The following is a 112276-nucleotide window of genomic DNA, read 5'->3' as shown; positions in this document are numbered from 1 at the left end:
GACAGCGTTGTTGTCCGTGCCGGTGGCGACGAATTCGTGCTGCTGACTCATGACGCAGCCGACGATGCCGCCCTGCAGATGATGCTGTCGGTGATCAGCGAACCCTTCTCGCTGGAAGGGGAGCGGGTATCGATCACCGCGAGCCTGGGGGTGTCCCGCTATCCCGATGACCATGCCGAGGCCGATGGCCTGCTGCGCCATGCCAGGCAGGCGATGTATCGGGCCAAGCAGAATGGCCGCAACACGGTGAGTCGATTCGACCCGGGGCAGGACCGCCTGGTTCAGCAGCGCCAGGTGAAGCGTCGTCGGTTTGCGCGGGCGATAGAGAATGGTGAACTGATCCTGCATTACCAACCCCAGATCGACATGGCCACCGCCGAGGTGATTGGTTTCGAAGCGCTGGTACGCTGGAAGCACCCCAAGGAGGGCTTGAAGGCACCCGATAGCTTCCTGCCATTGACCGAGGGAACCCAACTGGAGACCTCGCTGGGCGAATGGGTGCTCCGGCAGGCGCTGACGCAGTTGGGTTGCTGGCAGCAACAGGGTCTCGTGCTGCCGGTAAGCGTCAATATCAGCCCCTCGCACTTGTTGAACCCGGACTTCGTGCCACGGCTGGAAGGCCTGCTGGCGGCCAACCCCTGGATTACCACCGACCGCCTCAAGCTCGAAGTGGTGGAAACGGCCGCCATGCACGACATCAAGGCGGCGTTGGATACCATCGATCGCTGTCAGGCCATGGGCATCGAGGTGGCCATCGACGACTTTGGCACCGGCTTCTCTTCCCTTACGTACCTGCGCCAGCTGCCGGTGGATATGATCAAGATCGACAAGAGCTTCGTCCGCGACATGCTCACCGACCCCAGCGACCTGGCCATTGTCGAGAGTGTGATCTACATGGCTCGCCGCTTCGACCGCGCGCTGCTGGCCGAAGGCGTGGAAACCCTGGAGCATGCCGACGCACTGCTGGGACGAGGATGCCGGCTGGCCCAAGGCTATGGCATTGCCCGCCCAATGGCGCCGGAAGCGGTGGTCGAATGGCTTCAGCGGTGGCGTGAACGAACCGACTGGCAGGGGCTGGCACGCCAGTCGCGGTTTATGGGTGAAAGGGAGGCACCTTCCGGCGCTTGCAGCAGGTAAGAGGGGCCTCGGATCACGGCGTTGCTTGCAATCACCTGCAAGGAGGCAGCATTAACGCATTGCGTCATATAACGCGGTGCGTTATGCTTGACTCATGTCAGAGAGGACGAGCGGTGATTAAAAGCTACAGGGATAGAGCGACAGCAACTATTGCCAATGGGCAAGTGGCCCGCAAGCTGCCTCAGGATATGCAGCGCGCAGCATTGAAGAAATTACGCCAGCTCAACGCGGCCAGCGTATTAGAGGATCTTCGCATTCCTCCAGGCAATCGTCTCGAAATGCTGCGTGGCGACCGTGAGGGCCAGTACAGCATTCGCATCAACGATCAATGGCGCCTTTGCTTTCGCTTCGAGGAAGGCAATGCCTACGATGTCGAAATTGTCGATTACCACTGAGGAGGTCTCATGACCCAGCGCCTGCCCAATATCCACCCTGGTGACATTCTCCTTGAGGATTTCATCGAACCGATGGGCCTGACCAAGAACGGTTTGGCAACAGCCATTGGCGTGCCTGCCACCCGGATCGGCGAGATTGCACGTGGGGCACGTTCCATTACTGCCGATACCGACCTCCGGCTGTCTCGCTTCTTTGGCACCAGCGAGGGCTACTGGCTGCGCTTGCAGAACGCCTATGACCTCGAGCAAGCCAAGCGTGGCCAGCGCTACGATGGTATTCGGCCCTATGCCGCATAATCATCCTAAAGTTTTTCTATCGGTTGCCGATGTGAGATAACAAAGGAAGGTGCCAAGCGAGCGATTCATGCGCGGCACCCGAATTCATCGGCACAAGGCAGTTTCTCATGGCCAGCATCTCCTCCCTCGGCATTGGCTCCGGCCTGGACCTCAACGGTCTACTGGACCAGCTCAACGACGCCGAACGCGGTAAACTCGAACCCATCGAGCAGCAGATCGAGTCCCAGCAGGTGCAACTCTCGGCCTACGGCGAATTACAGGGCGCACTGTCTGGCTTCCAGGGTGCGGTGAGTGCCCTGAACGATCCTTCCCTCTTCCAGAGCCTCTCAGCCGACGTCAGCGGCGAAGCGGTACAGGCTGCCGCCGGCTCCGACGCTTCCCCTGGGCGCTACGATGTCGAAGTTCAGACCCTGGCCTCCGCCGGCAGCTATGCCACGGCGCGGCTGGAAGGCATCCAGACGCTGGATGACGTTGTGGTGAGCGGTGGCGGTGAGTTGCAGCTGCAGTTCGCTCATGCCGACAACGAAGGCGGGGAGAGCTTGCCAATCAGTATCGCCGCCGACAGCACGCTCGCGGATATCCGTGACGCCATCAATGCCGAACAGACCGGGGTCAGCGCTTCTATCGTCAACGATGGCTACGGTTACCGCCTGGCACTGATGTCTAACGAGACCGGCCGGGAAGCCTCCATCACCGGCATGGACTGGGGCGACGTTACCCTGGCAGACGGGGTGGGCTTCAGCGACACAGCGACAGCCGTCGACAACATTGGCAATGATGCCCAGCTGACCGTCAACGGTATCGAGATCACCAGCGCCTCCAACCAGGTTGAAGGCGCGATTCAGGATGTCACCCTCAGCCTGACCCAGGAGGGCAGCAGCACCGTCAACGTCGAGCGCGACACCCGTGCGGTGCGTGAGGCGGTGGCCGGCTTCGTCGAGGCCTACAACAGCTTCAAGGGCACCACCGGCGAGCTGACCGCCTTCGACAGCGAAACGGGGCAAGCCGGCGAACTGCTCGGCGACAGCGCCTTGCGTACCGTGGAGTCGCGGCTGCGTGCCGACCTGGCCGGCGGTGTGGGGCAGGGTGCATGATAAAGACCTCTATGGGTGTCAAATGGAACAGACGGACACCAAAAGAAATCCAATTTTCATGCCATTTACGAAAGAAAATATTTTTTCAGGTTGGTCGGCAATGACATAGCGAAGAANCGGGGAAGGTTTCGGCAATGCGTCCCGAGAGCAGCTTGCGAATGTCGTTGATGGCGAACTCCAGCTCGGTGACCGCCCCGCCATAATCCTCCTCTTGATACAGCTCGAGACCCAGTTCGATCTGTTCGACGACCTCATCGGCCAGCGCTGAAGCGGTGAATGGCATTGCCAGCGTGGCACCCAGCAGGCCGAAGGTAACCCCCATGGCAGAAACCAGCAGGGTCATGACGATTGAGATCTTGAGCGCACGCTGCTCGAGGGAGGCTTGCATGATGTTTTCTCGACGCGGAAACCTTCCATTGTAACTCAGCGCTGCAATAGGGGCAGGGTGCCAATGGCCGGGTGGTATCGGAATTCCCTCAATTAATCGCTATCCGTGCCGATATATATAGAAATACAAGCGCCCCTGGTGGGCGCTGCTATCGCATGGGGGCAGTTCATGAAACATCTATCCATCAAGTGGAGCCTGACGGCAGCGCTGGCGGCACTGGTACTGATGATCGGCCTGATCAGCGGACTGGGCTTCTATTCCAATGCCACGAGCGAAGCGGCGCTGCATGACCTGACGGAAACCAACGTCAAGCTCTCCAATCTGGCTAATCGTGCTCAGGTAAATGTACTTCGGGCGCAGACGTTTCTGGATCGCTATGCCGCGCATAGCGCTCAGGGCAACCCCGAGCTTGGCCGTGAGAATCAGGAGATGGCCGTAGCGGCCGTGGAGACAGCCCAGGAACGTTTTGCCGAGTTCCAGCAGGTGCAGATTCCCGCGGCAGACCCCCGGGCGCCTTATGTCGAGGCCATCACCGACGCTTATGAAGCCTTCGTCACCGAAGGCCTCGTTCCCTTGCTCGACGCCGCACCCTTCCTGGTACAGCGCCGGCAGGACGAGCTGGCCGAACTGGGGGCGGAGCTCGATGCTGCCATGGAGCGCTTCATCACCTACAGTGAGCAGCGTGGCGAGGCCGCCATTGCCCGAGTCGAAAGGCTGGACCAGAGCATCATGATGATTGCCATAGGCCTGTTGGTGCTGGCGCTAGGAGCGGCATTCCTCATTCGCTTCGCAATGATGCGTGTTGTGGTCACGCCGCTACGGGAAGCCGTTGCCCACTTCGAGCGTATTGCCGATGGCGACCTGACAGGTCGTATCGAGGATCGGGGCCGCAATGAAATCGGCCAGCTCTATAAGGCCCTGGGAAATATGCAGGACAAGCTGAAGTCCCTGGTGCTCTCTCTACGCAGCAGTAGCGACAGCGTGTTCATCGGCGCCGGTGAGATCGCTTCTGGCAGCCAGGATCTTTCGTCGCGAACCGAAGAGCAGGCCTCGGCGCTGCAGCAAACCGCCTCCAGCATGGAGGAGATGGCCGCCACTGTCAGCAAGAACACCGAGACCTCCCTCGAGGCCGACCGGTTATCCACCAAGGCCTCTCAGACCGCCGAATCCGGAGGACAAGAGGTGGAGCGTACGGTGAAGCTGATGCGTGAAATCGCCGAGAGCGCGCGTCGCATCGACGATATCATCGGCGTCATCGACTCCATCGCCTTCCAGACCAATATCCTGGCACTCAACGCCTCCGTAGAGGCGGCCAGGGCCGGCGAGCAGGGCCGCGGTTTTGCGGTAGTGGCAAGCGAGGTTCGCTCGCTGGCCAGCCGCAGTGCAGACTCGGCCAAGGAGATCCGCGCTCTGATAGAAGAAACCACAACGCGAATCGCCAGCGGCGCTGAGCAGGCTGAACGCAGTGGCGAGACCATCAATGAAACCGTCGATTCGATACGGCTAGTGACCAGCCTGATGGGCGAAATCTCCACCGCCACTCAGGAACAGAACAGTGGCATCGAGGAGATCAATAGCGCCTTGACCGAGATGGACTCGGTAACCCAGCAGAATGCCTCCCTGGTGCAGCAGACCAGCGCCGCAGCCGCGTCCCTGGAAGAGCAGTCCAAACGGTTGACTGGCCTGATCGCCACCTTCCGCATCGACGAACAGGGGGACACGGCACACCCGGCGTCCCACGCTTCACCTCAGGATGCTGAGCCGGAGAAGTTGCCTTCGCCGAAATCCGCCGGCAGTCGCAAGCGGGAGGTGGCTGTCACCGATGAATGGAGCGAGTTCTAAGCGAGCCGCCAGGTGACGGGTGTAGATCGCCCGGGATCAGCGAGGGGGAAGCGCCGGCAGCGATGGCGCTTGCTTGACCACGCCGAAAGCAAAACTGGTATCGATGGAGCCGATGCCGGGAATGGTGTGGAGGGTTTCGCGCATGAAGCGTTCGTAATCCTCCAGGCTTGCCGCCACCACCCGCAGCTGATAATCCCGCTGGCCGGTGAGGACGAAGCAATCGAGGATCTCGTCGATCTCCCTGACCCTGCGCTCGAAGCTTGTCACCGTCTCCGTGTCATGGCGTGCCAGTGAGATACGGGTAAACACGGTCAGCGGGTAGCCATAGGCCTTCTGATCCACGATAGCCGTATAGCCCCGAATCAACCCCTCCTCCTCCAGCCGCCGCACCCGCCTTAGACAAGGTGAAGGCGAGAGGTTTACCCGCTGTGCGAGTTCTTGATTGCTCAGTCGGCCATCCAGTTGCAGTTCATGAAGGATTTTTCGGTCGATTCGGTCCATGGCGTTTGCCCATTGGCAGATTGTTGCGTGATTGACTCTAAAGGCGCCATAAAAGGAAAGCAAATGCCTTGGTGAAGCGCCTAGGATTAGGGGTAGGGCACACCAACGCATCAGGGCAGGAGTCGAAGCATGTCGCACCGCAGGGAAACGCAGGACCAGGGCTTTGCCACGCGAGCCATTCACGAAGGATACGAGCCTCTGGACGAGCAAGGTGCGCTGACGCCGCCGGTGCATCTTACCTCCACCTTTGCCTTCGAGAGCGTCGAGCAGGGTGCGGCCCGTTTTGCCGGCGAAGCGCCAGGGCATTTCTACTCTCGCATTTCCAATCCCACCGTGGAGATTCTGGAAAAGCGTATGGCCAGCCTGGAGGGGGGCGAGGCGGGCCTTGCGACTGCTTCCGGCATGGGTGCGATTACTGCGCTGATGTGGAGCCTGCTGCGCCCGGGCGATGAACTGATTACGGACAACACTCTCTACGGCTGCACCCACGCCTTTTTCTATCACGGCCTGGCCGAGTTCGGTATCCATGTCAGACCCGTGGACCTATCCGACCCGGCCAAGCTGGAAGCCGTGATTAGTGACAAGACCCGTCTTGTCTATTTCGAAACCCCGGCCAATCCCACCATGCGACTGGTGGATATTGAAGCCATCAGCGAGATCGCGCATCGACACGGTGTCCAGGTGGCCGTGGACAACACTTACGCCACCCCGGCCATCACCAGGCCCATCGAGCGGGGGTGCTCGTTCAGCCTACGGCGGTACTGGCCGTCGCACAGCGCACGCTGGCGGAACAGGCCATAGCTGCCCGATGCCAGGTTGCGGCCATGCAGCTNTATACGGCTGGCCAACTGCCAGTGGTCGATCCAGGCCCGAAAAGGCTCGGCCCGTGCGCCCGCCTGGCCATCCCGGTCATCGAGGTTGTCGGCGGAGTGGCTGCGGGCGAAGCGCTCTGCCACCCGATGGGTCTCGCCCCGGGAAACCGCCATATGCGCCATCCATAGCTGATCGGCGGCCCAGGGCGTGTGGGCGGGGCGCTCCTCCGGTGACGTGATCGCTTGACGAAACAGGGTCCACTGCAGGCCCAGCGGTTCGCCGCTGTCGTCCTCCAGGTTGGCGGTGAGGTACCACCACTCGATGCGGTAGTCCGGGTGGGCGGCGTGATCCTCGGGGAAGCGCAGGGTGATTCCCTCATGGGCCTGGGCGAAGTCGCCGGCCTCCTCGCCCAGCCCGGCGAAGCCGGCGGGCTCGCCGGGGGCGGCGTCATCCCGATCGGTGTCGCAGCCGGTAAGCCACAGCAGCATCAGTAGTATCGCGACCAGCCTGGTGGCACTCATGTGTTCGCCTCCTCGGCCAGCAGCGCCCGGGGTGGGGTGCGCCATAAGGTGATGGCGGGCAGGGCGGTCGCCAGCAGGGCGACGGCCACGGCGGTGGCCAGGGTCAGCGCGATCTCGTTCGGGAACAGGAACAGCGGCAGGCGCCAGCCGAAGGCGGCGACATTGATCACCGCCACCAGGCCCAGGGCAAGGACGATACCCAGGGGTATCGCCAGGGCGCCGGTTACCAGGGCGGCGGCGCCGAGCTGGCCCAGCTGTATCCGGACCAGTTGGGCCCGCGGGATCCCCAGTGCCCAGAGCGGCGCCAGCTGGCGACGCCGCTCCCGGGCCTGGGCCAGCAGGCTGGCCAGCAGCGCCAGGGCCGCCACCCCCAGGGTCAGCGCACTCAGCGCCCGGGTGATGGTGAAGGTACGCTCGAAGATGCCGGTGGCGATGCGTTTGACCTCGCGCTGGTCCACCAGGCTGTCGCTGCCCAGGCCGAAGCGCCGGGTCAGGGCCTGTCCCAGCGGCGTCTCGTCGGCGCCAGCCGCCAGCACGATGCCGATGGAGCCCGGCGGTGCGCCGAAGCGGCTGGCCAGTTGAGCAGTGGCAAACAGCACCTCCCCCCGGGTGTTGCCGTAGTCGGGATAGACCGCTGCCACGGTGACCTGCTCCCGGCCGCGAGGGGCGCCCAGGGTCAGCCGGTCGCCAGGGGCCAGCCCCTCGCCGATCGCCAACTGCTCGTTGATGAAGGCCTCGCCGTCGCGGAAGGCCTGCCAGGCGGCGTCACGCCCCGCCAGGGTGTCCTGCAGCGGCCAGCTCGGCATCAAGGCGTCGCCGGGGGTGATGCCGTAGAGGCTGGTCGGCAACGCCAGCTCCCGGGGGCTGCCGTCGCGCTCGATCGCATAAAGGGTCGAGTCGGTGCGGCGGGTGGGAAGTAGCTCGGCCACCTCGGGGCGTTCGTCGAGCCAGGTCTCGACCTCCTCGAACTGCTCCGCCGGCGGGCGCAGGTAGAGGTCGGCTACCAGGCGCTGGTCCAGCCAGTCGAGGAAGGTGAGGCGAAAGCCGCCGACCATGCTGCTCACGCCCAGGTTGGCGGAGAGCGCGATCAATAGTGCCATCATGGCCAGCGACAGCCGCGGCAGCTGGAGCTGCAGGTCGGCCAAGGCCCACTGGGCCAGGGGCCGGCGGCGCGCCAGCCGTTCCAGGCCGGCGAGCAGGGCCGCCAGCAGCGGCGGTAGCCACAGGGCGCTGGCCAGCAGCAGCGCCGCCATCAGCCCGAAACCGGCCAGGAGGCCTTCCCCCGGCGGCTGCCGGGCTAGCCAGGTCCACAGCGCCAGGCCGGCCAGTGCTACCAGAGCGCCGGCCAGGGTCATGAACCTTAGCTGGCGGCGGAAACCGGCTCGCCAGGCCTGGGCCTGGCCGAGCCCCAGCACGCTGAGCCGGGCGGCACGCCACAGCACCCCGGCGCCGGCCAGGAAGAGCCCGCCCAGGGTGACAAGGATCCCGCCGACCCAATAGTGCCAGGGCAGGCTGAGTTCGGCGGTGACGCCGGCGCCATAGAGGCTGCCCAGGGTAGCGGCCACGTCCGGCAGCAGGGCTCGTGCCAGCCACACACCGCTGACGATGCCGGCCAGGGCACCAAGGACGCCCAGCAGCAGCAGCTCCAGAGCCAGCAGCCCCACCAGGCGGCGCCCCGAGACACCCAGCGCCCGCAGCGTGCGCAGCATGGCCAGGCGCTGCTCCAGTGCCAGGCCGAGGGCCGCCTGGACGATGAACAGGCCCACCACCAGCGCCAACAGCGCCATGGCGGTGAGGTTGAGGTGGAAGCTCTCCGTGAGCTGGCCCGGCGAGGCCAGCGTCGCCGCACGGGTCAGCACCAGGCCAGGAGGCGCTTCGTTCAGGGCATTGGGGGCGGTGACCAGCCGTGAGATTCGTTCGCCGCTGTCGAGCAGCATCGCGGCCGCGGCGATATCCATCACCAGGGTATCGGGCGGTAGCGAAGGCGCCAGCACCAGCGGTGGCAGCCGCCGTCCGTCGGCCAGGCGCGGTTCGTCGCCTGGCGCCTGGCGATCCGCCACACCCAAGGCGGGCAGGGTGTCCGGGGCCACGCGGGTCTGCCACGGCGGGGTGAGGAACGCCGCCAGTTCGCTGGTGCTTCCGGCGGTGGCGAAGGCACTGTCGCCGGGCAGGGTGAATAGCTCGATGCCGATCACTGTCAGCCGGGTGCCGTCGGTGGACTCCAGCGTGCCCTCCAGCAGCGGCGACACCGGCAGCCCGGCGCGGCGCAGGCGCAGGTAGTCGTCCCGGGTCAAGGGTTGGCCGTCGCGACGCTCCAGGCGGTCGAGCCCGGTGGTGAACAACGCCTCGGCGCGGGCGTAGCTGTCCCGGGCCGAGGCGTTGATCGCCTGTACGCCGCTCCACAGGGCGCTGGCCACCCACAGGCCCAGCAGTAGCATGGCGAGCTGGCCCGGATGGCGCTTGTAGTGGGAAAGCAGTGTCGCCAGGGCAGTGAACATCAGCGGCGGCTCGCCTCCCGTTCATCGACCGGGCCGAGCCGGCCGTGGGTCAGCCGCAGGCAGCGGTCCAGCGGTGCGGCCACCTGGGGGCTGTGGGTCACCATCAGCAGGGCGCTACCGGCTTCGCTCACCAGCGAGAGCAGCAGGTCGAGCACCTCGCCGGCACTGGTCTCGTCCAGGTTGCCGGTGGGCTCATCGGCCAGCAGCAGGGCGGGGCGAGGAGCGAGGGCGCGACCGATGGCAATGCGTTGCTGCTGGCCACCGGAGAGCTGTTCCGGGTAGCGCTTCTCCATGCCGGCAAGGCCGAGCCGTTCGATCAGGTGGGCCGCCCACTCGGCATCGTCTCGCCGCGCGAGCCTGGCCTGCAGGCGCAGGTTATCGCCAACGTTCAGGCTCGGCACCAGGTGAAACTGCTGGAACACCAGGCCCAGCGTGTCGCGGCGCAGCCGGGCCCGGGCGGGCTCGTCCAGTGAAGAGACAGCCTGGCCGGCGACCGTCACGTCGCCGGTCTCGGTCAGGTCGAGCCCCGCCGCCAGGTGCAGCAGGGTCGACTTGCCGCTGCCGGATTCGCCCATCAGCGCCAGGCTCTCTCCGGCGTCGAGCCGCAGATCGATGCCGTTCAGCACCTGAAGCGGACCCTGGGGTGTCGCGTAGGACTTGTGGACCTGGCGGAATTCGAGCATGGCTGAGCATTTCCCGGGAAAACGCTTATCGTCCCACAGGCTGGCTGCTAGGCGAAGATGCGCTCGAATTCATCCGTGAAGTCAGGGGACGCGGGCTGAATCTTGATCAGGGTACGGCAAAGTTCGAGCAGCTTGCGTGCGGTCTGGAATAACATGTCGCTGAGGTCGTGGAGCAGATTGAAATGCTCGGCGACGTCTCGGTAATTCGTGGCATAGTCATGTGCTGCCATGTTGCGAAGCATGCGGCAGCGCTGCCAGTCGTCCATGGAGTCGATCACGCCCTGTTTCTCGAAGAAGGCGAGAACCTTCAGGAAGCTGTCGGTAGGTTCCCCCATCAGCAGGGCACTGTGTCGCATGGCGGAAGCCAAGGAATCTTGAAGCTTGGCGAATCGCTCGTTGATGGCGGCCAGGGTTTCGTAAAGGTCGACATCCTTCTTGCGTGATTCCAGTTCATTAGCATTGATGGGCCATTCGAGCTTGCCATCTGACTGGTGAAGGAACCATGCACAGCGCTGAATGGCTTCGAGCAGCCTGGCCAGGTGTCGGCGCTGTTCTTCAAGCAGATCGTGCGTCATGCCGCATCGTCCAATGGGTGGCCTTGGGAGAGAGCAATGGCCTGGAAAGGTGATGGAACCCTATCCCGGGAATAAGACAGAAGATCCACCGGCAGGTAGAGTTTCGCTTCAAGCTTACCTTTGATCTCGGCCAGAGCGAGGCGTGGCAGGGGGTTGGGCGAGATGAGCAGAAGATCGAGATCACCGCCCTTTCGGGTGTCGTCCAGGCGGGAACCGAACAGCCGCACCTCGACGTCCGCTCCAGCGATGCTGCGGACTGTCGAAAGGATGATATGGATCTGATCGTGTGTTACGCGCATTGCTACTCACCCCATCAATGGCATGATGAGTCTAGCATTTTTTCACGAGCAGTCGTCGAGCGAGGCCCGGCGTGACCGTCACGGTATCCATGCATTTCGTCAACGAGCTGTTTCACGGCGTTCCCGTCGTGGAACGTGCCCGTGGGAGCTATCTCGAGCGTGCGGGGATCTCGCCGTTTCTGCTCGCGGCACCCCACGGGCGTGTCACGGTGGAGCAGTTCGCCACGCTCTACCGGCTGCTGGTGAACGACTTTGACGACGAGACACCGGGTTTCTTCGCCCGGCCGTTGCGCAGCGGCACCCTCAAGCTGCTTTGTTTGAGCGTACTGGAAGCGCCGACGCTGAAGGTGGCCCTGCATCGCTATACGCTGTTTTTTCGGATCGTGCTGGACGACTTCGGCTACGAATACAGCGTCGAGGACGACCTGGTCCGGGTCGCGCTGGTGGAGCATCGGCCGCCGGCGGGCAGCCGTATTCTCGTCCATGAGCTGATGCTCAAGCTGTTCCACGGCATCGCCTCGTGGATGATCGCGCGCAAGATCCCGCCGATCATGATGGAGTGCGCCTATGCCCAGCCGGCTCACAGCGCTGACTATCTCTATTTCTACCCGGGCAAGGTCCTGTTCGACCGTCCCGAGACTGCCATGTACTTCGATCGGTCCCTGCTGGAACAGCCGATACGCCAGACCAAGAAGCACTTGGGCGCCTTTCTGCGTCGGGCACCCGCCGACTGGTTCTACGTCTCCCTTGCCGATCGGCTGGTCTCGCATCGGGTGCGGGAGCATCTCTCGCAACACCTGGCGTCCTCGGGCTCAGTGCAGGATGTGGCTGCCGCGCTCCACATGTCGGTCAGGACCCTTTCCCGGCGACTTGCCGCCGAGGGTACCCATTTCCAGGCGGTCAAGGACGAGTTCCGGCGCGACTTCGCCATCCAGGCGCTGACCCGCACCGAGCGGCCGCTGCTGGGTATATCCGATGACCTGGGCTTTGAGGACCTGGCCTGCTTCAGCCGTGCCTTCAAGGCATGGACCGGCAACTCGCCCGCCGCCTACCGACGGGCGATCGCGCCCTTGCCTCAGCAGGCCTGATACGCCTCTCATGAGTCCGGTCGCCTGGCGAATGCGCTGCTTCAGGTCGGTTCGACCTTGGCCTGATCCCGTGCCAGCTCCTCACGCCGGGTCCAGCGGCGATAGAAGACGGTGGCAAAGGTGGAATTGATGACGATGAACAGCGAATACATGACAGGTATCAGCAGGATGAGCTGCTGGGTTTCATCGGCAAATGTCATGATGACAATCAGCGCTGCCAGCGGGCCATTCTGAATACCTGTTTCCAGCGACACCGTTCTGGCTTTCTGGGGGTTCAGCCGCAGCACGCGGGAGAAAAGGTAGCCAAAAGCGAAACCGATGAGGCCGATCAGGATGACAGCGGCGTAGACTTCCCAGCCGGTTTCCACCAGCAGACGCCAGTTTCTTGGCACCCAGGTAACCACCAGGAAGAGGATGACGATGGCGCCGAGAATTCCGCCCATCAGCTCTATCACGGCGCCGATATTCGAGTTCTTGCGACGCAGCCACATGCCGATAAGCGTGGGAATCAGCAGCACAAAGAGTAGCCGGGCGATCTGATCCGGCGGGATACGGAAGGCATCATCAATACCCTGGGTGTAGAACTCCATCAGCAAAGGCACCATGACAAAACCGGCCAGGGTGGAGCAGATGGTCATCATGATGCTCAGACTGAGCAGGCTTTTCGAAAAGTAGGCGAATATATTCGATGTCGTACCGCCGGGCATGCAGCCGATCAGCACCAGGCCCACTGTTTGCTCAGGCGTCAGATTCAGCACGCGAGAGAGCAGGAAGGCGATCAACGGCATCAGCATGTACTGGGAAGCAAAACCGACCCCAACGGCTTGAGGGTGGCGCATGGCCAGCCTGAAATCCTTGAAGGTCAGCGATGACCCCATGCCAAACATGATGATCACCATCATGATGGACAGTAAGCTCTCTTCCAATGGGCTCAGCATTCTTTATGCTCCAGCTTTGTTGTTATCAACTCTCTGACAAATCAACCGATCAGTCACTCGTGACTGTGGCTCGCACTTCTTTACGCAAGACCTTGCCAACCGGTGTCTTGGGTAGCTCGCCCCAGAACACGACTTTCCTGGGCACCTTGTAGGCAGCCAGCTCCTGCTTGCAGTGCGCGATCACGTCCTTCTCGGTGATGCCCTCCTCGCGCAGAACCACATAGGCATGGACGGCTTCGCCGGTCTGCTCATTGGCGACACCAATGACCGCTGACTCCTGCACCTGTGGAATACGGGCGATACAATCCTCGACTTCATTGGGGTAGACGTTGAAGCCGCTGACAAGAATCATGTCTTTCTTGCGATCGACAATCTTGAAATAGCCGTCTTCAGCCATGACACCGATATCGCCCGTGTAGAACCAGCCATCCTTGATGGCACTGGCGGTTTCCTCGGGACGATTCCAGTACCCTTTCATGACCTGAGGACCACGCACGATGATTTCGCCCGGCTCACCGACCGGCACCGGCTCGCCCTGCTCATCGACAAGGCGCACATCGGTTTGCGGTGCCGGTATACCGATGCAGTCTGGGCGCTCCTGGCCGATGGGGTTGAAACAGATGACCGGGGAGGTTTCCGTCAGCCCATAGCCCTCGGCAATTGGACTGCCGACCACCGCACGCCAGCGCTCGGCGACAGCCTTGTGCAGCGCGGTGCCACCGGCCAGTGCCACCTTCATGGAGGGAGGGGGATAGACGGTGAACCACTCCTCGTTCAGCAGGGCGTTATAAAGCGTATTGACGCCAGAGATCCACGAGATGGGGTAGTTGTCGAAAGCGCGCTGGCAGTTCTGGATGGGTCGCGGGCTGGGCACCAGAACGTTGTGCGCCCCTTTGTGATAAAACGCCAGCAGGTTAACGGTGAAGGCAAAGATGTGGTAGATCGGCAACGCCGTGAGGATGCACTCCTTGCCCGGTTCGATGTGATCACCGGCGACGGAGTCCACCTGCTCCAGGTTGCTGATCAGGTTGCCGTGGGTAAGCTCGGCGCCCTTGCTGACCCCGGTGGTGCCCCCGGTATATTGCAGCAAGGCGGTATCCGAGCGGTCCAGATGCTGCCAGTACTGGCTTACATTGATGCTGTGGGCGGCCTTCGCTTCTCGTCCTCTGCTCAGTGCCTGATCGATGGTGTCGACGTCCAATGAGTGCCTGGGAAGCACCCGGTTCCAGTATTTGAGCACCAGCTGCAATACGCCCTTTACGGCAGGGGGAAACCACTGGGCTATAGAAGTGACCACCACCTGCTTGATCTCGGTCCGCTCGAGGATGGATTCCAGCTTGTCGATGAACATATCGACAATGACCAGGGCCTGCGTCCCGCTGTCGTTGAACTGGTGTTCCATTTCCCGCTTGGTGTAGAGCGGATTGACGTTGACCAGAATACAGCCGGCCTTGAGGATGCCGAAGGCTACAACGGGTAGCGTCAGGCAGTTGGGCATCTGTACGGCCACGCGGGTGCCGGGCTCCAGCTTGACGCATTCGCGTAAATAAACGGCGAAGGCATCCGACATTTCTTCGACTTCGCCGTAGGTCAGGCGACCATTCATGCCATTGGGCATGCAGGTGGTGAAGGCGAGCTGTTGGCTGTAGGTGTTTCCCGCCGCCTGAATGAGCGCAGGCAGGTTGTCGTGCAGGTGATGGCTGGCAGATGCTTCACCCGTTTCGGAACGGGCGGCCCGGTAGTGACTTGCCCAGGGCTTGTTATTGTAATAATGAACATTCGACATGAACGGCCTCTCGTGAATGACCTGGCTGCGAGAAGCGGAAGTTCTTCCGCATCTCGCAGTGTCTCAGACCCTTTTTTTATCGTTTCTTACAGTAACCAACTCTGCGACTAAGCAAAAATGGTTATAAGCTTTTCAGGCGCCTTGTACTCTTTCATTTCGGCTTTGCCGCCTCGCTCAGATGTTGCGGTCGATCAGAAGCGCAATGCCTTGTCCTCCGCCGATACATAGGGTGATCAGGCCGAAGCGGCCACCGGTGCGCTCCAGTTCGGCCAGTGCCTTCAGCACCAGGATCGCCCCGGTAGCGCCGACCGGATGTCCGAGCCCAACGGCGCCGCCGTTGGGATTGAGGCGCTCGAGGGGAAAGTCGAGTTCCCGTGCCACCGCCAGGGCCTGGGCGGCGAAGGCCTCGTTGGACTCGATCACGTCGATGTCACCGATGGTGAGCCCGGCCTGGGTCAGGCAGCGCTTCACCGCGGGAATCGGCCCCAGCCCCATGAACGAGGGTTCAACTCCGGCAACCGTGCCGGCGACGATCCGCGCCCGTGGCGTCAGGCCGCGGCGGCTGGCCTCGTCGGCTTGGGCCAGCACCAGGCTGGCGGCACCGTCGTTGAGGCCCGAGGCATTGCCGGCGGTAACCAGACCCTCCTTCTGGAAAGCGGGCTTGAGCTTGCCCAGGTCGGCCAGGGTCACGCCGTCGCGCACATGCTCGTCGCGGTCGAATTGACGCTCGGCCTTGCCCTCGCGCACCGTCACCGGCACGATCTGGCCGTCGAAGCGACCCTCGGCGATGGCGTGCGCGGCCTTGTGGTGGCTCTCCAGGGCGAACTGGTCTACCTCCTCGCGGGTCAGGCCGAAGCGGCTGGCAATATTCTCGGCGGTGCCGCCCATGTGGCCGCTGCCAAAGGGGTCGCTGAGGATGCCCAGGGTCAGGTCGGTCACCGCGGCGTGGCCCATGCGCAGGCCGTTGCGGGCCTGTGGCGGCAACAGGTAGGCGCCGCGGCTCATTGATTCGGCACCGCCGGCCAGGGCGAAATGACTGTCTCCCAGGGCGATCTGCTGGGCGGCGGAGAGCAGCGCCTGCACGCCGGAGCCACACAGGCGGTTGACGTTGAATGCCGCGGCACCCTCGGGCACCCCGGCCTCCAGGGCGATATGCCGGGCCAGATAGGCATCCTGAGGGCCGGTGGCGATGATGTGCCCGTACACCGAGTGATCGATGATATCGGCCTCGATGCCGGCACGCAGGATCGCCTCGCGGGCGGTCACGCTGCCCATCTCATGGGGGGCAAGGCCGGCCAGGCTGCCGCCGAAGCTGCCGATGGCAGTGCGTGCGCCATCGAGAATGACGACTGAATCGAATAGCATGGTCTGTCTCCTGAGTGACGGGTTCCGGGCCAGGCGTCAGGCCTGCGTGGCACCCCTGCCGAGCAGTGACCGCGCGATCACTTCCTTCATAATTTCCGAGGTGCCGGCATAGATGGTCTGGACCCGCGCATCCACGTAGAAGCGCGAGATCGGATACTCCCGGGTATAGCCATAGCCGCCGAATAGCTGCAGGCATGCATCGATATTACGACACTGCATCTCGCTCAGCTGCAGCTTCAGTATGGCGGCATCGGTGCTGCTCATCTCGCCGCGGCGATACTTCGTCACACAGTGTTCGAAATAGGCGCGCCCCATGTCGATATCGGCCCGCACCCCGGCCAGCGTGAAGCGACTGTTCTGGAAGTCGCCCACGGCCTGGCTGAAGGCGCGGCGCTCCTTGACGTAGTCCAGTGTCAGCGCCAGGGCGCCTTCCATGGAACCCAGTGCCTGGGCGCCTACCCCCAGGCGCTCTCGGGGCAGCTCCTGCATCAGGTAGCGGAAACCGGCGCCTTCGTCACCGAGCAGGGCGTCGGCGGGAAGCTGCAGTCGATCGAAGAACAGCTCGGCGGTATCGCTGGCATGCTGGCCGATCTTCTTGATCGGCTTGCCCCGGGAAAACCCCGGCAGCGAGGTATCCACCAGGAACAGCGACACGCCCTTGGCACCGGCGCTGGTGTCGGTCTTGGCGCAGACGATCACCATATCCGCCACCTGGCCGTTGGTGATGAAGATCTTGGCGCCGTCGAGCAGCCAGCCGTCGTCGTTGCGGCTGGCGCGTGTCTTCATCGCCGCCAGGTCACTGCCTGCATTGGGTTCGGTCATGGCGATGGCGCCGATGACCTCTCCCCGGGCCATGGCCGGCAGCCACCTCTCCCGCTGAGCCGGGGTGCCGATGTGCAGCAGGTAGGGCATGACAATATTGGCGTGGATGTTATACGCGCTGGCCAACCCGCCGAAGCCCTGCCGCGAGATCTCCTCCAGGGCGAACTGGGTGATGGCGAAGTCCGCTCCCGCTCCGCCGTACTCTTCCGGCAGGTCGATGCCCAGCAGTCCGGCCTCACCGAGCTGTCGCCACAGGGAGCGCGGCATCACCCCCTGCGCTTCCCATGTCTCGTAGTGGGGCGCGACCTCCTGCTCCAGGCAGCGTCGAATCATGTCATGGAACAGGGAGGCCATGTCGTCATCGGATGTACTCATGCTCAGGCGATAAGCTCCTTTCTCAGGTGGCGCTTGCAGGGCTTTGGTTCTCAAGCTGTGGATAACCTGTGTACTTCCGTGTGAACTTTTGTGCGTAAGGTGTTGGGCAGCTGTGGGCAGCCTGCATCAGGCTATCTTTGGCACCGTTTCATGGTATGAGGAAACCCGCTACGCGTTTTTACGCATCACGCCACTCTTTTTGCATTTCGTGCCATTTTTTTCGGCAACATGAAGTGCTAAGACTTTGGTCTTAAAGGTGGTCTCCATGCTGCGCGCGGCTTTCTGCTCAATAAGATAATTAAAATCAATACGTTGAGTGAATTTTTTGGGAAGGGGTACGATGCCATGGCAAAGGCAGCGTTACAAAACATGCCAGTTTTTCTGAAAGCGCGTGGCATGTAGCAAGAGCGAAATTGCTGTTTGAAAGGAAGGGATGGCCTGGCAAGCCTTGAAAGCAACAGGGGCGCCGTTGGCGCCCCCGCTGTGGTTTACGCTGCCGCTAGCGGCGCGCTTGGTATCGCCGGTCAGTGGCTATGCCCATGGTCGTCGTCATGGTCATGGTCATAGTCGTCATGGCTGTCGCCGTGCCCATGATCATTATGGCCCTCTTCGGCAAGGGCGTCATGCAGCACCTGGGCATTGTTACGCATCATGCCGAGGTAGGTGCTCGCGTCGCCTTCGGCGGCCAGGGCGTCGGCGTAGAGGGTGCCGGCGATGGGCAGGCCGGTCTCCTCCGACAGCTGGTTGATGATCGCCGGGCTGGTCATGTTCTCGTGGAACAGTGCCTTGACGTTCTGCTCGCGAATCACGTCGATCAACCGCGCCATGTCGGCGGCGCTGGGTTCGGCTTCGGTGGAGAGCCCCACCGGGGAGAGGAAGCGCAGGCCGTAGGCATTGGAGAAGTAGCCGAATGAGTCGTGGCCGGTGATCACGCTGGTAGAGGCGGGAATCTCGCCGATCAGCTGCCGAATCTCGTCATCGGTGGCCTGCATCTCGTTGATGTACCGCTCGGCATTCTCGCGGTAGGCGGCTTCGTTGTCAGGGTCGGCCTCGATCAGGCCTTCGAGGATATTGCCGACATAGACCTGGCCCATGGCGAGGTCCTGCCAGGCATGGGGATCGTGTTCGCCATGCGCATGGTCGTGGTCATCGTGGCCGTGGTCGTCATGGTTGTCATGATCGTCGTGCCCGTGGTCGTCATGATCATGGTCATGGTCGTGATCGTGGTCGTGGCCGTGGTCATGGTCGTCATGATCGTGGCCGTGGTCGTCATGATCGTCGTGGTCGTGGCCATGGTAGTCGAGCTTTTCGATACCGTCGGTAGCCGTCACCAGCGGGCCGGCGTAATCGCTGGAATCGATCAGGCGCTCCATCCAGCCTTCGAAGAGCAGGCCGTTGAAAACCACCAGGTCCGCATCAGCCAGGTTGCGGGCGTCACGGGGGCTGGGCGAGAAGACGTGGGCATCGCTGTCCGGGCCGACCAGCGAGGTCACCTCGACGTGTTCGCCACCCACGTTTTCAACCATATCGGCCAGGATGCTGAAGCTGGTGACGACCTGTACGCGTTCGGCGGCGAAGGCGGCAGGCAAGGCGAGCATGGCCGTGGCGCCGATCATGAGGGCGGAGGGCTTGATATTACGCATGCGAGAACTCCTTGGCTTGTTGTCGGGGTTTATGCAGCAATCAGTGAGGTTCGGGAGCGCCAAGCGGCGCCGCGCGTCGGCGCAGTCGCGCAGTCAGGCTGTGGTGGCGGCCGAGCAGGGCGGAGAGCATGTAGCCCACACCGGCCAGCAGGATGATGGCGGGGCCTGAAGGAATGCTCAGGTGATACGACAGCAGGAGTCCGCCGATACTGGCGATCATGGCGAGCAGTATGGCGGTGCCGATCAGCCCCTCCAGGCGCTTGCTCCAGAAGCGCGCCGTCGTGGCCGGGAGCATCATCAGGCCCACGGCCATCAAGGTACCCAGGGTCTGGAAGCCGGCGGTCAGGTTGAGTACCACCAGGCCGAGGAAGATCCCGTGAACCAGGCCGCCATGCATGCCCTGGCCGCGCAGGAACAGCGGGTCGAGGCACTCCACCACCAGGGCGCGAAAGATGAGCGCCAGGGTAATCACGATCACGCTGCTGATTGCCGCGATCAGGATCAGGGCGGTGGTGTTAACGGCAAGGATCGAGCCGAACAGCACATGGGTCAGGTCGACGCTGCTGCCGCCCAGTGACACGAGCATCACCCCGGCTGCCAGCGAGATCAGGAAGAAGCTGGCCATGGCGGAGTCTTCCCGATGGCCGGTCATCTGCGACACGCTACCCGCCAGCATGGCCACCAGCAGCCCCGAGAGCACGCCGCCAAGGCTCATGATCGGCAGCGAGAAGCCGGCGAGCAGGAAGCCCAGCGCCACGCCGGGAAGAATGGCATGGGCCATGGCATCGCCGATCAGGCTCATGCCCCGCAACATGAGGAAGACCCCTATGGGGGGCGCCGCCAGCGACAGGGCCAGGCTGCCCACGGCAGCGCGCCGCATGAAGCCGTAGTCGAATGGGGCGATCAGCCACTCGTAGAGCAGCGCTAGCATGTACTGACTCCCGGGATGCCCAGCGTCAGCCGGGCAGTGCCGGCAACGGGTGCATGGCCCTCGGCAATCGCCTGAGGCGAGGTCCAGTGGGCGTGGCCGTTGGCCAGTACCACGACCTCGTCGGCCAGCCGCGAGAGCTGCTCCATGTCGTGCAGCACCACAATCAGGGTGGCGCCACTGGCGGCCATGTCACGCAGCACCGTCATCAGTACATCCACGGTTTCGCTATCGACATTGGCGAAGGGTTCGTCGAGCAGCAGCAGCTCCGCTTCCTGCATCAGGGTTCGGCCGATCAGGGCGCGCTGGCGCTGGCCGCCGGAGAGCTCGCCCAGAGGGCGGTGCGCCAGGTGCGAAATGCCCAGGCGTGCCATGACCTCGCGGCCGCGGCGATAGTGGCGGGCGCAGTACCCGACGAGCGCCCCGTGGCTTGGCCAGCTGCCGGTCATGACCAGCTCTTCCACGCTCATGGGGAAGGTGAGGTCAAGGGCCAGCTGCTGTGGCAGCCAGGCGCGGCGCTCCTTGGGCACCGAGCACGCCACGCGGCCGGCCACCGGCTTGAGCATGCCCATGATCCCCTGGATCAGCGTGCTCTTGCCGGTGCCGTTGGCACCCACCAGTGCAGTGATGGCACCGTCGCGAAAGCGGCCGTCCACATGCTCGAGCACGGTGCGATTGGCCTGGGCCAGCTGTAGGTCGTGCAACTGCAGTCGGGAAGTGGCTTCCTGCTCCATCAGCCCCACCACCCTGCCGCCCAGGAGACGGCCAGCCAGAGTGCGGCCAGCGGTGCGGCGGCCAGCATCAGTCGGCGTGTGGCGGAAAGCGACATCAGAGAGAAATGGCAAGGCCCTTCCTGGCGGTGTCGGTGTGAACGTGAACTATGTGCCATGGGGTTGGTCTCTCGGCGCGATAATCTAGGATATAACATAACAAATAAGACGGCCGGCGGGGAGGGGCTCACCCTTTTTCGTGACGCAAAACCCGGTGGGGCGTGCGCCGGCGAACCAGCACGCCGTTGCAGGGACCGAACAGCACGGAGAGCGCATAGCCCGCGCCCGTCAGCAGAACGATGGTGGGCCCGCTGGGCAGCCCGGCGTGATAGGAGACCAGCAGCCCCGTGATGCTGCAGGCCAATGCCCAGCCGATGGCGATCGCGATCATTCCCTCCAGGCGCTGGCTCCAGTAGCGCGCCGTGGCCGCCGGCAGCAGCATCAGGCCGGCGGCCATCAGCGTACCCAGGGACTGGAAGCCCACCACCAGGCTGAGCACCACCAGGCACATGAACAGCCCATGGGTCCAGCCGGCATGCCTGCCCTGAAGCGTCAGGAACTGCGGGTCCAGGCACTCCATTACCAGCGCCCGGAAGCTGATGGCGAGACCAACGAGGACCAGGCTGCTGACCAGGCAGACCAGCAGCAGGGTGCGGCCGTCGACGGCGAGTATCGAACCGAACAGCACATGCCCCAGGTCCAGGGCACTGCCCGAGAGCGAGATGATCATGACCCCGGCGGCCATGGCCACGAGAAACAGGCTGGCCATGGCGGCGTCCTCCTTCAGGCCGCTGAACAGGGTCACGCTGCTGGCCGTGGCCACGGTGACAAGCCCCGCTGCCACGCCACCCAGCATCATCAGCGGCAGCGAAAAGCCGGCCAGCATGAAGGCTACTGCGACGCCGGGCAGAATCGCGTGGGAGAGCGCCTCGCCCATCAGGCTCATGCCGCGCAGCATCAGCAGCACGCCGAGGATGGGAGCGGTCAGTGACAGCGCCATGCAGGCCACCAGGGCCCGGCGCATGAAGGTGTAGTCCAGCGGCGAGATGACCCACCAGAGGAGCGAATCGATCATCAGGATTTCCAAGAAATGTTATAACATAACAATAACGAGAGCGAGGCTATTGTGCAAGGGGTCTACAAGGCAAGGGGCCGGGCATTGGCAAACCGAGGGCAAGGTCCGTCTCGCCCTGGCTCGGCATGAATTCAGTAGCGCAGTGCTACCCCGACCTGGTTCGGCGTCACCAGCAGGGCGTATTCGCCGTTCAGGTGCATGTCTCCCACCGACACCCGGGCAGGCTGGAAGCGGTTGATCGCCGCGGTTGCCTGGCGCGGCTGGCTCTGCAGCTGCAGTTCGCTGATCAACATGCCGGTCGCGAAGTTGATCGCGCCGTCGCGACCGCGCCCATCACCCACGCCGATCAGCAGCCCCGAGGCCGTGTTCACGGCCAGCGAGCCCAGTCGGGCTTCCAGGCTGCGGCGACGACGCTCCTCATCGGCGACCGAGTGCATCAGTTGCCGGGCCCGGTCGATATCCTGATCGCCATCACGCAGCTCACGGTAGGCCTGTGGGTGCGGCTGGCGGTCCATCAGGGTGCCGCCCAGCGCCAGGGCCGACTTCACCACGCCCACCCGGGCATCGTAGCGATCGTCGCGGCTGCTCGATTCGCTGGCCTGATAGGCGTTCACCGCCAGTGTGGTGGCATACACCCCCGCCCAGCCGTATTGCCAGTAGTTGGCGTGCCGCTCGCCCCGGGCCAGGGCGTCTTCGTAGGCCTGGAATTCCTGGGCGGCGGCGAAGGGGGCGAAACCGGCCAACAGCACAGCGACCAGGCAGGCAAGCAGGCGTGACGAGGACATGGACATCTCCAATGGCGAGTGTTGCTATTTTTTTCGACCAAAGCGGAGCTACCGACAGTGACCGGCATGAAGCGATACCGTAGAGTCTAGGCGTTGTCTAAAAAGGCGGCGAGCGAAGATCAGACTAGGCAAAAATTGACGAAAAGACGGAGTTTACGCGGTGTAAATGAGTACTTTGAGTCAATTTTTAACGCCGTATGGCCAAGCGCAGCCAGTTTTTAGGCAAGGCCTGAGAATATGTCATCTGGAGAACCCAATGCGACCGCCGCTCGACGATACCGCGCTGGATATTGCCTTCCGTGAAGCGCGTACCCACTACGGCTTTCGCAATGAGCCCATTGACGAGGCACTTCTGCGCCGTCTCTACGACCTGCTGAAGTGGGGCCCGACCTCCATGAACTGCCAGCCGTCGCGCTATGTCTTCGTGACCAGCGTGGAGGCCAAGTCCCGGCTGCTGCCCGCACTTTCCGAAGCTAACCGGGACAAGGCCTACCAGGCCGCTACTACCGTGATCGTGGCCATCGACACCTGCTTTCACGAACACCTGCCGACGCTGTTTCCCAGCTCACCCAACGCACGGGATCGCTTCGCGGCCAATCCCGAGACGTCCAGCGAAACGGCCTGGCGCAACGGCACCTTGCAGGGTGGCTACCTGATAATCGCAGCCCGCATGCTGGGGCTGGACGTGGGACCCATGAGTGGCTTCGATAACGCCATGGTCGATGCCGAGTTCTTCCCCGACGGCCGCTACAAGAGTAACTTCCTGGTCAACCTGGGTATTGGCGACCCCGAGAGCCTGCGCCCCCGAGGCCCGCGTTTGGCGTTCGACGAAGTGGCCTACGTGGTCTGAGACCGACCAGTCGGGCCTGGGCTTACTCCTGCCGCGCGGCTTCTTCGCCATTGTCCTCCAGGTGGAAGCGCGGTGCGACCGGCTCTTTCACCAGTGGCTGGATGGTGTCCAGGTAGGTTCGGCCGCTCTCACGGACACGCTGTCCGTCGCCATCGGCGGCGCTGCTCTGTACTTCCTCCATCAGGGTGGCCATCTCACCCACTTCCTCATGGATCAGCGCCAGAGCATTGGCCAGGTTAATGCTCATCTGCTCGATAAGGGCGAGTTCCTCTTCGCTCAGTTGCTCCTTCTCCAGCAGCACGTCGAGTCTGGCATTCTCCAGCACCAGCAGGTCCATGGCCGTTTCCAGGTCGGTCGCTGCCTGGCCCGCTCCTTGTTGCCCATGGTCATCGGCGTGGGCAGCCGTTGCCATAAGGGCGACGAGAAAACCGGATATCAACAGTTGCTTCATGGCGTTTTACCTCCTTGAAAAACGACAGTGGCAACTATCAGGCTAGGTGGAAGTCCGGCTGGCAGCAAGGTATGGCTATGCACGCTCGCTACTCAGGGCTTCTCGAGTTCGAATTCCNGTGATCCGGCCCGTTCTGCAGCCAGCCGTCGGCCCGTGAGGGTACGCTCAGGGTGTCGCTGGTGGTGAGTTCCATGCTACGGCTGGTGACGCTGAAGGGCCCATAGCTGTGCAGGTCGTTGCCGCTCACGATCAGGGTGTAATCACCGCTCTCATCGATGCGGCGGCGCAGCGCCGGTGTCTGGGCCGGGTCGAGGTAGGCAGCGGGGGCGTAGGTGGAGGCCAGCAGCTGCTCTTCATCGTCATATAGCGACAGGGCGCCCTGGAGAGGGCCGCCGAGCTCGATTTCGACCAGCGCTCCCTCTTCGAGCGGCAGGGTGAAGCGGGTGAAACGGCTGCCATCCTTGCCGTTGAGCTCGCTCTGCGAGGTGATTTCGCCACGGTGGCGTTCGCCCAATTGGATGAGTTCATAGGCGCTCGTGACGCTACCGTCATTCGCTGTGACTTCGGGGGCGGCTGCACTAGAGGTGGCTACCGCCGGCAGCTGCCAGCCGACGATCAAGCCGACGGCTGCGCCGCCCAGGGCGACCAGGAAAAGGGGAGTGGCACGGTTGGCCATGGAAGCATCCTTGTTCGATGGCGAGCATCGGGTGTAGGGGAGCCCAAGTAATTCGGGCAGTGTTTACATTGCGTAACCATTATACGGCGCTTCTATCGTTGAGAGGCAGTAGAGAGTGATTGGGAGGTAGTGGAGAGTGATTGAAAGGCGTCAAGAGTATCCGCTGCTTGAAGTGAGCCCCGCGATCCCCAACCTCTCCCTGAGCAAGCCAGGAAAACCGACCTGCCAACGCTCAGCCGACCGTTCTTCCAAACAAAAGGAGTCATTCATGTCCCCAACAGTCTTGATTACTGGCGCCAACCGTGGCGTCGGCCTGGCACTGGCCCGGCACTACCATGGCGAGGGATGGCAGGTGATCGGGGTCTGCCGCCAGACATCCGCCGAGCTGAATGAAGTAGCCAGCCGGGTGATGGAAGGTATCGATGTGACCCGAGCCGCCGATATCGCCCGACTCGCCGAGGAGGTGAAGGGTCAGCGGCTTGACCTGCTGATAAACAACGCCGGCCTGCTGCGCGACGAGTCCCTAGGCGAGCTTAACTTCGACACCATCCGGGAGCAGATGGAGATCAATGCCTACGCGCCGCTCGCCGTGGTGGAGGCGCTGCTCGACAACCTGGGGGAAGGCAGCAAGATCGCCAACATCACCAGTCGCATGGGATCTATCGCCGACAACGATTCCGGTGGCCGCTACGGCTATCGCGCCTCCAAGGCCGCTCTCAATGCCTTCGGCAAGTCGCTTGCCATGGACCTGGCGCCGCGCGGGATTTCGGTCATCCAGCTTCATCCCGGTTTCGTGAAGACCCGCATGGTCAATTTCGGCGGCCTGATTTCACCGGAGGAAGCCGCAGCAGGCATCGCGTCGCGCATCGCGGCGCTGACCCTAGAAAGCACCGGCACCTTCTGGCACAGCAACGGCGAACCGCTGCCCTGGTAAGGCGGGAGGCGCCGTAGCGGCTCGTTCCGGCGTAACCATTGGCGGGAAGCGGCAGATTGTGTGTAGGCTAACGGTTTCCTTCGCCAGGAAGCATGTCCATGCCTTCATCGTTGCCCGACCAGCCCGCTGCTGCTCCTGAAAGAGGCGAGGGCTTCCTGGTGCTGGCAGCCACCACCTGGGTGCAGGTGCTGTGCAGCGGCGGCATGCTGCTGGTGCCGACCCTGGCACCCCAGGTGGCGGCGGCCTTCGGTGTGCCGACCGGCTGGGTAGGCCTGCAGGTCAGCCTGCTCTACGGGGTGGCGATGCTCGCCTCGCTGCAGTCGGCGGTGCTGGCGCGGCGGCTGGGTGGCTGTCGGGCCAGCCAGCTGGCCATGGCGCTGGTGATGGGGGGCTGCGCGCTGGCCCTGATCGGTACCCCTCTGGCGCTGTTCGCCACTACGCTACTGCTGGGCCTCGCCTACGGCATTACCAGCCCCGCGGCGGCGGAGCTGCTCTCCCGTTTCACGCCGCCCGAACGCCGCAATCTCGTCTACTCGATCAAGCAGACCGGCGTTCCCCTGGGCGGCGTGTTGGCCGGCCTGCTGGCGCCGCCGCTGGCCGCCCTGTGGAACTGGCAAGCGGCTTTTCTTGCGGTGGGAGCGGCCTGTCTGGCAACGCTGCTGGTGCTGCAGCCGCGGCGCTCCCGCTGGGATGCCAGCCGTGATGCCAGTGTGCGCATGCAGCGCGCCGGCAGCCTGGGCGTGCTGCGCCGCTACCGTGCCATGCGCTGGCTGGGCGCCACCGGCTTCTGCCTCTCCGCGGCTCAGCTCTCGCTGCTCAGCTTCGCGGTGGCCTATATGGTCGAGGAGCTGTTGCTGAGTCTGGTGATGGCGGGGGCCGTGGTGTCGCTGGTCCATATGGCCGGGGTCTCGGGGCGCCTGGTCTGGGGGGCGCTGGCTGACCGCCTGGGTGGCAGCGTGCCGGTGCTGTTCGGCCTGGCCGGCGTCATCGCCGTGATCTTCTTCCTGCTGGCGCTGCTCGGCACCACGGTGCCAACCTGGCTGACGATCACCCTGATGGTGGTTGCTGGCGCCACGGCGGTGGGATGGAACGGCGTCTATCTTGGGGAGGTGGCACGGCGCTGCCATCCTGGTGAGGTGGGTGAGGCCACCGCCGCCGTGCTGGTGCTCACCTACATGGGGGTGCTGGTGGGGCCGGCGCTGTTCAGCCTTATCGTGTGGCTCACCGGCAGCTATTCGGTGGGGTTCCTGCTGCCCACGCTGACCGGTGCGCTGGCGGTCTTCTGCCTGTCGAAGTGCGTGAGCAGCGATGCCGCACCGCGCGCCGCCTGAGCCGTACTGGCCGCCGATCTACCTGGCCTGTCTCGCCAAGGTGCGTGTGTCATGCTTTCCGCCAGACCGCCATGGCGCGCTATGCTGAAAGTGGCCGATAGTCTTCGTTTAGTGCCAGATCTCAAGGAGAACGCTCATGTTGGATCTGATCCCTCACCCGGCAGACCATGTCGTGGCGATGAAGGCCGGCGGCATCGTGACGGGCAGCGAGCTGCAGCACGCCATTGATGCCATCGAGGCCGCCAAGCGGGATCATCCCGTGATCAGCCTGGTGATCGAGATCGAAAACTTGCGCTTGATGACGCTGACTGCCCTGCTCAAGGACATCGGCTATGGCCTGACTCAGCTCGGTGATCTCGATCACTACCACCGCGCTGCCGTGGTCACAGACCAGGCGTGGATCGAGCATATCGCCCACCTGGAAGAGCGGCTGTTCAAGGCGGTGGAGATCCGCACATTCTCTCGCCGCGAACGCGCGGCTGCGATGGCCTGGGTCAGCGAACTGCCCAGGGGCGCCCATGAGGACCCCGAAGAGGATGGCTACCACGGGGCCTGATCCTGTCCAATAATTGCCTTTGACCGGTGGCTGGTGTCGGGCGTACCTACGCTCTTTTCCGCTCCTCAGATAATGGCGTGGCGTACCCGGGCGGAGACCCACTCCGAGGCCAGCACGGTGACGAAGATCATCAGGAAGATCACGCTCACCTGGTTCCAGGCCAGGCTGTTGATCGCGGAGTTGAGCTGAAGGCCGATGCCGCCGGCACCCACCAGCCCCAGCACGGTGGATTCCCGGATATTGATGTCCCAGCGGTCCTTGGGTCGCGAGGTAGACGACATCGGGGCGCTGCTTCTGCCACAGCTGCAGCAGGCGACGGGTGGCGGGCATGCCGGCACGAACTTCCCGGTAGCCGGGCAGCGGGATACCACGCACCTTGAGCTCGGCCTGCATGCCGGGCGTGCGTCCCTTTCGCCTGCCGGGTGCATACGGCTCGGGGCGAATGAGCTGCAGGGCCACATCCCTTGCCAGGAGTTGCCGGCTCAACTGATGAAGCGTGTTGGCCACGCCGTTGATATCGGGCGACCAGGTTTCGCTGACCAGACAGATACGCATGGGCTCCTCGTCGTTCGCCGGCCCAGTGGGGAGCCTGTCGGACTTAACGCTGATCTACTACGAGATCCGGCCTTTCGGTCAATTTCATTCGATCTGATTCGTTAAATAGCGGGCTATTCGCCTCATCAGATCGATAAACTTGTCTCGTAATCCAAATCTCTCGTGACGATCGGTCAAATCCGACAGGCTCCTTAGGGCTCCTGGCGACAAGGCTGACACCGAGCGATGACGGTCAGGCGACAGTGCCGTGATGAAGGTATGACGCTCGTGTCGCTCCATTACACCCCGGTCCACCATTGTCGGCTCGCGAAACGTGGCCAAATCCACGAAGCTTGACCCTCAAGCTGCCCGGAGTCCGCCATGAAGCATTCCCCCGCCTATCGTCTTGCCGCCACGATCCTGTACGGTTTCGACGAGTACCGTTCGCGCTTCAAGGAGATCACCGCTGATGCCAGCCGGCGCTTTCGCGATGCCGCATGGCGGGAGGCTCAGCAGGCCTCTGCGGAACGAATCGACCTCTACGACGAAAAGGTCGAGGAAACTCTCGACAGGCTCAAGCGATCATTCGCGGACGAGGATCTGACCCACTGCGAATGTTGGCGAGAGGCCAGGAATCACTACGCGGAGCTGATCAGCCAGCGTCTCGACTACGAGCTGGCCGAAACCTATTTCAACTCGATGTTCTGCTCGATCTTCCATCATCGCCATATCCGCAACGACTGGATGTTCGTCTACAGCTCCCGGGATGCGGCGGCGCACCACTCGGGAATCGAGCGGTGTCGTCGCCTGCCGGTGGAAGGGAAATGGGAGGAGGCCATTCACTGGGCACTGACGGAAGCTCCCTTCGAGACCTCCTTCGACAACCTGCAACGCGATACGCGGCTGGCCGCCGAATTTCTGCGCGGCCACCTGCCTGCCGCCATTCTCGAGGCGCCGGATACCGAGGTCGAACTGCTCAAGAGCGTCTTCTACCGGAACAAGGGCGCCTACCTGGTGGGTCGCATACGGGGCGGCGGCGAGCAGATCCCGCTGGTGCTGCCGGTGCTGCACGACGAGGGGCAAGGTTTGCACCTGGATACGGTGCTCATCGAGTCTGACGAGGTGTCGATCATCTTCTCCTTCACCCGCGCCTACTTTCAGGTGGAGGTGCAGGTGCCCGGCGAGTTCGTTGATTACCTGCAGGAGTTGATGCCCGACAAGCCCGAAGGGGAGCTGTACGCCTCGATCGGTTTCTTCAAGCATGGCAAGACGGAGTTCTTTCGCGCACTCAACCGGCAGGTGGCCAAGCGGGAGGACAAGTTCATCATCGCGCCCGGGGTGCGTGGCATGGTCATGACGGTATTCGTGCTGCCGTCGTTCCGCACGGTCTTCAAGATCATCAAGGATCGCTTCGACCCTTCCAAGCGGATGAGCCGGGATAACGTCCGTGAGAAGTACAGCCTGGTCAAGCGTCACGACAGGGTCGGTCGCATGGCGGATACCCAGGAGTTCTCCAACTTCATCGCCCGCAAGGATCACTTCGCGCCGGAGTGCCTGGAGGAGTTGCTCGCGGTGGCCCCCTCCAACGTCCAGCTCAAGGGTGACAAGGTCACCATCAAGCACTGCTATACGGAGCGGATGATGACACCGCTCAACATCTACCTGGAGGAGTGCGATGAAGCCGAGACACGAGCCGTACTCAAGGATTATGGCAATGCCATCAAGCAGATGGCAGCAGCCAATATCTTCCCCGGTGACATGCTGCTGAAGAACTTCGGCGTCACCCGCCATGGACGGGTGATCTTCTACGACTATGACGAGGTCTGCTATCTCACCGAGTGCAATTTCCGCCATATTCCGGAGCCGATGTATCCCGAGCAGGAACTCTCCGATGAACCCTGGTACTCGGTGGGACCAAATGATATTTTTCCGGAGGAGTTCGGCCCCTTCCTGTTTGCCGATATTCGGCTGCGCAAGCTGTTCTATGAGCTGCACCCGGAGTTGCTCGATGCGGATTACTGGAAGGGGTTGCAGCAGGCCATCCTGGATGGGCGCGTCATCGACGTCTATCCCTACCGCAACAAGCAGCGCTTCGCCAGTAGCGAGGAGAATGGCCTGGTTTATTGAAGCGAACCGCTTCCAGGCCCGCCACTTCAGTGCGTCCGGCAGGCAGCGGCAATGACGAGGCAAGGTATGGCGGAGGAGAGGCGCTCCCATCTGGTGGTCTTTACCGGCTCGGGCATCAGCGCCGAGAGCGGTATCCAGACCTTCCGGGCCAGCGATGGGCTTTGGGCTGACCACCCCATCGAGGCTGTGGCCACCCCCGAAGCCTGGCGCCGCGACCCCCGGCGTGTGCTGGAATTCTACAATACGCGCCGGGCCCAGGTTCGCCGGGCCCGGCCCAATGCCGCCCACAAGGCCCTGGCGGAGCTGGAGAAGCGGGGGTTTCGGGTCAGTATCATCACCCAGAACATCGATGACCTGCACGAGCGCGCCGGTTCCCGCAACGTGCTGCACCTGCATGGCGAAATCCTCAAGGCGCGCTCCACGGTGGATGCCCGAATGCAGTATCGCCTGCCCCGAGGAGGCATCGAGTTGGGCGATATCTGCGACAAGGGGAGCCAGCTGCGCCCGGACGTGGTGTGGTTCGGCGAGAGCGTGCCGCACTTTGCCGAGGCCTGTGAGATCGTCGGCGAGGCTGACCTGCTGCTGGTGGTGGGTACCTCGCTTGCCGTGATGCCCGCCGCTTCATTGCTGGACCATGCTCCCATGGAGGCCCCCTGCGTGCTTGTGGACCCCGAAGCAGAGAGGCTTTCACCCCCTGGCGTGGCGCGAATCTGCCAGACGGCGGGGAAGGGGGTGCCTCAGCTGGTGCGTCACTGGCAGCGTGAAGGACGCCTATGGATGCCGGAAACTCTGGCAGGCTGATTTCACTCCACTCCATTCCACTCGCTTGCAGTCTCTGCCAACACGTCATGCCATGCTAGAATATTGCCCCCCTCCAGCATTGCCAGGCCCTCATGTCGGACAATACGCCCAGCGATTTCAGTGATCGTGACCCCGCAACGGGTCACCCCCGGCCGCCACGGCGTGAGTTCAAGGGGCGCGGCAGCTTCGTCGAGCGCTGTCCCGGATGCAACCTGCCGCGCCTCAACTGCCTTTGCCCCTATCGGTTCACGGTGGAGAGTACGGCTCGTGTCTGGCTGTTGACGCACCCCCTGGAGCACCATAAGCCGACCAATACCGGGCGACTGATCCGGGACGTGCTGCCCACCACCGAGGTGTTTACCTGGTACCGTACGACCCCGGACGAGCGGTTGCTGGCACTGCTCGAGGATAGCCGCTTCGCCCCCTTCGTGATCTTTCCCGATGATCAGCCCGACTACGCCGACCGCGTGGTGAGCCTGGACGCCGTCGCGAGCGTCAAGAGCGCCGGGAAGACGCCGGTCTTTATCCTGCTCGACGGCACCTGGCGCCAGGCACGGCGGATCTTCCGCAAGAGCCCCTACCTGAAGAACCTGCCGGTGCTGCCGCTGGCCACCGAGCGACTGACCCGCTATCGGCTGCGCAAGCCGGCGTCGGCGGCACATCTCTGCACGGCCGAGGTGGCCGCCGAACTGCTGCGTCAATCGGGGGACACCCTGGCCGGCGACGTGCTGGATGACTACTTCGACGCCTTCAATGACAGCTATGCCGCCAGCCGGCGCTTCGAGAAGCTGCTGGCGCCGACGGCCGCCATGAAGCGGTTGCAGAACCGGCGCACCCGGTAAGTCTTCAGTCTGCTGCCTCGGCGACTCGAACGCAGGCGCGCCCCGCCTCCTTGGCCTGATACATGGCCATGTCGGCTCGATGCACCAGTTGGCTCGATGTGTCACCCGGCTGCCAGGCCGTGACGCCGATGCTGATCGAGACCTGGCCGACTGCAGGGAAGGGTGTCTCTAGCCGGTCCTGGCAGAGGCGAGCCGCCAGCTCGGTGGCCTGGCGCAGGGTGCAGTCCGGGGCGATGATCAGAAATTCCTCACCGCCCCAGCGGCCCAGGTGATCCGAGGTTCGCAGGCGCGCCTGAACGGTCCGGGCCACCTGTCGCAGCACGCTGTCGCCTGCATCATGCCCATGGCTGTCATTGATTCGCTTGAAATGGTCGATATCGAACATCAGCAGCGAGCAGGGTTTGCCACCATGCTCGGCTATGGCGAGTTCCGCCTTGAGCAGCTCCTCGATCCGGTGACGGTTGGCAATGCCTGCGACCGGATCGGTGCGGGCCAGGTGCCTGAGCCTGGCATTGCGCTCATGCAGGCGCCTGCAGCGATGCCTGGCCCGCCAGATGGTGATGTCATTGGATAGCATCCTGGCCAGCTCGACAGCGGCATGCTGGTCGGCGGTGGACCAGACGGTGCCGTCGTGGGGCGTCTGGAGGTCATCACTCTGCTGTGCGCCGGTGCGTCGTCCTGTCGGCTGCCGAAACAGCATTAGCCACCCGGCTGGCTGTGCCTCGCTGGCCAGGGGGGCCGCCAGCAGGCCGCTGAAGTCTCCTTGTGGCGGCAAGACCTTGCCGAGCGCGGTATTGGCCAGCCGGTGACTGTGCCACAGGGCATCGGGTGAACAACGGTCGAGATGAGCGGCAAGCTGCTGTAGGGTTTGGGCATGCGGGCGCTTGCCAAGCCCCAGGGCCTTACCTTGATATACTAGGGCGACACCACAGGCCTGGAAGTAGTGCTTGCAGGCCTTGGCGGCTGCCAGCAGTGCGGCGTTGGAGGGTCGTCGCGGTCGGCGAACGCCGATCTGGCCGGCCGTTGCCAGCAACTGGCGTCGGCGCAGGGATTCTTCCCGCTCCTGCAGCAGGGCATGGCGCTGGAATGCCGTATGGGTCAACAGCTGCAGCAGCTGTCTAAGCCTGGGTGCCAGGTAGCGGGCCTGACGCCCGTGGCAGGCGATCAGCCCCCAGCGGCGCTGCCCATCGTAAAGGTTGATGACAAGGGCGGTATGCGCCTGCAACTGCCGCAGCCAGTTCCGGTCGCGCACAGGAATCGAGCGTAGCACGGCCTGGGAGAGGTCCAGGGCGTCCGCCCCCGGACCCGTCAGCGGGATGGGGCTTGCCGTGGTGTCGGCGATCAGCCGCAGCGGTGTGCTGCCGGAAAAGAGGCTCCCCGTCGGGCGCGAAAGGCCGACTGGAAAGGCGCCGCATGCCTTGTGGACCGGGTCGGTGGCATCGTCCACCACCAGTCGCTGCAGGTGGCCGTCATCGTCGATGCGATAGGCCTCGGCGGTCTCGAGCCCGGTCAGCTCGCGCAGGGCGGCCAGTAGCAGCGAGAGCACCCTGCCTGGGCAGTCGGCGCCAGCGATGCGTGAACCCCAGCCAGCCACCCGTTCCGTCAGGTTGTCGGTCAGGATTCCGCATGGCTCCAGCTCCAGGACGATGCTGGTCGCCACACCGTGTGCGGTGACATGTAGTGGCTGTGGGGTGGTTTCGAGCCGGCAGGTGGCGGTACTGGCGCGGCCCTCCTCGCCTTTGCCGAACCGGGAGGCGAGCAGGCCGATGGGCACCGAGCCCAGTACGGCCGATGGAGAGCGGCCGAGTGCCTCGACCGGTGCTTGGCCGAGAAACTGATCCAGATTGGTGCTGGTGAGCATAACGTTGCGCCACCGCTGATCGACGACGATCAGGCAGCCATGGGGCTGGATGGCGCCGGCGGTTCTCGCCAGTACCCTCTGATCGTAGCTCGCATCGAGATCCCTTTGAAGCGAGTCAGGCATGGGGGGTCCTGTTGTGTTTGGTGCCGATGGCCGGGCCTTGCCGCGGCTATCGGGACTGGCATCGATGATCAACTAACACGATGGGAGTTAACCATTGGTTGCTATATTAGATCAACTCCAGTTTAACTGCGAGTGCAACCCGCGCGGCACATTCGCCGCATGAACGAAAAAACCGCCTTCGCCGAGCGCCTGGCCACCGCGATGCGTGCAGCCGGGTATGAGCCTCGGCCCGCTGTACTCGAGCGTGAATTCAATCTGCGCTACTGGGGCAAGCCTGTCACCCTGCAGGGGGTGCGTCGCTGGCTTTGTGGCGAGACCCTTCCCAAGCAGGAGAAGCTCCAGGTACTGGCGGAGTGGCTGGGGGTCGAGCCTCAGTCCTTGCGCTATGGGGAGGCCGCCGGGCTGCAGATACGCGAGGCCCGGGGCCGCTGGGAGGCATCGATCAGTGGCGAGGAGCGCCAGGTGTTGCAGCGCTACCTTGCGCTGCCGGTTGCGCAGCGCAAGGTGGTGGCTCAGGTCATCGAAGCGTTCTCGAAGGCCTGTAGCAAGCACCCGGATGAGGGCGGGGACGGCGCGAAAGAGCGGTAACGCGCTTCGTCAACTGCCGAGCAGCGCGCCGGCGATGCGGAAGCCGGCGACCCAGGTGCCAGCCGCCGAACCCAGCGTGGCGAACAGGAACACCAGCAGGGTTCGTGAGACCCGGTTACGCCACCATCCTTTCAGTTCGGTGACATCGTGGCGCAGGGTCGAGAAGTCCTGCACCTTGGGCTTGCGCATCCACAGCTCTACACCGGCGGCGACGAAGCCGGCGCCGATGGTCGGGTTCAGCGAGGTGAGCGGGGCCGCGACCATGGTGGCCAAGACCGTGACCGGGTGCGCCAGGGCGATCAGCGTGGCGAGGCCCGAGAGAATGCCATTGATCAGGAACCACTCGCCGACCAGCTGCCAGCCCAGTTCGGTATTGCGCGAGAAGCCGATGGCGAAGCCTGTCAGCACCAGCGCCGTGATCAGCCAGGGGAGTGAGCGCCACAGCTTTGACGGCGGCGGCGTGACTTCCAGCTTCTCACGCTCTTCCCGGGGCGAGACGGGTAGGGGTTCGCTGAAGCGCTCGGCCATGCCCTTCATGTGCCCGGCGCCTATCACCACCAGCACATTGCGATAGCGTCCGGGAGGGGCCTGCTCGGCCAGGCGCATCACCATGTAGCGGTCGCGTTCGGTTATCAGCGGAATGTAGAGTGACTCGGACTCGGCGGCGAACTCGCTGAAGGTGGACTCCAGCACGTCACCCTCCTTGAGTCGCTCGATTTCTTCGGGCTTGACCTCCTGACGTGACAGCACACTGCCAAGCAGCCCGGTGAACAGCGACATGCGCTGCCACCAGGGGACGTTATGGTAGATGCGTTTGAGGGTGATGCCCACGTCACGATCGATAAGCAGTAGGGGGAGCTCGTGTCGTCGGGCCTCCTCAAGGGCGGCACGCATCTCGGCGCCTGGCTCGATGCCGGACTGCTCGGCGACTCGCTGTTGAAAGGCGCCCAGCGCCAGGCTGGCAGCCACCATGCCGGCCTTTCCCTGGCGAAAGATCTCGAACAGGTCCTGCTTGGCCAGGGCGTCCGGGTCGCTGAGGTTCTGGTGGCGAGAGTCGCAAAGCTCGATTGCCACGGCATCGAACTCACCGGAACCGATCAGGCGGCGCACGTCATCGGCGCTCTTTGCCGAGACATGGGCGGTGCCCAGCAGGGTATAGCGGGTCCCGCCCACTTCGATGACTTGGCGCGGGCCGCTGAAGTCGCCGTCCTGGCTGGGGTCGGTCACAGTGTCCTGGGAGTGGGTCATGAACGCTCGGGATCGAAAGGGGATGAATGCCCGATTATCCACGAAGCCGGCCCGCGCTCCAAACCCGGTCCGTCAGAAGTCGCATCAGACTTATCCAGGGAGGCGCTGTACAAATAGCCGACGAGGTGAGGCGCAACGCAGCGATTCGCTCGAGTAGGCACTTGTACAGTCCTAACGGCGCCAGAAGGCCGGGGTGAACAGCACCAGCACCGTGAAGATCTCCAGGCGGCCCAGCAGCATGGCAACTACCAGGATCCATTTGCTGAGTGTCGGCATATCGCCATAGTTACCCGAGGCTTCGCCGAGGGCCGGCCCCAGGTTGTTGAGCGCCGAGGCCACCGTCGACCAGGCGGTTACCTGGTCGACGCCAGTGGCCATGACCCCTACCAGCATCAGGAAGAACAGCATCACGTAGACCGAGAAGAAGCCCCACACCGCCTGGGCGATGCCGTCTGGCACGCTCACCTTGCCGATCTTGACCGCGATCACGGCGTTGGGGTGGATCAGGCGCATGATCTCTCGCATGCCTTGCTTCAAGATCAGGATGATGCGAATCACCTTCATGCCGCCGCCGGTGGAGCCGGAGCAGCCGCCGACAAAGGCTGCCACGAACAGCAGGAAGGGCAGTGCGCCCGGCCAGGCCGAGAAGTCCGTCACGCCGAAACCGGCGGTGGTGGCTACCGATACCACCTGGAAGAGACCGTGCCGCAGGCCCCGCTCGGTTTCATAGGTACCGGTGAGCCACAGGGAGACCACCGTGATCGCTGTCAGGCCGGCCAGGAACATCAGCAGGAAACGGGCTTCCGGATCCTGAAAGTAGTGACGAATTCGTCGTCCACGCCAGGCCAGGAAATGCAGGCTGAAGCTCATTGCCGAGACGATCAGGAAGAACACGCAGATAAGCTCGATGGCGGCGCTGTCGAAGTGGCCGATGCTGGCGTCATAGGTGGAGAATCCGCCGATGGCCACGGTGGAGAAACTGTGGCCCAGGGCATCGAACCAGTTCATGCCGGCGGCCATGTAGGCCAGAAAACAGGTGATGGTCAGGGCGGCGTAGATGTACCACAGGGCCTTGGCCGTCTCGGTAATGCGTGGAGTGAGCTTGGAGTCCTTCAGCGGTCCGGGAATCTCGGTACGGTAGAGGGCCATGCCCCCGACCCCCAGGGTCGGCAGGATCGCCACAGCCAGTACCACGATCCCCATCCCGCCCAGCCACTGCAGCTGCTGGCGATAATAGAGGATCGACTCCGGCAGGAAGTCGATGCCGGTGATCACCGTGGCACCGGTGGTGGTCAGTCCCGAGAAGGACTCGAATACGGCATCGGTGAGCGAGAGGGCGGCATCGCCGGTCAACATCAGTGGCAGCGAGCCGAACAGCCCGAGAACGCTCCAGAACAGCGCGGCGATCAGGAAGCCGTCGCGGGTGCGAAGTTCCTTCCGTGCGAGCCGGTTGGGCAGGTACATCACCATCCCGGTGGCTGCGGTGATCATGATCGCGATGGCAAAGGCATCCCACTGGCCGTCGCCGAACAGCAGCGAGATAAGGATGGGCGGCACCAGGGTCAGGCTGAACATCATCAGCAGCATTCCCAGGATGCGCAGGATGATGCGCAGGCTCATGGGAAGATTCTCCTGGCGACAGGCGTGCGAACCATAGGCGCGAAGCAGCAGCGTGACATCAAGAGGCGCCCCGTTGGCATCAGAAGAAGGTCAGGCCGACCTGGAAGAGGCGTTCCACCTCGCGAATGCGGCGCTTGTCGATCACGAACAGGATCAGGTGATCGCCCGACTCCACCACCACGTCGTCGTGGGCGATCAGCACCTCCTTGCCGCGTACCAGCGCACCGATGGTGGTGCCGCTGGGCAGGTCGATATCGCCGATGGCGCGGCCCACCACCTTGGAGGATTGCATGTCGCCGTGGGCGATGGCCNTGCATCAGAAGAAGGTCAGGCCGACCTGGAAGAGGCGTTCCACCTCGCGAATGCGGCGCTTGTCGATCACGAACAGGATCAGGTGATCGCCCGACTCCACCACCACGTCGTCGTGGGCGATCAGCACCTCCTTGCCGCGTACCAGCGCACCGATGGTGGTGCCGCTGGGCAGGTCGATATCGCCGATGGCGCGGCCCACCACCTTGGAGGATTGCATGTCGCCGTGGGCGATGGCCTCGATGGCCTCGGCGGCACCGCGGCGCAGCGAGTGTACGTTGACGATGTCGCCGCGGCGCACGTGGGTCAGCAGGCTGCCGATGGTGGCCTGCTGCGGCGAGATGGCGATGTCGATCTCGCCGCCCTGGACCAGGTCGACGTAGGCGGCGTTGTTGATCAGCGTCAGCACCTTCTTGGCCCCCATGCGCTTGGCCAGCATCGACGACATGATGTTGACCTCGTCGTCGTTGGTCAGCGCGCAGAAGATGTCGCAGTCCTCGATGTTCTCCTCTTCCAGCAGCCGCTTGTTGGTGGCGCTGCCGTGCAGCACCACGGTGCGGTCGAGACGCTCGGCGAGCACCGTGCAGCGCTCGATGCCGTGCTCGATGATCTTGACCTGGTGGCTGTGCTCGAGGTGTTCGGCCAGCCGCTCGCCGATGTTGCCGCCGCCGGCGATCATCACCCGGCGGAAGTCGCGGTCGACTCGGCGCAGCTCGCTCATCACCGCGCGGATGTCGCGGCGGGCGGCGATGAAGAAGACCTCGTCGTCGGCCTCGATCACGGTGTCGCCGCGGGGAATGATCGGCCGGTTGCGGCGGTAGATGGCCGCCACCCGGGTATCGACGCTGGGCATGTGGCGGCGCAGGAAGCCCAGGTCCTGGCCCACCAGCGGGCCGCCGTAGAACGCCTTGACCGCCACCAGCTGCACCAGCCCGCCGGCGAACTCCAGCACCTGCAGCGCACCGGGGTGCTCGATCAAGCGCCGGATGTGGTCGGTGACCACCTGCTCGGGGCTGATCAGCACGTCGATGGGCACCGCCTCGTGGGCGAACAGCCCCTTGCGGGTGAGGTAGGCGGTGGCCCGGACCCGGGCGATCTTGGTGGGGGTGCGAAACAGGGTGTGGGCGACCTGACAGGCGATCATGTTGACCTCGTCCTGGCTGGTCACCGCGATCAGCATGTCGGCGTCCTCGCAGCCGGCCTGGCGCAGCACCACGGGGTAGGAGCCGGGGCCCACCACGGTGCGGATGTCGAGCCGGGTATGCAGCTCGCGCAGCCGCTCGCCGTCGGTGTCCACCACGGTGATGTCGTTTTCCTCGCGGGCCAGATGCTCGGCCAGCGTACCGCCGACCTGGCCGGCGCCAAGAATGATGATCTTCANATTCACGATGGTGACATCGACGCCGGCTTCTGGAGCGTGGGGCCGCCCACCAGCTCGATCCTCAACCTGGCGGCTACCCGCGACATTCGCCTGATCGGTTTCTCGGACGAAGAGATCGAGAACGCCCGTGAAGCAGAACCGGTGTTTGCCGCCTATGAGCTGCGTGCCGGCATGTACGACGGCATGGACGAGGCAGTGCAGACCATCAGTATCCCCAATGTCCTGGTCGTCAATTCCGACATGGACGAGGATCTGGCCTACGAACTCACCAAGCTGCTGTTCGAGCGTACCGATGACCTGATCGCCGTGCACCCGGCGGCCAACGACACCACCGTGGAGTTCACCATGGAGTCCACTCCGGTGCCGCTGCACCCCGGTGCCATTCGCTACTTCGAGGAAATCGAGGCCGATATCCCGGACGACCTGCGTCCGTGATGACGCAAAGTTGACGCCAGGGACAGGAAACCATGCGTCCCGGAGTGCGCCAAGCCATGGCATCAGGGCGGACCACGTTGTCCGCCCTGATGCTGTGGGCGTTATGGTTTGGCCCGGCAGTGGCAGCTGGTGGCCAGTGGCTCGAGGTGCGAAGCGTCGAGGATGAGTTGCTGTTGCGCGTCCCGATGCCGGAGGGTGACCGCTGGTGCCTGGGCTGGAACCACTCCGTCAGGCATTTCCCGGTACTCGACTGCTATCGACATCACCAGGGCCGGATGGAGCTCGAGCGCAGCCATCAGCCCGATTTTGCCGCGGGCCTCGGACACTCCCAGGGGCGGGGTGAGCAGGTCTCCGACGGGAAGGGCGGCTATTGGATCGAGAATATCCACGAACCCGTACCCGGCAACCGCTATGTCTTGCGCGTTGGCTCACCTGAGGTCGATCATCGTTTAGTATGGCAGCGCGACGGTGAGACAAACCGGATCAGCCTCAGCGATATAGCCGCGGGCCAGCGTGTCACCATTCAACTCAACATGCTCGACAACTGAGCTAGCCAGACGACGTCTGACGAGGAATCCATGAGCGAGTCCACAAACCCACCGGTGGTGATGCCGGGTGGCAACGCCATCCAGCCCCGCTTCGTCCTGTGGTTGATCACCATCGTGGCGGTGGGGCTTTCCCTCTTCCAGCTTTACTCGGCGGGCATCCAGCCGCTGGGCCTCTTCTACCAGCGCAGCATCCACCTGATGCTGATCATGATGCTGGCTTTCCTGATGTTTCCGGTGTTCGGGCCCGGCCGCAAACGCGGTATCCTGGGCTGGCTCATCGATGCCATGTTCTTCGCCGGCGCCCTGGTCACGGGTGGCTATCTGGTGCTCTACCTGGACGAGATCATCAGCCGCGCGGGCTTCTGGAGCCAGACCGATATCCTTGTCGGCTGTATCGCCACGTTGACGGTGCTGGAGGCCAGCCGTAGAGCGGTGGGCTTCGGCATGACGCTGATTGGCGCCCTGGCCATTGTCTACGCCTTCGCCGGCCCTCGCGGTGAGCTGCCCTGGCTGGGGCAGTTCATGCCGGGCATCCTCGAACACCGTGGCTACAACCTGGATCGGGTTGCCGGACAGCTCTACCTGGGACAGGAAGGGATCTTCGGCCTGCCGCTGGGTGTGGCAGCCACCTATATCTTTATCTTTGTGCTGTTTGGTGCTTTTCTCGAGAGCACCGGCGCCGGAAAGTTCTTCATTGACATGGCCTATGCCGCGACCGGTCGCCAGCGGGGTGGTCCGGCCAAGGCTGCGGTCATCGCTTCTGCCGGCATGGGGTCGATTTCGGGCAGCGCCATCGCCAATGTGGTGACCACCGGCGCCTTCACTATTCCGCTGATGAAGCGCCTGGGCTACAAGCCGCACCAGGCGGGTGGCATCGAGGCAGCGGCCTCCACCGGTGGACAGATCATGCCGCCGCTGATGGGGGCGGGCGCTTTCCTGATCGCCGAGTACACCAATACGCCGTATCTCGAGGTGGTCAAGGTCAGCATTTTGCCGGCGATCATGTACTTCGCCACCGTCTATCTTTTCGTGCATATCATCGCGCTGAAGCAGGGCATGCAGGGGCTGCCGCGTTCCGAGCTGCCGCAAATGCGCCAGGTGATGCGGGACGGCTGGCACTTCCTGCTGCCGCTGGGGGTGCTGGTCTGGCTGCTGGTGATGAACATGTCGCCAATGCGGGTAGGCTTCTATGCGGTGATCACCATGGTGGTGGTCGCCGTGCTGCGCTATGCGCTGTGGTTCTTCTTCGTTGCCCCTCAGCAGGGCCAGTCGGTAACGCTCACCAGTATCAAGCTTATGCTCTGGGCCGGGTTGGTCAAGCTGGTCCAGGGACTCGAGCTCGGTGCGCGCAATGCCGTAGCGGTATCCATGGCCTGTGCGGTGGCCGGCATCATCGTTGGTGTGGTCGGGCTTACCGGCCTGGGTCTGAAGTTCTCCTCCATGATGATGGCTTTCTCCGGTGGCAACATCGTGCTGGCGCTGCTGATGGTGCTGCTGGCGAGCCTGATCCTGGGCATGGGGTTGCCGGTGACCGCCAGCTACATCGTGCTGATCGTGCTGGTGGGCCCGGCGCTCACCGCGGAGTTCGGTATTCCGCTGCTGATCGCACACCTGGTGGTGTTCTGGTACTCCCAGGATTCCAACGTGACGCCACCCATCGCCCTGGCGGGCTTCGCCGGGGCGGCCATTGCCGGCAGCAAACCAATGGAAACCGGTTTCCAGGCCTGGAAGTTTGCCAAGGGTCTCTACCTGATCCCGATGTTCATGGTCTTCAATCCGGAGATCATTGTCGGTGGCCCGGTGCCGGTGGTGGTCTGGAACGGGGTGATTGCGATCCTGGCGCTCTGTGCCTTTGCGGCTGCACTGGAAGGGTATCTCTTCACCCGCATGTCGTTGCTGTCGCGGGTGGCCATTGTGCCGGCTATCGTGGCGGTGTTCTATCCAGATCTGACCGCAGAAATCGCGGGTGTGGCGATCATGGCCCTGGCCATCGGTGGGAACTGGGTTGCCCATCGGAGGGAGATGGCCGCCGCCGGCGTCCGCAGCGGTTGACGGGCGATAGGCGGCCTGACGGGCCGCCTATTGTTCGAATGGTCAAGATGACGGCGCCTGCGGGCGCCGTTAGAATACCTGCCCTTCGCATTTCTGCACCACTTCCGGGAGCCGCACATGCAGTCCAACCAGCAGCCACGCGTAGGCGTGATCATGGGGTCCAAGTCCGACTGGCCGGTCATGGAGCACGCCGTGGCGATGCTCGAGCGCCTGGGCGTGGCTTGCGAGACCCGCGTGGTTTCCGCGCATCGCACGCCTGACCTGCTGTTCGACTACGCCAAGGGTGCCGCCGAACGCGGCCTGCAGGTGATCGTCGCCGGCGCGGGTGGTGCGGCTCACCTGCCGGGCATGGTGGCCTCCCAGACGGCGCTGCCGGTGCTGGGCGTGCCGGTGGAATCCAAGGCGCTCAAGGGCCTGGATTCGCTGCTTTCCATCGTTCAGATGCCGGGCGGGATCGCTGTGGGGACCCTGGCCATCGGCAAGGCGGGGGCCACCAATGCCGGCCTGCTGGCAGCGCAGATCGTCGGACTGCAGGATGAGTCGGTGCGTACTGCCGTCGAGGCCTTCCGAGCCGAACAGACCCAGACGGTGCTCGACAACCCCGACCCTCGCTCCGAATGAGTCAGCGAGAGCCGAATGAGCCTGCGAGAGGAGTAAGCGACATGAACATCGGTGTGCTCGGTGCCGGCCAGCTTGGCCGCATGCTGGCCCTGGCCGGCTATCCCCTGGCCAATCGTTTTACCTTTCTCGATACCACCGGCCATCCCAGCGCGGGCATCGGTGATGTGATGGTGTATACGGATCAGCACCATCTCGACGACTTCCTGGACAAGGTTGATCTCGTCACCTACGAGTTCGAGCATTTGCCCGTTGCGCTTGTCCAGGCCATCGAAGAACTCAGGCCGGTCTATCCGTCCAGCGAGGCGATTCGGATCTGCCAGAACCGTGCTCAGGAGAAGGCACTGTTCGACCGCTTGGGCATTCCCACCCCGGCCTATCGCCTGGTGCAGAGCGCCGAGGAGCTCGAGGCGGCGACCCGCGAGTTGGGTGCTCCGGTGGTGGCCAAGTCGGTCACCGAGGGTTACGACGGCAAGGGCCAGGCGGTGCTACGCGACCCGGCCGAGGCCGTCGATGCTTGGCGCAGCATCAATCATCCCCAACTGGTCGTCGAGGCATTCGTCGATTTCGTGCGTGAGGTTTCGATCATCGCCGTGCGTGGCCGCGAGGGCGACGTGGCCTTCTACCCCATGGCCGAGAATCTGCATGTCGATGGCATTCTGCGCTATTCGTTGGCGCCAATGCCTGATCTCGACGAGACCGTGCAGCAGACCGCGGATGGCTATATTCGCGCACTGCTCGACGAACTCGACTATGTCGGCGTGTTGACCCTGGAGTTGTTCCAGACCCGTGACGGCCAGCTGCTGGCCAATGAGATGGCGCCGCGGGTACACAATTCCGGCCACTGGACCATGGACGGCGCGGTGACCAGCCAGTTCGAGAACCACCTGCGGGCGATCCAGGGCCTGCCGCTGGGCGACACCTCGGCGCGCATGCCCACCTGCATGGTCAACGTGATCGGCCAGGAGGGCGACGCGGCGGCGATACTCGCCATCGAAGACGCTCACCTGCACCGCTACGACAAGAGCGAGCGCCCCGGCCGCAAGCTCGCCCACGTCAACCTGCTGGCGCCGACCCATGCCGAGCTGCTCGAGAAGGTGCATGCCTGCGCTTGCCTGCTGCCCGAAGCGCCGGAGCCGCGCTTCAGCTTCGAGGACTCGTAACGTCAGCGCAACCGGTGACGTAACGCAACGGGGCCCGCTTTATTTCGCGGACGGCCACTCCAAGCAAGCTGAAAGCTGCGCGTCCAAGGCGGAGAGGCGCCTCCCTAACGACAAGGGCCCCGTTTGGGGCCCTTGATGGTTGCGGTTCAATGGTTATCGGAGCGTAGCTTTACCGGGCTCCAGGCGACCTGATGCCCGGAGCCAGAGGTAGATGCCTCCCAATCCTGCCAGCAGCATCAGCAGGAGCACCCAGTAGGGTGTGTAATAGGTGGTGTAGACGTTCCAGCCGAGCAGGCCAAGGACTGCGGACCAGGGGGTGGCCTCGCCGAGCATATGTCCACCCAGTGTGCCGGCGGCGGCGAACATGAGGCCTCCGGTCAGTGCCAGGATCACCAGGGCCCAACGACGGCTCCCTTCGAAGGCAGAATCTCCGGCACGCCACACCAGCACCGTGAGCATGGTGAAGATGCCCAGCGACCAAAAGGCCATCAGGATATGGTTGCGGGCCAGCGGGCTGGTGATATTGGCCTGCATCGGCCAGACTATCAGCCCGCTGACAATGGCTACCAGGCCACTCAGTACACTGATTGCCAGTACCGGCAGCAGTGCAGCTCGACTCAGCTCAGCGATATGCCCCTTGGCCAGTGCCCCGAGTAGAATCATCAGGATGGAGAGCGACCAGAACGCCAGTGGAAAATGCACGAGCATATGATGCATGGCAGCCATTAGAGGTCTCCCTTTTGATTGGAGCGAAAGGCAGGTAGCAGAGCGAGAGTCATGCCCAGCATCAGGAACAGACCGGTGAAGAGCGTCAGCCCCCAGCGTGCGGTGATGGGGCCGTTGAACTCCATCTCCATGCCGTAGTAAGCCAGCTGCTTCTCGTTATGGCGGGCACGTACCGCGGTGCCGTCGGCGATATCCTTGGCGCCGGCATGGGCATCGCTGATCAGCAGTGGCCAATTGACCTGGCCGGGATAGAGCAGGGTAATGTCGGTCCAGTCACCGGACCAGTCGGGCTCACTGCCATTCAGGCGCTGGGCCTGGATATCCGCTTCGCGACCAAAGCCAAGCGAGTAGGGTAGCGAGACATAGTGCCAGCGGCTGCCGGTAGCATTCCGATGCACGGCGATACCTAGATCGTAGCGTCCCTGTTCGCGGAACGCCTTGTCGTCAAGCGGGCTTCCCGTATCCATGGCGCGCACCAGGGTTACGTCCCAATGACCATCAGCCCAGCGGGCATCTCCGTGGACCCGAATTGCCGCACGGGAACCCTCGGGCTGGCGCAGCAGACGGCGGGGAATGACGTCGCCGTTTTGCCAGTCATGGTCGGGGTCGAATTCCACGGCAAAGTCCTCTGCCAGATAGTAGAGGCCATCGAAGTCGAAGCGGTTCGCGGCGATATCTTCCCAGCGCAAGGCGTGTATAGCTACCGCATCGGGGTCGAACATCCAGTTGGGCTGTGCGTTTTCACCATCCCAGTTGGTAGTGAAGGCACCCCGGCCGGCATCGCTGTTACGGTATTCGCCGACCCAATTATCGTCGGCCATGCCGACTGGGTTGGAGCGTCCTGCTCGCCAGTGCCACAGGTCGAGGAAGTATCCTGCCTCGCGCTGGGCGCTTAGCAGATCCGCATTGACCACGCTGCGCCAGTCATTCTGGTCGGTACGGGTGGCCGGTAGATATTTGCGGACATCGCTGCGACCCAGGGCCTCGCCGAGGTGAGGGTGATCACGCACCTCTTGCGCACCGGCTACATCGGGAAAGTAACGCATGCCGCTGCCAACGGTGATGTAGCCGCCATAGCGGCCAAACTCGGGAACGCTGCCATCGTCCACCAGCATGGTGACCCGGTCCTCGTAGGCGTTGTCCGGATCCGAGCCGATGGGCGAGGCGCCATGACGATGCCAAACGCCATCTTCGTAGCGCAGCATGTCATGGTAGACATAGGCCTGTTCGGCGGGCCAACGATAGCGGAAGAAAACCTCGTCATCGTTGTAGGCGACCTGCACCTGCAGCGGCATGGTCAGCTCGTCGGGAATGTGGATATTGCGGTCGTGATCGTTCTTGATCACGCCGCTGCCCTGGGTTGCCCAGGTCAGTGCCAGCGCGGCAGGTAGCGCAAGCGCCAGCCAGGGCGAAACCCTGTGGCCTATCTTGTTATTAGCCATGGAGGCTCCTCGGTCTATGAGTGTGGTTTGTTGTTGTTATTCGTATCGACGTCAGGGAGACCTTCCAGGCTTTCAGTGTGGTTGAGTCGCGGCATGATGTGTTGACCTGGATCACTCAAGGGCAAGTTAGTGCGGGATGGTGTTGCGAAATGAGGATTGTCAGCAAGACTGATAGGGCCTGTTCATGATGGAGCCCTGCATGCCCCTGCGACCTCGCTATGGTGACCTGCTGCTGATCGTCCTCATAATCCTGCCGCTGTTGGTGGCGCTGCCGCGCTTGGGGGGGCTCGGTGGACCACCTGAGCTGTGGCTGACCTGGGTGGGCCGAGTAGCTGGCATCCTTGGGTTGGCCATGATGCTGCTGGCGGCAGCGGTGAGCATTCGCCTGCCGGGTACGGATCGCTGGTTCGGCGGGCTAGCCCGGCTGTGGCGGCTTCACCATTGGTTGGGTTTCACCGCCTTCATTTTGGTGATGGTACATGTCCTGGCATTGGGGTTGGCGGCGGTACCGGCCTCCCTGGATGCAGCGGTGGCGACCCTTTTCCCGCCGCTTTCACATGGCGCGACCTGGCTGGGTTGGTTGGCCTGGCTGGCCATGGTGATTTTCCTTGCGCCCACCTTCGACTTCTTCGGCCAGCCCCACTACCAGCGCTGGAAGCGTCTGCACCTGGTGTCGGCTGTGGCGCTGCTGCTGGGGCTTGGGCATGCCTTGCTGCTGGCCGGTGAATCAGCGCTTTGGTGGCTGCTGGGGCTGGCCGGCATCGGCGCTATCGTCTGGCGCAAGCTGGTGTCACCGCGTGTGGCGCGGCATCCCTACCGTGTCGAAGCGGTAGAGCGGCTGGCGCGCGGCGTGGTCGAGCTGGTATTGCGTCCCGAGGGCCGGCCCATGGCCTACGAGGCAGGGCAGTTCGTCTACCTCACGCCGCTGGACGAGAGGCTTTCCGCCGGGCGCGGCGAGGAGCATCCTTATACCATCGCTTCGGCGCCGTCGGATTCTCGCCTGCGCATTGGCATCAAGGACCTGGGTGACGCCAGCCATGCCCTGCAGACGGTGGAGCCGGAGACCCGAATTCTGATCGAGGGCCCCTACGGTGAGTTCTATGGCCGGCACTTTCCAGAGCGTGATCAGCTTTGGATCGGTGGCGGTATCGGTATTACCCCTTTTGTGGGCGGGGCACGCGACATTGCCGAGCGAGGATTGACCGATGGGCGTGTCCACCTGTTCTATCTCGCGAACAGCCCGGAGCGTGCCTACTATCGGGAGGAGCTTGAGCGCATTGCCGCGGGCCATGAGTCCTTTGCCTTCAGCCAGCACTATTCCAGAGAACGTGGGCGGCTGGACGAGGCCTACCTGCGTGAACACTGCCCCGACTTTACCGAGCGAGAGATCTATGTCTGTGGACCTCCCGCCATGAATGCTCACCTGAAGCAACTGCTTGCCGGGCAGGGGATTCCCGCTTCACGTATTCACAGCGAGGTCTTCGACTTTCTATGACGCTCAACAAGATTGCATACTCCGCCTTCATTGCCTTCATGGCGAGCCTCTTCACCATGGTCTCGGTCAACGCGTTATCGAGCGGCGAGCGTGACGAGGCCGCCGACGATGAGCTGGATGCCATCACCCTGGATGAGCTGGCCGAGCACGATGGCGCCGAGAGCTGCTGGAAGGCCATTCATGGCAGGGTCTACGACGTCACCGACTACATCCCCGACCATCCTACCGACGAAGAGATAATGCTGGAGTGGTGTGGCAGAGAGGCTACCGAAGGCTGGGACAACAAGCGTCCCGGCGTGCCCCATAGCCCGCGGGCCGACGGTATGCTCGAGGAGTACCTGGTCGGGCGTCTGGTGGACGAGGAGGGTGAGCCGTTCGAGTCCGAGGCCGCAACCGAACCGTCCGATACTGTCAGTCAGGACACCGACACTGACGAGGCGCGCCTATCGCCTGTCGATGACGAACGGCTGCACCGAGCGCTGCTTGGCCTGCCGTTGGATGGCCGCTACCGCGGCGTGTTCAGTGACGGCGGCGAGATGCAGGTCAACGTACAGTTCGACCTGCGCGACGGTCGGCTGTCGAATGTCAGCTATCGTCACCTGGCCTACCGTGGGGTGGACTATCTGGCACTGGAAGAGGGCGACGAGCTCTACCCGGTTATGGTGCAGCACCAGCAGATCACCGAGCGGCTCGAGGGCGAGCCCGTGACGCGCGTCTTCGCGCTCTACGAGCCCGAGCGTATGGTCGATGACATCGATGGCTACAGTGGGGCCACGCTGCGTGGTAACAAGGTGATATCGGCCATTCGCGATGCCTTGAACCGAGGCGTCTACTCCTGGCCTTGATCATGACAGGGAGTCGCCTCGCGCCTTGCGTTGAGGGCGGCTCCCTCGCCAAATCCGCCGGCATGCGGTAAAGATAGGAGCCACAACGAATACATCTATTCGGAACGATCGCATGCCCAGTCCTCCCCCGGCGGAGAGTCGCGAGCTCTTCGGTGCGTCTCTGCCAGTCTCCACCCAGTGCCGCCAGCTCGTCCACGAGCAGGTTCGCCTGCTCTACGAGCGGCTGTGGCAACCGGTGCTGGCTAGCGTGTTGGGAGCGTGCCTGCTGGTCGCCGCCATGTGGCCGTTGTTACCGGCTACTCTGCTGATCGGATGGCTGGTTGTACTGGTCTTCGTCTCCTCGGGTCGCCTGGGGCTTGCCTGGTATTATCATCGCCAGCCGGCCAGCCGACGTCATCAGCGTTGCTGGCTGCGGCGTTTCGCCTGGGGGGCGGGGATTGCCGGCGCCGTGTGGGGCGCTGCGGGGTTGCTGATGTTCACCATGGAGCATCAAGGACAGCTCGCCGCCCTGACCATCGTGCTGACCGGAGTCGCCGCGGGTGGCATGACGACGCTCTCTTCGGTGTGGTGGGTGGCCCCTGTCTTCATCCTGCCCGCCTTGCTGCCACTGCTGGGCCAGCTGCTGTTCCAGGGCTCGCCGTTCTCCTGGTTACTCTCTGCCATGGTCGTGCTGTTTCTGGGGCTCCTGCTGACGGTCAGCCGTCGTCTTCACCATATCATCAGCGATAATATCGCCCTGCGCCTGGCTGTCACCTCGCGGGAGTCGCAGCTGCGTGAGAGCGAGAGCCGCTATCGCGCCATCTTTCGTCATACGCCCCTGGGGGTGATGCACTTCGACGGAGAGGGACGGGTCGTCGACTTCAACGAGAAGTGTCTGGAAATTCTCGGAACCACTTGGGAGCGCCTGCAGGGCTTTAATCTGCTGGAGCAAGCGGAGGACAAGCGGGTATCCGGCGCGGTCCGCCAGGCGCTGGTCAGCGGTACCGGCTATTATGAAGGAACCTATCGCGCCATTCTCAGCGGCAAGCAGACGCCGCTTCGTGCCTTCTACAATGCGCTGCGCAATGAAGCAGGTGAGATCGTCGGCGGCGTGGCGCTGATCGAGGATTTCACCGAGCGCAAGCGAGCGGAAGAGACCATCCATCGGCAAGCCTACTTCGATCCGCTGACCGAGCTGCCCAATCGCCGCCTGTTGATAGAGACCCTGGCGTCCACGATTCGGGATCGCCGCGATGACGGCCGGCTGGGTCTGGTGATGTTCCTCGACCTCGACCGCTTCAAGATGATCAACGACTCACTGGGTCACAGCGTCGGTGACGAGCTGCTCAGGCAGCTCAGTAAGCGGCTGCTGGTCTGCATGCGCGATGGGGACATGGCGGCGCGCCTCAGCGGCGACGAATTCGTGGTGTTGGTGCCGGCTTTGTCGGGCGACCGGGAGGCCGAGCTGGTGCGGGCCGAGCAGATGGCGAGAGAGCTGCTCTCCTCACTGCGCAAGGTCTATGATCTCGCGGGCCAACGGATCAGCGTCACACCGAGCATCGGCTATACCCTCTTTCCTCTTACCGTTGATGAGGACGTGGGCGATGTGCTGCGGCATGCCGATACCGCCATGTACCAAGCCAAGGTCAAGGGCAGGGCACAGGTCTGCGGCTATGAACCATCGATGCAGACCCAGATCACATGGCGGCTGGAGATGGAGCAGGCGCTGCGCAGCGCACTGACCGAAGACCAGCTCTTTGCTCAATACCAGCCCCAGCTGGACCAGAACGGGCGGATATTCGGTGTCGAGGCGCTGATGCGCTGGCAGCACCCCGTCCATGGCTGGATATCGCCGGAGGTCTTCATTGCCATCGCCGAGGAGAGCGACCTGATCGTCGAGCTCGAGACCTGGATGCTGGATAGTTGCTGCGAGTTGTTGGCCCGGCTGCCGGCCGAAATGCTGCCTCGTCTGTCGGTCAACATCAGCGTGCGGCACTTCACCCAGCCTGGATTCGTCGAAGGCGTGACTTGGGTTCTGGGTACCCATGGCATCGACCCGTCGCGGCTGACCATTGAACTGACCGAGAGCATCATGATCGACGGTCTCGGTGAAGCCGTCGACCGCATGCATCAGCTCAAGCGGCTGGGGCTCAATCTTGCGCTGGACGATTTTGGTACCGGTTTCTCTTCCCTGACGTACTTGAAATGCCTTCCACTGGACGAATTGAAGATCGACCGTAGCTTCGTCAGTGACCTCGACTCCGACAGCAACGATGCCGCCATCGTCGAGACAATACTGGCCATGGCGCAGCATCTCGGTATCGAGGTCGTGGCCGAGGGTGTCGAGAATGAGGCCCAACTGGACTTCCTGTTGGCTCGCGGCTGTCGCCGCTTCCAGGGCTATCATTTCCATCGACCCATGGCCATCGAGCTGCTGGAGCAGCTTCTCTCCCGCAGCCAGGAATCGGCCGGCTCCGGTCAGATCACCGACTGATCAGCCCAGGCCACCGCTTGCCCAGAGCCAGGCGGCGATCAGCATGAAATGGCCGGGGTACCAGGCCAGCCACAGCCGGCGTGGCATGGCGCTCGGAACGCTCGGCGTGAATCGGTGGGCGCCGGCGGCGAGCCACAGGACCACCAGGCAGGTGGCCACGGTGAAGGACTTGGCCATGTCGGAGCTGTTCATCAGCCCGGCCACCACCAGCACCGGTGCTGCCAGGGTGACGGCAAGCAGGCGTTCCCCCAGCGCTTCGCCGGCGCCGTGCAGCTGATGGAAGGCGAGCATGAGCAGCGGAATCAACAGCAGGCCCCGGTGCCCGTATTCCACCCAGTTGCCGGCCACATACCAGCCCAGCAAAGAGACGCCAAGACCCAGTGCCAGCGTCACATCCAACTTACCCTGCAGATACCGCGCCAGCAGGCTGCGCAGCCAGGTGCCCCAGGCCAGGCCCAGCGCCAGGGTGAAGCAGACATTGAGAATGAAGGCATCCGATGCCCGGGGCATCATCATGTAGGGCAGTTGGGCCACCAGGCCGATCACCAGGATACGCCGGGCGTAGCGCAGGGGGTTGCGGGTATTGAACAGCCCGTGCCAGGCGACCATGGCGGCGAAGAGCGGGAAGGCGATACGTCCGATCGACGACCCTGCCCAGTCGAGCTGCCAGCCTGCAGGCAGCACGTAGCGGGTAAGATGATCGATGGTCATGGTGGCGAGTGCCAGCCACTGGCCCCAGGCGGTCCAGGTGGAAACGGGGCGATCCGACCCCGCGCTGGCGGCAGCCTGTGTGGTCATCTTGACCTCCCTGTCGATGACGAAAAAGCAATAAGAACAACGCTCTTATGACCGGAACGCAGCGGGCAAGTTCCTGGCGACAAGGGGCAGAGCATGGAGAAATACGGCAATGCGCAGTGGCTTCGGTTTCGATCTCCGCAGCATGGAAATTTTCGTCGAGACACTGGAACAGGGAAGCCAGAGTGCGGCGGCCAGGCGGTTGGGGCTCAAGCAGTCCTCGGTGTCCCAGAGCCTGGCCAACCTCGAAGAGGGAATGGGGGTGACGCTGTTCAAGCGCAATACAAGACCGCTGGAGCCGACCAGTGCGGGGCGCTTCTTCTATGATCGTGCCCGGCGCCTGCTGGAGGAGGCGCGCAGCACCCGTCGTGAGCTGGTGTCGGGCGCCTTCGGACAGCTTCACCAGGTGCGCCTGGCACTGGTCGATTCCATGGCCACCGCGGTCGGTCAGCCGCTGATCGAGCTGATCAGGCGCTATACCCGCGATTACACGCTGACCACCGGGCTGTCACATATGCACAGCCATGCTCTGCTGACCCGCCATGTGGATATCATCATCTCCGACGACCGGCTCGAGAACTACGACGGACTGGAAAGGCATTCCCTGCTACGCGAGCCCTTCGTGCTGGTGATGCCGCTCGGTTGGGCTGGGCCGTTGGACAACCTTCGCTGGATCGCCCGTCAGCTTGACTTCGTGCGCTACACGCCTCAGTCGCTGATCGGCCAGGCCATCGAGCGCCATTTGCGCTTGAACAAGCTGGAGCTGCCGGCCCGGCTGCATCTCGACAATACCTTTGCGGTGCTGCGACTGGTCAGTGCCGGGGCCGGCTGGACCATCACCACGCCGCTGTGTCTCTATCAGGCCGGTTGCTGCTCAATCTCGATTCGGAGGACCGCGGGGAGGTCTTCATCGGCTGTGCCGGTGGCGCCGATATCGTGGTGGAAGCCCAATTGCCGACTGCCGAACTCGCCGACTTTAACAATGTGAATCATGCTGACAAGTTCTTCCTGAAAAGGAAGGACAACGTGATACGTCTCAAGCGTATCCGGCAATTGTCGTGAGTAATCGCGGACCAGACCCTTTCGGGTTATATGGTCAAGCGATTAAGCGCATACGGTGGATGCCTAGGCAGCCAGAGGCGATGAAAGACGTGGTAGCCTGCGATAAGGCTCGGCGAGGTGGCAAACGACCTGTGACCCGGGCATTTCTGAATGGGGAAACCCACCCAGCACAAGCTGGGTATCCCACACTGAATACATAGGTGTTGGGAGGCGAACCAGGGGAACTGAAACATCTAAGTACCCTGAGGAAAAGAAATCAACCGAGATTCCCCCAGTAGCGGCGAGCGAACGGGGACCAGCCCTTAAGCGTGTGACTGATTAGACGAACGAGCTGGGAAGCTCGGCCATAGTGGGTGATAGCCCCGTAGTCGAAAATCTGATCACGTGAAATCGAGTAGGTCGGGGCACGAGAAACCTTGACTGAATATGGGGGGACCATCCTCCAAGGCTAAATACTCCTGGCTGACCGATAGTGAACCAGTACCGTGAGGGAAAGGCGAAAAGAACCCCGGAGAGGGGAGTGAAATAGATCCTGAAACCGTATGCGTACAAGCAGTGGGAGCAGACTTGTTCTGTGACCGCGTACCTTTTGTATAATGGGTCAGCGACTTATATTCAGTGGCGAGCTTAACCGAATAGGGGAGGCGTAGCGAAAGCGAGTCTTAACTGGGCGACCAGTCGCTGGATATAGACCCGAAACCGGGCGATCTATCCATGAGCAGGTTGAAGGTTGAGTAACATCAACTGGAGGACCGAACCAGGATCTGTTGAAAAAGATTTGGATGACTTGTGGATCGGAGTGAAAGGCTAATCAAGCCCGGAGATAGCTGGTTCTCCTCGAAAGCTATTTAGGTAGCGCCTCACGTATCACCGCCGGGGGTAGAGCACTGTTTCGGCTAGGGGGTCATCCCGACTTACCAACCCGAGGCAAACTCCGAATACCGGTGAGTGCAAGCGTGGGAGACACACGGCGGGTGCTAACGTCCGTCGTGAAAAGGGAAACAACCCAGACCGTCAGCTAAGGTCCCGAAATCCTGGTTAAGTGGGAAACGATGTGGGAAGGCTCAGACAGCTAGGAGGTTGGCTTAGAAGCAGCCATCCTTTAAAGAAAGCGTAATAGCTCACTAGTCGAGTCGGCCGGCACGCATGTCGGTGACCACCTCGCTGCCACCGGTATAGCGGCGCACCTCCACCACGTCGCCGTAGAGCTCGGTGACATAGTTGTCCTGGAGCGTGGCTCGCTGCACGCCCACGACCAGCCCCTCGAGACTGGCGCGGTCGTCGATGTCGATCTCCCGATCCAGTGCAGTTACCCAGACGCTGGGCGTGGTGTAGTAAGGGTCGGAAAAGAGTACCTGCTGGGCACGCTCCTCGTTGATCGACATCGATGACATGATGGCATCGTAGTTGCGTGCCAGCAGGCCGGGGATGATGCCGTCCCAGTCCTGTTCCACCCAAGTGCAGGTGGCTTCGAGATAGGCGCACACCGCTTCGCCCAGCTCGATCTCGAAACCGGTCAGCTCGCCGTCGGCCTGGCGGTACATGAACGGCTCGTAGGGGAGGTCGACGCCGAGGCGGATTTCGCTGTAGTCACGAGCCTGGGCGGTACCGGCAACCAGGGCGGCGCCAAGCGTGGCGGCCAGCAATAGGGAAGTATGACGCATGGGAATCTCCGTTAGTGCATGCCAAATGTACATGCCATTAGCGCATGCCATCGGCCATGAATGCTGCGCACTGGCAGCTTGTGCTTGTTGGTAGGCAGTTGATGAGCTGCTGGGAATAGGCCGTGAAGCCGGAGCCGTTATCGACGGAGCGCAGTCATGGGCAGGCGTTAGCCGGGGCCATGGCTTGGATCACGCGGAGTACGGCAGAGTACGAGGCACTGGCGTGCCGGGCCAGGGGATGGCCGGAAGGGGGCTATTCGTCGAACCATTCGCTGAGATAGAAACTCTCAACGAAACCACCATTGATGATCATGGGAAGAACCTCTCGCTCTTTTCAAGGCGACCTGCCAAACATGCGCGAACACGCCAGGCCTGTCAAGCGGCCACGCCACCGTAATGGCGTGGCCTTGTGACGAGTTCAATCGGTGAAGTACCGGTCATGGATCTCGTCGTAGGTGCCGTTTTCCTTCAGCGTGGCCAGCGCTTCATTGAAGCGTTCGGCGAGGGCCTCATCGCGTGGACGGAAGGCAATGGCGATACCGTCGCCGAAGTACTTGTACGGTTCGCGAATCATCTCGCCTACCACCCGGTAGTCGCCACGCTCGCTGTCAAGCAGCGTGGTCTTGCCGACCGGGTAGTTGACGAACACCAGGTCGAGACGGCCCGACTCCATGTCCAGCAGCATGTCGTCGGCGGTGGGGTAGCGTCGGATGGTGGCAACGTCGCCGTAGAAGTCGGTGGCATAGCTGTCCTGCAGGGTGCCACGCTGCACGCCCAGCGTCTTGCCTTCCAGGGTCTCCTCGGAAGGCAAGTCGATATCACTATCCGCCGGGCCAAACCAGGCCGAGGGCGGCATGAAGTAGGCATCGGAGAACAGTACCTGGGCGCGTCGCTCCTCGTTGATGGTCATGGATGACATGATGGCGTCGTAGTTGCGTGCCATCAGGCCTGGGATAATGCCGTCCCACTGCTGTTCGACCCATTCGCAGGTAATGCCCATCTCATCGCACAGGGCATTACCCAGGTCGATATCGAAGCCGGTCAGTTCGCCTTCCGGCGTACGATACTCCATCGGCTCGTAGGGTACATCGACGCCGAAGCGGACGTGATCGTAGCTGTCGCGGGCCTGGGCGGGGCCAGCCACCAGGGCAGCGCCGAGCAGGGTGATACCAAGATAGCGTTTCATGATGATGTTCCTTGTTGTTGTCTTCCCGTCGCTGAATGCCGGGATTGGGGGTACGCAGTGGCCAGGCCCCGCCAGAACGGAGAGGCAGGGACGGTGCAGGAGGCAGGGACGGGATGACGCTCCCGGATGAGCCGGGAGCGTCGAACAGGCTTACTCTTCGCCGAAGTAGCGCTCGAAAATCTCGTCGTAGGTACCGTCTTCCTTCAGGGTGGCCAGTGCTTCGTTGAAGCGCTCCGCAAGCGCTTCGTCGCGCGGACGGAAGGCGATGCCGAAGCCTTCGCCGAAGTACTCCTCGGGCTCGGTGACCATTTCACCGACCACCTGATATTCGCCCTCGTGGTTCTCGAGCAGCGTGACCTGGCCGACGATGAACTCCAGGAAGACGAGGTCCAGGCGCTGGGACTGCAGATCCAGCACCATGTCGTCGGCGGTGGAGTAGCGGCTAACGTTGGCTACGCTGCCGTAGTTGTCGGTGACGTAGCTGTCGAAGGTGGTACCACGCTGCACGCCGATGCTCTTGTCGGCCAGCGCCTCTTCATTGATCTCTTCGATCTCGCTGCCGGCGGGGGCGAACCAGGCACCGGGGATGGTGATGTAGGGATCGGAGAAGAGCACGGTCTGGCGGCGCTCGTCATTGATGGTCATGGAGGACATGATGGCGTCGTAGTTGCGCGCCAGCAGGCCGGGAATGATGCCGTCCCACTCCTGCTCGATCCACTCGCAGGTTACACCGATCTCGGCGCACAGGGCGTTGCCCAGGTCGATGTCGAAGCCGGTCAGCTCGCCATCGGCATCACGGTACTCCATCGGCTCGTAGGGAATGTCGACGCCGAAGCGCACATGGTCGTAGTCACGTGCCTGGGCAGTGCCGGCGGCAATGGCCAGGCCCAGGAGGGAGACGGTCAGCAGTTTTTTCATAATGGCTTCCTTGTTGTCATTTCGTACACCGTTTTACGGTGACGTCGCGCCTGAATTTAGCGCAGCCACGCCCGGGCCGAAACCCTCTTGGCGTGAATTTTCCAACGTCTGTTTGACGCTGCCACTTCAGCCGCTCTGCGGCCGGAGGTGGGCGAGCAGACGCTTTTCCAGCCAACGGAAGAAGAACAGGATGGCGAACGTCAGGCAGAGATAGATTGCAGCAGCAAACAGGAATGCCTCGAATGGCGCATAGAAGCGTGCATAGACGAAGCGGGCTGCGCCGGTGAGGTCCATCAGCGTGACCACGCTGGCAATGGCGCTGGCATGGAGCATGAAGATCACCTCGTTGCCGTAGGCCGGCAGTGCCCGGCGAAAGGCGCTGGGCAGGATGATACGTCGCATCGTCAAGCCCGGCGACATGCCGTAGGCCCTGGCCGCTTCGATCTCGCCGCGCGAGGTGGCCTTGATGGCTCCGCGGAAGATCTCGGTGGTATAGGCCGCGGTATTCAGCGTGAAGGCGATCAGGGCCGGGTAGAACGCTTCCCTCAGCATCGGCCAGAGGAAGGTTTCCTGGATGCCATCGAAGAAGACGACGCCGTAGTAGATGATATAAAGCTGGATCAGCAGCGGCGTGCCGCGAAAGACGTAGGTATAGACGTAGATCGGCAGGCTGATCCAGCGGTGCCGGGAGCTACGCCCGATGGCCAGCGGCACAGCGAGCACCAGCCCCACCAGCAGCGACAGGAACACCAACTGAGTGGTGGTTACCAGGCCTTCCCAGTAGAAGGCGATGGTGTTGGGCGTGAAGATGCGATTGTCGGCGAGTAGCGCATTGAACCATTCCATATCAGTGCTCCCCGAAGCCAACGTTGTAGCGTTTCTGCAGCCGGACGAACAGCCACTCCGAGAGGCTGGCGATCAACAGGTAGACGGCTGCAACCGGCAGCAGGAAGGTGAACGGCTCATGGGTGGCGCGGGAGGCTTCGGCGGCGACGCGCACCATATCCGTCAGGCCGATCACCGACACCAGAGCGGTGGTCTTGAGCAGCACCATCCAGTTGTTGGAGAGGCCGGGCAGGGCATGGCGCATCATCAGCGGAAAGCGAATTCGCCGGAACACCAGCCAGGGGCTCATGCCGTAGGCCTTGCCGGCCTCGATCTGACCGTGATCCACCGCCATGAAGGCGCCGCGGAAGGTTTCGCCCATGTAGGCGCCGAAGATGAAGCCGATGGTGAGTACGCCGGCGGCAAAGGCATTGAGGTTGACATACCAGTCCACGCCGAAGCGGTCGTAGATCATATCGGTCAATACGTTCAATGCCATCTGGCCACCGAAGAACAGCAGCATCATCAGCACCAGGTCGGGTACGCCGCGAATCACCGTGGTGTAGAGCGTGGCTACCTTGTGCAGCAGCCAGCTGCGCGACATCTTGGCACTGGCGGTGATCAGCCCCAGTACAATGGACAGTATCAGTGACAGCAGCGCTAGCTGGATGGTGACGCCGGCGCCTTCCAGTAGCCGGGGCCCATAGCCGTGTAGGTCGAGCATGGTGGAATTCCTCAGTACTTCGGCGCCAGGAACTGCTTGAGCCGCGGCGAGGTGGGGTTGACCAGCACTTCCTGGGGGGGGCCTGCCTCTTCCACCAGGCCCTGGTGCAGGTAGATCACCTGACTGGAGACGTCGCGGGCGAAGCCCATTTCATGGGTGACCACCACCATGGTGCGCCCCTCATCGGCCAGGCCATGCATGACCTTGAGCACATCGCCGACCAGCTCCGGGTCCAGCGCCGACGTGGGCTCATCGAACAGCATCACCTCCGGGTCCATGGCCAGTGCCCGGGCAATGGCGCCGCGCTGCTGCTGGCCACCGGACATCTGTGCCGGGTAGGCATCCGCCCTTGCGGTCAGGCCAACCCGTTCAAGCAGGGCACGGCCTTGCTCGATGGCTTCCTTCTTCGGCTTGCCGAGTACATGAATCGGCGCCTCGATGACGTTTTCGAGCAGCGTCATGTGCGCCCAGAGGTTGAAACTCTGGAAGACCATCGACAGCTTGGCGCGCATCCGCACCACCTGCTTCCAGTCGGCCGGCTCACGCCCCTGGCGGGTTTGCTTGAACTGTATCGCTTCGCCGTGGACGATCAAGTCGCCGTCGTCGGGTTGTTCGAGCAGGTTCATGCAGCGCAGAAAGGTACTCTTGCCGGAACCTGAGGCCCCGATCAGGGTAATGACATCACCTTTTCTGGCCTGCAGCGAAAGGCCCTTGAGTACTTCGGTATCGCCGAAGCGCTTCTTGATGTTGCGCACTTCGAGAGGAATCGGGGTATCGGCCATGGGTGGGCTCCAGGTCGGGACGAGTCGCCAGGGGCGACTGGCCGGTTTAAGCATGCCGGTATGAAAAAGGGGCGATTCTAACAGGCCAGGATGCTTTGACCAGGCTGGTCGGGGGTGGGTGCCATTCGACCTTGGTTGTGTGGGTCGGTGTGGTGTGTCATCAGATTGCTCCAGATTATTGTTGTATGTCGGATTTTTTTACTGTTGATAATGTTGCGAATAGGCGAATTTGGCTCCGATGCCCTGGATTGCAACGCTCGGTCAGACAGGCTGCTCGGTCCGGGTCGCGAGCAGCGCTGCCCGAGCCCCAAGCTCGACATTGGCGTTGGGGAACACCACGCTCACAGGGGCCTCTCCGACGATGAAGGGCCCTGCCTTGTCGTCTTCGGCCAGCCGTGTGCCGGGGGGGAACTCGGTGAAATTGGGCGTATCGTCGGCAAAGCAGAGCCGGAACGACTCGGATTCCCGCATCAGCTCATGGGCGACGCGGAAGAAAGCCATCTGTACCGCCGGTGCCTGGGCTGGCTTTCGTCCGGCAACCAGCTCTTCCAGCAGCCGGCCCATCGGGGCGAGGGCCGCCAGGTCATTGTGACCGAAGGGCAGGGCGCGCCCCAGCTCCAGGGTGAAGGCCTGGGCCTGGTGATAATGCTTCGAGTAGTGGGAGAAGGTCCAACTGTGGCGGTGCTGGTGCAGTACCGCCTGGATATCCGCCGCGGCCAGCCATGCCCATTGCTCGGGGAGGGTGGGCGTCTCGCCGAAAGGCTCGACCACGAAACGTGGATAACGGCTGTCACGAATCGCCGTATGCAAGTCGTAGTGCAGTCGGGGCAGCTGTGCATGGCGCGCGAAGAAACCATCGACGGCGCTCATCAGCTCTCGTGCTCGCTCGGGTTCCATGCCCTCTTCGTCCAACTCTCGACGAAACAGCCGGTTGAGGTTGGTGGTGACATAGCGCTTGCCGCTACGAATCGATGCCAGGTTGCCCAGAATCACCAGCACCGGTGAGCCCACCGCGAGGAGTCCTGCCTCTATCCGGGCCAGGCAGTTGCCGAGCAGCTCGATGGGTGCCGTCTCGTTGCCGTGAATGCCCGCGGAGAGAACGCAGGCCTGGGCATCTTTGCCTGCCGTGTCGGGAATCAGCTCGAGTATACCCGGAGCATGAAGCAGGAAACGCCCACCTGTCGTGCGCCCCTCCCGCTCGGTGGGTATGGTCCCCCCCAGACTCAGCTCGATCCAATCCGCCAGCATGGTACCGCCCTGCTCGTGTCGTGAATTCTGAGCTACCTTCCCGTTGATGAACGTTCCCCACAAGCCCCAGCGTCGGGCTGGTGAAAGCCCGGGTGCGATATTGAAACTGGCGCTCAGCGCCGGTCGTTGCAGGCATCGCCCTGTGTAACCTCGATCAGCTCAGTCACGGGGAAGGCCATGCGTTCGGCATCCTTCACCAGCTCGCGGTAGACGGCGGGGTCGAGTTCGGGCTGGCGGGCGAGAATCCACAGGTATTCGCGGGTAGGGCCCGAGACCAGCGCCCAGCGATATTCATCGTCAAGTACCAGCACGTTGTAGCCACCATAGAAGGGCCCGAAGAAGCTCACCTTGAGATGGGCTACGCTCTCGTCCCTGACGAAGTAGGCGCGTCCCTCCGCCTCATCCTCCTCGCCGGTTTCCAGGTTCACGCCGCGGTTGATGACTCGCACACCGCCGTCATCGCGCAGGGAGTAGTCGGCGGTGACGCAGTCCAGCCCGCGCTCGAAGGAGTGGTCGAGCCGGGCAATTTCGTACCACTTGCCCAGGTAACGATCGAGTTCGAAGCCGGTAACCGGCTGTGTGCCCTTGGGCGTGCCGACACACCCGCCAAGCAGGGTAGCGGCGAGTATCAGGGGTGCGATACGGTTCAGCCACAGGGGCATGATATTTCCTCGCTGATTGGCATTGATGCAGACTTTGGTGCAATGGGGATGCGAGCGGACCGGGCCTAAGCTGGCACCTTTTCCATCCTGACGGCGAGGAGCCCGCCATGCCAGATGAATACTGTCACGATTCCCGCGACTACGTCCGTCAGCTCAACGCCCACTACGATGCCGAAACCGAACCGGACAGCAATGCCTTATTGCACCGCTTGCGGCAAGCCTTTGTAGAGGCTGGCTGCGACCCGGACAAGTTGAGTCTGGACGACAGCGCCGGCATCGACCAGCTCCACCTTGGCGGGAGAAGCGCCAGCCGCGCCCTGGCGGCCCTGGGTGGACTTCGGGGTGGCGAACGGGTTCTCGACGTTGGTTGCGGCACCGGTGGCGCCAGCCGACTGCTGGCAGCCGAGTACGGCTGTAAGGTGGTGGGTGTCGACATTACGGCGGCCTTCGTCAAAGTGGCCGATTGGCTCAGCAAGGCCACCGGCCTGGATGATCGTACCCGTTTCATGTGCGCCGACGCTGCCAGCGTGTCGCTGGCAGCGGAAAGCGTTGATTGGGTGTGGTGCCAGCATGCGCTGATGAACATGCCCCATGTGCCGCGGGTACTGGCTGAGTGGCGGCGTTTGCTGGTGCCGGGCGGATGCGTGCTGCTGCACGAGGTCGTGGCCGGTGACAATCCCGAGCCGCTGATTCTACCCGTTCCCTGGGCGCGTACGCCTGCCACCAGTCACCTGCGTAGCCGTGAGCAACTCGAGCGCGCTATGGCACTATCCGGCTTTGAGTCGCTTAGGGTGGATGATGTTACCGATTCGGCGCTGGCCTGGCGGCAGGTACATAGCCAACGCGAAAGCCGCACTGAAGAGGCGCTCGAGAGGGGCCGCAGACTGCCGGGCCCGGAGATGATTTTCGGGGAGGAGTTTCCCACCATGGGGCGCAACCTGCGCGACAACCTCGCCGCCGGCAAGGTGCGCATTCTCGAAGGGGTCTGGCGTGTCATGAATTGACGAATTCGAACGGAGAGGACAAAACGTTCGCTTTCCTCCACGCAGACGCTTTCTGCGCTGTAGTTATCAGCCTTTGCTGACATATTCCGTTTTCAGCAGCAGCCCGACATCTGGACATCCAATCCAGCCTTCGGGGTGTTCTCATGCGCCACTGGTAGGACGAGGGGTTGCCGAGGCGCCGTCGGTCGGGCCGCATGATCGTCATGCACCACGCTGCCTGGCCATTTCCTCTCGATAGTCATCGGCCAGCGCTGTCTTCTGGTCGCTGGCCAGGCCGCGCCCGGCTAGCTGGAAGACTTCCTGTTCTTCTTCATCGAGGTGATGCAGCACCAGGTGGCTCAGCTTCTTGGCGTTGGCCAGCCAGCCTGGGGAGGCGTAGTCGGTGGCATCCAGCGTTTCGATCATCTCGTCGATGTCGTGGTGTTCCGCCACGCTGTGCCGCGCTTTTTCCTGGGTCAGGTCGATTGCCATCATGGGGATGTAGAGGGCTCGCTCCTCGGCGGCGGCATGATGCTTCAATTCGTCGCGTACCTGGCGGTACAGCGCATGCCGTTCCTCGCTGTCGCCCTGTGTCTCCATCAGACGGGCGAGCAGATCGCGTTGAATATCGTGGTCTTGTCGAAGTGCCTCGAAGATTGTCATGGATTTGCTCCTGTCATGGAGGTGCGATCACCGTCACCTTACAATCGCCCGTCCAGGTGCTCAAGCCTCATGGTCCCGGTGCGGCCCTGGCCGGCGGGGTTGGCAAATGCCTTTACTGGGGAAGCCGCGTGGCTCATCTCGGCTTGTCGGGACACTATATTCTCCTCTCGCAATAAATCGTTCACGAGGTTTCTGTCGGGAAATGGCCCATCGCCTTACAGGCGATGTCGTTTGGCTGGTTTAGGCCCGGCCCTTAGCCACATCCAATTGCAATCAGTTGACAGAGGCCTGGCTTGCTGGCCTGAGGAATAGTGCAGGGTGGTTCGCCATACGGTGCCGAGACGCTGGCCGGGGCAGATGGTTCCAGACAGCCCGCCGAGAATGAGCTGGAGCTGGCCCGAACGCAGGGGCGCTGGGTTGCCGATGTGACGGCCAAGCTGGAAGCCTGCCCTTTTCTTGACAACAGACACGAAAGAAAGCGCGGCCACGCCACGCCTTCTTTGCTTAGGCCCGTGGGATCAGAGGGGCCATATAGAGCCAAGCCAATCAGTTCATGTGATTGATATTGATCTCTTCATCTCCATCCAGCTCCTCGAAGTTGTCATCGTCGAACTCGTCGGCTGAACGTTCGCCGCTCTGTGACTGAAGAACGACTTCGCCTTCGGAGCGAATTTCGAGATTCTCGATCGGATAGGCCATCTCGTCTTCGCCGAAGCCGAGGAAGCCGCCTTCCGTAACGATCACGTAGATTTCGCCGCTCTGGATGTTGCGCACCACACGTTCAATGTCGCCGAGCTCCTCACCGTCCTGATTGATGAGGTCGCGGTTTTCCAGCTCGCTGACCTGGATGCCCTGGCCCTGAGCGTCACGATCCTGACCGTTCTGGTCGTCGTACATTTCTTCGTCATCGCGCTGGTCGCGATCTTCATCGCGCTGCTCGTCGTCGCGGATCTCGGCTGAAGCCTCGTCTGCGCCTTCGACACGCACCTCGGCTTCACCCTGTTGCTCGATGGTGACCTCCGGTTCGGCCTGATCGATTTCGACGTTGGGATCGGGCTGCTCAATGGTCACTTCAGGGGCCTGCTGCTCGACGGTCACCTCGGGTGGCTCCTGCTCGACCTCGATCTCGGCCGGCTCCTGCTCGACCCGGATATCTGTCTCATCGTTTGTGCCCTGAGTATCGGTATCGAGTGCATCCCGATCCTGGGCGTTCTCTTCAGTCGTCTGCTGCTGTTGGCTCAGCTGTGTATCCTCGTCTTGGTCTTGGGCGAGGACGCCGTGGGTAAGCCCGGCACTCAGTGCGCCTACTGCGATAGCGATTGCTGTCCTTTTCATGTCGTTCCTCCATTATTTCACCTCGCTCTTCTGAGCTGGCACCTGTCAGGCTAGACGACAAATCGGTAGTAACTGAGAATCTTTACGAACCCATGACGAATACAATCGAACCGTGACGCTGGAGCGGTTCTGTTTCATTTCATTGCCATTGAGTCACTGCTCCGTCTCCAGGATACGTTCTGCAATGGCCTGGCCCAGGGTCTCCGTGGTTCCCTGGCCGCGGATATCAGGGGTCAGCAGGCTGGCGTCGCCTTCGGCCAGTACCGCTTCGAAAGCATCGACGATGGCCTTGGCGGCCTTGGCGTGGCCCAGGTGCTCGAGCATCATCGCCCCGGACCAGATCTGGCCGATGGGGTTGGCGATACCCTTGCCGGCGATGTCCGGTGCACTGCCGTGGACCGGTTCGAACAGGCTGGGGAACTTGCCTTCCGGGTTGATGTTGGCCGAGGGGGCCACGCCGATGGTGCCGGTGCAGGCCGGGCCCAGGTCGGAGAGGATGTCGCCGAACAGGTTGCTGCCCACCACCACGTCGAACCAGTCGGGATGCAGGACGAAATTGGCGGTCAGGATATCGATGTGAAACTTGTCGACGCTGACGTCCGAATAGTTGCCGGACATGGCCTCCACGCGTTCGTCCCACCAGGGCATGGTGATGGCGATGCCGTTGGACTTGGTGGCCGAGGTGAGCTTCTTCCGCGGGCGACTCTGTGCCAGGTCGAAGGCGTACTTCAGCACCCGGTCGACGCCGTGGCGGCTCATCACCGTCTCCTGGATCACCACCTCACGGTCGGTGCCCTCGAACATCTTGCCGCCGACGCTGGAGTACTCGCCCTCGGTGTTCTCGCGCACCACGTAGAAGTCGATGTCGCCGGGGTTGCGGTCGGCAAGGGGACTCTTGATACCGGGCAGCAGCTTGCAGGGGCGCAGGTTGATGTACTGGTCGAACTGACGGCGGAACTGCAGCAGCGACCCCCAGAGAGAGACATGGTCCGGTACGGTGTCAGGCCAGCCCACGGCGCCGTAGAAGATGGCGTCGAAATCCTTGAGCTGCTCGAACCAGTCGTCGGGCATCATCTGGCCGTGCTTCGCGTAGTAGTCGCAGCAGGCAAAATCGAAATGCTCGAAAGCCAGGTCGATGCCGAATTTCTTGGCGGCGGCTTCCAGGGTGCGCAGGCCTTCGGGCATCACTTCGGTGCCGATGCCATCACCGGGGATAACGGCGATACGCTGGGTCATGGTCAGTTCCTCATGCGGTTTTCATGAATTGAAGGATATGGTCGTGCAGCGCACTCGGCGCTTCCTCGGGAATGTAGTGGCCACAGGGCAGGGCCTCGCCGTCGACCTGCTCGGCGACGGCGCGCCACTCCGCCAGCGGGTCGAAACAGCGCTCGATGATGCCGTGCTGCCCCCATAGCACCCTCACGGGGCAGGCGATGCGGCGCCCGGCCTCGCGGTCGGCGCTGTCGTGTTCCAGGTCGATGGTATTCGAGGCGCGATAGTCCTCGCACAGTGCATGGGCGGCTCCTGGCTGGGCCAGACAACGCTGGTATTCGACGATGGCGGCCGGGTCGAAGGCATCGAGGTTGGCGTGACGTCCGCCCATGGTGCGTGTGATGTAGTCGGCCGGGGATGCCTCGATCAGTGTTTCCGGCAATGGTGCCGGCTGGATCAGGAAGAACCAGTGGAAGTAGGCGGTGGCGAAGGTACGGTCGGTCTTCTCGTACATTGCCAGGGTGGGCGCGATATCCAGCAGCATCAGCTTCTCCACCGCCTCAGGGTGGTCCATGGCCAGGCGGTGGGCCACCCGTCCGCCCCTGTCGTGGCCACAGAGCAGGAAGCGTTCGAAGCCCAGTTCGTGCATTACCGCGACCTGGTCGGCGGCCATGGCCCGTTTGCTGTAGTTGGCGTGATCCGGCTCGCCGGGAGGCTTGGAGGCATCGCCGTAGCCGCGCAGATCGGTTGCCACCACCGTGAAGTGGCGTGCCAGCGACTCGGCCAGGCGATGCCAGATCAGATGGGTCTGGGGGTGGCCGTGAAGCAGCAGCAACGGTGGCCCCGAGCCGCCGATGAGGCCGGGTATGCGTATACCGTTATTGTCGATCGAGAACGATCGATACTCCTCGAACATGGCGGTGCTCCTGTTTGACCGATTCATGCGAACACGATTCAGGATGGTGAGGACAGTGTAGTCATTGGCAGGAAGGTGATAATCAGGCTCAATGGCAATATATTGTTGAACTGAGGTGTAGAAAGCATGGCGCAGCTCGACGATCTCGCCTTCTTCCGGCAGCTGGCTCGCGCCGGTAGCCTTACCGCCACGGCCAGGGAGCTGGGGCTGTCGTTGTCGGCGGTCAGCAAGCGCCTCAAGGTGCTGGAGGCGCGTCTCGGCGTGGAGCTGGCCAGCCGCACCACGCGTCGCCTCTCGCTCACGGCGGAAGGCGAGCGCTACCTGGCGCGGGGGTCGGCAATCCTGGAGGAGCTTGCCGAGCTGGAAGAGGCCCTGGGTGAGCAACAGGCGGCGCTGTCCGGGCCGCTGCGGGTCAACGCCACCTTCGGCTTCGGCCGCCACCACGTGGCACCGCTGCTCTCGGCCTTCTGCACCCGGCACCCCGGCGTCGAGGGTGTGCTCGAGCTGAGCAATTATCCGCTGAGCCTCGGCGACCAGGGGTTCGATATCGGCATACGCGTGGGCGAGCCACCCGATTCGCGCCTGGTAGCCCGGCGTATCCTCGCCAACCGCCGGGTGCTGTGCGCCGCACCCGCCTATGTGTCGCGCATGGCGCCGCTCGCTTCGTTGAACGACCTGACGGCTCACCCCTGCCTGGTCCTGCGCGAAAACGAGAGCGACTACGCGGTGTGGCGGTTCTGCCACCGCGGTGGCGATGTCGAGCAGGCGGTCAAGGTGGCGGGGCCGCTGGCCAGCAATGATGGCGAGGTGATCGTGGGGCTGGCGCTGGATGGCCATGGGATCGCACTGCGCTCCTGGTGGGACGTGCACGAGCACCTGGCAAGGGGTGCCCTGATCGAGCTGCTCCACGAGTGGCAAGGGGTGCGGGCCGATTTTCATGCCGTCTATCAGCAACGGCGGCATGTTCCCGCTCGCATTCGCGCCTTCGTCGACTTCCTCGAACGGGAGATGCCGGGGAGGGTGCCGGCCATGGCAGGCGAAACCTGATGGCCGGTGGGTTCAGCCTCGGTGTCGGCGCCGTTGGCGGGCATCGGCATAGCGCTTGAGACCGTACAGCAAGGCCAGGCCCGCGATGACGCCAGCGCCCGCCCAGGCTAGCTCCTGACGATCCTCGGCGGAGAGCAGTGTGCCGAGCTGGCTGCTGAGCAGGATGATGCCGGCCAGTCCTGGCGTGGCACCGATCAGAGTACCCAGCAGGTAGTCGCGAAAACGGATGTGAAAGGCGCCGGCGAGCAGGTTGGTCAGCGTGTACGGTGCCAGGGGCAAGAGGTTGAGCAGGGTTATGGTGCGCACGCCACGCCCGGCCAGGTAGCGCGAAAGCCCTAGCAGCCGCTTTCCGCCGTAGCGCAGCAGGGCGTCGCGCCCCAGCCAGCGCCCCAGCCAGAACGTGGCAATCGCACCCAGAAGCGTACCGATGAACGAATAGACGAACCCCCACACCGGGCCAAAGATCAGTCCGGCCAGTATCACCAGCACGCTGAGCGGGAAAAGCACCAGTGAGGCGATCAAGAAGACCGCGACCACCACGACGCCGGCCCAGGGCTGGTCGCGCCAGGCCAGCGAACCCTGCAGCAGGGCGAACAGGGTGTTGGCATCGAACAGGTCGCGTGCAGCCAGCCATTGTCCCAGGAAACCGAGTAGAGCGAGCACCATCAGGCTGGCGAGGGCGAGAAGGACCTTGCGGGGCATGTGGGCGACCTGCGCAGGGGGGGATTTCAGCATAGGAGGGAGGCGCGCTATGGCCAAATGGTTTGGCTGGCGTCGCCTCAGGTATTATCACCGGAGAAGGGATTCGAAGGCCTGAAGAGCTACACCCGGCTCAAGACCGTGGCCATTTAGCACGGTTGAATCAGGCACGGTTGAATCAAGCCCGGCTGAGCGAGCCGCCGGTCCGCGATGCACGGTGGGATGAACCAGAGGAGCAATGGGATGAGTCAGCTATTTCGAGTCGGCCTGGTGGGCGTGGGCCTGATGGGTCACGGTATCGCCATGAACATCCTGAAAGGAGGGCATACGCTCTGCTTTCTCGACCACCCCGGCAACCAGCCCGTGGACGACCTGCGCGCCGCCGGGGCGACCGCGAAGGCAAGCGGCCGCGAGGTGGCCGAGGCCGCCGATGTGGTCATTCTCTGCGTGACCGGCTCGCCCCAGGTGGAGGCGGTGCTGTTCGAGCCCGGCGGGGTGCTGGAAGGGCTGCGGGCGGGCTGCGTGGTTGTCGACTGCTCCACGGCGCTGCCCAGCTCCACCGAGCGAGTGGCCGCCCGGGTGGAGGCGGCCGGCGGGCGCTTCATGGATGCCGCTATGACCCGCACCCCCAAGGAGGCGGAGGAGGGCCGGTTGAACCTTATCGTCGGTGCACCGGAGGCGCTGTTCGCCGAGGTGCAACCGCTGCTCGAGTGCTTTGCCGAGAACATCGCCCATGCCGGCCAGGTTGGCGCCGGCCATACCCTCAAGCTGCTGCACAATTTCGTCTCGCTGGGCTTCACCGCGGTGCTGGCCGAGGCCGCCGCGGCGTCACGGCGGGCCGGTATCGACGACGCTGCCTTCCTCGACGTGCTGGGCAAGGGCGGCGGTGGCGGGGTGATCCTGGAGCGCCTGCGGCCCTACATCGCCGATGGCGACGCCTCCGGTTTTCGCTTCAGCGTGGCCAACGGCCTCAAGGATATCGGCTACTACCGCACCATGACCGAAGACCTCGACGCCCAGCGCGGCGTGGCCGATGCGGTGCTGGCGCTCTACCAGTCGATGAGCGATGCCGGTCATGCCGACCGCCCCGTGCCGGAGCTGGTTGGCCTGCTGGGTCCGTCACAGGGCTGAACGATCCTGGTCTCCCCGAGGCTCCCGGGGGGCCGCGGTGTGATCCTCTGGCAGCCGTGCCAGCGGCTGCTGGCGGAAGTAGCGTGTCAGCAGCTCATACAGTGCCGGATAGGCCTCGTGGAGGATGTCCGGCGCGGTAAAGAAGTACTCGCAGCACACCGCGAAGCACTCCCCTGGATGGCTGGCGGCGTAGTCGTCGATGGGTGTGTCCTCGCCACGCTCGAGGCGTGCCTGGAGGTCGTCCCATACGCCGATGAAGACCCGGTGCCACTCCTTGGGATCGATGTCCCGGGGTAGCGGCGGGAAGCCGTCGACGTCCAGCGAGTTGCCCAGGTCGAGCTTGTGGGCGAGCTCATGGATCACCACGTTGAAGCCGTCGAGGCCGCCGCTCTCCATCAGGTCGGGAAAGGCCAGCACCACCGGCCCCTGGGACGAGGTCTCGCCGGCCCGCTCATCCACGTACTCGTGCATCACGCCGAACTCGTCCAGCTCCTCCACATGGCGGCGGAACGCGTCGGGCAGGATCAACAGTTCGTGGACCCCACTGAAGGCGTCGACATGGTCGTCGAAGGGCCAGCCCAGGGTCAGCAGGCAGGCCTGGGCGGAGAGCGCCAGCTGTGCCGGCAGGTCGAAGGGTGTCCGACCGGCCAGCTCGGGGTGCAGGCTCAGCCGCTTGAGGTGCAGGAAGTGCCAGGCGCGCCGGCCCAGGCGGTCGGCCTCCTCATCGCCCAGCGCCGCCAGCAGCGGCAGGCGTGCACGGGCCTCGGCCCAGGCCGCCTCGGGGAAGGGATGACGCGAGGCGAAGCGCTCGGCCCGCCAGCGGCGAAGGCGACCGAACATGGCCTCAGTTCTCCTCGGGATTGCCCGGCGTCAGGCTGCCGGACTTCCAGGACCAGTCGCGCCAGCGCAGGTCGAACAGGTCCTTGCGCCGGTCCTTGAGGTTGGTTACCGAGCCTTCGGCCCGCACCACGGTGAGCCGGGTCAGGTCCAGGTCCGAGAAGATCACCATCTCGGTATTCGGCGTGGTCTCCGAGAGCACTGCGTCGTGGGGGAAGGCGAAGTCCGAGGGTGTGAATACCGAGGACTGGGCGTACTGGATGTCGAGGTTGCGGATCGACGGCACGTTGCCGACGCTGCCGCACAGCACCACGTAGCATTCGTTCTCGATGGCCCGCGCCTGGGCGCAGTGGCGCACCCGCAGGTAGCCGTTCTTGGTGTCGGTCCAGAAGGGCACGAAGAGGATGTCCATGTCCTGGTCGGCGAGCAGGCGGCCGAGCTCGGGAAATTCCACGTCGTAGCAGATCAGGATGCCCACGCGGCCGGCATCGGTCTCGAACACGCGCAGCTCGTCGCCGCCCTCGATCACCCACTCCCGGCGCTCCTGGGGGGTGATGTGCAGCTTGGCCTGCTTTTCGATGGTGCCGTCGCGATGACACAGGTAGGCGATGTTGTAGAGCCGATCGTCCTCACCCTCTTCAATCATCGAACCCGCGACGATATTGATGTTGTAGGAGACCGCCATGCGCGACAGCTCGGTCTTGAACTGCTCGGTGAAGCCGGCCAGGAAGCGGATGGCCGCCAGCTGGTCCTGCTGGGTGGCACGGTCCTGCAGCCCCATCAGCGGCGCATTGAACAGCTCCGGAAAGACGGCGAAGTCGCTCTGGTAGCTGGAGAGGGCGTCGACGAAGTACTCGACCTGCTGCAGTACCGCCTCCACCGAGGCGCATTCGCGCATCTGCCACTGCACGGCGCCGACACGTACCTGGGTGGGACGGTTTTCCAGCACCCGCTCGGCGGGCTCAAAGAGGATGTTGTTCCACTCCAGCAGGGTGGCGTAGCCCTGGGACTTCTCGTCTTCCGGCAGGTACTTGCGCAACAGGCGCTTGACCTGGAAGTCGTTGGCCAACTGGAAGGAGAGGATCGGATCATGAATCTCCTTGCGTGCAACCAGCTCGATGTACTCGGTGGGCGAGAGTTCCCCGGCGTGCTCGTGGTAATTGGGAATACGTCCGCCGGCGAGTATCGCGCGCAGGTTGAGCGAACGACACAGCTCCTTGCGTGCCTCGTAGAGGCGGCGCCCCAGCCGGTAGCCGCGATAGTCGGGATGGATCAGCACATCCAGCCCGTACATGGCATCGCCTTGCGGATCGTTGAGGATGATCTCGCGGTTGCCCACCAGGTCGTCGTACTTGTGGGGGTTGGAGAACTCGTCGTAGTCGACCCGCACGGTCAGCGCCACGCCTATCAGCCTCTCGTCGTCCTCAATGGCGATCTGGCCATCGGGAAACTCCTGGATCAGCCGGTCGATGGAGTGCTGTGGCCAGGCACCACCAATATCGTCGTAGACGGCGTCCATCAGAATCTTGAGCTGAGGGTAGTCGTCCTGCGTCAGGTTGCGCAGGTTCAGATGCAGGTCGTCGAGGGACATGGTGCGTCGATTCCTGTCAGGGTGAAAGACGAAGTCTAGCATGGTCACGGGGTCGGCCGCGGTGGGCGACTGCAGCGGCCTTGAAGGCAAGCTGCGCTAGCGTCATGCGACTGTCATATCAGCGAGTCAAGATGCACCGCAAAGAGGCCGAAGTGCGGCTACGCTGATTCAGACGAGAAAACTTTCTCAACCTGTCGTGACGAGAATGATGAGCGCGCCATGAACAACGACAACAAGCGCATCCGGCTCGATGCCGTGAGCAAGACCTGGGGTGGCCAGGCCGCCGTGGACCGGATCTCCTTCGATGTCGCACCCGGTGAATTCGTGATCCTGCTGGGCCCCTCGGGCTGCGGCAAGTCGACGACACTGCGTATGATCGCCGGCCTCGAGCAGGCCAGCGATGGACGCATCCGCATCGGCGAGCGCGACGTGACCCATCTGCCACCCGGCGACCGCGGCCTGAGCATGGTGTTCCAGTCCTATGCGCTGTTTCCCCACCTGAGCGTGGCCGACAACATCGTCTTCGGCCTGCGCAGCCGCAAGGTGCCCAAGTCCGAGCGCCAGGAGCGCCTTGCCCGGGTGGCAAACCTGGTCGATCTCACCGCATACCTCGACCGCAAGCCGGCCCAGCTCTCGGGCGGGCAACGCCAGCGTGTGGCGCTGGCCCGGTCGATCATCTCCGAGCATCCCATCTGCCTGATGGACGAGCCGCTCTCCAACCTCGATGCCCGGCTGCGTGGCGAGATGCGGCGCGAGATCAAGGCCCTGCAGCAGCGGCTAGGCATGACCGTTATCTACGTCACCCACGACCAGGTGGAAGCCATGAGCATGGGCGACCGGGTCATCCTGATGGAGGCGGGGCGCATCGTGCAGGACGCGACCCCCGACGAGCTCTACAACTGGCCGGCCACGGCCTTCGCGGCAAGCTTCATCGGTAGCCCGGCCATGAACCTGGTGACACTCGCCGCGGCGGCCGATGGGGCCGTCATCGAGGGCGAGCCGCGCTGCAGCGTAGCGTCCCACGATGCCAAGGGGCACCTGCTGGGGGTCCGCCCCGAAGACATCGCCGTACTGCCCGCCGATGCCAGCGGCGTGCCGGCCGAGGTGGTCGATGCCGAATACCTGGGGGCCGACAGCATCGTGCGACTCAAGGTGGGTAGCCAGGAGCTGCGTGCGCGCCTGGATGGCGTGCCCGGCGTGGCCAAGGGGGCGGCCTGCCGCCTGCAGTGGGCACCCTGGGCGACCCACTTCTTCGATTCTGGAGACGGGCAACGCCTGGCGCTCCAGGGGTATGACCTGTCTGCGGCCCCCGGTCGCCTGAGGCAGACTCAAGCAGCGCAGAGAAGCGGGGTACAGACCCCGCGCGGTTCTTCCGGAAAATACTCACCAGGAGTCAACCCATGAACACACGCCTTGCTCCCACCCTCTGCGGCCTGGCCGCTGCTGGCTTGCTGAGCGCCGGTCAGGCCGTGGCCGACGATCCGGTCGAGCTGACCATGTACTATCCCATCGCCGTCGGTGGTGCGCTGACCGATGTCATCGACGGCCTGGTCGCCGACTTCCAGGCCGATCATCCCAACATCTCGGTGAATGCCATCTATGCCGGCAACTATGACGACACCCGGGTCCGGGCGATGTCGGCCATCGAGGCGGGGGATGCACCGCAGCTCTCGGTGCTCTTCTCCATCGATCTCTTCGACCTGATCGAGCAGGATGCCATCGTCGCCTTCGACGATCTCATCGAGACCGACGAAGAGCGAGAATGGCTCGATAGCTTCTACCCCGGCCTGATGGAAAACGGCCAGCTCGACGGGCAGACCTACGGCATTCCGTTCCAGCGCTCCACCATCGTACTCTACTGGAACAAGGAGGCCTTCGAAGCCGCCGGGCTCGACCCCGAGACACCGCCGGAAAACTGGGAGGAGATGGCCGAAATGGCCGCGGCCGTGCGCGAGGCCAGCGGTGGCGACCAGTGGGGCGTCATGGTGCCCTCCACCGGCTACCCCTACTGGATGTTCCAGGCCTTCGCCTTCCAGAACGGGCATCGACTGATGAGCGAGGATGGCACCGAGGTCTTTTTCGACGACCCTGCCTCCATCGAGGCGCTGGAGTACTGGGTGTCTCTGACCCAGGAGCACGAGGCGATGCCCGACGGCACCATCGAGTGGGGCACCCTGCGCCAGAACTTCATCGAACAGGCCACGGCCATGATGTGGCACACCACCGGCAACCTCACCGCCGTGCGCAACGAGGCTTCGTTCGACTTCGGCGTGGCCATGCTGCCCATGAACACCCAGCGCGGCAGCCCCACCGGCGGTGGCAATTTCTATATCTTCAACGACACCACCGAAGACGAGCAGCGCGCCGCCATGACCTTCATCCGCTGGATGACCGATCCCGAGCGCGCGGCGGCCTGGTCCATCGAGACCGGCTACATGGGCGTGAGCCCGGCTGCCTACGAGACCGAGGCCCTGCGCGACTACGTCGAGACCTTCCCACCGGCGGCGGTGGCCCGCGACCAGCTCGAGCACGGTACCGCGGAGCTCTCCACCTACCAGGGCGGGCGCGTGCGCCGGGCGCTGGACAATGCGATACAGGCGGCGCTGACCGGCCAGATGTCGCCGGAGGAGGCGCTCAACCAGGCTCAGGCAGAGGCCGAAGCGGCGTTGCGTCGCTACGCGCGTTCACGTTGAGGCTTCGAGACGACGTAACGTCGAGTCTTTGAACCGATGCAAGCAGGCGCCGGGGGCAAGGTCGTAGAGGAGGTCATTTGCCATGGATGGCAAATGTAGCGTCCAGGGAAGGATTCACAGCGCCTCCTCGTGTGCCTTGCCCCCGGACAGCCCCGATACGGGTAAGGGACATGCTGATCCACAACGCCGACCGACGCATGCAGATCTACGGCGCGCTGCTGCTGCTTCCGGCGGCGGTGCTGCTGGGTACCTTCGCCTATCTGCCAACGGTGTCCACCCTCGTCAACAGCCTGTTCCTGCCCGGCTTTCGCGGCTCACCGCCGGAGTTCGTCGGGCTCGAGAACTACGCGCTGCTGATCGAGGACCGCACCTTCTGGCGGGTGGCGCGCAACAACCTGGTCTATGCGCTGGGCACCATTCCCACGTCCATCGCTCTGGCGCTGGGCATGGCGCTATTCGTCAATGCCCGCCTGCCGGGGCGCGGCTTCGTGCGCATGGCCTACTTCACCCCGACCATCCTGCCGATGATCGCCGCCGCCAATATCTGGATGTTCTTCTACGCGCCGCAGATCGGCCTGTTCAACAAGATACTCGGGACGCTGGGCCTGTCCGGGGTCAACTGGCTGGGCGACCCCAGCGTGGCGCTTGGCTCTGTCATCGTCATGACCATCTGGAAGGAAGCCGGCTTCTTCATGATCTTCTACCTGGCGGCACTGCAGAGCATCCCGCCGGAGCTCAAGGAAGCCTCGGACCTGGAGGGCACCGGCCGCTGGAGCTTCTTCTGGCGGGTCACCTTCCCGCTGCTGATGCCCACGACCCTGTTCGTGCTGATCAACGCGTTGATCAATGCCGTGCGGGTGGTGGACCACCTGTTCATCCTGACCAAGGGTGGGCCCAACAACGCCACCAACCTGCTGCTCTACTACGTCTACGAGAATGCCTTCTCCTTCTTCGACCGCACCTATGCCGCCACCATCACCGTGGTGATCCTGCTTGTGCTGGCGGTGGTGGCCACGGTGAAGTTCACCATCCTCGACCGCAGGACCCACTACCAGTGAGCACGGGGGACGATTCATGAGTCAGACGAGCCTGATGAGCGCAGCAAACAGACGGTTCGCCCTGCGGTTACCCAGCCTGGAAACGACCGCCGCCTGGCTGCTGGCGCTGATATGGATTTTCCCACTGCTCTACGCCTTCTGGGCGGCTTTCCACCCGGCGGCCTACATGGTGCGTTTCGATCTCTTTGCCCCGGTGACCCTGGAGAACTTCGCCAACGCCTGGGCCCAGGCCCCGTTTGCCCGCTACTACCTGAACACCTTTCTGCTGGTCACCGGGGTGGTACTGGCACAGTTCGTGGTCTGTACCCTGGCCGGCTTCGCCTTTGCGCGCTTCCCGATCCCCGGCAAGGAGATCCTGTTCATGCTGGTGCTGATCCAGCTCTTCGTATTCCCCGAGGTCCTGATCGTCGAGAACTACCGCATCGCCAGTTCGCTCGGGCTGGTCGACACCATCACCGGCATCGGGCTGCCGTATGTCGCCAGCGCCTTCGGTATTTTCCTGCTGCGACAGACCTTCAAGACCATACCCCGCGAGCTGGAGGACGCCGCCCGGATCGAGGGGTGCGGCTGGATGGCGATCCTGCTCAAGGTCTACGTGCCCCTGGCCAAGCCCACCTATCTCGCCTACGGCCTGGTTTCGGTCAGCCACCACTGGAACAACTTCCTGTGGCCGCTGGTGGTCACCAACTCGGTGGAGAGCCGCCCGCTGACCGTGGGGCTCGGCATCTTCTCGGCGCCGGAAACCGGTGTGAACTGGGCCACCGTCAGCGCCGCCACCCTGCTCAGTATCGCCCCGCTGCTGGTGGCCTTCCTGCTGTTCCAGCGCCAGTTCGTGCAGTCGTTCCTGCGGGCGGGAATTCGCTGAGCGCCTCAAGCGACTACACTCGGCGTGAGTCCATCAGCGTTGGAGGAGCGTCATGAGTCATGGAAGCGCGGACGAGAGCGAAAAGACCGCTCAGCTCTACCGCATGGTCATGGAGGAGCACCTGTGCCCCTTCGGACTGAAGAGCAAGGACCTGCTGGAGCGCAAGGGTTTCAATGTCGAGGATCACCACCTGACCACGCGGGAGGAGACAGAAGCTTTCAAGGAAAAGCATGGGGTGGATACGACGCCCCAGGCCTTCATCGATGGCCGGCGCATCGGTGGCTATGAAGAGCTGCGCGAGTACTTCGGCCTGGATTCACCGGGCGAGGACGAGACCACCTACCAACCGGTGATCGCCCTGTTTGCCACGGCCCTGCTGATGGGGTTTGCCGTCAGCTGGACGGCGACCGGCACCCTGCTGAGCGCGAGGATGCCGGAATATTTCGTGGCCATCGCCATGGCCCTGCTGGGGCTGCAGAAGCTCAAGGATGTTGAGAGCTTCAGCACGATGTTTCTCAACTACGACCTGCTGGCCCAGCGTCAGGTGCGCTATGGCTATGTCTATCCCTATGCCGAGACGCTGGCGGGCATCCTGATGCTGGCGGGCGCCTTGGTCTGGCTGGCCGCACCCGTGGCACTCTTCATCGGCGCGGTGGGCGCCGTCTCGGTGTTCAAGGCGGTCTATGTCGACAAGCGTGAGCTCAAGTGCGCCTGTGTCGGCGGTGACAGCAATGTGCCGCTGGGCTTCGTATCGCTGACCGAGAACCTGATCATGGTCGGCATGGGCATCTGGATGCCGTTACGGATGTATCTTCTTTAGCGATTGCCTTCAAGCTCGCGGACCTGCCGGGCAAGCGCGAACACATGCTTATCCTCGGCACCAAGGTCTTCCAGCGCGGTGGTGAGGTTTAGCAGGTAATCGCGGTTGGAACCGCTGGGGCCGCTGGCGGTGGCGATCTGCCGGGCCATGTCCTCCAACGGAGCGTCGCCGAGGAAGGCGGCGTTCTCTTTCGTGGCCAGATATATCAGCCCCTCGGCGTGCTCACCCTCGGCGAAGTGCAACATCACCCGCTCACGGAGATAGCCGTTCTTTTCGCGAATATCCAATGGTCCCAGCGTATCGGCGTCGATACGGTAAGCCATGCCCTGGCAGGTCGTGCCGGGCGACTCGACCAGCGTGACCACGCGGCCAGGTGATTTCGGTGTGCCGCGATGATCGTGGGAGCCCTGCCAGAACCGACGCGCCCAGCCCTCGATACGGGCGGGGCGGCGCTCATGATAGGCAAACTCGGCCTTCCAGATCAGCGAGCCGTAGCCGAACAGCCATAATGACTGGCCTTCTTCGAAAAACACTCTCTGCTGATTGAGCCACGTGGTGTCCAAGGTCATAAGCTGCGACTGGCTCTGCGCATAAGAGGCTGGGTCAACGTCTGCGCCATGATGACACCCGCCAGCACCAGCACTCCTCCAACCAGGTGGAACAGGGCGATCCGCTCGTTCAGGAAGGCCATGGCGATCAGGGCGCTGAACAGTGGCATCAGGTTGATGAAAATGCTCGCCTGGCTGGCGCCGATCTGGCGGATGGCGCGCATCCACAGGAAGGTGGTGACGATCGAGGCGGGAATGCCGGCGTAGAGAATCAGCCAGACGTTTTGACTGTCCACCGGCGTCATCGGACCCAGCAGGTAGCCGGGCAGCAGGAACAGGACGGCGAAGCAGACCTGCACGTAGAGCACGACCCAGGGCGGCAGGTCCAGCGGCCAGCGCTTGAGCATGACACCGTAGAGCGCGTAGCAGGTGGCGGCGACCACCATCAGCAGGTCACCCAGGGCGACTTCCAGCTGCAGCAGCGAGAGTGGGTTGCCGCGCCCCAGCAGTACGGTAACCCCGAACAGCGCCACGATACCGCCCATGGTGCCACCGAGGCTCGGCGCCTCTCGCAGGATCAGCGCGCTGAGCAGTACGGTGAGCAGCGGCACCATGGCGGCAAGGATGCCCATGTTGGTGGCCGAAGTGGTCTCGGCGGCTACATAGGCCAGGCCCTGCCACAGCGCCATGCCGATCAGGCCCAGCACCGCAAGCTTTGGCCAGTGGCGGCGGATGGCATCGCGATGCTGCCAGGCTGACGGCAGCACGAAGGGCGTGAGCACGGCCAGTGCCAGCACCCAGCGCAGGAAGGCGATACTGCTGGGGGCGATGGTGCCCACGGTGAGCTGGTTGATGGTCATGTTGCCCGACCAGATCAGCACCGCACCCAGTGGTGCGAGGAAATAGAGCAGCGGCATGGCGACCTCATGAGCACGAAGAAGCCCCGCTGGCATCGGGGCTCGCAAAGGCACCATGATATCGGGCCGGTGCAGTGCTGCAAACGATAAGGAGACTAACGGAAGTCGCGAGGAGCAGTTTTTGACCGGGAGGCCCGCCAGTTCGCGATTCGCGCCTATGCTGATAGCCGACCGCACGCTGCTGTGAGCAGAAGCGAACATGAACGCCGAGGTGACGTCATGGATGTACGACATTATGGATGGATGTTGCTGTGTGCCACTCTCGCGCTGACCGGCTGCGATGACGATGCTCCGGGCAACGAGCCGGCGCTTCAGGATGCCGTTGCGTATGTGGGGCACTGGGCCGCCGAGCCGGACTGGTGTGCGCGAGACGGGGAGGAGCGGATGATCACTATTTCCCCATCGCGCTTCGAGGGGCACGAGAACGTCTGTGAGATGACAGCGACGCAAGAGTCCGAGAATGTATGGCAGGGCCAACTTGACTGTTCGGGCGAAGGAATGGAGAGCAGCGAGCGGATTCGACTGCAGCTCGAGAATCACGAGTCGATGACGCTGACCTGGCTCGACCGCGACGATGCCGAGGTGTCGCTCATGCGCTGCCCCCTGGATCCATGACCCAGGCGTCGGAGATGGGGGTCGTTCAGCGCAGCTGGCTGTCCTTGCTGCCGCGGCGGTTGTAACCGCTGTAGGGCGTCTGCTGCTTTTCCCGCTCGCTCTGGCAAGCGAAACACAGGCGTACGCCTCTGATCGCCTCGCGGCGAGCCTGGGGTATCTCGTCGCCGCACTCCTCGCAGTGTTTCAGGCTCTCGCCGGTTGGAAGCTGGCTGCGTACCCGCTGCAGCGCGTCCTCCACCGTGCTCTCGATCTGCTCCTGCTCGGCGCCATCTCTTGACCAGCCACCAGCCACACCCTTCCTCCCTGACTCTTTACGAGTCATTTCAATCCTGAGAAGCGCTTTGAAAAGCGACAAGGGCGCTGGCCCTCGTCGCCTGTCCGGTCAAACGCCGAGGATTTCCTTGGCCTGGTTCAATAAATCTTCGGAGCGAGCATGGTCGCCGGCATTGTGGGCTTCCTCGCCCTCCTGGCGCAGCTCGTTGACCTGCTCGAGTTCGGCCTCGCTTAGCTGGGCGACCTTGGCCTCGTCCTGCAGCGCCTCGTCGATCTCGCCCATCAGCATGGGGCAGCTGGCGGCCCAGGCGGGAAAGGCGAAGGCGAGTAATACCAGTGCGGCAAACAGTGTCTTTATCATTGTCGATATCTCCTTTGAACGCAGCCGGTCGGCTGGTCCGAATGGATAGGCAGTGCCCAGACCGGAGCTGTCTTTCTGAGCCAGCCTTACCCGACGTGATGCGGTGTCGGCGGGCCATCGGTCCGGCCGCTGTCAGTATAGATAACCCGGGCGAACTGCACAGGACAGAAACGCCCTGCTGTCATGCAACAGCAGGGCGCTTGCGAGGTTGGCCTGGCCTGGAGATCAGCCGATAGCGGCAATGGCTGCCTTGGCCACCTGTACGTCCTGATCGGGCTTGACGCCTGAAACCCCGACGCTGCCTGCGACCTGGCCGTCAACGATCACCGGCACACCACCGGAGAGCAGTGCCTGTAGCGGTGCGGAAACGAAGGCGGTGCGACCGTTGTTGATCATCTCCTCGAAGACCTGGGTCTCCTTGCGGCCCATGGCGGCGCTGCGCGCCTTTTCGGTGGCCACATCGGCAGTGAAGGGGGCGGTGCCGTCGAGGCGGCGCAGGCCGAGCAGGTGGCCGCCGTCGTCGGCCACCGCGATGGTGACCAGCCAGTCGTTGGCCTCGGCCTCCCGCTGGGCGGCGTCGAGGATGGCGTTGACGTCGGTGAGGGTGAGTGCGGGCTTGGTCTTCATGGTGATCTCCTTGATTTGGGCTAATGTTGCCGGTGATGAGCTTTCCCGGCGACAAGCCTTCGCGAGGGCGCTGTAAACCCGTCCATGGGCGCTACTTTTGCCATCCATGGCAAAAGACCCTCGCTTCGACTTGTCCCCGGCGCTCATCCAATGCGGTGTTGCAAACTTATCGAGCACTTCCCATAGCGGGTTGTAATGTCTCGTCGACGATTTCTATCCAGTGCCTGACGGGCGTTCGCCCCGCGCCGTTCAGGTGGGTCTGGCAGCCGATATTGGCGGTCACGATGAGCTCCGGGTTGCCGGCTTCCAGGGCATTGAGCTTGTTGTGGCGCAACTGGGTGGCAAGCTCCGGCTGGGTGATGGAGTAGGTGCCCGCCGAGCCGCAGCAGAGGTGGGCATCCTGTACCGGCGTCAGCGAAAAGCCGAGCTTGACCAGCACGCCTTCGACGGCGCCGCCGAGCTTCTGGGCATGCTGCAGGGTGCAGGGGCAGTGGAATGCGAGCTTGCGGCTCTCCTTCACCTTCAGCGCTTCCAGTTCCTCGTCGCGCAGCACTTCGACGAGATCCCGGGCCAGCTCACTGACCCGCCGGGCTTTCTCGGCGTACTCGGGGTCGCCCTCCAGCATCTCGCCGTACTCCTTGACGAAGGCGCCACAGCCGCTGGCGGTCTGCACGATGGCTTCGGCACCGGCCTCTACGTGTGGCCACCAGGCGTCGATATTGGCGCGGATGCGGGCTCGGCCGTCGTCCTGGGCGTTGAGGTGGAAATCCACCGCGCCACAGCAGCCTGCCTCGGGAGCCGGGAGTAGGCCAATGCCCAGGCGGTCCAGCACCCTTGCCGTGGCGGCATTGGTGTTGGGCGAGAGCCCCGGCTGTACGCAGCCTTCGAGAATCAGCATCTGGCGTTCGTGTCTTTTGCCTTCGGGCCGTGCCCCGGCATCCACCGGCTTGGCCGGCAGCTTGTCCTTGAGCTTGCCGGGCACCAGCGGCTTGAAGGTCTGACCCAGTTTGAGCAGCGCCTGGAAGCGCTTGGGATCGGTCAGGGCCTTGCGCAGCCCATAGCGGAAGGCGCGGTCGCTAGCCTTGCGCGGCCCCCGCCGTTCGATTTCGGCGCGGCCGATGTCGAGCAGCTTGTGATACTCGACGCCGGAGGGGCAGGTGGTCTCGCAGTTGCGACAGGTCAGGCAGCGGTCCAGGTGCAGCCGGGTCTGCTCGGTGACGTTCACGTCGTCGTCGGGGTTCTCCAGCATCTCCTTCATCAGGTAGATGCGTCCCCGGGGACCGTCGCGCTCGTCGCCCAACAGTTGATAGGTAGGGCAGGTGGCGTTGCAGAAGCCGCAGTGAACGCAGCTGCGCAGCACGCGGTCAGCCTCGCGGATGTGCGGCTTCTTGAGGTCTTCCTCGGTAAAGTGCGTCTGCATGTAGGTTTCCTCGATACGTCTCAGAACGCCGCGTAGAGCCGGCCCGGGTTGAAGATGCCCTTGGGGTCGAGCTCGGCCTTGAGATTGCGGTGATACTTCAGCAGCACCGATGGCAGCGGGGTAAAGGGCTCGTCGCTTCCCGGCCCTTCACAGGCGCCCAGGTAGGTGGCATGACCATCGACGCGCCGGCAGGCGCTGCGCAGGGTTTCGGCATCGATGGCACTCCTGACCCAGCACTGGGCGCCGGCCCAATCGTGGATCATCGAGTCTTCCGCTGCGTCGGCGAGTCCCAGCGAGGCCGTGCGATGGGGCAGTGACAGACGCCACAGGGGCGGGTCGCTGGCCCTGGCGGAGACGCTACCCGGGCCGAAGAAGTCCAGCTTCAGATCCCGTAACGCGGGCCAGAAGTTCTCATCCAGCTCATCGCCGCCGAGACGCTCGCGGGTGGCGGCCACGGAGCTCGGCCCGCCTTCCAGGCGGATATGCAGGGCGCCCTCGAGCCAGGCTGCCGCACTGATGGGTAGCGGCTCACGGCCCCAGTCGGCCAGCCTGTTGCGCGCCTCCTCGAGCGAGACTTCAAGGTGCAGGCTGCGGCTGGCGCCGGGCCGGGGCAACACCTTGAAGGTGACTTCGGTGAGCAGCCCGAGGGTGCCCTGGGCGCCGACCATCAGCCTCGAGAGGTCGTAGCCGGCGACGTTCTTCATCACCTGGCCGCCGAAGCGCTGCTCGATCCCCTCGTGGCCGATCACCCGGACTCCGAGTACGAAATCGCGCACGCTGCCGGCCCAAGGGCGGCGGGGGCCGGAGAGACCAGTGGCAACCATGCCGCCCACGGTGCTCGCTTCACCAAAGCGTGGCGGCTCGAAGGGCAGCATCTGCCCCTGTTCGGCGAGGGCGTCCTCGAGCTCGGCGACAGGGGTGCCGCTGCGTACCGAGACCACCAGCTCCACCGGGTCGTAGAAGGTGATGCCCCGGTGTTCGGCGGTGGATAGCACTTCGCCCTCTGTGGGGCGGCCGTAGAAGCCGCGGGTATCGCCGCCGACGATGCGCAGCGGCGTGCCGTTGGCACTCGCCTGGCGGATGCGCTCTGCCAATGACTCGCTGGCGTCATGGTCATGGGGTGTCTCTGTTGTCTTGTCCATGGTCACTCCAGTCAGCCTTGCTTGGCGGGGTCGGCTGCCGCGCTCTTGATGGTCCGGAATTCCGAGCAGCGGGCCGGTGTAGGAATGTTCTTGCCCGGGTTGAGCAGGCCCGTCGGATCGAAGGCGGCCTTGGCGGCGCGGAAGGTGGCCAGCTCGTCGGGGCGGAACTGGGCGCACATCTGGTTGATCTTCTCGCGGCCAACGCCATGCTCGCCGGTGATGGTGCCGCCCACCTCGACGCACAGTTCCAGGATCTTGCCGCCCAGCGCCTCGGCCTCGTCCAGCTCGCCCGGGGTGTTGGCATCGAACAGGATCAGCGGGTGCATGTTGCCGTCGCCGGCATGGAAGACGTTGGCTACGCGCAGGCCGTACTGTTCGGACAGGTCTGAGATGCCCTTCAGCACCCGCGCCAGTTCACGGCGGGGTATGGTGCCGTCCATGCAGTAGTAGTCCGGCGACATGCGGCCCACCGCCGGGAAGGCGTTCTTGCGACCGGCCCAGAACAGCGCGCGCTCGGCATCGTCGCGGGCCTGCTGGATACCGGTGGCGCCGGCCGCCTCGAGTACACGGCGAACGGTCTCGCAGTCGTCGTCGACATCGGCTTCGACGCCATCCAGCTCGCAGAGCAGGATCGCTTCGGCCTCCACCGGATAGCCGGCGCCGATGAAGTCCTCGGCGGCGCGAATCGCCAGGTTGTCCATCATCTCCAGGCCGCCGGGAATGATACCCGCGGCGATGATCGAGCCCACGGCGTTGCCGGCCTTCTCGATGTCGTCGAAGCTGGCCATCAGCACCTTGGCGGTCTCGGGCTTGGGCAGCAGTTTGACGGTGATCTCGGTGACCACGCCGAGCATGCCCTCGGAGCCATTGAACAGCGCCAGCAGGTCGAAGCCGGGGGCGTCAAGGGCATCGCTGCCCAGGGTCATGTGCTCGCCCTCGATGGTCAGCACCTTGACCTTGATCACGTTGTGCACGGTCAGGCCGTACTTGAGGCAGTGCACGCCGCCGGCGTTCTCGGCCACGTTGCCGCCGATGGAGCAGGCGATCTGGGAAGAGGGGTCCGGGGCGTAGTAGAGGCCATAGGGTGAGGCCGCCTCGGAGATGGCCAGGTTGCGTACCCCGGGCTCGACCCGGGCAATTCGCGCCTCGGGGTCGATCTCCAGGATGCGGCTGAAACGTGACAGCACCAGCAGCACACCGTGCTCCAGCGGCATGGCACCGCCCGAGAGGCCGGTGCCGGCACCGCGGGTCACCACCGGCACACCGAGGCGGTGGCAGGTCTTGAGCAGCTGTTCGACCTGCGCCAGGGTCTCTGGCAGCGCCACCAGCATGGGCAGGGTGCGATAGACCGAGAGGCCGTCGCACTCGAAGGGGTGCAGGTCTTCTTCACGATGCAGCAGCGTCAGGCCGGGTACGTCCTGGGCGAGACTGTCGCGGATGGCGGTCTTGTCCAGCTGCGGCGCCGCGCCATCGAGTCGTTCATCGTAGAGGATATTCATGGAGACGCCTCATTGAGAGTCATGGCGGCAGGAGTTGTGATCGTGCGAAAGCTCCAATCTGCGCGCTAACCGACTCGCTGTCCAGCTTCCGGTCTGCTGGTATGACCAGTTGTTTTCGACTATATTGGAAAATATTTCCACCATATACCATTAGTCGTTCGATGACAGCCGGTCAATGACGATCCTGCTCTGGCGGCTTGCGGAGATCACCTCATGACAAAGGAATCGGGAACTGGGGAGGGAACGCCATGGGGCGCCACGGAGACGGTGGGTACCAGGGAGTCCGATGAGCTTGCCCTGCCGACGCGTACTCCCGATGCGGTGGCCGCAAGGCTCGAGCACCTGATCCTCGACGGGGTCTTTCGGCCGGGGCAACTGCTGCCTTCTGAGCGTCGGCTTTGCGAGCGGCTGGGCGTATCGCGCTCTTCGCTGCGGGAGGGGCTGCGCGCGCTGCGCAGCAAGGGCATCATCGTGACGCGGCAGGGGCGGGGGTCGGTGGTGGCCGACCTGGTCCCGGGGCGGGACGACAGCCCATTGATGCACCTGCTGCGCGACCATCCGCGCACGCTGTACGATCTCCTCGAGGTGCGTTCACTGCTCGAGGGCGAGTCGGCGAAGCTGGCCGCCGAACGTGCCACACCCAGCGACCGCGTGCTGATCCAGCGGCGCTATGAAGCCATGGTCGATTACGTGAAGGAGTGCCCGAAGATCGAGGTCAAGGAACTGGCGCACCTGGATCATGCCTTCCACCTGGCGATCTGCCAGGCCTCCCACAACCCCGTGCTGGTTCATACCCTGCAGACGCTGACCGATCTGCTGCTCAGCTCGGTGTTCGCCTCGGTGAAGAACCTCTACCACCGCGAGGCCCCGCGGGAAATGATCAACCGCCAGCATGCCCGACTCTATCGGGCCATCATCGAGGGCAAGCCCCAGGCCGCCAGGCGCGCGGCCCTCGACCACCTAGCCGGTATCGGTGAGCAGCTGCGCGAGATCGAAGCGGAAGACCAGCGTCTGGAGCGCTCGGCCATGCGCCTGAAGGAGTGGCAGTGACCCGTGCCGGAGCCCCCGGTCGGGGGCAAGGCTTCGGGCCCAGCCGATGGTCAGCGGTCAGGAGTTCGCCACGTTGCGGGTCTCCCCGTCGTCGATGACGCCGGCGATCGAGGCGACCTCGAGCTTGTTGCACAGGTGGTCGCGCAGTACCTGGCCCAGCCGCTTGCTGTCACGCTTCTTGAGCGCGGCGATCATCTCTTCATGGTCTTGTACGGCGCGGCGCCAATAGCTGTCGGTCATCTTCTTGGAGTAGCGAACCCGCTTCACCCGCTGGCTGAGGTTGTTGTACATCTCGAGCAGCACATCGTTATTCGAAGCGGCCAGCAGGCTCTCGTGAATTTTCTGGTTCACCTGGAAATATTCCGGTAGTTCACGATTGCGATAATGCACCAGCATGCGCTCGTGTAGCGCGCAGATCGCCGTTATGCCTTCATCGCTGATCTGCTGGCAGGCCAGTTCGCCCGAAAGCCCTTCCAGGGCACCCATGAGATCATAGGTATCCTTGACCATCTTGTAGGTCAACTGCTTGACGCGTGCCCCCCGGTTGGGCAGTAGCTCCACCAGGCCCTCCGAGGCCAGCACCTTGAGCGCTTCGCGCAGCGGCGTGCGTGATACGCCGAAATTTTCGCACAGCTGCTTCTCGGAGATACGCTCCCCAGGGGCCAGTTCCCCATGCTCGATTAGGTCTCGAATGCGGTCTGCGACTTCCCGAAAGAGGGTACGAGGCTGAATCTTGGTCATTGTCTGTTTTCCTTGTCCGCGGTCGCTGTCGAGGCTTTGCCCTGCATGGCGAACGACACTGCTTTCCTTGCCTGGTATTCAAGCACACTGCGCGGTTGACGGCATACCCTGAAAGGTATTATGAATTCAGAATTCTCTCAAGCTTTCCCGAGGCCGCCAAGCGGTGGCAGTGAATGCAGAGGGGTATATCAGTGACACAGCAACGAAGCGAGCCAATACCAGCGACATAACTCCAGCGACATAACAACAAGGAGCACCCCATGGCCGGCAAGGTCTTTCGCAGCAGCGTCCAACTCACTCGTGAGCAGGGAAGAGCCATTCTCGACGGCGTCTTCGCCCAGGCCCGGCGTGCCGGCACAGAGCCGCTGACCGCCGTGGTGCTGGATGGGGGAGGTCATGTGGTCGCCGCCGAACGCGAGGATGGTTGCGCCCCGTTGCGCTTCCCCGTTGCCCAAGGCAAGGCGTTTGCCGCGCTTGGCATCGGAGTGGCCAGCGGAGTGGTGGGAGCGCGCAACGCCGAGCGTCCCGCCTTTCTCGCCAGCGTGTCCACCGCGTCTGGCGGACACTTCATTCCCGTCGCCGGGGGCGTGCTGGTCCTCGATGCCGATGAGCGCGTCATCGGCGCAGTGGGCGTTAGTGGCGCCTCTTCCGCCGAGGACGAGAGTGCCGCCATCGCGGGTATAGAGGCAGCGGGCCTGGCCCATGGCCTCGAGCCGCTCTGAGTGGACCGACCCGACTTGACACCTCTTCTCGGATAGGACTAGCTTAGGTTGAAGACGTATTTAGAATAAAGAATTCAATTTTATCTGCGTCTATCCAAGCCAGCCCACCAAAGCGTCAATACTAGAACAATGAGGTAACACGCCATGCTATTCCCACGTGTCGCTGTCACCACGCTCGCCATCGCGGTGGCGTCGGTATCGCTGCAGGCCCAGGCGCGCGAGATCACCTTCGGCCATGTCGGAGGCCCCGACTCCCTGTTCTCCGACTCCGCCAACCACTTTGCCGAGCTTGTCAACGAGCGCCTGCCTGAGCCCTACGAGGTAGTGGTCTTCGGTTCCAGCCAGTTGGGCACCGACTCCGAGCTGCTCCAGCGCATGCGGCTGGGTACCGTCGACCTGGCGCTGCCCTCCACCATCATGTCTTCGGTGGCGGACGAATTCGGTCTCTTCGAGCTGCCGTACCTGATCCAGGATCGCGAGCACATGAAGCGGGTCGAGGAGGAAGTCGTCTGGCCTACCTTGGCGCCGCTGGCCGAGCAGAACGGTTACCGCATCCTGGCCGTGTGGGAGAACGGTTTCCGCCATATCACCAACAACCGGCGTGCCATCAACACGCCCGAGGACCTGCGCGGTATCAAGCTCCGGGTGCCCCAGGGCGTGTGGCGTGTGCGGATGTTCGAGGAGTACGGTGCGGAGCCGTCACCGATGTCGCTCTCCGAGGTGTTCATGGCCCTGCAGACGGGCGTCATGGACGGCCAGGAGAACCCCCTGGCGCAGATCGCCGGCCAGCGCTTCCAGGAAGTGCAGGACTACCTCTCCCTTACCGGTCACGTCTATACGCCGGCCTACCTCACCGCCGGCCGCCGCTTCAACAACCTGCCCGATGAGATCCAGGAGATCATCATCGAGGCGGCCAAGGAGACCCAGGCATTCGTCTATGAGCATGCCGCACAGCTCGACGAGGATCTCATCGACGTAATTCGTCAGGCCAACACAGAGGTGAATGAGGTCGATACTTCGGTATTCATCGAGGCCTCGGGTACGATCTATGAGGCCTTTGCCAATGAGGTGTCCGGCTCTCAGGAACTCATCGACAGGGTTCTGGAGCTCGGTAGCGACTCCTGACCCGCCTTGCGTCACCCGCAAGGCTCCTGCCCCCGCGCCGTCTGGCGGTGCGGGGGCTCCTGTCCACTTTCCTGAACGAGTCGAGAGCCATGGGTACCGTGAATACTATTTCCCGCATCCTGGAGCGCCTTCTCGAGATCATCACGGTGGTGCTGATGGTTTCGCTGACGCTGGTGGTGCTCTACGCGGTGGTGACCCGCTACGCCTGGCGCACCCCCTCCTGGTATGACGAGGTGGCCGCCATCATGCTGGTGTGGCTGACCTATTACGCCGGGGCGCTGGCTGCGCTCAAGCGGGGCCATATCGGCGTCGATGGCGTACTGGCCGCCATGCCGGTGCATATCCGCATGCCGATTGCCTATCTCACCGAGTCGCTGTTCATCGGTTTCTTCCTGGTGCTCGGCTGGGCCGGCCTGGTGGTGCTCGATGTCATGCAGGGCATGGCGCTGATCACCCTGCGCTGGGTGCCCCTCACCTTTACCCAGTCGGTCATTCCCATCGGGGCGGCGCTGTTCATCATCGCCCAACTGCTCAGCATGCCGGCTCACCTGGCCAGGGTGCGCTCCGGCCTCACCCAGGAAGAGGAGGAGATCCGCCATGCCATCGCCGAGGCCGAACGTGACAATGCGCGGGCCGGATTCACCGCGGATGCTCTGACCAAGAGGGATCAGCCATGACACTCCCCTTCATGATAATTGGCCTCCTGGGGCTGATCCTTATGGGTCTGCCCATCGCGGTGGCGCTGGCGATCGTGGCGACGGTGGCGATTGTGGCCTACCAGGGCCTGGATATGCTGCCCAACATTGGGCTGACGATGTTCGAGGGGGCGAGCAGCTTCCCGCTGCTGGCCATCCCGATGTTCGTGCTGGCCGGGGCCATCATGAACACCGGCGGCATCTCCAAGCGTCTGATCGCCTTTGCCTCGGCGCTGTTCGGGTTCATCCGTGGCGGGCTGGCGATGATCAACATCGGCGTTTCGCTGTTCTTCGCCGAGATATCCGGCTCCGCGGTGGCCGACGTGGCCGCCACCGGTTCGGTGCTGATCCCTGCGATGAAGAAGCGTGGCTACCCGGCGCCCTTCGCCGCGGCGGTCACCTCGTCATCGGCATCCCTGGCGATCATCATCCCCCCCTCCATCCCGATGATCCTGTATGGCGTCATGTCCGGCGCCTCCATCGTCCAGCTGTTCGTGGCCGGCATCGTACCCGGGCTGCTGGGTGCCGGCGGCCTGATGGCGCTGAGCTACTACTATGCGCGCAAGTACAACTGGCCGGTGGAAGAGGTGTTCCAGTTCAAGCGCGTCAAGCAGACCGCCAAGGAGGCCAGTTGGGCCCTGACCCTGCCGATCATCATCCTCGGCTCCATCTTCGGCGGCTTTGTGACCGCTACTGAAGGGGCAGGGCTCGCCGTCGCTGCGGCGATCTTCATCAGCGCCGTGATCTACCGTGAGCTGGACATGCGCACCCTCTACAAGGCGATCATCGACGGCGGCCAGCAAACCGCCGTGGTGATGCTGCTGGTGGCGGCCTCGGCGCTGATCGGCGTATTCCTGACCGAGATGCGCATGCCCCAGCAGCTGGCCCAGGCGGTGCTCAGCCTGACGGATAACAAGTACGCCATCCTGATGATGCTGAACGTATTCTTCCTGCTGATCGGTCTGTTCCTGCACTCCGCGGCGGCCATCATTCTGGTGGTGCCCATCGTCATGCCGCTGGTCGGCGCTGCCGGAATCGATCCTGTTCACTTCGGCTTGGTGGTCTGTCTCAACCTGGCCATTGGACAGCAGACCCCGCCGGTGGCGAGCGTGCTGATCACGGCCTGCTCGATCGCCAGGACGGATGTCTGGTCGGTGACGCGTTCGAACCTTGGCTTCATCACCGTGCTGCTCTTCATCCTGCTGCTGGTGACCTATATCCCCGCCATCCCGATGGCCCTGGTGGAGTTCTTCTACCGCTAGAGGAGTGCCCGGCGGGCACCTGTCCGCCGGGCTTGTGAACGAGGCAGGGGAGATCATGCCCAGCTTTTTGAATTCATTATTCACTGGGTGTCCGGTCGGCAAGAGGGAGAAGAATGATGGTAGGCAACACTCTGCTGTATGAGGTGCGTGAAGGGGTGGCGTGGCTTGGCTTCAACCGTCCCGAGAGCCGCAATGCCATGACCTGGGAGATGTACGACGCCCTGGAAGCCTGCTGCGATCACTTGGCGAAGGAGGAGCGGGTGCATGCGGTGGTTCTGTACGGCGTGGGCGGTGAGGCCTTCGTGGCAGGCACCGACATCACCCAGTTCAGTCACTTTTCCAAGCCCGAGGACGCCATCGGCTACGAGCAGCGTATCGACCGGGTGGTCGGCAAGCTGGAGACCCTCAACAAACCCACCATCGCGCTCATCGAGGGTGCCTGTGTGGGCGGCGGCGCGGCACTGGCCATGGTCTGCGATTTTCGCTACTGCACGCCCAATCTCAAGTTCGGGGTGCCCATCGCCAAGACCCTTGGCAACTGCCTTTCGATCACTAATGTGTCGCGGCTGATCGACATGGTGGGCATCGCTCGGACCAAGGAGGCGCTGATGCTGGGCAAGCTGTTCAACGCCGGCGAGGCCAGCCAGGCGGGCCTGGTCAATGCGGTCATCGAGCCCGACGCGATCCATGCCGAGGTGGCCGAAGTTGCCAAGCAGTTCAACAGGCTCGCGCCGCTCACCGTGCAGGCCAGCAAGGCGCTGGTCGGGCGAGTACAGGCGCAGCGGCGTACGGCACGAGATACCGGCGATGACTGGGTCATCGCCTGCTACATGAGCGACGACTTCAAGGCGGCAGTCAGCAAGTTCGTCAACAAGACGCCGTTCGAGTGGACGGGTCACTAATAACAAAGCGAGGTGGAGCCGATGCTTCCCTTACACAAGCTGAAAGTGCTGGATATCTCCCAGATCATGGCCGGCCCTTACTGCACCATGGTGCTGGCCGACATGGGTGCCGAGGTGATCAAGGTAGAAAAGACCAACGGCGGCGATGACAGCCGCCAGATGGGGCCCTACGTCAACGACGAATCGACCTGCTTCTCCCAGATCAATCGCAACAAGAAGAGTATCTCGTTGAACCTCAAGGATGAGCGCGCCCGGCAGATCTTCTATCGCCTGGCCGAGGATGCCGACGTGATCGTCGAGAACTATCGTACCGGAGTCACCAAGTCGCTCAAGATCGACTACGACACCATCAAGGCCATCAACCCCGGCATCGTCTACTGCTCGATCTCCGGCTACGGACAGACCGGCCCCTACAGTCACCGCGGCGGTTTCGATCTTGTGGCTCAGGGCATGAGCGGCCTGATGTCGATGACCGGCGAGCCTGGGCGTCGACCGCTGAAGACCGGTATCGCCGTCTATGACATCGGTGCCGGCATCACTGCGGTGTATTCGATCCTCGCCGCACATATCCACAAGATGAATACCGGTGAAGGGCAGCACATCGATATTGCCATCACTGAATGCGGCCTGCCGTGGTTCGCCTGGGAGGCCGCGGCCTATTTTGCCGAGGGCAGGGTGCCCGAACCGACCGGTTGGCGCCATCGGGTTTCGGCGCCCTATCAGGCGATCAAGACTCGTGACGGCTATCTGATGCTGGGCTGTGCCAATCAGCGCACCTGGGAGCGCCTCTGCGGCGATGTACTCGGGCGCGCGGATCTGATGTCAGATCCGCGTTTCATCACCAACCATGACCGCGGCCAGCACGTCGAAGCGCTCGAAACGCTGCTCGAGGAAATCATGGCCGAGCAGGATACCGACCACTGGTTGGCGCTGTGTGACCAGGCAGGGGTCCCCGCGGGCCCTATCAACGACTTCGGTCAGGCAATGCAGGACGAGCATTACCTGGCGCGTGGCATGGTCGAGGAGATGGAGCATCCGGTGATCGGCAAGATGAAGACCATCGGCTTTCCCAGCAAGTTTTCCCGCACGCCGTCGCAGATTCGCTCACCAGCGCCACTGTTCGGTCAGCACACCGATGAGGTACTGGCCAGTCTCGGCATGACCGAGCCGGAACGGAACACCTTGCGAGACGAGGGCTGTATCAAGTAGCGGCTTGATCCAGGTGATTGATTGAATTTCTTACCGAAATTACTGGTATTACGTCATTGGAGACTTTGTCATGCTGAATCTCGACTACCACCCCTCGGGCCGCCATTTTCTGCAGATCCCCGGACCCTCGCCGGTGCCGGATCGCATCCTGCGTGCCATGAGCCTGCCGACCATCGACCATCGTGGCCCCGAGTTCGGTGCCCTGGGGCGTGAGCTGCTCGACAAGATCAAGCAGGTCTTCAAGACCGGGAACCCCGTTGTCATCTATCCGGCTTCGGGGACCGGCGCCTGGGAGGCGGCACTGGTCAATGTCCTGTCACCGGGCGATCGCGTGCTGATGTTCGAGACCGGCCACTTCGCCACCCTGTGGCAGAAGATGGCGCTGCGCCTGGGCCTGGAGCCCGAGTTCCTCGGCTTGCCGGGAACGGAAGGCTGGCGGCAGGGGGTGCAGGCGGACATGATCGAGGCGCGCCTGAGGGAAGACGGCGGCCATGAGATCAAGGCGGTCTGCGTGGTGCATAACGAGACCTCCACCGGGGTGACCAGCGACATCGCGGCGGTGCGTCGTGCCATCGATGCCGTGGGCCACCCGGCACTGCTGCTGGTCGACACCATCTCGGGGCTGGCCAGCGCTGACTACCGCCACGATGAGTGGGGCGTGGACGTGACGATCTCCGGCTCCCAGAAGGGTCTCATGTTGCCACCGGGCATCAGCTTCAATGCCGTGTCCGACAAGGCCATCGCTACCAGTCGCGAGGCGCAGCTGCCCAAGAGCTTCTGGGCCTGGGACGAGATCATTGAGGCCAACCGGAACGGCTACTGGCCCTATACGCCGAGTACCAACCTGCTCTATGGCCTCAACGAGTCGCTGGACATGCTGCTCGAGGAGGGACTCGACCATGTGCTTGCGCGGCACCAGCGCTGGGCGGCCGGGGTGCGTGCGGCGGTGGCGGCGTGGGGCCTGGAGATCCAGTGCCAGGACGCGGCGCTCTACTCCCCGGTACTGACCGGCGTGATGATGCCGGATGGAGTCGATGCCGATGCCGTGCGCCAGCTGATCTACGAGCGCTTCGACCTGTCGCTCGGCATGGGCCTGGGCAAGGTCAAGGGCCGGATGTTCCGCATTGGCCATCTGGGCGACTGCAATGACCTGACGCTGATCGCCACCCTGGGCGGCTGTGAAGCCGGCATGAAACTCAGCGGCGTGCCGCTCAAGGATAGTGGCGTGGTGGCGGCGTTGGACTACTTTGCCCGGCATCCGCTCGACGCCAGGTGAGCCCATCCTGACATGGCTGAGGAAGGCAGAATGACGTCTATGACGGGAAAGACCCCTTCCCCGGATGCGCGGATCAAGCCAGTGACTGAGCTGGCGGCCCGCCTTTCCCGGGAGATGGAAGGCGAGGTACTGTTCGATCATGCATCGCGTGGCCGCTACTCGACAGACGCCTCGATCTACCAGGTGATGCCGCTGGGGGTGGTGATACCACGCCACCAGGAGGACCTGGCGCTGGCACTGGCCATCGCCCGGGACGCCGGCGTCCCGGTGCTGCCCCGGGGGGCCGGCACCAGCCAGTGCGGCCAGACGGTGGGTGAGGCGCTGGTGATCGATACCACCCGCTGGCTCGACCAGGTGGTCGAGTTCGACGCCGAGGCACGCACGGTGGTGGTGGAGCCCGGAATCGTGCTCGATCATCTCAACGCCTGGCTCAAGCCCCATGGGCTCTGGTTTCCGGTGGATGTCTCCACCAGCGCCCAGTGCACCGTGGGTGGCATGACCGGCAACAACTCGTGCGGCTCGCGTTCGATCCGCTACGGCAACATGGTCCACAACGTGCTCGGCGTGGATGCCCTGCTGGCCGACGGAGGCGAGGCGAGCTTCGGTTTTGTCGAGGAGCTGGCCGAGGGTAGCCGAGCGCGCCTGATTGCCGACAAGGTACGAGCCATCGCCGAGCGGGTCGGCCCCGAGATACGCGATCACTTTCCCAAGGTGCTGCGCCGCGTCGGCGGCTACAACCTGGATCTGTTCGACTGCCAGAATCCCAAGCCCTACGACCCGGCAGGCCGGATCAATCTGGCGCACCTGCTGGTCGGGTCGGAAGGTACCCTGGCGGTCAGTCGCCGCATCACGCTGCGGCTCTCGCCGCTGCCCGAGCACAAGGTGCTCGGGGTGGTGAACTTCCCCACCTTCTACCAGGCCATGGATTTCACCCAGCATATCGTCAAGCTCGATCCCACCGCGGTGGAACTGGTCGACCGCACCATGATCGACCTGTCGCTGGAGAACCCCGCATTTCGCCCGGTGATCGAGAAGGCCCTGATCGGCAAGCCCGAGGCCGTGCTGCTGGTGGAGTTTGCCGGCGAGGATCGCGAGACACAGCTGGCGTCGCTGCGCGCGCTCAACCAGCTGATGGGCGACCTGGGGCTGGCCGGCAGCGTGGTCGACATGCCGGAGCCCGCCGAGCAGAAGGCGCTGTGGAACGTGCGCAAGGCGGGACTCAACATCATGATGAGCATGAAGGGCGACGGCAAGCCGGTCTCCTTCATCGAGGACTGCGCGGTGCCCCTGGAGCACCTCGCCGAATACACCGACAAGCTCACCGAGGTCTTTCACCGCCATGGGACGGAGGGCACCTGGTACGCCCATGCCAGCGTCGGCACCCTGCACGTGCGGCCGATCCTCGACATGCGTCGCGACGGCGCCGGCAAGATGCGCGAGATCGCCGAACAGGCGTCGGCGCTGGTGCGCGAGTACAAGGGGGCCTACTCCGGTGAACACGGCGACGGGCTCTGCCGCGGCGAGTGGGTGGCCTGGCAGTTCGGGCCCACGATCAACGACGCCTTCCGCGAGGTCAAACGGCTCTTCGATCCGGACAACCGCTTCAACCCGGGAAAGATCGTCGACACCCCGAAGATGGACGACGATCGCTACTTTCGCTTCCCCCGGGATTACCGGGCGATTCCGTTGACGCCGGTGTTCGACTGGTCGGCGTGGAACGTCAGGCGCGACCCGCTGACCGGCGCGCAGGGCGAAGCCGGCAGCGCCGGTGACCCCACCCATGGCCTGGCCATGGCGGTGGAGATGTGCAACAACAACGGCCACTGCCGCAAGTTCGATGCTGGCACCATGTGCCCGAGCTACCGCATCACCCGTGACGAAAAACACCTGACCCGGGGGCGTGCCAATACCCTGCGGCTGGTGCTCTCCGGACAACTGGGCGAGGAGGGCCTGGCCAGCGATGACGTCAAGGAGGCGCTGGATCTCTGCGTTTCCTGCAAGGGCTGCCGGCGGGACTGCCCCACCGGGGTCGACATGGCCAAGTTCAAGATCGAGGCGCGTAGCGCCCGGGTGCGGGCCAAGGGACTGTCGCTGCGTGACCGCATGGTCGGCGAGATGCCGCGCTACGCGCCCTGGGCGAGCCGGTTCTCCGCCCTGGTCAACGGCATCGAGCGGATCCCCTTCATCGCCCGTGGGGTCAAGCGCGGGCTTGGGCTGGCCCCGAAGCGCGCGCTGCCGGCCTTTGCTGGCAACTTCCTGGCCGAACCGCACACGGCGCAGGATACGGCGACCCGCGAGGTGCTGCTTTTCGTCGATACCTTCAACAACTATATGGAGGGAGACAATGCCAGGGCCGCCAAGCGCGTGCTGGAAGCCGCCGGCTACGAGGTACACCTCAACGTGAAGCAGGGTGAGCGACCGCTGTGCTGCGGGCGCACCTACCTCTCGTCCGGCCAGTTCGACAAGGCGAAAGCCGAGGCGCAGCGGACGCTGGAGGCGCTGATGCCCTATGTGAACAGTGGCATGGCCATTGTCGGTCTAGAGCCGTCATGCCCGCTCAGCATGCGTGACGAGTTCCTGCAGTATGGATTCGGCGAAGAGGCGAGGGCACTGGCTGAGGCGGCCTGTCTGTTCGAGGAGTTCCTGGTCAAGGCGCGTGAGGCCGGGGAACTGCCGCTGGAACTCAAGCCGCTGGCATACCGACGCGTCATGCTTCACGGCCACTGTCATCAGAAGGCCTTCGATGCCGTGCGCCCCATCGAGCAGGTGCTGTCATGGATTCCCGAGCTCGAGGTCGAGACCATCGAGTCTTCCTGCTGCGGCATGGCCGGCAGTTTCGGTTACGAGGTCGAGCACTATGATGCCTCGATGAAAATGGCTGAGCTGTCGCTGCTGCCGGCTATCCGCGAGGCCGCTGACGAGGCCGTCGTGGTGGCCGATGGCACCAGCTGTCGCCACCAGATCAAGGACGGCTCGGGGCGTGAAGCGATCCACGTGGCTCGGCTGCTGGAGCAGGCACTGGCCTGAGGCGAACCCGCCAGGCATCATGATCAAGGCAAGGCACCATGGCCAGGCACCATGGCCAGGCACTATGGCCAGGCACCATAGAAAGGGGCGACAGGGGTCGCCCCTTTCGTCGTGACGAGGATGGAAGACAATGATCGATCTACGCAGTGACACCGTGACCCGGCCCACCCCGGCCATGCGCGAGGCGATGGCCAGGGCACCGGTGGGAGACGATGTATGGGGCGATGACCCCAGCGTTGCCGCCTTCGAGGCGGCGGTGGCAGAGAGGGCGGGCATGGCGGCTGCGCCGTTCTTCCCCTCGGGAACCCAGAGCAACCCGGCGGCCCTCCTGGTCCACTGCCAGCGGGGCGACGAGTATATCGCCGGCCAGTTCTCGCATATCTATCGCGATGAGGGTGGCGGTGCGGCGGTTCTGGGCAGCATCCAGCCCCAGCCCATCGAGCATGACCCGGACGGCAGCCTGCCGCTGGAGAGGGTGCAGGCTGGCATCAAGGGAGCCGACATTCACCATGCCAGCACCCGGCTGTTGGCGCTGGAGAACACCTTTCGGGGCAAGGTGCTGTCGGAAGCCTATACCCGACGTGCCACGGCGCTGGCCCACGAGCATGGGCTGGCCACCCACCTGGACGGGGCACGACTGTTCAACGCCGTGGTGGCCTCCGGGCGCTCCCTCGCCGAACTGTGTCAGGGGTTCGATTCGGTGTCGCTCTGCTTTTCAAAAGGGCTTGGCGCGCCGGTGGGCTCGTTGCTGCTGGGTGACGAGGCGTTCATTTTACGGGCGCGGCGTTGGCGCAAGACGCTGGGCGGCGGCATGCGCCAGGTCGGCATCCTGGCGGCGGCTTGTCATCATGCGCTGGAGAACCATGTCGAACGCCTGGGAGAGGATCATCGCCACGCTGCGCTGCTGGCTGAAGGCTTGGGTGAAATCGATGAAGTCGGGGTGCATGGCTGTGATACCAACATGCTGTTCGTCACTCTTCCGGAGGCCCATTGCTCGGCGCTGGAGGCGTTTCTCGCTGAACGGGGTATCCTGATGGCCGCTGCACCGGTCACGCGCATGTTGACGCACCTCGACATTTCAGAGCAAGACGTTCGCCATGTCGTGGCAGGGATCAAGGCGTACTTCGTAGCGAATGCCGCCCGAGTCGATGCCAGGCTTGGTGGTTGAGCGTCAACGACAGCCCCCATGGACGAGGCCATGGGGGCTGTCTGCTGCGCTTTCGGAAAGGGTCAGCCGACGCGCATCAACGGGTCGGTGACGCCGATCACGTAGAAGGCGATCATGGCGATGATGCCGGTGAAGATCAGGTAGTAGAGGGTCGGCAGGATCGTCTTGCGGATGGTTGTGCCTTCGCGTCCCAGCAGCCCCACGGTAGCCGATGCCGCGACCACGTTATGGATGGCGACCATGTTGCCTGCGGCCGCACCCACGGCTTGCAGCGCCACCATCATTGCGGTGGATACCCCGAGCTGTTGCGCCACGTTGAACTGGAACTCCGCCAGCATCAGGTTGGCTGCGGTATTGGAGCCGGCAATGAAGGCGCCGAGTCCCCCGACTGCGGGAGCGAAGAACGGGTAGACGTCACCCACCCCATCGGCGACGAACTGCGCCATGGCCACCGGCATGGAGACCAGGTCGGCTCCATTGACCCCGGAATTGATCAGGATCCGCACCATGGGAATGGTAAAGATCAGCACGAAGCCGGCCCCGAGAATGGTGCGGGTTGACTCATTGAAGGCTTCTTTCACCTCACCGATGCGCATGCGGTGAAGCAGGGCCGTGAGCAACACCACGAAAACCAGAATGCCACCCGGCAGATAAAGTGGTTCCAGGCTGCCGGATACTCCGGCTTCGCCGAGGATATTGCTCCAGCCGAAGCTCAGTGATTGAAGCGCTTCGCGGAACGGGTCGATGGTGCGGGAGGCGACCAGTATCACGGCCAGCAGCACATAGGGTACCCAGCCCATGAGGGTAGAGATCGGTGCCTTGCCGGCGATGTCGTCCAGCTTGNTGCCCTGATAGTGGGCGATGAACTCGACCACCTGGCTAGCCTGCTCCTCCATGCGCACCGTTATATCCTCGACCCGCCGCTGAAAATAGCGATGGAACATCAGCGCGGGAATGGCCACGGTAAGCCCTCCTATGCAGCTGGGCGTCTACACCACGCCCCATGAATCCGGTGTCGAAATTCATGCCATTCTCGAGGGCTCGGTTGCCGAACAGGCGGGGCTCGAGGCAGGAGACATCATCCTTGAAGCAGCAGGTGAGTCCCTGGCTCGCCCCGCCGACCTGACCGGCCTGGTACGCCAGCAGCGGCCGGGCACCCTGCTGCCGCTGTTCATACGTCGAGACGGCGATGAGCGGGAGGTGCTGGCTCGCTTTCCGCCGCGGTCAACGTGAGAGATCGAGGAATGTTGGGTTGTGCCTGGCGAGTGGTAACGGCGCTGCTGCTGGTCTTGTCGCTGGCGCTGCCGGCCCATGGCAGTGAGTCTGCCCAGAGTGAGGGCGCGAGTGAGAGTGAACGCGAGGTGCAGATGAGCGTGTTGCTGGAACCCTCCTCGCAGCGGATCCAGGGTGAAATGATCGTGCGACCGCCCCCTCTCACGGGCACGTTCCGGCTCGATCCGGGGCTCGAAATCAGCGAGGCGCTGGTCGATGACAGGGCATTGTTCCTGCAGGAGAGTGCGGCAGGGCGCTATCGCCTGGCGATGCCACCGAAGGCCGAGTCCTTGACGCTGCGCTGGAGCGGCAGGCTCGAAGCCGAGGATGGCCGGATGGTGTCACCGGAAGGCAGCCTGTTGGCGGGTGACGGCGGCTGGTATCCACAGTTTGCCGAACTGGGGCCCTTTGCGCTGCACATCGAGGTTCAGGTGCCGGATGGCCAGCGGGCGGTTGCCACGGGATCGTTGGTGGAAGAGCCACTTGTTGATGACACGGGCTATCGGGTACGGCATTTCCACCCGCGGACCGAGTGGGCAGAGCTGGCCACGGGGCCGTGGCGGGAGCGCCGGCAGGCGGTGGATGGCGTGCGCGTGCGCACCCTGTTCCCTGCCGAGCTGGATGACGCTCATGCCGAGACCTATCTCGCTCACTCCGGCCGCTACCTCGCCCAGTTCAGTGAGCGTGTCGGGGGCTACCCTTACGACAGCTTCACTATCGCCGCGTCACCGGCGCCGCTGGGGCTGGCCTTTCCCGGCTTCACCCTGCTCGGTGAGCGGGTGATTCCGCTGCCGTTCATACCGCACACCTCGCTGGCGCATGAGCTGATGCATGCCTGGTGGGGTGCCGGTGTTCGGGTGGACTACCCCAGCGGCAACTGGTCGGAGGCCCTGACCACCTACCTGGCCGACTATCATCTGGATGAGCTGCGTGGTGAAGCCAGCGACACTCGTCGCCGCTGGCTCGTCGACCTGGCAGCGTTGCCCGACACCTTCGACCGGCCGCTGGCGGACTTCCGCGGTAGTCGCGACCCGGCCATGCGGCTGCTGGGCTATCAACACGGTGCGATGCTGTTTCACATGCTGCGACAACGCATCGGTGACGAGGCGTTCGATGGCGGCCTCAAGCGCTTCGCCGCACGGCATATGCATCAGACCGCAAGCTGGGATGACCTGGCGGTGGCGTTTTCCGAGGCGGCCGACGAGGAGCTGAGAGACTTCCTCGGCGCCTGGCGATACAAGCCGGGGCGACCGGCATTGAGCATGACGGCGGTTGAGCGCCGTGAAACCGAGACGGGCTGGCAGGTAGAGGGCGTGCTCGACCAGGCGGGTGACCACGCACCCTGGCCGCTTCTGGTGCCGGTGGTGGCTGAGACCCGCAGCGGCCCCGTGCGCCATGATGTCGCGCTCGCGACCCGGCAGGCCAAGTTTTCGCTATCGTACGACGCAGAGCCCCTTTCCCTTACCGTAGACCCTGACCATGACCTGCTGCGCCAGCTTGACCCGGCGCCGTTCATCCTGAGACACGTCGCCCTGCATCCCGAAAGCCGCCTGCTGGTGCTGCCGAAGGCGCTGGAGGCCCAGGGTAAGGAGTGGGTACAGCAGGCCCTGGGCCGGCCCCTGGCCCCGGTTGGTGAACCGGCTCTCGATGGCGAGGCGCCGCTACTGGTGCTCGGCAACGACGACGAGGTTGCCAACTGGCTGGCCGGGCAGGCGTTGCCCGAGCCGTCGGCGCTCCTGCCTGCCTTGGGTGAGGCGAGGATGTGGACGCTGCCGGAGAGCCGGGTAGCGGTCGTGAGTGCCGCTGAACCTGATCATCTGCGTCGGCTGGTGGCGTCACTGAGGCACCACCAGCATCGCAGCTATCTGGTCCAGGACGCTGAGGGGGCGACCCTCGAGGCCGGTGTATGGCCGCTGGACGAGGTGGGGCTGCGCGTCGAGTTCTCGTCCTCGCGCTGATGCGGAGCGGGGCGCAGGGGCGTATCGAATGCGTTATCGTACCGGGTGCGCCTTGCCCCTGGCTGGCGTCTGTTTCATTATCGGCATCGCCAACACGATGTCGCGAACCAGTTCTGGAGGAGTATCTTGGCCATTTCCCGTTTTGCCGATCTGCTGGAGGAGGCGAAGCAGCAGCCGGAGCCGCAGCGGCTGCTGTTCGTCTTCACCCGTGCCGAGCTGCCGGACAACCCCACCGTCGAGCAGCGCCAGCGCTTCGAGCAGGGCGAGGGTGGGGTGCTGACCCCGGCGCTATGCGTCGACAAGTCGCCCGAGGAGCTCAGTGACATGGAGGCGCTGGTGGCGGAGTCGCGCAACACCGGCATCGAGTGGGATATCGTGTTCGTGGCAGCCCTGTCCGGCAGCGGCCAGCAGCCACCCTCCGGCGAGGAAGCCGAACGTCATCTTCAGCGTATGGTCGAATCGCTCAAGATGGGGAACATAGGGAGCTTCCTGGCGCTGGATCGCCAGGGAGAGGTGGTGTCGTTTCAATAATTGTTTCAATAAGTTAAGCGCTTGTCATAGGCGTTGCTTATCACCACCATGTTATCATTCAATTTAGTCTATCGGGGCCCGGCGGTTATGATGGGCCTCGTATTCGGATCATCAACCACCGACAAGGAGCACTACTGAATGTCCCTGATCAACACCGAAGTCAAGCCGTTCAAAGCCACCGCTTTCCACAATGGCGAGTTCATCGACGTCACCGAGGAGAGCCTGAAGGGCAAGTGGAACATCTTCTTTTTCTATCCGGCCGACTTCACTTTCGTCTGCCCCACCGAGCTGGGTGACCTGGCGGACAACTACGAAGAGTTCAAGAAGCTGGGTGTCGAGGTCTACGGTGTTTCCACCGATACCCACTTCACCCACAAGGCGTGGCACGACAGCTCCGAGACGATCAACAAGATCCAGTACCCGATGCTGGCCGATCCGACGCTGACCATCTCGCGCAACTTCGAGGTGCTGATCGAGGAAGCCGGTCTGGCCGAGCGTGGCACCTTCGTGATCGACCCGGAAGGCAAGATCCAGATCGTCGAGATCAATGCCGGCAACATCGGCCGTAACGCCGAAGAGCTGCTGCGCAAGGTGAAGGCTGCCCAGTACGTGGCCGCCAATCCGAACGAAGTCTGCCCCGCCAAGTGGAAGGAAGGCGAAGAGACCCTGTCTCCGTCCCTGGACCTGGTCGGCAAGATCTAAACGACGCTTGCCGGACCCGCGAGGCTATCCCCTGACCTCGTGAGTTCCACGCCCGGGCGTACCCCGTCCGGGCGATCCAAGACCAAGACCCTGACCCGACGTGCGCTGGCCCCTGGCCTCGCAGGGCGTCGAGTCATGCCTGTTTCATGAGCGAGACATGAGGAAGCCGCTGTCATGTTGGACGACAATCTGAAGAGCCAGCTGCAGACGTATTTGCAAAAGGTCACCCAACCGTTCGAGATCGTCGCGTCCCTCGATGACGGCGACAAGTCTCAGGAACTGTTCAAGCTGCTGGAGCAGATCGCCGGCTTGAGCGACAAGATTACCCTGCGCAGCGATGGTCGCGATGCCCGCACGCCGTCGTTCGCCCTGAACCGCCCCGGGGAAGATACGGGCCTGGTGTTCGCCGGGATACCCATGGGCCACGAGTTCACCTCGCTGGTATTGGCCCTGCTGCAGGTCGGCGGCCACCCGCCCAAGGTCTCCGACGAGGTGATCGAGCAGATCAAGAGCCTGGACGATGAGCTGAGCTTCGAAACCTACTATTCGCTCTCCTGCCAGAACTGCCCCGATGTGGTTCAGGCGCTCAACCTGATGGCGGTGCTCAATCCCAAGGTGCGCCATGTGGCCATCGACGGAGCCCTGTTCCAGGACGAGGTGGAGCAGCGCGAGGTGATGTCGGTACCGAGCATCTACCTCAATGGCGAACCCTTCGACCAGGGCCGCATGAGCCTCGAGCAGATCCTGGCCAAGGTCGATACCGGCGCCGCCAGGCGCGAGGCGGCCAAGCTCAACGAGAAGCCGTCCTACGAGGTGCTGATGGTCGGCGGCGGCCCGGCCGGTGCCGCGGCGGCCATCTATGCCGCGCGCAAGGGCATCCGCACGGGGGTTGCCACCGAGCGCTTTGGCGGCCAGGTCCTCGACACCATGGCCATCGAGAACTTCATCTCCGTCTCGGAGACCAACGGCCCCAAGCTGGCAGCCGCGCTGGAGGAGCACGTCAAGCAGTACGATGTGGATATCATGCCGCTGCAGCGGGCCGTCAAGCTGGTGCCGGCCACACAGCCCGGCGGCGAGCATGAGGTGGTGTTCGAGTCGGGCGCGTCGCTCAAGAGCCGCTCGCTGATCCTCGCGACCGGTGCCCGCTGGCGTGAGATGGGCGTGCCCGGCGAGGACGAGTACCGCAACAAGGGTGTGGCCTACTGCCCTCACTGCGATGGGCCGCTGTTCAAGGGCAAGCGCGTGGCGGTGATCGGGGGTGGCAACTCCGGCGTCGAGGCCGCCATCGACCTGGCCGGCCTGGTCGAGCATGTCACCTTGATCGAGTTCATGGACGAGCTGCGTGCCGATGCGGTGCTGCAGAAGAAGCTTGCCAGCCTGGCCAACGTGGAGGTGATCAAGGGAGCCAGGACCACCGAGGTCAACGGTGACGGCAAGCGGGTCAACGGCCTCACCTACGAGGAGCGGTCAAGCGGCGAGCTGCGTCGACTCGACCTGGAGGGCATCTTCGTGCAGATCGGCCTGGTGCCCAACACCGAGTGGCTGACCGATTCGTCGATCGAGCTTTCCCCGCGTGGCGAGATCGTCGTCGACGATCATGGCATGACCTCGGTGCCGGGTATCTTCGCCGCCGGCGACGTCACCACGGTGCCCTACAAGCAGATCGTCATCGCCATGGGCGAAGGTTCCAAGGCGGCACTGGGTGCCTTCGACTACCTGATTCGTCTCTGACGGCGAGCTTGCCGAGCCGTTCGGCGCAAGCTGTTCCGTATCGCCCCGCAGGCCCAGCCTGCGGGGCGATTGCGTATGCCGGCAGGTCAAATTCGCGTTCGTCCCAATGAGCGGGTGAAAGTGGTGGGTATATGGGCTAATGGTAATACGGGAGGCATCTCCACCGGCCCCCGCATGACCCACCATGGCAAGGATGAACCGCATGAACGACAACAACACGATGGCTCGGCTGATGCCGATGATACTGGTGACCCTTGGCGCCACTGGATTGGCACAGGCCAGCACTCTGGAAGACGTGCGCGACCAGGGCCATGTGCGCTGTGGCGTCAACGCCGCCCAGCCGGGCTTCTCGGCGCTGGATGACGAGGATACCTATCGCGGGCTGGATACCGATGTCTGTCGCGCCATTGCCGCCGCGGTGCTGGGCGATGCCGAGAGCGTGCGCTTCGTGCCGCTGGATTCCGTGGAGCGCTTCACGGCAATCCAGTCGGGAGAGGTCGATGTACTGTCGCGCACCACGACCTGGACCTCGAGCCGGGACACCACGATGGGCGTCAACTTCACCGGGGTCAGCTACTACGACGGCCAGGCCTTCATGGTGGCAAGCGACCTGGGTATCAACAGCGCACTGGAGCTGGACGGAGCCGATATCTGCACTCAGAGCGGTACCACCAGCGAGCTCAACCTGGCGGACTTCTTCCGCGTCAATGACATGAGCTACAACCCCATCGTGTTCGACTCCCCCGAACAGGCGATTGCCGGTTTCGAAGCGGGGCGCTGCGACGTGCTCAGCTCCGACGCCTCTCAGCTCTACTCCCAGCGCATGCAGTTGCCCGATCCCGACAGCGCCATGGTACTGGCGGACATCATCTCCAAGGAGCCACTGGGCCCGGCGGTCCGTCAGGGCGACGACCAGTGGTTCAATATCGTCAAGTGGTCGCTGTTCGCCATGATCAACGCCGAGGAGATGGGCATTACCCAGGCCAACGTCGAGGAGATGCTCGATTCCGAGGATCCCGATATCGCGCGTCTGCTGGGGCGCGATGGCAACTACGGCGAAGGCATGGGGCTCGAGGCCGACTGGGCTTATCAGATCATTAGCCAGGTGGGTAACTACGGCGAGATGTTCGACCGCACCGTCGGCGCTGGTTCCGAATTCAAGATCGCCCGCGGCCTCAATGCGCTGTGGACGGAAGGCGGTATCCAGTACGCACCGCCGGTGCGTTGAAGGCAACTGCACGATCTTTGTGCACTGGAGGGTGACCGGCGGGCTGGTTGCCCCTTGGTAGGTCAAGGCGTTGGTCGTATTCACTGCCTGGGGAGCGTTGAATAAACGGTATGCCTACAACGGTGCGTTTGTGGAATGATCCTTGCTATGGTCACTCCACATGCCTTGCGCATGGACCTTCTATCCCTAATACGAAGCGAGATATCGACATATGTTGAACAAGAAAAACAAACTGGTCCTGCTGGCCACAGCCGGCGCGATGGTGCTTGGTGCCAATTCCGTGGCACAGGCTTCTACCCTGGATGACACCAAGAACCGCGGTGCCGTTCAGTGCGGCGTGAGTGACGGCCTGCCGGGCTTCTCCGCGCCGGACGACCAGGGCGAGTGGCAGGGGCTCGACGTCGACGTCTGCCGTGCCGTGGCCGCCGCCGTCTTCGGCGACGCCGAGGCGGTGCGCTATATTTCACTGAATGCCGTCGAGCGCTTCACCGCGCTGCAGTCCGGCGAAGTGGATCTGCTCTCGCGCAACACCACCTGGACCACCACCCGCGACACCACTCTGGGCCTGAACTTCGCCGGCGTGAATTTCTACGACGGCATCGGCTTCATGGTGAATACCGACCTGGGCGTCTCCAGCTCCACTGAGCTCGACGGCGCGGCGGTCTGCGTGCAGTCCGGCACCACCACCGAGCTGAACGTAGCCGACTACTTCCGTGCCAACGGCATGACATTCGACCCCATCGTCTTCGATACCTCCGAGCAGACCGTGGGTGGCTACGAGGCCGGTCGTTGCGACGTGCTGACCTCCGATACCTCCCAGCTGGCGGCGCTGCGCATCCAGCTCTCCGACCCCGACGGCTCGGTGATCCTGCCGGAAGTCATTTCCAAGGAGCCGCTGGGCCCGGTCGTTCGCCAGGGTGACGACCAGTGGTTCAACATCGTCAAGTGGTCGCTGTTCGCCATGCTCAACGCCGAGGAAATGGGCATCACCAGCGACAACGTCGACGAAATGCTCGCCTCCGAGGATCCGGACATCGCTCGCCTGCTGGGTGAGGACGGCAACTATGGCCAGGGCATGGGCCTTGAAGCCAACTGGGCCTATAACATCATCAGCCAGGTGGGTAACTACGGCGAAAGCTACGAGCGCAATGTGGGCATGGACTCCCCGCTGCAGATCGAGCGCGGCATCAATGCCCTGTGGACCCAGGGTGGCATTCAGTACGCACCGCCGATCCGCTGATCGAACCGTCCGGGGCGTCGCTTGATGGCGCCTCGAGCCTTGTTATGCCCCGGCCCGGACATTCCGGGCCGGGGCTTGATACCTGCTTGACGGATCCAGGCGGAGAGTCTCTTCATGTCCGTTCGACCACAGGCCCATCCAGTGGGCCCAAAACCGCCTTTCTGGCGTGATCGCGCCAAGCGCGCACTGATCTTCCAGGTATTGCTGATTGCCGCAGTGGCAGCCTTCCTGCTCTATATCATCGGTAATACCCAGGCCAACCTGGCCGCTCGCGGCATCACGACCGGCTTCGGCTTCCTGTCCAATACGGCCGGCTTCGGCATCGTCCAGAGCCTGATCGACTACTCCTCCCAGAGCACCTACGGCCGTACCTTCGTGGTAGGACTGCTCAACACCCTGCTGGTGTCGGCGCTGGGGGTAGTGGCGGCCACGATCATCGGCTTCACCGTGGGCATCGCCCGGCTTTCGCCCAACTGGCTGATTGCCCGCCTGGCCAACGCCTATATCGAGATATTCCGCAACATACCGCTGCTGCTGCAAATCTTCTTCTGGTACTTCGCCGTGCTGCGGACCATGCCGAGTGCCCGCGACAGCCTGTCGCTGGGCGAGGTGGTCTTCCTCAACGTGCGTGGTCTCTACCTCCCCGAGCCGCTGTTCGAATCCGGTTTCGGACTGATTCCCCTGACCCTGGGCATTGCCGTGGCAGCGAGCATCGCCCTGGTGGTGTGGAACAAGCGCCGCCACGAGACCACGGGCAAGCGCTTCCCGGCGGGCTGGATCTCGCTGGGGCTGATACTCGGCCTGCCGCTGATGGTACTGGTCGCCACCGGCGTGCCGGTGACCTGGGATGTGCCGCAATTGACCGGCTTCAATTTCCGCGGTGGCATCACGATCATTCCCGAGTTCCTGGCCCTGTGGCTGGCCCTGTCGATCTATACCGCGTCTTTCATCGCCGAGATCGTGCGCTCGGGCATCCAGGCAATCTCCCATGGCCAGACCGAGGCCGCCCAGGCGCTCAGCCTGCCGCGCAACCTTGTGTTGCGCCTGGTAGTGGTGCCGCAGGCCATGCGGGTCATCATTCCACCGCTGACCAGCCAGTACCTCAACCTGATCAAGAACTCCTCGCTTGCCACTGCCATCGGCTATCCGGACCTGGTCTCGGTATTCGCCGGGACCACGCTCAATCAGACGGGGCAGGCGATCGAGGTCATCGCCATGACCATGGCGGTCTACCTGACCATCAGCCTGCTGGTGTCGATGTTCATGAACTGGTTCAACGCCCGCGTGGCGCTGGTGGAACGCTAGGAGAGCGCCATGACAATTCAAGAAAAGATGATCGAGGCGCGCCCCGCACCCAGGAGCACCGTTGGCCCGGTGGCCTGGCTACGTGCCAACCTCTTCAGCGGGCCGGTGAACACGGTCTTTACCCTGCTGGGGTTTTACCTGCTCTACATCCTGCTGACGCCGACGATCCAGTGGGCCTTCATCAACGCTGACTGGATCGGCACCAGCCGTGACGACTGCTCCCGGGAGGGCGCCTGCTGGGTTTTCGTCAACGCCCGTCTCGGCCAGTTCATCTACGGGCTCTATCCGGGCAGCGAGATCTGGCGGGTCAACCTGACCTTCGCCATCTTCGCCGGGCTGATTGCCTGGCTGGCGATACCGCGGCTGCCTTTCAAGCGCTGGGTGGCGGTGGCGACGCTGGTGGGCTTCCCGCTGCTGGCCTACTTCCTGCTCTACGGCGGCCACTTTGGCCTGCGCGTGGTGGAGACCCACCGCTGGGGTGGGCTGATGCTGACCCTGGTGCTGGCGGTGGTGGGCATGGTGGGCGCCCTGCCCATCGGCATCATGCTGGCACTGGGCAGGCGTTCGCAGATGCCCATCGTCAAGAGCTTCTGCGTGGTGTTCATCGAGTTCTGGCGCGGCGTACCACTGATCACGGTGCTGTTCATGGCCTCGGTGATGCTGCCGCTGTTCATGCCTACCGGGGTCAGTGTCGACCGTCTGATCCGTGCCTTCATCGGTATTACCCTGTTCCAGAGTGCCTACATGGCCGAGGTGATACGGGGTGGCCTGCAGGCGATCCCGCGGGGCCAGGAAGAGGCCGCGGCGGCCCTGGGCATGGGCTACTGGAAGCGCATGGGCCTGATCGTGCTGCCCCAGGCGCTGAAGATGATGATCCCGGGCATCGTCAATACCTTCATCTCGCTGTTCAAGGACACCACCCTGGTCATGATCATCGGGCTCTTCGACCTGCTGGGTATCGTTCAGGCGGCGCTGTCGGATTCCCGCTGGCTGGGCTTTGCCCTGGAAGGCTATGTGTTCGCCGCCTTCATGTTCTGGGTCTTCTGTTTCAGCATGTCGCGCTACAGCCAGTATCTCGAACGGAAGCTGCATACCGGACACCGACGCTGATGAGAGTCCGGTTCCTGCTGTGCAGCGCTTCCCAAGAGCACCTTATTGAGAGACAACAACGATGAGTGAACAGGCGACAACTCCCAAGGCCGGCACCGAGACACCCATGGTCGAGATGCGCGGCGTCAACAAGTGGTACGGCGACTTCCACGTGCTCCGCGATATCGACTTCGAGGTCAAGCGTGGCGAGCGTATCGTCATCTGCGGGCCCTCGGGCTCCGGCAAGTCGACGCTGATCCGCTGCATCAACCACCTGGAAGAGCATCAGCAGGGCGAGATCGTGGTCGGGGGTATCCCGCTGACCCAGGACATCAAGCGCATCGAGCAGATTCGTCGCAGCGTGGGCATGGTGTTCCAGCACTTCAATCTCTTCCCGCACCTGACGGTGCTGGAGAACTGCTGTCTCGCCCCCATGTGGGTGCAGAAGAAGCCGCGCCGCGAGGCCGAGGCGCTGGCCATGAAGTATCTGGAGCGGGTCCAGATCGCAGAGCAGGCGCGCAAGTATCCGGGGCAGCTCTCGGGTGGCCAGCAGCAGCGGGTCGCCATCGCCCGTTCGCTGTGCATGCACCCGGAGGTGATGCTGTTCGACGAGCCGACCTCCGCGCTGGATCCGGAAATGATCAAGGAGGTGCTCGATGTCATGGTCGAGCTGGCCAACGAGGGCATGACCATGCTCTGCGTGACCCACGAGATGGGTTTCGCCAAGACCGTGGCCGACCGGGTGATCTTCATGGATCAGGGGCAGATCATCGAGGAAAACGCGCCAGAGCCCTTCTTCAACAACCCCCAGTCCGAACGTACCCAGCTGTTCCTCAGCCAGATACTGGGTCACTGAGCCGTGCCGGGTTCCGCGCCTGTGGTGCTGGCCCGGCTAGTTTGTCGCTCTCTACTTTGCTGCCAGTAGGCCACGACCCTGTTGCGGCCGCCGCCCTTGGCGGCATAGAGAGCCTGGTCCGCCTGAGCCATGGCCAGCGCCTGGCTATGGCTCAGGTCCTGGCCAACGGACAGCCCGGCGACACCGATGCTGATCGAGATGCCGACCTGATGGGATGGCGGCTTTGCCGGCAGACTCTCCAGCGGGAAGGGAGTATCGGCGATGCGACCCCGCAATCGTTCGGCCACCTGCATCACCTGTTGATCGTTCAGGCCGCTGACCACTATGGCGAACTCCTCCCCGCCCAGGCGAGCCAAACCATCCTCGGATCGTAGCTCCTTGTCCAGCCGTTCGGCCAGCAGCCTCAACAGTGCGTCTCCCGCCGGGTGCCCGTAGGCGTCGTTGATCTGCTTGAAATGGTCGATATCCACCAGCAGCAGGTGGTGTGGTGGCAGCGGCTCCGATACCCCGCCCAGGGTCTCGGCCAGATGTCGGGTAAGGCCTCGGCGGTTCAGCACACCGGTCAGCTCATCGTACTCCGCTGCAATCATTGCGCGCTCTTCGCCCTGCTTGCGTTGGCTTATGTCGATGACAAGTCCGGCCAGTGCCTCCAGCCGGCCCGAATCGTCACAGACCACCTCGGCGACGATTTCATGCCATCGAGTGTCACCGTTCTTGCTGATGAGACGCACATCGAGGCGCAAATTCTTACTGGCATCGACCAGGCAGGTGCGCAGCTGAGACCAGAAGCAGAGTCTGTCTTCCCTCAGGATATGGGCCAGTAACCGTCTTAGCGGCACCCGGGCGTATTGGTCGGGGTAGCCAAGCGTGTTCAAGAGGGCACGGGAACACCATGTCGAGCCGCTATGCGGATCGACCTCCCAGATGCCACAGTCGGCCACCTGTTGGAACAGCTCGACCTGTCGGCGGCGGCTGGTGAGCTGATGGCGGTAGATGGCCGATGCAATGAGCTCGGCGGCGACGACCAGGGCTTGGAGTCCAGGCCCTTGCCACTCCAGGCGACGCTCGCAGTCATCGATGCCCAGTGTGCCCCACCATTGGCCATCGACCATGATGGGCACCGTGACCATGGACAGTATGCCCTGGCTTTCCAGGTTCTTGAGCAGTGAGCCGGAAGGCATTTCGGAAGTAATGAAACATTGGGATTCGCCGCGCTGTCGTTCGGCAACGATGCGCTGATAGACCGGATCGTTGAAGAGTGTCGAGAAGAAGCGAAAACGTTTCTGGGTGAGCTGTCGATAGTGGGTTGCGGCTGCCCATTCGAAGACGTAGTCCTGGACCACGCCCTCCTGCTTTAGCTCGAGAAGCTGAAATATCCAGACGCGACTGGCACCGGATGCCCGGCCTAGCTCGTCCAGCAGCGCATCGACACCATCTCCCCAGAAGCGCGCATTGATCAGCCCTCGGCTGCCGCTGGCCAGGGCACCAAGCAGGCGAGCATCGTCGGGGAAGACCGGTACCGGCATGGCAGTGATCCATCCATCAGTCGGTAACCAATCATAACATGGGTTAACAATCGGATTGCGCTGAAGGGCGGAAAGTCCACCAAAGTCGCAGCCGACAGCGACGTCGGCAAGGCAAGCGCGTTGGCGGAAGCCACCACCCTGGAGGTGGGCCGGTCAGGTGGGGGAACGGGTTGATTTCAAAGGCTCGGCGGGGCGTGTAATCCGGGCACTTCCCAGCACGCTGGCTTCTGTCTCCAGGTGGCGTGCCTCGCTGGTCCAGGCCGCATCCTCGGCGTGTACCGCAGGCCGGCGTTCGAAGGAGCGTGTCATCACATCGCCAGGTGCGAAGCCGGGCCGGCCTTTCAGGTGATGGGGCAGCAGGCACAGCTCGGCGAGCAGGCGCAGGGTCATGGTGCCGAGCAGCCAGAGACCGCCACCCAGGGCCAGGGCCGGCCAGGCGGTCGCCCAGTCGGTGGCCATCAGCCATGGCGTGCGCGGCAGCAGCCAGAGTGCGGCTGCGGTCAACAGGCCGAGCTGAAGCAGCAGATGACAGAATACCAGGGTACCGCGAGAGAGCGGATGGCGGGGAAATAGGAACTGTTGCATCGAGGGGTCCTCCCTTAGAGTGCACATCGCGGCACGATGAATCTCACCGGCCTCCATGCCGACAATGCAGAATCCTACCTCAGATGGTCCCCGGGCGCAGCTGTTGATGATGGCCATCGTGCCTGGCGGCTCATGACAGCACAGTCAGGCTGGCGGGAGCCAGTGGTTCCTGGTCACGGTGCTGGCTCAGCGGTCGCCCCTTGAGCGCCGTCAGCAGTATCTGAAGCGGGTCGCCGTGGCTGACCAGGAGCACCGTTTCCCCGGCCGTTGAATGCTCCAGTTCCTCGATTACCGCCTGCATACGTTCAGCCACGCTGACGACGCTCTCGACGCCGTGCTCCACGTGCTCGGCGCTTCGTGTATCCAGCGCCCAGACGCAGGGATACTGGTCGTCCGCCTGGCCCTCGAAATCACCGAAGTTTCGCTCCCGAAGGCGAGGCTCACGTTGCAGCGGGAGCGCGAAATGGGTCGCCACCCTGGCCGCGGTCTCGGTGGTACGCAGGAAGTCCGAATGCAGAATCCGGGTAGGCGTCGGCCAGCGCCAGTCGAGTAGCAGGGCGTCTAGCTGAGCGATACCCTGAGAGGAGAGGCCGAAGGCTTCGAGGCCCCGCTCAGGCGTGCTGATGATCAGTCCCTGGGCATTGGCCTGGCTATGGCCGTGCCGCATCAGAAGGTAGCGGTTGCGGCGCTGAGTCGAGGCGTTGAGGAATCCGTTTGACATAGTATTGTCATACTACCTAGATTGATCTTAGTTTCGATATTGATCATCACGTGCGCTCATATGTTCGATTTCGATCAATCATATGACCGCCCCATTGGCTCGTGCAATGGAAGCACTCTCAAACGCCCAATAACAACGCACGCAAAGTGAGTCACGCCATGAAAGCATACAGCACCACGAACAAGCACCCCCTGGCCACGCTGGCCATCTCTTCCCTGCTGCCCCTGGCCATGCTCATCTCGGCCCAGGCGCACGCCGACTGCCCGCGCGGTGACCTGGACGATCTCTACTGCGATGAAGACGGCAACATGGTGGCCGACCGGCCTGCCGATGAGTCGGAGTGGGTCAACCCCGACACGCTGATCTTCGCCTATACCCCGGTGGAGGACCCGGCGATCTACTCCGACATCTGGCAGCCATTCATCGATCATCTCGAAGAGGTGACCGAACGCAACGTGCGCTTCTTCGCCGTGCAGTCCAACTCGGCCCAGGTCGAGGCCATGCGCAGCGGGCGCTTGCATATTGCCGGTTTCTCCACCGGGCCGACGCCCTTTGCGGTGAACCTGGCCGGCGCGGTACCGTTCGCCCTG

102 protein-coding genes, 7 pseudogenes and 2 other annotated features (2 of these 111 only partly in view) are annotated in these 112276 nt (G+C 63.4%); of the genes and pseudogenes, 55 read left to right on the top strand and 54 right to left on the bottom strand.

Annotated features, from left to right (window positions below; genetic code table 11):
- The 5 genes from LOKO_RS17985 to LOKO_RS17960 all read left to right on the top strand — a co-directional run.
- On the top strand, window positions 1-1137 hold the 3' portion of the coding sequence (locus tag LOKO_RS17985; protein ID WP_066452058.1) for a putative bifunctional diguanylate cyclase/phosphodiesterase. It extends 198 nt beyond the left edge of the window; 1137 of the gene's 1335 nt are visible here — the last part of the coding sequence; the start codon falls outside the window, past its left edge; its stop codon occupies window positions 1135-1137.
- 113 nt (window positions 1138-1250) lie between these two features.
- A complete protein-coding gene (locus tag LOKO_RS17980) occupies window positions 1251-1532 on the top strand; it encodes a type II toxin-antitoxin system RelE/ParE family toxin (RefSeq protein ID WP_066452057.1) in 282 nt (93 codons plus the stop codon).
- 9 nt (window positions 1533-1541) lie between these two features.
- On the top strand, window positions 1542-1829 hold the full coding sequence (locus LOKO_RS17975) for a HigA family addiction module antitoxin (protein ID WP_066452056.1): 288 nt from the start codon (window positions 1542-1544) through the stop codon (window positions 1827-1829).
- 107 nt (window positions 1830-1936) lie between these two features.
- Window positions 1937-2923: a flagellar filament capping protein FliD gene (gene fliD / locus LOKO_RS17970; RefSeq protein ID WP_066452055.1), complete on the top strand. Its 987-nt coding sequence runs from the start codon at window positions 1937-1939 to the stop codon at window positions 2921-2923.
- Between the two features lie 556 nt (window positions 2924-3479).
- Window positions 3480-5153: a methyl-accepting chemotaxis protein gene (locus LOKO_RS17960; protein ID WP_066452053.1), complete on the top strand. Its 1674-nt coding sequence runs from the start codon at window positions 3480-3482 to the stop codon at window positions 5151-5153.
- A 36-nt stretch (window positions 5154-5189) separates the two neighbouring features.
- On the opposite strand, the gene LOKO_RS17955 is transcribed toward LOKO_RS17960, so the two are convergent.
- On the bottom strand, window positions 5190-5654 hold the full coding sequence (locus LOKO_RS17955) for an Lrp/AsnC family transcriptional regulator (RefSeq protein WP_066452052.1): 465 nt from the start codon (window positions 5652-5654) through the stop codon (window positions 5190-5192).
- Between the two features lie 129 nt (window positions 5655-5783).
- On the opposite strand from LOKO_RS17955, the gene LOKO_RS17950 reads away from it, so the two are divergent.
- Complete coding sequence (locus LOKO_RS17950; RefSeq protein ID WP_235588900.1) at window positions 5784-6455, top strand: aminotransferase class I/II-fold pyridoxal phosphate-dependent enzyme; 672 nt, start codon at window positions 5784-5786, stop codon at window positions 6453-6455.
- Here LOKO_RS17950 and LOKO_RS17945 read toward each other — a convergent pair.
- The 5 genes from LOKO_RS17945 to LOKO_RS17925 are packed head-to-tail and all read right to left on the bottom strand — an operon-like array spanning window position 6353 to window position 11043.
- A complete protein-coding gene (locus tag LOKO_RS17945) occupies window positions 6353-6955 on the bottom strand; it encodes a lipocalin-like domain-containing protein (protein WP_470303300.1) in 603 nt (200 codons plus the stop codon). The two genes, LOKO_RS17950 and LOKO_RS17945, sit on opposite strands and share 103 nt — an antisense overlap.
- 29 nt (window positions 6956-6984) lie before the next feature.
- Window positions 6985-9486 (bottom strand): ABC transporter permease, encoded by a 2502-nt coding sequence (locus LOKO_RS17940; RefSeq protein ID WP_066452051.1) that lies wholly within the window; start codon window positions 9484-9486, stop codon window positions 6985-6987.
- Window positions 9486-10169 carry an ABC transporter ATP-binding protein gene (locus LOKO_RS17935; RefSeq protein ID WP_066452050.1) on the bottom strand — a complete coding sequence of 228 codons (684 nt, stop codon included), beginning with the start codon at window positions 10167-10169 and terminating at the stop codon, window positions 9486-9488. Before LOKO_RS17935 ends, LOKO_RS17940 begins: the two co-directional genes overlap by 1 nt.
- A gap of 47 nt (window positions 10170-10216) precedes the next feature.
- Window positions 10217-10744 (bottom strand): hypothetical protein, encoded by a 528-nt coding sequence (locus tag LOKO_RS17930; protein ID WP_066452049.1) that lies wholly within the window; start codon window positions 10742-10744, stop codon window positions 10217-10219.
- A complete protein-coding gene (locus LOKO_RS17925) occupies window positions 10741-11043 on the bottom strand; it encodes a nucleotidyltransferase domain-containing protein (RefSeq protein WP_066452048.1) in 303 nt (100 codons plus the stop codon). The genes LOKO_RS17930 and LOKO_RS17925 overlap by 4 nt, the downstream gene beginning before the upstream one ends.
- A gap of 71 nt (window positions 11044-11114) precedes the next feature.
- On the opposite strand from LOKO_RS17925, the gene LOKO_RS17920 reads away from it, so the two are divergent.
- Window positions 11115-12131, top strand: coding sequence for an AraC family transcriptional regulator (locus LOKO_RS17920; protein WP_083517662.1), 1017 nt, complete (start codon window positions 11115-11117; stop codon window positions 12129-12131).
- Between the two features lie 41 nt (window positions 12132-12172).
- On the opposite strand, the gene LOKO_RS17915 is transcribed toward LOKO_RS17920, so the two are convergent.
- The 9 genes from LOKO_RS17915 to LOKO_RS17875 form a co-directional block, all read right to left on the bottom strand.
- Window positions 12173-13069 carry a bile acid:sodium symporter gene (locus LOKO_RS17915; protein WP_066452047.1) on the bottom strand — a complete coding sequence of 299 codons (897 nt, stop codon included), beginning with the start codon at window positions 13067-13069 and terminating at the stop codon, window positions 12173-12175.
- Window positions 13070-13118: 49 nt separating this feature from the next.
- Window positions 13119-14855 carry an AMP-binding protein gene (locus LOKO_RS17910; RefSeq protein ID WP_066452046.1) on the bottom strand — a complete coding sequence of 579 codons (1737 nt, stop codon included), beginning with the start codon at window positions 14853-14855 and terminating at the stop codon, window positions 13119-13121.
- Window positions 14856-15029: 174 nt separating this feature from the next.
- The gene (gene bktB / locus LOKO_RS17905; RefSeq protein ID WP_066452045.1) at window positions 15030-16220 is read right to left on the bottom strand and encodes a beta-ketothiolase BktB; all 1191 of its coding nucleotides are present in this window, start codon (window positions 16218-16220) and stop codon (window positions 15030-15032) included.
- A gap of 36 nt (window positions 16221-16256) precedes the next feature.
- Window positions 16257-17417 (bottom strand): acyl-CoA dehydrogenase family protein, encoded by a 1161-nt coding sequence (locus LOKO_RS17900; RefSeq protein WP_066452044.1) that lies wholly within the window; start codon window positions 17415-17417, stop codon window positions 16257-16259.
- A gap of 524 nt (window positions 17418-17941) precedes the next feature.
- Entirely contained in the window at window positions 17942-19060 is a 1119-nt protein-coding gene (locus tag LOKO_RS17895; protein WP_066452043.1) for a metal ABC transporter solute-binding protein, Zn/Mn family, read from the bottom strand.
- Window positions 19061-19100: 40 nt separating this feature from the next.
- Window positions 19101-19991, bottom strand: a complete 891-nt coding sequence (locus tag LOKO_RS17890) for a metal ABC transporter permease (RefSeq protein ID WP_066452042.1) — start codon at window positions 19989-19991, stop codon at window positions 19101-19103.
- A complete protein-coding gene (locus LOKO_RS17885; RefSeq protein ID WP_066452041.1) occupies window positions 19985-20722 on the bottom strand; it encodes a metal ABC transporter ATP-binding protein in 738 nt (245 codons plus the stop codon). Before LOKO_RS17885 ends, LOKO_RS17890 begins: the two co-directional genes overlap by 7 nt.
- Window positions 20723-20945: 223 nt before the next feature.
- Complete coding sequence (locus LOKO_RS17880) at window positions 20946-21833, bottom strand: metal ABC transporter permease (RefSeq protein ID WP_066452040.1); 888 nt, start codon at window positions 21831-21833, stop codon at window positions 20946-20948.
- A 131-nt stretch (window positions 21834-21964) separates the two neighbouring features.
- On the bottom strand, window positions 21965-22618 hold the full coding sequence (locus LOKO_RS17875) for a hypothetical protein (protein ID WP_066452039.1): 654 nt from the start codon (window positions 22616-22618) through the stop codon (window positions 21965-21967).
- Window positions 22619-22874: 256 nt separating this feature from the next.
- On the opposite strand from LOKO_RS17875, the gene LOKO_RS17870 reads away from it, so the two are divergent.
- Window positions 22875-23468, top strand: coding sequence for a malonic semialdehyde reductase (locus LOKO_RS17870; protein ID WP_066452038.1), 594 nt, complete (start codon window positions 22875-22877; stop codon window positions 23466-23468).
- 22 nt (window positions 23469-23490) lie between these two features.
- Here LOKO_RS17870 and LOKO_RS17865 read toward each other — a convergent pair whose 3' ends face one another.
- On the bottom strand, window positions 23491-23919 hold the full coding sequence (locus LOKO_RS17865) for a DUF6746 family protein (RefSeq protein WP_066452037.1): 429 nt from the start codon (window positions 23917-23919) through the stop codon (window positions 23491-23493).
- A 944-nt stretch (window positions 23920-24863) separates the two neighbouring features.
- On the opposite strand from LOKO_RS17865, the gene LOKO_RS17855 reads away from it, so the two are divergent.
- The 3 genes from LOKO_RS17855 (at window position 24864) to LOKO_RS17845 (ending at window position 27416) form a co-directional block, all read left to right on the top strand.
- Window positions 24864-25529 (top strand): SDR family oxidoreductase, encoded by a 666-nt coding sequence (locus tag LOKO_RS17855; RefSeq protein WP_066452035.1) that lies wholly within the window; start codon window positions 24864-24866, stop codon window positions 25527-25529.
- 98 nt (window positions 25530-25627) lie between these two features.
- Window positions 25628-26860, top strand: a complete 1233-nt coding sequence (locus LOKO_RS17850) for an MFS transporter (RefSeq protein WP_066452034.1) — start codon at window positions 25628-25630, stop codon at window positions 26858-26860.
- A gap of 136 nt (window positions 26861-26996) precedes the next feature.
- Window positions 26997-27416, top strand: a complete 420-nt coding sequence (locus tag LOKO_RS17845) for a SpoIIAA family protein (RefSeq protein WP_066452033.1) — start codon at window positions 26997-26999, stop codon at window positions 27414-27416.
- 65 nt (window positions 27417-27481) lie between these two features.
- Here LOKO_RS17845 and LOKO_RS19045 read toward each other — a convergent pair whose 3' ends face one another.
- Both LOKO_RS19045 and LOKO_RS20530 read right to left on the bottom strand, forming a co-directional pair.
- Window positions 27482-27697 carry a PhnE/PtxC family ABC transporter permease gene (locus tag LOKO_RS19045; RefSeq protein ID WP_235588899.1) on the bottom strand — a complete coding sequence of 72 codons (216 nt, stop codon included), beginning with the start codon at window positions 27695-27697 and terminating at the stop codon, window positions 27482-27484.
- Between the two features lie 7 nt (window positions 27698-27704).
- Window positions 27705-27971: pseudogene (locus LOKO_RS20530) on the bottom strand (glycosyltransferase family 4 protein); the annotation flags it as partial.
- Window positions 27972-28331: 360 nt separating this feature from the next.
- On the opposite strand from LOKO_RS20530, the gene aceK reads away from it, so the two are divergent.
- The 3 genes from aceK (at window position 28332) to LOKO_RS17825 (ending at window position 31720) form a co-directional block, all read left to right on the top strand.
- Window positions 28332-30077 carry a bifunctional isocitrate dehydrogenase kinase/phosphatase gene (aceK, locus tag LOKO_RS17835; RefSeq protein ID WP_066452031.1) on the top strand — a complete coding sequence of 582 codons (1746 nt, stop codon included), beginning with the start codon at window positions 28332-28334 and terminating at the stop codon, window positions 30075-30077.
- 66 nt (window positions 30078-30143) lie between these two features.
- A complete protein-coding gene (locus tag LOKO_RS17830; RefSeq protein WP_066452030.1) occupies window positions 30144-30878 on the top strand; it encodes an SIR2 family NAD-dependent protein deacylase in 735 nt (244 codons plus the stop codon).
- Between the two features lie 92 nt (window positions 30879-30970).
- On the top strand, window positions 30971-31720 hold the full coding sequence (locus LOKO_RS17825; protein ID WP_066452029.1) for a tRNA-uridine aminocarboxypropyltransferase: 750 nt from the start codon (window positions 30971-30973) through the stop codon (window positions 31718-31720).
- A gap of 4 nt (window positions 31721-31724) precedes the next feature.
- On the opposite strand, the gene LOKO_RS17820 is transcribed toward LOKO_RS17825, so the two are convergent.
- Entirely contained in the window at window positions 31725-33704 is a 1980-nt protein-coding gene (locus LOKO_RS17820; protein WP_066452028.1) for a sensor domain-containing diguanylate cyclase, read from the bottom strand.
- 159 nt (window positions 33705-33863) lie between these two features.
- Here LOKO_RS17820 and LOKO_RS17815 point away from each other — a divergent pair, with 159 nt between their 5' ends.
- On the top strand, window positions 33864-34292 hold the full coding sequence (locus LOKO_RS17815) for a DNA-binding protein (protein WP_066452027.1): 429 nt from the start codon (window positions 33864-33866) through the stop codon (window positions 34290-34292).
- A 9-nt stretch (window positions 34293-34301) separates the two neighbouring features.
- Here the strand turns inward: LOKO_RS17815 and LOKO_RS17810 are convergent, their stop codons facing one another.
- From LOKO_RS17810 to trkA, 4 genes and pseudogenes are all read right to left on the bottom strand, one after another.
- Window positions 34302-35540, bottom strand: a complete 1239-nt coding sequence (locus LOKO_RS17810) for a TraB/GumN family protein (protein ID WP_066452026.1) — start codon at window positions 35538-35540, stop codon at window positions 34302-34304.
- A 171-nt stretch (window positions 35541-35711) separates the two neighbouring features.
- Window positions 35712-37160, bottom strand: a complete 1449-nt coding sequence (locus tag LOKO_RS17805; RefSeq protein WP_066452025.1) for a TrkH family potassium uptake protein — start codon at window positions 37158-37160, stop codon at window positions 35712-35714.
- Window positions 37161-37239: 79 nt separating this feature from the next.
- Window positions 37240-37470, bottom strand: a pseudogene (locus LOKO_RS17800) (TrkA C-terminal domain-containing protein); the annotation flags it as partial.
- A gap of 6 nt (window positions 37471-37476) precedes the next feature.
- Window positions 37477-38850 carry a Trk system potassium transporter TrkA gene (gene trkA, locus LOKO_RS17795; RefSeq protein ID WP_201025426.1) on the bottom strand — a complete coding sequence of 458 codons (1374 nt, stop codon included), beginning with the start codon at window positions 38848-38850 and terminating at the stop codon, window positions 37477-37479.
- Here trkA and LOKO_RS17790 point away from each other — a divergent pair.
- The 5 genes and pseudogenes from LOKO_RS17790 to LOKO_RS17770 form a co-directional block, all read left to right on the top strand.
- A pseudogene (locus LOKO_RS17790) lies at window positions 38851-39285 on the top strand (TAXI family TRAP transporter solute-binding subunit); the annotation flags it as partial.
- 56 nt (window positions 39286-39341) lie between these two features.
- Window positions 39342-39833: a DUF1850 domain-containing protein gene (locus LOKO_RS17785; RefSeq protein ID WP_083517453.1), complete on the top strand. Its 492-nt coding sequence runs from the start codon at window positions 39342-39344 to the stop codon at window positions 39831-39833.
- Window positions 39834-39863: 30 nt separating this feature from the next.
- Complete coding sequence (locus LOKO_RS17780) at window positions 39864-41885, top strand: TRAP transporter permease (protein WP_066452023.1); 2022 nt, start codon at window positions 39864-39866, stop codon at window positions 41883-41885.
- 117 nt (window positions 41886-42002) lie between these two features.
- Window positions 42003-42506 carry a 5-(carboxyamino)imidazole ribonucleotide mutase gene (gene purE / locus LOKO_RS17775; RefSeq protein ID WP_066452022.1) on the top strand — a complete coding sequence of 168 codons (504 nt, stop codon included), beginning with the start codon at window positions 42003-42005 and terminating at the stop codon, window positions 42504-42506.
- Between the two features lie 41 nt (window positions 42507-42547).
- A complete protein-coding gene (locus LOKO_RS17770; protein ID WP_066452021.1) occupies window positions 42548-43666 on the top strand; it encodes a 5-(carboxyamino)imidazole ribonucleotide synthase in 1119 nt (372 codons plus the stop codon).
- 153 nt (window positions 43667-43819) lie between these two features.
- Here LOKO_RS17770 and LOKO_RS17765 read toward each other — a convergent pair whose 3' ends face one another.
- Both LOKO_RS17765 and LOKO_RS17760 read right to left on the bottom strand, forming a co-directional pair.
- Entirely contained in the window at window positions 43820-44392 is a 573-nt protein-coding gene (locus LOKO_RS17765; RefSeq protein WP_066452020.1) for a DUF2231 domain-containing protein, read from the bottom strand.
- On the bottom strand, window positions 44392-45834 hold the full coding sequence (locus LOKO_RS17760) for an ethylbenzene dehydrogenase-related protein (protein WP_066452019.1): 1443 nt from the start codon (window positions 45832-45834) through the stop codon (window positions 44392-44394). The genes LOKO_RS17765 and LOKO_RS17760 overlap by 1 nt, the downstream gene beginning before the upstream one ends.
- A 199-nt stretch (window positions 45835-46033) precedes the next feature.
- Between LOKO_RS17760 and LOKO_RS17755 the strand changes: the two genes are divergently transcribed.
- From LOKO_RS17755 to LOKO_RS17745, 3 genes are all read left to right on the top strand, one after another.
- Window positions 46034-47329 carry a ferredoxin reductase family protein gene (locus LOKO_RS17755; RefSeq protein ID WP_066452018.1) on the top strand — a complete coding sequence of 432 codons (1296 nt, stop codon included), beginning with the start codon at window positions 46034-46036 and terminating at the stop codon, window positions 47327-47329.
- On the top strand, window positions 47326-48174 hold the full coding sequence (locus tag LOKO_RS17750) for a cytochrome b5 domain-containing protein (protein WP_066452017.1): 849 nt from the start codon (window positions 47326-47328) through the stop codon (window positions 48172-48174). The genes LOKO_RS17755 and LOKO_RS17750 overlap by 4 nt, the downstream gene beginning before the upstream one ends.
- Before the next feature lie 112 nt (window positions 48175-48286).
- Window positions 48287-50647, top strand: coding sequence for a putative bifunctional diguanylate cyclase/phosphodiesterase (locus LOKO_RS17745; protein WP_066452016.1), 2361 nt, complete (start codon window positions 48287-48289; stop codon window positions 50645-50647).
- Here the strand turns inward: LOKO_RS17745 and LOKO_RS17740 are convergent, their stop codons facing one another.
- Entirely contained in the window at window positions 50648-51445 is a 798-nt protein-coding gene (locus LOKO_RS17740; RefSeq protein WP_066452015.1) for a TraX family protein, read from the bottom strand. It abuts the gene before it with no gap.
- A 109-nt stretch (window positions 51446-51554) separates the two neighbouring features.
- On the opposite strand from LOKO_RS17740, the pseudogene LOKO_RS17735 reads away from it, so the two are divergent.
- Window positions 51555-52274: pseudogene (locus LOKO_RS17735) on the top strand (LysR family transcriptional regulator); the annotation flags it as partial.
- 276 nt (window positions 52275-52550) lie between these two features.
- Window positions 52551-53052, top strand: a sequence feature (23S ribosomal RNA rRNA prediction is too short).
- 7 nt (window positions 53053-53059) lie between these two features.
- Window positions 53060-53730 (top strand) — a sequence feature (23S ribosomal RNA rRNA prediction is too short).
- A gap of 78 nt (window positions 53731-53808) precedes the next feature.
- Here the strand turns inward: LOKO_RS17735 and LOKO_RS20770 are convergent.
- The 8 genes and pseudogenes from LOKO_RS20770 to LOKO_RS17695 all read right to left on the bottom strand — a co-directional run.
- Window positions 53809-54168 (bottom strand): annotated as a pseudogene (locus LOKO_RS20770) (transporter substrate-binding domain-containing protein); the annotation flags it as partial.
- Window positions 54169-54586: 418 nt separating this feature from the next.
- The gene (locus LOKO_RS17725; protein WP_066452014.1) at window positions 54587-55354 is read right to left on the bottom strand and encodes a transporter substrate-binding domain-containing protein; all 768 of its coding nucleotides are present in this window, start codon (window positions 55352-55354) and stop codon (window positions 54587-54589) included.
- A 150-nt stretch (window positions 55355-55504) separates the two neighbouring features.
- On the bottom strand, window positions 55505-56272 hold the full coding sequence (locus tag LOKO_RS17720; RefSeq protein ID WP_066452013.1) for a transporter substrate-binding domain-containing protein: 768 nt from the start codon (window positions 56270-56272) through the stop codon (window positions 55505-55507).
- Window positions 56273-56398: 126 nt separating this feature from the next.
- Complete coding sequence (locus LOKO_RS17715; protein ID WP_066452012.1) at window positions 56399-57118, bottom strand: ABC transporter permease; 720 nt, start codon at window positions 57116-57118, stop codon at window positions 56399-56401.
- Window position 57119: 1 nt separating this feature from the next.
- Window positions 57120-57821 carry an ABC transporter permease gene (locus LOKO_RS17710; RefSeq protein WP_066452011.1) on the bottom strand — a complete coding sequence of 234 codons (702 nt, stop codon included), beginning with the start codon at window positions 57819-57821 and terminating at the stop codon, window positions 57120-57122.
- A gap of 11 nt (window positions 57822-57832) precedes the next feature.
- Window positions 57833-58603, bottom strand: a complete 771-nt coding sequence (locus LOKO_RS17705) for an ABC transporter ATP-binding protein (protein ID WP_066452010.1) — start codon at window positions 58601-58603, stop codon at window positions 57833-57835.
- A 261-nt stretch (window positions 58604-58864) separates the two neighbouring features.
- A complete protein-coding gene (locus LOKO_RS17700; protein WP_066452009.1) occupies window positions 58865-59851 on the bottom strand; it encodes a succinylglutamate desuccinylase in 987 nt (328 codons plus the stop codon).
- Between the two features lie 113 nt (window positions 59852-59964).
- Entirely contained in the window at window positions 59965-60513 is a 549-nt protein-coding gene (locus LOKO_RS17695; protein ID WP_066452008.1) for a lipocalin family protein, read from the bottom strand.
- A 107-nt stretch (window positions 60514-60620) separates the two neighbouring features.
- Here LOKO_RS17695 and LOKO_RS17690 point away from each other — a divergent pair, with 107 nt between their 5' ends.
- On the top strand, window positions 60621-61517 hold the full coding sequence (locus tag LOKO_RS17690) for a class I SAM-dependent methyltransferase (protein WP_066452007.1): 897 nt from the start codon (window positions 60621-60623) through the stop codon (window positions 61515-61517).
- Between the two features lie 201 nt (window positions 61518-61718).
- On the opposite strand, the gene LOKO_RS17685 is transcribed toward LOKO_RS17690, so the two are convergent.
- On the bottom strand, window positions 61719-62159 hold the full coding sequence (locus LOKO_RS17685) for a hemerythrin domain-containing protein (protein ID WP_066452006.1): 441 nt from the start codon (window positions 62157-62159) through the stop codon (window positions 61719-61721).
- A 311-nt stretch (window positions 62160-62470) separates the two neighbouring features.
- Here LOKO_RS17685 and LOKO_RS20340 point away from each other — a divergent pair.
- Window positions 62471-62599 (top strand): annotated as a pseudogene (locus LOKO_RS20340) (NAD(P)H:quinone oxidoreductase); the annotation flags it as partial.
- Window positions 62600-62705: 106 nt separating this feature from the next.
- On the opposite strand, the gene LOKO_RS17680 reads toward LOKO_RS20340, so the two are convergent.
- From LOKO_RS17680 to LOKO_RS17670, 3 genes are all read right to left on the bottom strand, one after another.
- Window positions 62706-63494 (bottom strand): DUF6470 family protein, encoded by a 789-nt coding sequence (locus LOKO_RS17680; RefSeq protein WP_066452005.1) that lies wholly within the window; start codon window positions 63492-63494, stop codon window positions 62706-62708.
- 153 nt (window positions 63495-63647) lie between these two features.
- Window positions 63648-64730 carry a tartrate dehydrogenase gene (locus LOKO_RS17675; RefSeq protein WP_066452004.1) on the bottom strand — a complete coding sequence of 361 codons (1083 nt, stop codon included), beginning with the start codon at window positions 64728-64730 and terminating at the stop codon, window positions 63648-63650.
- 10 nt (window positions 64731-64740) lie between these two features.
- Window positions 64741-65622, bottom strand: a complete 882-nt coding sequence (locus LOKO_RS17670) for an alpha/beta fold hydrolase (protein ID WP_066452003.1) — start codon at window positions 65620-65622, stop codon at window positions 64741-64743.
- Between the two features lie 126 nt (window positions 65623-65748).
- On the opposite strand from LOKO_RS17670, the gene LOKO_RS17665 reads away from it, so the two are divergent.
- A complete protein-coding gene (locus LOKO_RS17665) occupies window positions 65749-66669 on the top strand; it encodes a LysR family transcriptional regulator (RefSeq protein WP_066452002.1) in 921 nt (306 codons plus the stop codon).
- 12 nt (window positions 66670-66681) lie between these two features.
- On the opposite strand, the gene LOKO_RS17660 is transcribed toward LOKO_RS17665, so the two are convergent.
- A complete protein-coding gene (locus LOKO_RS17660) occupies window positions 66682-67371 on the bottom strand; it encodes a TVP38/TMEM64 family protein (protein ID WP_066452001.1) in 690 nt (229 codons plus the stop codon).
- Between the two features lie 240 nt (window positions 67372-67611).
- Here LOKO_RS17660 and LOKO_RS17655 point away from each other — a divergent pair, with 240 nt between their 5' ends.
- A complete protein-coding gene (locus LOKO_RS17655) occupies window positions 67612-68499 on the top strand; it encodes an NAD(P)-dependent oxidoreductase (RefSeq protein WP_066452000.1) in 888 nt (295 codons plus the stop codon).
- On the opposite strand, the gene LOKO_RS17650 is transcribed toward LOKO_RS17655, so the two are convergent.
- Complete coding sequence (locus LOKO_RS17650; protein WP_066451999.1) at window positions 68488-69339, bottom strand: M90 family metallopeptidase; 852 nt, start codon at window positions 69337-69339, stop codon at window positions 68488-68490. The two genes, LOKO_RS17655 and LOKO_RS17650, sit on opposite strands and share 12 nt — an antisense overlap.
- Before the next feature lie 4 nt (window positions 69340-69343).
- The gene (locus LOKO_RS17645) at window positions 69344-70927 is read right to left on the bottom strand and encodes a bifunctional GNAT family N-acetyltransferase/carbon-nitrogen hydrolase family protein (RefSeq protein ID WP_066451998.1); all 1584 of its coding nucleotides are present in this window, start codon (window positions 70925-70927) and stop codon (window positions 69344-69346) included.
- Window positions 70928-71146: 219 nt separating this feature from the next.
- Between LOKO_RS17645 and LOKO_RS17640 the strand changes: the two genes are divergently transcribed.
- The 5 genes from LOKO_RS17640 (at window position 71147) to LOKO_RS17620 (ending at window position 76363) form a co-directional block, all read left to right on the top strand.
- Window positions 71147-72331 carry an ABC transporter ATP-binding protein gene (locus LOKO_RS17640; protein WP_083517660.1) on the top strand — a complete coding sequence of 395 codons (1185 nt, stop codon included), beginning with the start codon at window positions 71147-71149 and terminating at the stop codon, window positions 72329-72331.
- Window positions 72328-73620, top strand: a complete 1293-nt coding sequence (locus LOKO_RS17635; protein ID WP_066451997.1) for an ABC transporter substrate-binding protein — start codon at window positions 72328-72330, stop codon at window positions 73618-73620. The genes LOKO_RS17640 and LOKO_RS17635 overlap by 4 nt, the downstream gene beginning before the upstream one ends.
- Window positions 73621-73790: 170 nt before the next feature.
- The gene (locus LOKO_RS17630; protein ID WP_066451996.1) at window positions 73791-74678 is read left to right on the top strand and encodes a carbohydrate ABC transporter permease; all 888 of its coding nucleotides are present in this window, start codon (window positions 73791-73793) and stop codon (window positions 74676-74678) included.
- A gap of 16 nt (window positions 74679-74694) precedes the next feature.
- On the top strand, window positions 74695-75543 hold the full coding sequence (locus LOKO_RS17625) for a carbohydrate ABC transporter permease (RefSeq protein ID WP_066451995.1): 849 nt from the start codon (window positions 74695-74697) through the stop codon (window positions 75541-75543).
- A gap of 52 nt (window positions 75544-75595) precedes the next feature.
- Window positions 75596-76363, top strand: coding sequence for a glutaredoxin family protein (locus tag LOKO_RS17620; RefSeq protein ID WP_066451994.1), 768 nt, complete (start codon window positions 75596-75598; stop codon window positions 76361-76363).
- On the opposite strand, the gene LOKO_RS17615 is transcribed toward LOKO_RS17620, so the two are convergent.
- Together LOKO_RS17615 and LOKO_RS17610 are read right to left on the bottom strand one after the other, a co-directional pair.
- Complete coding sequence (locus tag LOKO_RS17615; RefSeq protein WP_066451993.1) at window positions 76360-76932, bottom strand: gamma-glutamylcyclotransferase; 573 nt, start codon at window positions 76930-76932, stop codon at window positions 76360-76362. The two genes, LOKO_RS17620 and LOKO_RS17615, sit on opposite strands and share 4 nt — an antisense overlap.
- Window positions 76929-77828 (bottom strand): DMT family transporter, encoded by a 900-nt coding sequence (locus tag LOKO_RS17610; protein ID WP_066451992.1) that lies wholly within the window; start codon window positions 77826-77828, stop codon window positions 76929-76931. The genes LOKO_RS17615 and LOKO_RS17610 overlap by 4 nt, the downstream gene beginning before the upstream one ends.
- A gap of 219 nt (window positions 77829-78047) precedes the next feature.
- On the opposite strand from LOKO_RS17610, the gene LOKO_RS17605 reads away from it, so the two are divergent.
- The gene (locus tag LOKO_RS17605; RefSeq protein ID WP_144439697.1) at window positions 78048-78443 is read left to right on the top strand and encodes a hypothetical protein; all 396 of its coding nucleotides are present in this window, start codon (window positions 78048-78050) and stop codon (window positions 78441-78443) included.
- A gap of 25 nt (window positions 78444-78468) precedes the next feature.
- Here LOKO_RS17605 and LOKO_RS17600 read toward each other — a convergent pair whose 3' ends face one another.
- The 6 genes from LOKO_RS17600 to glcD all read right to left on the bottom strand — a co-directional run bounded on the left by LOKO_RS17600 (window position 78469) and on the right by glcD (window position 83765).
- Entirely contained in the window at window positions 78469-78735 is a 267-nt protein-coding gene (locus LOKO_RS17600; RefSeq protein ID WP_066451990.1) for a DksA/TraR family C4-type zinc finger protein, read from the bottom strand.
- A 90-nt stretch (window positions 78736-78825) separates the two neighbouring features.
- Window positions 78826-79077 carry a hypothetical protein gene (locus LOKO_RS17595; protein WP_066451989.1) on the bottom strand — a complete coding sequence of 84 codons (252 nt, stop codon included), beginning with the start codon at window positions 79075-79077 and terminating at the stop codon, window positions 78826-78828.
- A 225-nt stretch (window positions 79078-79302) separates the two neighbouring features.
- Complete coding sequence (locus LOKO_RS17590) at window positions 79303-79704, bottom strand: heme-binding protein (protein ID WP_066451988.1); 402 nt, start codon at window positions 79702-79704, stop codon at window positions 79303-79305.
- 166 nt (window positions 79705-79870) lie between these two features.
- The gene (gene glcF / locus LOKO_RS17585; protein WP_066451987.1) at window positions 79871-81124 is read right to left on the bottom strand and encodes a glycolate oxidase subunit GlcF; all 1254 of its coding nucleotides are present in this window, start codon (window positions 81122-81124) and stop codon (window positions 79871-79873) included.
- Window positions 81125-81144: 20 nt separating this feature from the next.
- Entirely contained in the window at window positions 81145-82266 is a 1122-nt protein-coding gene (gene glcE / locus LOKO_RS17580) for a glycolate oxidase subunit GlcE (RefSeq protein WP_066451986.1), read from the bottom strand.
- Between the two features lie 11 nt (window positions 82267-82277).
- The gene (gene glcD, locus LOKO_RS17575; RefSeq protein WP_066451985.1) at window positions 82278-83765 is read right to left on the bottom strand and encodes a glycolate oxidase subunit GlcD; all 1488 of its coding nucleotides are present in this window, start codon (window positions 83763-83765) and stop codon (window positions 82278-82280) included.
- 213 nt (window positions 83766-83978) lie between these two features.
- Here glcD and glcC point away from each other — a divergent pair, with 213 nt between their 5' ends.
- Window positions 83979-84815 carry a transcriptional regulator GlcC gene (glcC, locus tag LOKO_RS17570; RefSeq protein ID WP_083517659.1) on the top strand — a complete coding sequence of 279 codons (837 nt, stop codon included), beginning with the start codon at window positions 83979-83981 and terminating at the stop codon, window positions 84813-84815.
- Between the two features lie 57 nt (window positions 84816-84872).
- Here glcC and LOKO_RS17565 read toward each other — a convergent pair whose 3' ends face one another.
- Window positions 84873-85556 (bottom strand): GntR family transcriptional regulator, encoded by a 684-nt coding sequence (locus LOKO_RS17565; RefSeq protein ID WP_066451984.1) that lies wholly within the window; start codon window positions 85554-85556, stop codon window positions 84873-84875.
- Window positions 85557-85816: 260 nt separating this feature from the next.
- Between LOKO_RS17565 and LOKO_RS17560 the strand changes: the two genes are divergently transcribed.
- From LOKO_RS17560 to ltaE, 9 genes are all read left to right on the top strand, one after another.
- Window positions 85817-86278, top strand: coding sequence for a GlcG/HbpS family heme-binding protein (locus LOKO_RS17560; protein WP_066451983.1), 462 nt, complete (start codon window positions 85817-85819; stop codon window positions 86276-86278).
- 144 nt (window positions 86279-86422) lie between these two features.
- A complete protein-coding gene (locus LOKO_RS17555) occupies window positions 86423-87403 on the top strand; it encodes a TRAP transporter substrate-binding protein (protein ID WP_066451982.1) in 981 nt (326 codons plus the stop codon).
- Between the two features lie 89 nt (window positions 87404-87492).
- The gene (locus LOKO_RS17550) at window positions 87493-88080 is read left to right on the top strand and encodes a TRAP transporter small permease (RefSeq protein WP_066451981.1); all 588 of its coding nucleotides are present in this window, start codon (window positions 87493-87495) and stop codon (window positions 88078-88080) included.
- Window positions 88081-88091: 11 nt separating this feature from the next.
- Window positions 88092-89360: a TRAP transporter large permease gene (locus LOKO_RS17545; RefSeq protein ID WP_235588897.1), complete on the top strand. Its 1269-nt coding sequence runs from the start codon at window positions 88092-88094 to the stop codon at window positions 89358-89360.
- A gap of 113 nt (window positions 89361-89473) precedes the next feature.
- The gene (locus LOKO_RS17540; protein WP_066451979.1) at window positions 89474-90262 is read left to right on the top strand and encodes an enoyl-CoA hydratase/isomerase family protein; all 789 of its coding nucleotides are present in this window, start codon (window positions 89474-89476) and stop codon (window positions 90260-90262) included.
- Between the two features lie 21 nt (window positions 90263-90283).
- Window positions 90284-91471, top strand: a complete 1188-nt coding sequence (locus tag LOKO_RS17535) for a CaiB/BaiF CoA transferase family protein (RefSeq protein WP_066451978.1) — start codon at window positions 90284-90286, stop codon at window positions 91469-91471.
- 70 nt (window positions 91472-91541) lie between these two features.
- Window positions 91542-92747: a pyridoxal-phosphate-dependent aminotransferase family protein gene (locus tag LOKO_RS17530; protein WP_066451977.1), complete on the top strand. Its 1206-nt coding sequence runs from the start codon at window positions 91542-91544 to the stop codon at window positions 92745-92747.
- 30 nt (window positions 92748-92777) lie between these two features.
- Complete coding sequence (locus tag LOKO_RS17525) at window positions 92778-95774, top strand: FAD-binding and (Fe-S)-binding domain-containing protein (RefSeq protein ID WP_066451976.1); 2997 nt, start codon at window positions 92778-92780, stop codon at window positions 95772-95774.
- 130 nt (window positions 95775-95904) lie between these two features.
- Window positions 95905-96942 carry a low-specificity L-threonine aldolase gene (ltaE, locus tag LOKO_RS17520; RefSeq protein WP_066451975.1) on the top strand — a complete coding sequence of 346 codons (1038 nt, stop codon included), beginning with the start codon at window positions 95905-95907 and terminating at the stop codon, window positions 96940-96942.
- Window positions 96943-97004: 62 nt separating this feature from the next.
- Here ltaE and LOKO_RS17515 read toward each other — a convergent pair.
- Window positions 97005-97784 (bottom strand): annotated as a pseudogene (locus tag LOKO_RS17515) (L-lactate permease); the annotation flags it as partial.
- Window positions 97785-97896: 112 nt separating this feature from the next.
- Between LOKO_RS17515 and LOKO_RS17510 the strand changes: the two are divergent.
- From LOKO_RS17510 to LOKO_RS17465, 10 genes are all read left to right on the top strand, one after another.
- Window positions 97897-98175: a PDZ domain-containing protein gene (locus LOKO_RS17510; protein WP_083517656.1), complete on the top strand. Its 279-nt coding sequence runs from the start codon at window positions 97897-97899 to the stop codon at window positions 98173-98175.
- 11 nt (window positions 98176-98186) lie between these two features.
- Window positions 98187-100172, top strand: coding sequence for a M1 family metallopeptidase (locus tag LOKO_RS17505; protein WP_083517655.1), 1986 nt, complete (start codon window positions 98187-98189; stop codon window positions 100170-100172).
- Between the two features lie 126 nt (window positions 100173-100298).
- Complete coding sequence (locus LOKO_RS17500) at window positions 100299-100703, top strand: ribonucleotide reductase subunit alpha (protein ID WP_066451973.1); 405 nt, start codon at window positions 100299-100301, stop codon at window positions 100701-100703.
- A 138-nt stretch (window positions 100704-100841) separates the two neighbouring features.
- On the top strand, window positions 100842-101405 hold the full coding sequence (ahpC, locus tag LOKO_RS17495) for an alkyl hydroperoxide reductase subunit C (protein WP_043515649.1): 564 nt from the start codon (window positions 100842-100844) through the stop codon (window positions 101403-101405).
- Between the two features lie 174 nt (window positions 101406-101579).
- Window positions 101580-103136: an alkyl hydroperoxide reductase subunit F gene (gene ahpF / locus LOKO_RS17490; RefSeq protein ID WP_066451972.1), complete on the top strand. Its 1557-nt coding sequence runs from the start codon at window positions 101580-101582 to the stop codon at window positions 103134-103136.
- Between the two features lie 220 nt (window positions 103137-103356).
- A complete protein-coding gene (locus tag LOKO_RS17485; protein WP_144439743.1) occupies window positions 103357-104364 on the top strand; it encodes an amino acid ABC transporter substrate-binding protein in 1008 nt (335 codons plus the stop codon).
- Between the two features lie 211 nt (window positions 104365-104575).
- Window positions 104576-105604, top strand: coding sequence for an amino acid ABC transporter substrate-binding protein (locus LOKO_RS17480; protein WP_066451970.1), 1029 nt, complete (start codon window positions 104576-104578; stop codon window positions 105602-105604).
- A gap of 114 nt (window positions 105605-105718) precedes the next feature.
- Window positions 105719-106909, top strand: a complete 1191-nt coding sequence (locus LOKO_RS17475) for an amino acid ABC transporter permease (protein ID WP_066451969.1) — start codon at window positions 105719-105721, stop codon at window positions 106907-106909.
- 9 nt (window positions 106910-106918) lie between these two features.
- Window positions 106919-108019: an amino acid ABC transporter permease gene (locus LOKO_RS17470; protein ID WP_066451968.1), complete on the top strand. Its 1101-nt coding sequence runs from the start codon at window positions 106919-106921 to the stop codon at window positions 108017-108019.
- Window positions 108020-108125: 106 nt separating this feature from the next.
- Window positions 108126-108854: an amino acid ABC transporter ATP-binding protein gene (locus LOKO_RS17465; RefSeq protein ID WP_066452426.1), complete on the top strand. Its 729-nt coding sequence runs from the start codon at window positions 108126-108128 to the stop codon at window positions 108852-108854.
- Here the strand turns inward: LOKO_RS17465 and LOKO_RS17460 are convergent.
- The 3 genes from LOKO_RS17460 to LOKO_RS17450 all read right to left on the bottom strand — a co-directional run bounded on the left by LOKO_RS17460 (window position 108848) and on the right by LOKO_RS17450 (window position 111686).
- Window positions 108848-110380 carry a sensor domain-containing diguanylate cyclase gene (locus LOKO_RS17460; protein ID WP_083517654.1) on the bottom strand — a complete coding sequence of 511 codons (1533 nt, stop codon included), beginning with the start codon at window positions 110378-110380 and terminating at the stop codon, window positions 108848-108850. The genes LOKO_RS17465 and LOKO_RS17460 overlap by 7 nt on opposite strands.
- Before the next feature lie 153 nt (window positions 110381-110533).
- Window positions 110534-110965 (bottom strand): hypothetical protein, encoded by a 432-nt coding sequence (locus tag LOKO_RS17455; protein ID WP_066451967.1) that lies wholly within the window; start codon window positions 110963-110965, stop codon window positions 110534-110536.
- A 130-nt stretch (window positions 110966-111095) separates the two neighbouring features.
- Complete coding sequence (locus tag LOKO_RS17450; protein WP_066451966.1) at window positions 111096-111686, bottom strand: histidine phosphatase family protein; 591 nt, start codon at window positions 111684-111686, stop codon at window positions 111096-111098.
- A 158-nt stretch (window positions 111687-111844) separates the two neighbouring features.
- Here LOKO_RS17450 and phnD point away from each other — a divergent pair, with 158 nt between their 5' ends.
- Window positions 111845-112276: the 5' end (the start) of a phosphate/phosphite/phosphonate ABC transporter substrate-binding protein gene (gene phnD / locus LOKO_RS17445; protein WP_083517653.1), read on the top strand. The gene runs 570 nt beyond the window's last position; only the first 432 of its 1002 coding nucleotides appear in the window; its start codon is at window positions 111845-111847; its stop codon lies off the right edge, out of view.

It is taken from the genome of Halomonas chromatireducens (assembly GCF_001545155.1).
Classification (GTDB): domain Bacteria; phylum Pseudomonadota; class Gammaproteobacteria; order Pseudomonadales; family Halomonadaceae; genus Halomonas; species Halomonas chromatireducens.
This window is presented reverse-complemented; position numbering and strand designations above follow the sequence as displayed.

Excerpts from the sequence above, each read along its gene's own strand:
- LOKO_RS17725 (WP_066452014.1), bottom strand. The coding sequence starts at position 55,354 with ATGAAACGCTATCTTGGTATCACCCTGCTCGGCGCTGCCCTGGTGGCT.
- LOKO_RS17880 (WP_066452040.1), bottom strand. The coding sequence starts at position 21,833 with ATGATCGATTCGCTCCTCTGGTGGGTCATCTCGCCGCTGGACTACACC.
- LOKO_RS17870 (WP_066452038.1), top strand. The coding sequence starts at position 22,875 with ATGCGACCGCCGCTCGACGATACCGCGCTGGATATTGCCTTCCGTGAA.
- LOKO_RS17975 (WP_066452056.1), top strand. The coding sequence starts at position 1,542 with ATGACCCAGCGCCTGCCCAATATCCACCCTGGTGACATTCTCCTTGAG.
- LOKO_RS17830 (WP_066452030.1), top strand. The coding sequence starts at position 30,144 with ATGGCGGAGGAGAGGCGCTCCCATCTGGTGGTCTTTACCGGCTCGGGC.
- LOKO_RS17710 (WP_066452011.1), bottom strand. The coding sequence starts at position 57,821 with ATGCTCGACCTACACGGCTATGGGCCCCGGCTACTGGAAGGCGCCGGC.
- ahpF (WP_066451972.1), top strand. The coding sequence starts at position 101,580 with ATGTTGGACGACAATCTGAAGAGCCAGCTGCAGACGTATTTGCAAAAG.
- LOKO_RS17675 (WP_066452004.1), bottom strand. The coding sequence starts at position 64,730 with ATGACCCAGCGTATCGCCGTTATCCCCGGTGATGGCATCGGCACCGAA.
- LOKO_RS17475 (WP_066451969.1), top strand. The coding sequence starts at position 105,719 with ATGTCCGTTCGACCACAGGCCCATCCAGTGGGCCCAAAACCGCCTTTC.
- LOKO_RS17760 (WP_066452019.1), bottom strand. The coding sequence starts at position 45,834 with ATGGCTAATAACAAGATAGGCCACAGGGTTTCGCCCTGGCTGGCGCTT.
- LOKO_RS17955 (WP_066452052.1), bottom strand. The coding sequence starts at position 5,654 with ATGGACCGAATCGACCGAAAAATCCTTCATGAACTGCAACTGGATGGC.
- LOKO_RS17605 (WP_144439697.1), top strand. The coding sequence starts at position 78,048 with ATGGATGTACGACATTATGGATGGATGTTGCTGTGTGCCACTCTCGCG.
- LOKO_RS17670 (WP_066452003.1), bottom strand. The coding sequence starts at position 65,622 with ATGTTCGAGGAGTATCGATCGTTCTCGATCGACAATAACGGTATACGC.
- LOKO_RS17960 (WP_066452053.1), top strand. The coding sequence starts at position 3,480 with ATGAAACATCTATCCATCAAGTGGAGCCTGACGGCAGCGCTGGCGGCA.
- LOKO_RS17770 (WP_066452021.1), top strand. The coding sequence starts at position 42,548 with ATGAACATCGGTGTGCTCGGTGCCGGCCAGCTTGGCCGCATGCTGGCC.
- LOKO_RS17645 (WP_066451998.1), bottom strand. The coding sequence starts at position 70,927 with ATGTCCCTCGACGACCTGCATCTGAACCTGCGCAACCTGACGCAGGAC.
- ltaE (WP_066451975.1), top strand. The coding sequence starts at position 95,905 with ATGATCGATCTACGCAGTGACACCGTGACCCGGCCCACCCCGGCCATG.
- LOKO_RS17470 (WP_066451968.1), top strand. The coding sequence starts at position 106,919 with ATGACAATTCAAGAAAAGATGATCGAGGCGCGCCCCGCACCCAGGAGC.
- LOKO_RS17450 (WP_066451966.1), bottom strand. The coding sequence starts at position 111,686 with ATGTCAAACGGATTCCTCAACGCCTCGACTCAGCGCCGCAACCGCTAC.
- ahpC (WP_043515649.1), top strand. The coding sequence starts at position 100,842 with ATGTCCCTGATCAACACCGAAGTCAAGCCGTTCAAAGCCACCGCTTTC.
- LOKO_RS17695 (WP_066452008.1), bottom strand. The coding sequence starts at position 60,513 with ATGCCCCTGTGGCTGAACCGTATCGCACCCCTGATACTCGCCGCTACC.
- LOKO_RS17750 (WP_066452017.1), top strand. The coding sequence starts at position 47,326 with ATGACGCTCAACAAGATTGCATACTCCGCCTTCATTGCCTTCATGGCG.
- LOKO_RS17685 (WP_066452006.1), bottom strand. The coding sequence starts at position 62,159 with ATGACAATCTTCGAGGCACTTCGACAAGACCACGATATTCAACGCGAT.
- LOKO_RS17525 (WP_066451976.1), top strand. The coding sequence starts at position 92,778 with ATGACGTCTATGACGGGAAAGACCCCTTCCCCGGATGCGCGGATCAAG.
- LOKO_RS17950 (WP_235588900.1), top strand. The coding sequence starts at position 5,784 with ATGTCGCACCGCAGGGAAACGCAGGACCAGGGCTTTGCCACGCGAGCC.
- LOKO_RS17890 (WP_066452042.1), bottom strand. The coding sequence starts at position 19,991 with ATGCTAGCGCTGCTCTACGAGTGGCTGATCGCCCCATTCGACTACGGC.
- LOKO_RS17625 (WP_066451995.1), top strand. The coding sequence starts at position 74,695 with ATGAGTCAGACGAGCCTGATGAGCGCAGCAAACAGACGGTTCGCCCTG.
- LOKO_RS17825 (WP_066452029.1), top strand. The coding sequence starts at position 30,971 with ATGTCGGACAATACGCCCAGCGATTTCAGTGATCGTGACCCCGCAACG.
- LOKO_RS17900 (WP_066452044.1), bottom strand. The coding sequence starts at position 17,417 with ATGAGTACATCCGATGACGACATGGCCTCCCTGTTCCATGACATGATT.
- fliD (WP_066452055.1), top strand. The coding sequence starts at position 1,937 with ATGGCCAGCATCTCCTCCCTCGGCATTGGCTCCGGCCTGGACCTCAAC.
- purE (WP_066452022.1), top strand. The coding sequence starts at position 42,003 with ATGCAGTCCAACCAGCAGCCACGCGTAGGCGTGATCATGGGGTCCAAG.
- LOKO_RS17805 (WP_066452025.1), bottom strand. The coding sequence starts at position 37,160 with ATGAGCCTGCGCATCATCCTGCGCATCCTGGGAATGCTGCTGATGATG.
- LOKO_RS17855 (WP_066452035.1), top strand. The coding sequence starts at position 24,864 with ATGTCCCCAACAGTCTTGATTACTGGCGCCAACCGTGGCGTCGGCCTG.
- LOKO_RS17510 (WP_083517656.1), top strand. The coding sequence starts at position 97,897 with ATGGCCACGGTAAGCCCTCCTATGCAGCTGGGCGTCTACACCACGCCC.
- LOKO_RS17715 (WP_066452012.1), bottom strand. The coding sequence starts at position 57,118 with ATGGAATGGTTCAATGCGCTACTCGCCGACAATCGCATCTTCACGCCC.
- LOKO_RS17465 (WP_066452426.1), top strand. The coding sequence starts at position 108,126 with ATGGTCGAGATGCGCGGCGTCAACAAGTGGTACGGCGACTTCCACGTG.
- glcC (WP_083517659.1), top strand. The coding sequence starts at position 83,979 with ATGACAAAGGAATCGGGAACTGGGGAGGGAACGCCATGGGGCGCCACG.
- LOKO_RS17650 (WP_066451999.1), bottom strand. The coding sequence starts at position 69,339 with ATGTTCGGTCGCCTTCGCCGCTGGCGGGCCGAGCGCTTCGCCTCGCGT.
- LOKO_RS17690 (WP_066452007.1), top strand. The coding sequence starts at position 60,621 with ATGCCAGATGAATACTGTCACGATTCCCGCGACTACGTCCGTCAGCTC.
- LOKO_RS17705 (WP_066452010.1), bottom strand. The coding sequence starts at position 58,603 with ATGGCCGATACCCCGATTCCTCTCGAAGTGCGCAACATCAAGAAGCGC.
- LOKO_RS17940 (WP_066452051.1), bottom strand. The coding sequence starts at position 9,486 with ATGTTCACTGCCCTGGCGACACTGCTTTCCCACTACAAGCGCCATCCG.
- LOKO_RS17810 (WP_066452026.1), bottom strand. The coding sequence starts at position 35,540 with ATGACCCACTCCCAGGACACTGTGACCGACCCCAGCCAGGACGGCGAC.
- LOKO_RS17680 (WP_066452005.1), bottom strand. The coding sequence starts at position 63,494 with ATGAAAAGGACAGCAATCGCTATCGCAGTAGGCGCACTGAGTGCCGGG.
- LOKO_RS17555 (WP_066451982.1), top strand. The coding sequence starts at position 86,423 with ATGCTATTCCCACGTGTCGCTGTCACCACGCTCGCCATCGCGGTGGCG.
- LOKO_RS17535 (WP_066451978.1), top strand. The coding sequence starts at position 90,284 with ATGCTTCCCTTACACAAGCTGAAAGTGCTGGATATCTCCCAGATCATG.
- LOKO_RS17635 (WP_066451997.1), top strand. The coding sequence starts at position 72,328 with ATGAACACACGCCTTGCTCCCACCCTCTGCGGCCTGGCCGCTGCTGGC.
- LOKO_RS17455 (WP_066451967.1), bottom strand. The coding sequence starts at position 110,965 with ATGCAACAGTTCCTATTTCCCCGCCATCCGCTCTCTCGCGGTACCCTG.
- LOKO_RS17660 (WP_066452001.1), bottom strand. The coding sequence starts at position 67,371 with ATGCCCCGCAAGGTCCTTCTCGCCCTCGCCAGCCTGATGGTGCTCGCT.
- LOKO_RS17460 (WP_083517654.1), bottom strand. The coding sequence starts at position 110,380 with ATGCCGGTACCGGTCTTCCCCGACGATGCTCGCCTGCTTGGTGCCCTG.
- LOKO_RS17895 (WP_066452043.1), bottom strand. The coding sequence starts at position 19,060 with ATGCGTAATATCAAGCCCTCCGCCCTCATGATCGGCGCCACGGCCATG.
- glcD (WP_066451985.1), bottom strand. The coding sequence starts at position 83,765 with ATGAATATCCTCTACGATGAACGACTCGATGGCGCGGCGCCGCAGCTG.
- glcE (WP_066451986.1), bottom strand. The coding sequence starts at position 82,266 with ATGGACAAGACAACAGAGACACCCCATGACCATGACGCCAGCGAGTCA.
- LOKO_RS17485 (WP_144439743.1), top strand. The coding sequence starts at position 103,357 with ATGGCTCGGCTGATGCCGATGATACTGGTGACCCTTGGCGCCACTGGA.
- LOKO_RS19045 (WP_235588899.1), bottom strand. The coding sequence starts at position 27,697 with ATGTCGTCTACCTCGCGACCCAAGGACCGCTGGGACATCAATATCCGG.
- LOKO_RS17930 (WP_066452049.1), bottom strand. The coding sequence starts at position 10,744 with ATGACGCACGATCTGCTTGAAGAACAGCGCCGACACCTGGCCAGGCTG.
- LOKO_RS17915 (WP_066452047.1), bottom strand. The coding sequence starts at position 13,069 with ATGCTGAGCCCATTGGAAGAGAGCTTACTGTCCATCATGATGGTGATC.
- LOKO_RS17615 (WP_066451993.1), bottom strand. The coding sequence starts at position 76,932 with ATGACCTTGGACACCACGTGGCTCAATCAGCAGAGAGTGTTTTTCGAA.
- LOKO_RS17480 (WP_066451970.1), top strand. The coding sequence starts at position 104,576 with ATGTTGAACAAGAAAAACAAACTGGTCCTGCTGGCCACAGCCGGCGCG.
- LOKO_RS17885 (WP_066452041.1), bottom strand. The coding sequence starts at position 20,722 with ATGGAGCAGGAAGCCACTTCCCGACTGCAGTTGCACGACCTACAGCTG.
- LOKO_RS17935 (WP_066452050.1), bottom strand. The coding sequence starts at position 10,169 with ATGCTCGAATTCCGCCAGGTCCACAAGTCCTACGCGACACCCCAGGGT.
- LOKO_RS17875 (WP_066452039.1), bottom strand. The coding sequence starts at position 22,618 with ATGTCCTCGTCACGCCTGCTTGCCTGCCTGGTCGCTGTGCTGTTGGCC.
- LOKO_RS17665 (WP_066452002.1), top strand. The coding sequence starts at position 65,749 with ATGGCGCAGCTCGACGATCTCGCCTTCTTCCGGCAGCTGGCTCGCGCC.
- LOKO_RS17700 (WP_066452009.1), bottom strand. The coding sequence starts at position 59,851 with ATGCTGGCGGATTGGATCGAGCTGAGTCTGGGGGGGACCATACCCACC.
- LOKO_RS17820 (WP_066452028.1), bottom strand. The coding sequence starts at position 33,704 with ATGCCTGACTCGCTTCAAAGGGATCTCGATGCGAGCTACGATCAGAGG.
- LOKO_RS17755 (WP_066452018.1), top strand. The coding sequence starts at position 46,034 with ATGCCCCTGCGACCTCGCTATGGTGACCTGCTGCTGATCGTCCTCATA.
- LOKO_RS17590 (WP_066451988.1), bottom strand. The coding sequence starts at position 79,704 with ATGAAGACCAAGCCCGCACTCACCCTCACCGACGTCAACGCCATCCTC.
- LOKO_RS17850 (WP_066452034.1), top strand. The coding sequence starts at position 25,628 with ATGCCTTCATCGTTGCCCGACCAGCCCGCTGCTGCTCCTGAAAGAGGC.
- LOKO_RS17925 (WP_066452048.1), bottom strand. The coding sequence starts at position 11,043 with ATGCGCGTAACACACGATCAGATCCATATCATCCTTTCGACAGTCCGC.
- LOKO_RS17740 (WP_066452015.1), bottom strand. The coding sequence starts at position 51,445 with ATGACCACACAGGCTGCCGCCAGCGCGGGGTCGGATCGCCCCGTTTCC.
- LOKO_RS17865 (WP_066452037.1), bottom strand. The coding sequence starts at position 23,919 with ATGAAGCAACTGTTGATATCCGGTTTTCTCGTCGCCCTTATGGCAACG.
- LOKO_RS17550 (WP_066451981.1), top strand. The coding sequence starts at position 87,493 with ATGGGTACCGTGAATACTATTTCCCGCATCCTGGAGCGCCTTCTCGAG.
- LOKO_RS17780 (WP_066452023.1), top strand. The coding sequence starts at position 39,864 with ATGAGCGAGTCCACAAACCCACCGGTGGTGATGCCGGGTGGCAACGCC.
- LOKO_RS17745 (WP_066452016.1), top strand. The coding sequence starts at position 48,287 with ATGCCCAGTCCTCCCCCGGCGGAGAGTCGCGAGCTCTTCGGTGCGTCT.
- LOKO_RS17765 (WP_066452020.1), bottom strand. The coding sequence starts at position 44,392 with ATGGCTGCCATGCATCATATGCTCGTGCATTTTCCACTGGCGTTCTGG.
- glcF (WP_066451987.1), bottom strand. The coding sequence starts at position 81,124 with ATGCAGACGCACTTTACCGAGGAAGACCTCAAGAAGCCGCACATCCGC.
- LOKO_RS17530 (WP_066451977.1), top strand. The coding sequence starts at position 91,542 with ATGCTGAATCTCGACTACCACCCCTCGGGCCGCCATTTTCTGCAGATC.
- LOKO_RS17565 (WP_066451984.1), bottom strand. The coding sequence starts at position 85,556 with ATGACCAAGATTCAGCCTCGTACCCTCTTTCGGGAAGTCGCAGACCGC.
- LOKO_RS17785 (WP_083517453.1), top strand. The coding sequence starts at position 39,342 with ATGGCATCAGGGCGGACCACGTTGTCCGCCCTGATGCTGTGGGCGTTA.
- LOKO_RS17620 (WP_066451994.1), top strand. The coding sequence starts at position 75,596 with ATGAGTCATGGAAGCGCGGACGAGAGCGAAAAGACCGCTCAGCTCTAC.
- LOKO_RS17720 (WP_066452013.1), bottom strand. The coding sequence starts at position 56,272 with ATGAAAAAACTGCTGACCGTCTCCCTCCTGGGCCTGGCCATTGCCGCC.
- LOKO_RS17505 (WP_083517655.1), top strand. The coding sequence starts at position 98,187 with ATGTTGGGTTGTGCCTGGCGAGTGGTAACGGCGCTGCTGCTGGTCTTG.
- LOKO_RS17540 (WP_066451979.1), top strand. The coding sequence starts at position 89,474 with ATGATGGTAGGCAACACTCTGCTGTATGAGGTGCGTGAAGGGGTGGCG.
- LOKO_RS17655 (WP_066452000.1), top strand. The coding sequence starts at position 67,612 with ATGAGTCAGCTATTTCGAGTCGGCCTGGTGGGCGTGGGCCTGATGGGT.
- LOKO_RS17845 (WP_066452033.1), top strand. The coding sequence starts at position 26,997 with ATGTTGGATCTGATCCCTCACCCGGCAGACCATGTCGTGGCGATGAAG.
- LOKO_RS17640 (WP_083517660.1), top strand. The coding sequence starts at position 71,147 with ATGAACAACGACAACAAGCGCATCCGGCTCGATGCCGTGAGCAAGACC.
- LOKO_RS17815 (WP_066452027.1), top strand. The coding sequence starts at position 33,864 with ATGAACGAAAAAACCGCCTTCGCCGAGCGCCTGGCCACCGCGATGCGT.
- LOKO_RS17610 (WP_066451992.1), bottom strand. The coding sequence starts at position 77,828 with ATGCCGCTGCTCTATTTCCTCGCACCACTGGGTGCGGTGCTGATCTGG.
- LOKO_RS17630 (WP_066451996.1), top strand. The coding sequence starts at position 73,791 with ATGCTGATCCACAACGCCGACCGACGCATGCAGATCTACGGCGCGCTG.
- LOKO_RS17545 (WP_235588897.1), top strand. The coding sequence starts at position 88,092 with ATGATAATTGGCCTCCTGGGGCTGATCCTTATGGGTCTGCCCATCGCG.
- LOKO_RS17595 (WP_066451989.1), bottom strand. The coding sequence starts at position 79,077 with ATGATAAAGACACTGTTTGCCGCACTGGTATTACTCGCCTTCGCCTTT.
- LOKO_RS17910 (WP_066452046.1), bottom strand. The coding sequence starts at position 14,855 with ATGTCGAATGTTCATTATTACAATAACAAGCCCTGGGCAAGTCACTAC.
- bktB (WP_066452045.1), bottom strand. The coding sequence starts at position 16,220 with ATGCTATTCGATTCAGTCGTCATTCTCGATGGCGCACGCACTGCCATC.
- aceK (WP_066452031.1), top strand. The coding sequence starts at position 28,332 with ATGAAGCATTCCCCCGCCTATCGTCTTGCCGCCACGATCCTGTACGGT.
- LOKO_RS17560 (WP_066451983.1), top strand. The coding sequence starts at position 85,817 with ATGGCCGGCAAGGTCTTTCGCAGCAGCGTCCAACTCACTCGTGAGCAG.